General features: G+C 37.4%; 114 protein-coding genes, 2 pseudogenes and 1 riboswitch (2 of these 117 running past the window's edge). Of the genes and pseudogenes, 29 read left to right on the top strand and 87 right to left on the bottom strand.

The genetic code is table 11. The annotated features are described in order from the left end of the window. The 3 genes and pseudogenes from hutU to hutP all read right to left on the bottom strand — a co-directional run. Positions 1-500, bottom strand: partial view of a urocanate hydratase gene (gene hutU, locus BKP35_RS10320; RefSeq protein WP_071313258.1) — the beginning only. Its footprint begins 1,168 nt before the window's first position; the window shows 500 of its 1,668 coding nt (coding positions 1-500); the start codon lies at positions 498-500; its stop codon lies beyond the left edge, outside the window. A gap of 13 nt (positions 501-513) precedes the next feature. Next, positions 514-2,021 (bottom strand): annotated as a pseudogene (hutH, locus tag BKP35_RS10315) (histidine ammonia-lyase). A gap of 113 nt (positions 2,022-2,134) precedes the next feature. Continuing rightward, positions 2,135-2,581, bottom strand: coding sequence for a hut operon transcriptional regulator HutP (hutP, locus tag BKP35_RS10310; protein WP_071313257.1), 447 nt, complete (start codon positions 2,579-2,581; stop codon positions 2,135-2,137). Between the two features lie 290 nt (positions 2,582-2,871). Here hutP and BKP35_RS10305 point away from each other — a divergent pair, with 290 nt between their 5' ends. Continuing rightward, the gene (locus BKP35_RS10305) at positions 2,872-3,390 is read left to right on the top strand and encodes a hypothetical protein (RefSeq protein WP_071313256.1); all 519 of its coding nucleotides are present in this window, start codon (positions 2,872-2,874) and stop codon (positions 3,388-3,390) included. A 280-nt stretch (positions 3,391-3,670) separates the two neighbouring features. Here the strand turns inward: BKP35_RS10305 and BKP35_RS10300 are convergent, their stop codons facing one another. From BKP35_RS10300 to BKP35_RS10290, 3 genes are all read right to left on the bottom strand, one after another. Further along, positions 3,671-5,134 (bottom strand): PAS domain-containing sensor histidine kinase, encoded by a 1,464-nt coding sequence (locus BKP35_RS10300; protein ID WP_071313255.1) that lies wholly within the window; start codon positions 5,132-5,134, stop codon positions 3,671-3,673. A gap of 423 nt (positions 5,135-5,557) precedes the next feature. Then, positions 5,558-5,962, bottom strand: coding sequence for a cupredoxin domain-containing protein (locus BKP35_RS10295; RefSeq protein ID WP_071313254.1), 405 nt, complete (start codon positions 5,960-5,962; stop codon positions 5,558-5,560). A gap of 310 nt (positions 5,963-6,272) precedes the next feature. Continuing rightward, positions 6,273-6,800, bottom strand: a complete 528-nt coding sequence (locus BKP35_RS10290) for a DUF420 domain-containing protein (RefSeq protein WP_071313253.1) — start codon at positions 6,798-6,800, stop codon at positions 6,273-6,275. Positions 6,801-7,457: 657 nt separating this feature from the next. On the opposite strand from BKP35_RS10290, the gene BKP35_RS10285 reads away from it, so the two are divergent. Continuing rightward, positions 7,458-7,727, top strand: a complete 270-nt coding sequence (locus tag BKP35_RS10285; RefSeq protein WP_071313252.1) for a hypothetical protein — start codon at positions 7,458-7,460, stop codon at positions 7,725-7,727. A gap of 169 nt (positions 7,728-7,896) precedes the next feature. Here BKP35_RS10285 and BKP35_RS10280 read toward each other — a convergent pair whose 3' ends face one another. The 8 genes from BKP35_RS10280 to BKP35_RS10240 all read right to left on the bottom strand — a co-directional run bounded on the left by BKP35_RS10280 (position 7,897) and on the right by BKP35_RS10240 (position 14,325). Next, positions 7,897-8,745, bottom strand: coding sequence for a M55 family metallopeptidase (locus BKP35_RS10280; protein ID WP_071313251.1), 849 nt, complete (start codon positions 8,743-8,745; stop codon positions 7,897-7,899). A gap of 387 nt (positions 8,746-9,132) precedes the next feature. Continuing rightward, positions 9,133-9,378, bottom strand: a complete 246-nt coding sequence (locus BKP35_RS10275) for a hypothetical protein (protein ID WP_071313250.1) — start codon at positions 9,376-9,378, stop codon at positions 9,133-9,135. Positions 9,379-9,405: 27 nt separating this feature from the next. Next, on the bottom strand, positions 9,406-9,840 hold the full coding sequence (locus BKP35_RS10270; protein WP_071313249.1) for a glycine/sarcosine/betaine reductase selenoprotein B family protein: 435 nt from the start codon (positions 9,838-9,840) through the stop codon (positions 9,406-9,408). A gap of 23 nt (positions 9,841-9,863) precedes the next feature. Next, positions 9,864-10,364 carry a redoxin domain-containing protein gene (locus BKP35_RS10265; RefSeq protein WP_281244217.1) on the bottom strand — a complete coding sequence of 167 codons (501 nt, stop codon included), beginning with the start codon at positions 10,362-10,364 and terminating at the stop codon, positions 9,864-9,866. Positions 10,365-10,455: 91 nt separating this feature from the next. Then, positions 10,456-11,580, bottom strand: a complete 1,125-nt coding sequence (locus tag BKP35_RS10255; RefSeq protein WP_071313246.1) for a conserved virulence factor C family protein — start codon at positions 11,578-11,580, stop codon at positions 10,456-10,458. A 221-nt stretch (positions 11,581-11,801) separates the two neighbouring features. Continuing rightward, positions 11,802-12,680, bottom strand: coding sequence for a DUF1028 domain-containing protein (locus BKP35_RS10250; RefSeq protein ID WP_071313245.1), 879 nt, complete (start codon positions 12,678-12,680; stop codon positions 11,802-11,804). A 5-nt stretch (positions 12,681-12,685) separates the two neighbouring features. Then, complete coding sequence (locus BKP35_RS10245) at positions 12,686-13,114, bottom strand: DUF1284 domain-containing protein (protein ID WP_071313244.1); 429 nt, start codon at positions 13,112-13,114, stop codon at positions 12,686-12,688. A gap of 152 nt (positions 13,115-13,266) precedes the next feature. After that, a complete protein-coding gene (locus BKP35_RS10240; RefSeq protein ID WP_071313243.1) occupies positions 13,267-14,325 on the bottom strand; it encodes an SDR family oxidoreductase in 1,059 nt (352 codons plus the stop codon). A 391-nt stretch (positions 14,326-14,716) separates the two neighbouring features. Here BKP35_RS10240 and BKP35_RS10235 point away from each other — a divergent pair, with 391 nt between their 5' ends. Further along, entirely contained in the window at positions 14,717-16,405 is a 1,689-nt protein-coding gene (locus BKP35_RS10235; protein WP_071313242.1) for a methyl-accepting chemotaxis protein, read from the top strand. 73 nt (positions 16,406-16,478) lie between these two features. Here the strand turns inward: BKP35_RS10235 and BKP35_RS10230 are convergent, their stop codons facing one another. The 3 genes from BKP35_RS10230 to BKP35_RS20200 all read right to left on the bottom strand — a co-directional run bounded on the left by BKP35_RS10230 (position 16,479) and on the right by BKP35_RS20200 (position 18,139). Next, complete coding sequence (locus BKP35_RS10230; RefSeq protein WP_071313241.1) at positions 16,479-16,736, bottom strand: hypothetical protein; 258 nt, start codon at positions 16,734-16,736, stop codon at positions 16,479-16,481. A gap of 259 nt (positions 16,737-16,995) precedes the next feature. Further along, a complete protein-coding gene (locus tag BKP35_RS10225) occupies positions 16,996-17,769 on the bottom strand; it encodes a CPBP family intramembrane glutamic endopeptidase (protein WP_071313240.1) in 774 nt (257 codons plus the stop codon). 160 nt (positions 17,770-17,929) lie between these two features. Further along, a complete protein-coding gene (locus BKP35_RS20200; protein WP_084031578.1) occupies positions 17,930-18,139 on the bottom strand; it encodes an alpha/beta fold hydrolase in 210 nt (69 codons plus the stop codon). 67 nt (positions 18,140-18,206) lie between these two features. On the opposite strand from BKP35_RS20200, the gene BKP35_RS10220 reads away from it, so the two are divergent. Continuing rightward, complete coding sequence (locus BKP35_RS10220; RefSeq protein WP_071313239.1) at positions 18,207-18,485, top strand: DUF1292 domain-containing protein; 279 nt, start codon at positions 18,207-18,209, stop codon at positions 18,483-18,485. 93 nt (positions 18,486-18,578) lie between these two features. On the opposite strand, the gene dacB is transcribed toward BKP35_RS10220, so the two are convergent. Beyond that, entirely contained in the window at positions 18,579-20,036 is a 1,458-nt protein-coding gene (gene dacB, locus BKP35_RS10215; protein ID WP_084031577.1) for a D-alanyl-D-alanine carboxypeptidase/D-alanyl-D-alanine endopeptidase, read from the bottom strand. 198 nt (positions 20,037-20,234) lie between these two features. Here dacB and BKP35_RS10210 point away from each other — a divergent pair, with 198 nt between their 5' ends. Next, on the top strand, positions 20,235-20,789 hold the full coding sequence (locus BKP35_RS10210) for a manganese efflux pump MntP (RefSeq protein WP_071313237.1): 555 nt from the start codon (positions 20,235-20,237) through the stop codon (positions 20,787-20,789). A 272-nt stretch (positions 20,790-21,061) separates the two neighbouring features. On the opposite strand, the gene BKP35_RS10205 is transcribed toward BKP35_RS10210, so the two are convergent. The 6 genes from BKP35_RS10205 to BKP35_RS10180 form a co-directional block, all read right to left on the bottom strand. Beyond that, complete coding sequence (locus BKP35_RS10205; protein WP_071313236.1) at positions 21,062-22,522, bottom strand: tryptophanase; 1,461 nt, start codon at positions 22,520-22,522, stop codon at positions 21,062-21,064. A gap of 385 nt (positions 22,523-22,907) precedes the next feature. Continuing rightward, entirely contained in the window at positions 22,908-24,236 is a 1,329-nt protein-coding gene (locus tag BKP35_RS10200; RefSeq protein WP_071313235.1) for a purine-cytosine permease family protein, read from the bottom strand. 17 nt (positions 24,237-24,253) lie between these two features. Beyond that, entirely contained in the window at positions 24,254-24,892 is a 639-nt protein-coding gene (locus tag BKP35_RS10195) for an HAD-IA family hydrolase (protein WP_084031576.1), read from the bottom strand. Between the two features lie 134 nt (positions 24,893-25,026). Next, positions 25,027-25,791, bottom strand: coding sequence for a nucleotidyltransferase domain-containing protein (locus BKP35_RS10190; RefSeq protein ID WP_071313233.1), 765 nt, complete (start codon positions 25,789-25,791; stop codon positions 25,027-25,029). A gap of 158 nt (positions 25,792-25,949) precedes the next feature. Further along, positions 25,950-26,201, bottom strand: coding sequence for a sigma-G-dependent sporulation-specific acid-soluble spore protein CsgA (locus BKP35_RS10185; protein WP_071313232.1), 252 nt, complete (start codon positions 26,199-26,201; stop codon positions 25,950-25,952). A gap of 15 nt (positions 26,202-26,216) precedes the next feature. Further along, complete coding sequence (locus BKP35_RS10180; RefSeq protein ID WP_071313231.1) at positions 26,217-26,408, bottom strand: YbxH family protein; 192 nt, start codon at positions 26,406-26,408, stop codon at positions 26,217-26,219. A 214-nt stretch (positions 26,409-26,622) separates the two neighbouring features. Here BKP35_RS10180 and BKP35_RS10175 point away from each other — a divergent pair, with 214 nt between their 5' ends. Both BKP35_RS10175 and BKP35_RS10170 read left to right on the top strand, forming a co-directional pair. Further along, a complete protein-coding gene (locus BKP35_RS10175; protein ID WP_071313230.1) occupies positions 26,623-26,928 on the top strand; it encodes a DUF5634 family protein in 306 nt (101 codons plus the stop codon). 257 nt (positions 26,929-27,185) lie between these two features. After that, on the top strand, positions 27,186-27,389 hold the full coding sequence (locus tag BKP35_RS10170; protein ID WP_071313229.1) for a hypothetical protein: 204 nt from the start codon (positions 27,186-27,188) through the stop codon (positions 27,387-27,389). Between the two features lie 235 nt (positions 27,390-27,624). Here BKP35_RS10170 and BKP35_RS19550 read toward each other — a convergent pair whose 3' ends face one another. The 9 genes from BKP35_RS19550 to BKP35_RS10140 all read right to left on the bottom strand — a co-directional run bounded on the left by BKP35_RS19550 (position 27,625) and on the right by BKP35_RS10140 (position 36,566). Continuing rightward, positions 27,625-27,774 (bottom strand): hypothetical protein, encoded by a 150-nt coding sequence (locus tag BKP35_RS19550; RefSeq protein WP_169819199.1) that lies wholly within the window; start codon positions 27,772-27,774, stop codon positions 27,625-27,627. A gap of 44 nt (positions 27,775-27,818) precedes the next feature. Further along, positions 27,819-27,983, bottom strand: coding sequence for a hypothetical protein (locus BKP35_RS19545; RefSeq protein WP_169819198.1), 165 nt, complete (start codon positions 27,981-27,983; stop codon positions 27,819-27,821). Further along, a complete protein-coding gene (locus BKP35_RS19540) occupies positions 27,983-28,120 on the bottom strand; it encodes a hypothetical protein (protein WP_169819197.1) in 138 nt (45 codons plus the stop codon). Before BKP35_RS19540 ends, BKP35_RS19545 begins: the two co-directional genes overlap by 1 nt. A gap of 116 nt (positions 28,121-28,236) precedes the next feature. Continuing rightward, complete coding sequence (locus tag BKP35_RS10165) at positions 28,237-28,644, bottom strand: bactofilin family protein (protein WP_071313228.1); 408 nt, start codon at positions 28,642-28,644, stop codon at positions 28,237-28,239. Between the two features lie 53 nt (positions 28,645-28,697). Beyond that, the gene (locus tag BKP35_RS10160; RefSeq protein ID WP_071313227.1) at positions 28,698-29,612 is read right to left on the bottom strand and encodes a M23 family metallopeptidase; all 915 of its coding nucleotides are present in this window, start codon (positions 29,610-29,612) and stop codon (positions 28,698-28,700) included. Positions 29,613-30,017: 405 nt separating this feature from the next. Further along, positions 30,018-31,169: a YibE/F family protein gene (locus BKP35_RS10155; RefSeq protein WP_071313226.1), complete on the bottom strand. Its 1,152-nt coding sequence runs from the start codon at positions 31,167-31,169 to the stop codon at positions 30,018-30,020. A gap of 327 nt (positions 31,170-31,496) precedes the next feature. Then, entirely contained in the window at positions 31,497-32,741 is a 1,245-nt protein-coding gene (locus BKP35_RS10150; RefSeq protein ID WP_071313225.1) for a BREX system ATP-binding domain-containing protein, read from the bottom strand. 423 nt (positions 32,742-33,164) lie between these two features. Beyond that, a complete protein-coding gene (locus BKP35_RS10145) occupies positions 33,165-34,124 on the bottom strand; it encodes a DUF4097 family beta strand repeat-containing protein (protein ID WP_071313224.1) in 960 nt (319 codons plus the stop codon). A 1,080-nt stretch (positions 34,125-35,204) separates the two neighbouring features. Next, complete coding sequence (locus BKP35_RS10140) at positions 35,205-36,566, bottom strand: Na+/H+ antiporter NhaC family protein (protein WP_071313223.1); 1,362 nt, start codon at positions 36,564-36,566, stop codon at positions 35,205-35,207. Between the two features lie 154 nt (positions 36,567-36,720). Here BKP35_RS10140 and BKP35_RS19535 point away from each other — a divergent pair, with 154 nt between their 5' ends. The 3 genes from BKP35_RS19535 to BKP35_RS10130 all read left to right on the top strand — a co-directional run bounded on the left by BKP35_RS19535 (position 36,721) and on the right by BKP35_RS10130 (position 37,545). After that, complete coding sequence (locus BKP35_RS19535; protein WP_169819196.1) at positions 36,721-36,882, top strand: hypothetical protein; 162 nt, start codon at positions 36,721-36,723, stop codon at positions 36,880-36,882. 99 nt (positions 36,883-36,981) lie between these two features. Next, the gene (locus BKP35_RS10135) at positions 36,982-37,209 is read left to right on the top strand and encodes a DUF1657 domain-containing protein (protein ID WP_071313222.1); all 228 of its coding nucleotides are present in this window, start codon (positions 36,982-36,984) and stop codon (positions 37,207-37,209) included. Between the two features lie 33 nt (positions 37,210-37,242). Next, a complete protein-coding gene (locus BKP35_RS10130) occupies positions 37,243-37,545 on the top strand; it encodes a hypothetical protein (protein WP_071313221.1) in 303 nt (100 codons plus the stop codon). 263 nt (positions 37,546-37,808) lie between these two features. On the opposite strand, the gene BKP35_RS10125 is transcribed toward BKP35_RS10130, so the two are convergent. The 9 genes from BKP35_RS10125 to BKP35_RS10085 form a co-directional block, all read right to left on the bottom strand. Beyond that, a complete protein-coding gene (locus BKP35_RS10125; RefSeq protein WP_245741936.1) occupies positions 37,809-38,993 on the bottom strand; it encodes a LysM peptidoglycan-binding domain-containing protein in 1,185 nt (394 codons plus the stop codon). A gap of 224 nt (positions 38,994-39,217) precedes the next feature. Then, positions 39,218-40,360: a dicarboxylate/amino acid:cation symporter gene (locus BKP35_RS10120; protein ID WP_071313219.1), complete on the bottom strand. Its 1,143-nt coding sequence runs from the start codon at positions 40,358-40,360 to the stop codon at positions 39,218-39,220. A gap of 242 nt (positions 40,361-40,602) precedes the next feature. Continuing rightward, the gene (locus BKP35_RS10115; RefSeq protein WP_071313218.1) at positions 40,603-41,034 is read right to left on the bottom strand and encodes a PaaI family thioesterase; all 432 of its coding nucleotides are present in this window, start codon (positions 41,032-41,034) and stop codon (positions 40,603-40,605) included. Positions 41,035-41,391: 357 nt separating this feature from the next. Next, positions 41,392-41,736: a hypothetical protein gene (locus tag BKP35_RS10110; protein WP_071313217.1), complete on the bottom strand. Its 345-nt coding sequence runs from the start codon at positions 41,734-41,736 to the stop codon at positions 41,392-41,394. A 201-nt stretch (positions 41,737-41,937) separates the two neighbouring features. After that, positions 41,938-42,384, bottom strand: coding sequence for a small multi-drug export protein (locus BKP35_RS10105; RefSeq protein ID WP_071313216.1), 447 nt, complete (start codon positions 42,382-42,384; stop codon positions 41,938-41,940). A gap of 599 nt (positions 42,385-42,983) precedes the next feature. Next, positions 42,984-44,066 (bottom strand): Gfo/Idh/MocA family protein, encoded by a 1,083-nt coding sequence (locus BKP35_RS10100; protein WP_071313215.1) that lies wholly within the window; start codon positions 44,064-44,066, stop codon positions 42,984-42,986. 118 nt (positions 44,067-44,184) lie between these two features. Then, on the bottom strand, positions 44,185-45,984 hold the full coding sequence (gene pepF, locus BKP35_RS10095) for an oligoendopeptidase F (RefSeq protein WP_071313214.1): 1,800 nt from the start codon (positions 45,982-45,984) through the stop codon (positions 44,185-44,187). 429 nt (positions 45,985-46,413) lie between these two features. Continuing rightward, a complete protein-coding gene (locus BKP35_RS10090; protein WP_071313213.1) occupies positions 46,414-47,811 on the bottom strand; it encodes a tyrosine phenol-lyase in 1,398 nt (465 codons plus the stop codon). Positions 47,812-48,055: 244 nt separating this feature from the next. Continuing rightward, positions 48,056-49,894, bottom strand: a complete 1,839-nt coding sequence (locus tag BKP35_RS10085; RefSeq protein WP_071313212.1) for an LTA synthase family protein — start codon at positions 49,892-49,894, stop codon at positions 48,056-48,058. Positions 49,895-50,259: 365 nt separating this feature from the next. Between BKP35_RS10085 and BKP35_RS10080 the strand changes: the two genes are divergently transcribed. Beyond that, positions 50,260-50,559, top strand: coding sequence for a hypothetical protein (locus BKP35_RS10080; RefSeq protein WP_169819195.1), 300 nt, complete (start codon positions 50,260-50,262; stop codon positions 50,557-50,559). A 152-nt stretch (positions 50,560-50,711) separates the two neighbouring features. Further along, positions 50,712-51,014, top strand: a complete 303-nt coding sequence (locus BKP35_RS10075; protein ID WP_084031573.1) for a DUF2621 family protein — start codon at positions 50,712-50,714, stop codon at positions 51,012-51,014. 802 nt (positions 51,015-51,816) lie between these two features. Here BKP35_RS10075 and BKP35_RS10070 read toward each other — a convergent pair. The 5 genes and pseudogenes from BKP35_RS10070 to BKP35_RS10050 all read right to left on the bottom strand — a co-directional run bounded on the left by BKP35_RS10070 (position 51,817) and on the right by BKP35_RS10050 (position 56,481). After that, a complete protein-coding gene (locus BKP35_RS10070) occupies positions 51,817-52,869 on the bottom strand; it encodes an ABC transporter substrate-binding protein (RefSeq protein WP_071313209.1) in 1,053 nt (350 codons plus the stop codon). Further along, on the bottom strand, positions 52,866-53,618 hold the full coding sequence (locus BKP35_RS10065; RefSeq protein WP_071313208.1) for an ABC transporter permease: 753 nt from the start codon (positions 53,616-53,618) through the stop codon (positions 52,866-52,868). Before BKP35_RS10065 ends, BKP35_RS10070 begins: the two co-directional genes overlap by 4 nt. Beyond that, positions 53,615-54,385 (bottom strand): ABC transporter ATP-binding protein, encoded by a 771-nt coding sequence (locus BKP35_RS10060; RefSeq protein WP_071313207.1) that lies wholly within the window; start codon positions 54,383-54,385, stop codon positions 53,615-53,617. Before BKP35_RS10060 ends, BKP35_RS10065 begins: the two co-directional genes overlap by 4 nt. Further along, positions 54,378-55,052: a thiaminase II gene (tenA, locus tag BKP35_RS10055; protein ID WP_071313206.1), complete on the bottom strand. Its 675-nt coding sequence runs from the start codon at positions 55,050-55,052 to the stop codon at positions 54,378-54,380. Before tenA ends, BKP35_RS10060 begins: the two co-directional genes overlap by 8 nt. Before the next feature lie 159 nt (positions 55,053-55,211). After that, positions 55,212-56,481, bottom strand: a pseudogene (locus BKP35_RS10050) (acetylornithine deacetylase). Positions 56,482-56,704: 223 nt separating this feature from the next. Further along, a riboswitch (TPP riboswitch) is annotated at positions 56,705-56,806 on the bottom strand. A gap of 478 nt (positions 56,807-57,284) precedes the next feature. Here BKP35_RS10050 and BKP35_RS10045 point away from each other — a divergent pair. Beyond that, complete coding sequence (locus tag BKP35_RS10045; RefSeq protein ID WP_071313205.1) at positions 57,285-58,142, top strand: VanW family protein; 858 nt, start codon at positions 57,285-57,287, stop codon at positions 58,140-58,142. Between the two features lie 589 nt (positions 58,143-58,731). On the opposite strand, the gene BKP35_RS19530 is transcribed toward BKP35_RS10045, so the two are convergent. From BKP35_RS19530 to htpG, 4 genes are all read right to left on the bottom strand, one after another. Next, positions 58,732-58,887, bottom strand: a complete 156-nt coding sequence (locus tag BKP35_RS19530) for a hypothetical protein (protein WP_169819194.1) — start codon at positions 58,885-58,887, stop codon at positions 58,732-58,734. A 34-nt stretch (positions 58,888-58,921) separates the two neighbouring features. After that, positions 58,922-59,101 carry a hypothetical protein gene (locus tag BKP35_RS19525; protein ID WP_071313204.1) on the bottom strand — a complete coding sequence of 60 codons (180 nt, stop codon included), beginning with the start codon at positions 59,099-59,101 and terminating at the stop codon, positions 58,922-58,924. A 138-nt stretch (positions 59,102-59,239) separates the two neighbouring features. After that, positions 59,240-59,665 carry an OsmC family protein gene (locus BKP35_RS10035; protein WP_071313203.1) on the bottom strand — a complete coding sequence of 142 codons (426 nt, stop codon included), beginning with the start codon at positions 59,663-59,665 and terminating at the stop codon, positions 59,240-59,242. Positions 59,666-59,907: 242 nt separating this feature from the next. Continuing rightward, positions 59,908-61,785, bottom strand: coding sequence for a molecular chaperone HtpG (htpG, locus tag BKP35_RS10030; protein WP_071313202.1), 1,878 nt, complete (start codon positions 61,783-61,785; stop codon positions 59,908-59,910). Positions 61,786-62,225: 440 nt separating this feature from the next. On the opposite strand from htpG, the gene BKP35_RS10025 reads away from it, so the two are divergent. The 5 genes from BKP35_RS10025 to BKP35_RS10005 all read left to right on the top strand — a co-directional run bounded on the left by BKP35_RS10025 (position 62,226) and on the right by BKP35_RS10005 (position 66,822). Further along, complete coding sequence (locus BKP35_RS10025) at positions 62,226-62,684, top strand: SRPBCC family protein (RefSeq protein ID WP_071313201.1); 459 nt, start codon at positions 62,226-62,228, stop codon at positions 62,682-62,684. 338 nt (positions 62,685-63,022) lie between these two features. After that, positions 63,023-63,871 carry a YitT family protein gene (locus BKP35_RS10020; protein ID WP_071313200.1) on the top strand — a complete coding sequence of 283 codons (849 nt, stop codon included), beginning with the start codon at positions 63,023-63,025 and terminating at the stop codon, positions 63,869-63,871. A gap of 238 nt (positions 63,872-64,109) precedes the next feature. After that, complete coding sequence (locus BKP35_RS10015; RefSeq protein WP_071313199.1) at positions 64,110-64,781, top strand: GntR family transcriptional regulator; 672 nt, start codon at positions 64,110-64,112, stop codon at positions 64,779-64,781. Between the two features lie 129 nt (positions 64,782-64,910). Beyond that, entirely contained in the window at positions 64,911-65,852 is a 942-nt protein-coding gene (locus BKP35_RS10010; RefSeq protein ID WP_071313198.1) for a PD-(D/E)XK nuclease family protein, read from the top strand. Positions 65,853-66,030: 178 nt separating this feature from the next. Further along, on the top strand, positions 66,031-66,822 hold the full coding sequence (locus BKP35_RS10005) for an enoyl-CoA hydratase (protein ID WP_211274618.1): 792 nt from the start codon (positions 66,031-66,033) through the stop codon (positions 66,820-66,822). A 319-nt stretch (positions 66,823-67,141) separates the two neighbouring features. Here BKP35_RS10005 and BKP35_RS10000 read toward each other — a convergent pair whose 3' ends face one another. The 14 genes from BKP35_RS10000 to BKP35_RS09940 all read right to left on the bottom strand — a co-directional run bounded on the left by BKP35_RS10000 (position 67,142) and on the right by BKP35_RS09940 (position 80,439). After that, positions 67,142-68,266: an NAD(P)/FAD-dependent oxidoreductase gene (locus BKP35_RS10000; RefSeq protein WP_071313197.1), complete on the bottom strand. Its 1,125-nt coding sequence runs from the start codon at positions 68,264-68,266 to the stop codon at positions 67,142-67,144. Between the two features lie 127 nt (positions 68,267-68,393). Further along, a complete protein-coding gene (locus BKP35_RS09995) occupies positions 68,394-68,723 on the bottom strand; it encodes a thioredoxin family protein (protein WP_071313196.1) in 330 nt (109 codons plus the stop codon). Between the two features lie 129 nt (positions 68,724-68,852). Next, complete coding sequence (locus BKP35_RS20095; protein WP_281244212.1) at positions 68,853-68,981, bottom strand: hypothetical protein; 129 nt, start codon at positions 68,979-68,981, stop codon at positions 68,853-68,855. Between the two features lie 7 nt (positions 68,982-68,988). Then, the gene (locus BKP35_RS09990; RefSeq protein WP_084031570.1) at positions 68,989-70,341 is read right to left on the bottom strand and encodes a TldD/PmbA family protein; all 1,353 of its coding nucleotides are present in this window, start codon (positions 70,339-70,341) and stop codon (positions 68,989-68,991) included. Positions 70,342-70,344: 3 nt separating this feature from the next. Beyond that, entirely contained in the window at positions 70,345-71,733 is a 1,389-nt protein-coding gene (locus BKP35_RS09985; protein WP_071313195.1) for a TldD/PmbA family protein, read from the bottom strand. Positions 71,734-72,064: 331 nt separating this feature from the next. Beyond that, positions 72,065-73,036, bottom strand: coding sequence for an LLM class flavin-dependent oxidoreductase (locus tag BKP35_RS09980; protein WP_071313194.1), 972 nt, complete (start codon positions 73,034-73,036; stop codon positions 72,065-72,067). A gap of 99 nt (positions 73,037-73,135) precedes the next feature. Further along, entirely contained in the window at positions 73,136-74,419 is a 1,284-nt protein-coding gene (locus BKP35_RS09975) for an MFS transporter (protein ID WP_071313193.1), read from the bottom strand. Between the two features lie 18 nt (positions 74,420-74,437). Then, the gene (locus BKP35_RS09970; RefSeq protein WP_337959641.1) at positions 74,438-75,343 is read right to left on the bottom strand and encodes an MFS transporter; all 906 of its coding nucleotides are present in this window, start codon (positions 75,341-75,343) and stop codon (positions 74,438-74,440) included. Positions 75,344-75,378: 35 nt separating this feature from the next. Beyond that, on the bottom strand, positions 75,379-75,738 hold the full coding sequence (locus tag BKP35_RS09965) for a DnaJ family domain-containing protein (protein WP_071313191.1): 360 nt from the start codon (positions 75,736-75,738) through the stop codon (positions 75,379-75,381). Positions 75,739-75,901: 163 nt separating this feature from the next. After that, the gene (locus tag BKP35_RS09960) at positions 75,902-76,093 is read right to left on the bottom strand and encodes a cyclase family protein (protein WP_071313190.1); all 192 of its coding nucleotides are present in this window, start codon (positions 76,091-76,093) and stop codon (positions 75,902-75,904) included. 272 nt (positions 76,094-76,365) lie between these two features. Continuing rightward, a complete protein-coding gene (gene speD / locus BKP35_RS09955) occupies positions 76,366-77,169 on the bottom strand; it encodes an adenosylmethionine decarboxylase (protein ID WP_071313302.1) in 804 nt (267 codons plus the stop codon). Between the two features lie 518 nt (positions 77,170-77,687). Further along, positions 77,688-78,392, bottom strand: a complete 705-nt coding sequence (locus tag BKP35_RS09950) for a DUF421 domain-containing protein (protein ID WP_071313189.1) — start codon at positions 78,390-78,392, stop codon at positions 77,688-77,690. A gap of 311 nt (positions 78,393-78,703) precedes the next feature. Continuing rightward, positions 78,704-80,158, bottom strand: a complete 1,455-nt coding sequence (panF, locus tag BKP35_RS09945) for a sodium/pantothenate symporter (RefSeq protein ID WP_071313188.1) — start codon at positions 80,156-80,158, stop codon at positions 78,704-78,706. After that, positions 80,155-80,439 carry a YhdT family protein gene (locus BKP35_RS09940; RefSeq protein WP_071313187.1) on the bottom strand — a complete coding sequence of 95 codons (285 nt, stop codon included), beginning with the start codon at positions 80,437-80,439 and terminating at the stop codon, positions 80,155-80,157. The genes panF and BKP35_RS09940 overlap by 4 nt, the downstream gene beginning before the upstream one ends. A 239-nt stretch (positions 80,440-80,678) precedes the next feature. Here BKP35_RS09940 and BKP35_RS09935 point away from each other — a divergent pair, with 239 nt between their 5' ends. The 4 genes from BKP35_RS09935 (at position 80,679) to BKP35_RS09925 (ending at position 83,532) form a co-directional block, all read left to right on the top strand. Further along, positions 80,679-81,689 (top strand): 4Fe-4S binding protein, encoded by a 1,011-nt coding sequence (locus BKP35_RS09935; RefSeq protein ID WP_071313186.1) that lies wholly within the window; start codon positions 80,679-80,681, stop codon positions 81,687-81,689. Positions 81,690-81,919: 230 nt separating this feature from the next. After that, complete coding sequence (locus tag BKP35_RS09930; RefSeq protein ID WP_071313185.1) at positions 81,920-82,753, top strand: sensor histidine kinase; 834 nt, start codon at positions 81,920-81,922, stop codon at positions 82,751-82,753. Further along, positions 82,743-82,880, top strand: a complete 138-nt coding sequence (locus BKP35_RS19520) for a hypothetical protein (protein ID WP_169819193.1) — start codon at positions 82,743-82,745, stop codon at positions 82,878-82,880. Before BKP35_RS09930 ends, BKP35_RS19520 begins: the two co-directional genes overlap by 11 nt. A 193-nt stretch (positions 82,881-83,073) precedes the next feature. After that, the gene (locus BKP35_RS09925; RefSeq protein ID WP_071313184.1) at positions 83,074-83,532 is read left to right on the top strand and encodes a hypothetical protein; all 459 of its coding nucleotides are present in this window, start codon (positions 83,074-83,076) and stop codon (positions 83,530-83,532) included. A gap of 161 nt (positions 83,533-83,693) precedes the next feature. On the opposite strand, the gene BKP35_RS09920 is transcribed toward BKP35_RS09925, so the two are convergent. From BKP35_RS09920 to BKP35_RS09910, 3 genes are all read right to left on the bottom strand, one after another. Next, on the bottom strand, positions 83,694-84,416 hold the full coding sequence (locus tag BKP35_RS09920) for an SIR2 family NAD-dependent protein deacylase (RefSeq protein WP_245741934.1): 723 nt from the start codon (positions 84,414-84,416) through the stop codon (positions 83,694-83,696). Positions 84,417-84,757: 341 nt separating this feature from the next. Continuing rightward, positions 84,758-85,135 carry a hypothetical protein gene (locus tag BKP35_RS09915; RefSeq protein ID WP_084031569.1) on the bottom strand — a complete coding sequence of 126 codons (378 nt, stop codon included), beginning with the start codon at positions 85,133-85,135 and terminating at the stop codon, positions 84,758-84,760. A 413-nt stretch (positions 85,136-85,548) separates the two neighbouring features. Further along, positions 85,549-86,955 carry a Na+/H+ antiporter NhaC family protein gene (locus BKP35_RS09910; RefSeq protein WP_071313182.1) on the bottom strand — a complete coding sequence of 469 codons (1,407 nt, stop codon included), beginning with the start codon at positions 86,953-86,955 and terminating at the stop codon, positions 85,549-85,551. 198 nt (positions 86,956-87,153) lie between these two features. Here BKP35_RS09910 and BKP35_RS09905 point away from each other — a divergent pair, with 198 nt between their 5' ends. Beyond that, positions 87,154-87,930: a carbon-nitrogen family hydrolase gene (locus BKP35_RS09905; RefSeq protein WP_211274617.1), complete on the top strand. Its 777-nt coding sequence runs from the start codon at positions 87,154-87,156 to the stop codon at positions 87,928-87,930. Between the two features lie 420 nt (positions 87,931-88,350). Here the strand turns inward: BKP35_RS09905 and BKP35_RS09900 are convergent, their stop codons facing one another. From BKP35_RS09900 to BKP35_RS19515, 3 genes are all read right to left on the bottom strand, one after another. Continuing rightward, a complete protein-coding gene (locus tag BKP35_RS09900) occupies positions 88,351-89,796 on the bottom strand; it encodes a DEAD/DEAH box helicase (RefSeq protein ID WP_071313181.1) in 1,446 nt (481 codons plus the stop codon). 449 nt (positions 89,797-90,245) lie between these two features. Then, positions 90,246-90,725: a hypothetical protein gene (locus tag BKP35_RS09895; protein ID WP_071313180.1), complete on the bottom strand. Its 480-nt coding sequence runs from the start codon at positions 90,723-90,725 to the stop codon at positions 90,246-90,248. Between the two features lie 201 nt (positions 90,726-90,926). After that, positions 90,927-91,091 (bottom strand): hypothetical protein, encoded by a 165-nt coding sequence (locus tag BKP35_RS19515; protein ID WP_169819192.1) that lies wholly within the window; start codon positions 91,089-91,091, stop codon positions 90,927-90,929. A 360-nt stretch (positions 91,092-91,451) separates the two neighbouring features. Between BKP35_RS19515 and BKP35_RS09890 the strand changes: the two genes are divergently transcribed. Continuing rightward, positions 91,452-91,748 (top strand): hypothetical protein, encoded by a 297-nt coding sequence (locus BKP35_RS09890; RefSeq protein WP_071313179.1) that lies wholly within the window; start codon positions 91,452-91,454, stop codon positions 91,746-91,748. Between the two features lie 277 nt (positions 91,749-92,025). On the opposite strand, the gene BKP35_RS09885 is transcribed toward BKP35_RS09890, so the two are convergent. After that, positions 92,026-92,682 carry a hypothetical protein gene (locus tag BKP35_RS09885; RefSeq protein WP_071313178.1) on the bottom strand — a complete coding sequence of 219 codons (657 nt, stop codon included), beginning with the start codon at positions 92,680-92,682 and terminating at the stop codon, positions 92,026-92,028. A 321-nt stretch (positions 92,683-93,003) separates the two neighbouring features. Here BKP35_RS09885 and yfbR point away from each other — a divergent pair, with 321 nt between their 5' ends. Continuing rightward, positions 93,004-93,588, top strand: a complete 585-nt coding sequence (yfbR, locus tag BKP35_RS09880) for a 5'-deoxynucleotidase (protein ID WP_071313177.1) — start codon at positions 93,004-93,006, stop codon at positions 93,586-93,588. Positions 93,589-93,737: 149 nt separating this feature from the next. Next, positions 93,738-94,787: an AbrB family transcriptional regulator gene (locus tag BKP35_RS09875; RefSeq protein WP_071313176.1), complete on the top strand. Its 1,050-nt coding sequence runs from the start codon at positions 93,738-93,740 to the stop codon at positions 94,785-94,787. A gap of 193 nt (positions 94,788-94,980) precedes the next feature. On the opposite strand, the gene BKP35_RS09870 is transcribed toward BKP35_RS09875, so the two are convergent. The 6 genes from BKP35_RS09870 to BKP35_RS09845 all read right to left on the bottom strand — a co-directional run bounded on the left by BKP35_RS09870 (position 94,981) and on the right by BKP35_RS09845 (position 103,313). Next, positions 94,981-96,402, bottom strand: a complete 1,422-nt coding sequence (locus tag BKP35_RS09870; RefSeq protein ID WP_071313175.1) for a sensor histidine kinase — start codon at positions 96,400-96,402, stop codon at positions 94,981-94,983. Next, positions 96,402-97,088 carry a response regulator transcription factor gene (locus BKP35_RS09865; RefSeq protein WP_071313174.1) on the bottom strand — a complete coding sequence of 229 codons (687 nt, stop codon included), beginning with the start codon at positions 97,086-97,088 and terminating at the stop codon, positions 96,402-96,404. Before BKP35_RS09865 ends, BKP35_RS09870 begins: the two co-directional genes overlap by 1 nt. A gap of 17 nt (positions 97,089-97,105) precedes the next feature. Beyond that, entirely contained in the window at positions 97,106-100,207 is a 3,102-nt protein-coding gene (locus BKP35_RS09860) for an efflux RND transporter permease subunit (RefSeq protein ID WP_071313173.1), read from the bottom strand. Positions 100,208-100,236: 29 nt separating this feature from the next. After that, positions 100,237-101,595, bottom strand: coding sequence for an efflux RND transporter periplasmic adaptor subunit (locus BKP35_RS09855; protein WP_071313172.1), 1,359 nt, complete (start codon positions 101,593-101,595; stop codon positions 100,237-100,239). A gap of 336 nt (positions 101,596-101,931) precedes the next feature. Beyond that, positions 101,932-102,552 (bottom strand): hypothetical protein, encoded by a 621-nt coding sequence (locus BKP35_RS09850; protein WP_071313171.1) that lies wholly within the window; start codon positions 102,550-102,552, stop codon positions 101,932-101,934. A 38-nt stretch (positions 102,553-102,590) separates the two neighbouring features. Continuing rightward, a complete protein-coding gene (locus BKP35_RS09845) occupies positions 102,591-103,313 on the bottom strand; it encodes a gamma-glutamyl-gamma-aminobutyrate hydrolase family protein (protein ID WP_071313170.1) in 723 nt (240 codons plus the stop codon). 290 nt (positions 103,314-103,603) lie between these two features. Here BKP35_RS09845 and BKP35_RS09840 point away from each other — a divergent pair, with 290 nt between their 5' ends. Continuing rightward, positions 103,604-103,993, top strand: coding sequence for an SET domain-containing protein (locus BKP35_RS09840; RefSeq protein WP_071313169.1), 390 nt, complete (start codon positions 103,604-103,606; stop codon positions 103,991-103,993). Positions 103,994-104,123: 130 nt separating this feature from the next. Beyond that, positions 104,124-104,198, top strand: coding sequence for a YjcZ family sporulation protein (locus tag BKP35_RS18930; protein WP_084031583.1), 75 nt, complete (start codon positions 104,124-104,126; stop codon positions 104,196-104,198). A 112-nt stretch (positions 104,199-104,310) separates the two neighbouring features. Here the strand turns inward: BKP35_RS18930 and BKP35_RS09835 are convergent, their stop codons facing one another. The 7 genes from BKP35_RS09835 to BKP35_RS09805 all read right to left on the bottom strand — a co-directional run bounded on the left by BKP35_RS09835 (position 104,311) and on the right by BKP35_RS09805 (position 112,271). After that, the gene (locus BKP35_RS09835; protein WP_071313168.1) at positions 104,311-104,763 is read right to left on the bottom strand and encodes a hypothetical protein; all 453 of its coding nucleotides are present in this window, start codon (positions 104,761-104,763) and stop codon (positions 104,311-104,313) included. 572 nt (positions 104,764-105,335) lie between these two features. After that, entirely contained in the window at positions 105,336-106,553 is a 1,218-nt protein-coding gene (locus BKP35_RS09830; protein ID WP_071313167.1) for an anaerobic glycerol-3-phosphate dehydrogenase subunit C, read from the bottom strand. Further along, on the bottom strand, positions 106,546-107,691 hold the full coding sequence (locus BKP35_RS09825; protein WP_071313166.1) for an FAD-binding protein: 1,146 nt from the start codon (positions 107,689-107,691) through the stop codon (positions 106,546-106,548). The genes BKP35_RS09830 and BKP35_RS09825 overlap by 8 nt, the downstream gene beginning before the upstream one ends. Beyond that, positions 107,684-109,303 (bottom strand): anaerobic glycerol-3-phosphate dehydrogenase subunit GlpA, encoded by a 1,620-nt coding sequence (gene glpA / locus BKP35_RS09820; RefSeq protein WP_071313165.1) that lies wholly within the window; start codon positions 109,301-109,303, stop codon positions 107,684-107,686. Before glpA ends, BKP35_RS09825 begins: the two co-directional genes overlap by 8 nt. Before the next feature lie 500 nt (positions 109,304-109,803). After that, positions 109,804-110,079, bottom strand: a complete 276-nt coding sequence (locus BKP35_RS09815; protein ID WP_071313164.1) for a hypothetical protein — start codon at positions 110,077-110,079, stop codon at positions 109,804-109,806. 84 nt (positions 110,080-110,163) lie between these two features. Then, a complete protein-coding gene (locus tag BKP35_RS09810) occupies positions 110,164-111,153 on the bottom strand; it encodes a CapA family protein (protein WP_084031582.1) in 990 nt (329 codons plus the stop codon). A 473-nt stretch (positions 111,154-111,626) separates the two neighbouring features. After that, positions 111,627-112,271, bottom strand: coding sequence for an MOSC domain-containing protein (locus tag BKP35_RS09805; protein ID WP_071313162.1), 645 nt, complete (start codon positions 112,269-112,271; stop codon positions 111,627-111,629). 137 nt (positions 112,272-112,408) lie between these two features. On the opposite strand from BKP35_RS09805, the gene BKP35_RS09800 reads away from it, so the two are divergent. Continuing rightward, positions 112,409-113,164: a hypothetical protein gene (locus BKP35_RS09800; protein WP_071313161.1), complete on the top strand. Its 756-nt coding sequence runs from the start codon at positions 112,409-112,411 to the stop codon at positions 113,162-113,164. A 274-nt stretch (positions 113,165-113,438) separates the two neighbouring features. Here the strand turns inward: BKP35_RS09800 and BKP35_RS09795 are convergent, their stop codons facing one another. Both BKP35_RS09795 and BKP35_RS09790 read right to left on the bottom strand, forming a co-directional pair. Then, positions 113,439-114,365: a TraB/GumN family protein gene (locus BKP35_RS09795; protein ID WP_071313160.1), complete on the bottom strand. Its 927-nt coding sequence runs from the start codon at positions 114,363-114,365 to the stop codon at positions 113,439-113,441. 289 nt (positions 114,366-114,654) lie between these two features. Then, positions 114,655-115,343: the 3' portion of a methyltransferase domain-containing protein gene (locus tag BKP35_RS09790; RefSeq protein WP_391899309.1), read on the bottom strand. It continues 34 nt past the right edge of the window; 689 of the gene's 723 nt are visible here — the last part of the coding sequence; its start codon lies off the right edge, out of view — the gene reads right to left on this strand; it ends in the stop codon at positions 114,655-114,657.

Genomic DNA, 115,343 nt, shown 5'->3' with positions numbered 1-115,343 from the left:
GTGATTGTCCCTTGTAAACTATTGTTAAAATGCTGTTTCGCAAGTTCGGCAAAAGTCTCATACGTCCCTTGTAAAATTCCTTGGGTACCGATATAAATCCAACTTCCAGCCGTCATTTGTCCATACATCATTAATCCTTGTTTCTCAAGCTCATTAAAATGTTCCCAATTGGCCCATTTCGGCACTAAAACGGAATTCGATAAAAGCACCCTTGGAGCGTGTTGGTGAGTTTTAAAACGACCAACAGGTTTTCCTGATTGAATCAGCAATGTTTCGTCGTTCTCTAAATCTTTTAAACTATGAACAATTGCTTCAAATGAAGGCCAATTACGAGCGGCCTTACCGATTCCTCCATACACAATTAAGTCTTCTGGCTTTTCAGCGACTTCCGGGTCAAGGTTATTACAAAGCATTCGCAGAACCGCCTCTTGCTCCCACCCTTTACAATCAAGTTCAAGACCTTTCTTCGCTTTTATTTCACGTTTTTGAATATTTGTCATTTTACTTCTCTCCTTAATTTGCAATCTTCTTATTATTTTTTATGTGAAAAACTGAATGTTTAAGCCAATCATTTACTGCGTCAATATCTTTTGAAAAAATTCGGTCACGATCGATAAAAGGAACAACCTTTCTACCTGCTTCTAAAAATGAACGCGTCGCAGCTGCCATTTTTTGTTTTCCTCTTATTTCAGCAGCTTGCATACTACAAATCGCCTCAATCGCCAGCACTCTAAGCGTATTCGTAATGACTTGATAAGCGTGACGTGAACCGATCGTTCCCATACTTACGTGGTCTTCTTGGTTCGCAGATGATGGAATTGAATCAACACTTGCCGGATGCGCTAACGTTTTATTTTCAGAAACGAGCGACGCTGCTACGTATTGCATAATCATCGCTCCCGACTCAAGGCCAGGTCGTGGACTTAAAAACGGAGGTAAATCATTTAATTGCGGATTTACTAGTCGTTCAATGCGCCGTTCAGAAATATTCGCAAGTTCGGCGATCGCAATCGCTAAAAAGTCCATTGCTAGTGCAATTGGCTGCCCGTGGAAGTTACCTCCCGAAATTACTTTGCCACCTTCAAAAATTAACGGGTTATCTGTTGCAGCATTCATTTCAATTTCTAATTTTTCTTTGACGTAATTTAACGTTTGCCAAGTAGCACCGTGTACTTGTGGAATACACCGCAGTGAATAAGCATCTTGAACGCGGATTTCTCCTTGTGTTGTTGTTAATTGACTACCTGCTAAATAATCTCTGATTCTCTCAGCGACATCGATTTGTTCTTGATAGCCACGAGCGGTATGAACTCGCTCATCAAAAGCATCAATGATTCCACGTAATCCTTCGATTGTCATTGCTGCTACCATTTCAGATTGGTAGGCGAGCTTTTCTGCTTCTAAGTAATTAACGACGCCCATCGCAGTCATTGCTTGAGTGCCATTAATAAGTGCTAACCCTTCTTTAGCAGTCAGTGTAATTGGAAAAATCCCTTCTTTTGTTAATGCCTTAATCGCTGAAGTTTTTTCACCGTTATAAAAAACGTCACCCTCACCGATTAAAACGAGCGCTAAATGGGATAAAGGAGCTAAATCTCCACTAGCACCGAGTGAGCCTTGTTGCGGAATGTACGGGTGAATCTTACAATTTACTAATTGTAATAAACGTTCAATAACCACTGGTCTAACACCTGAAAAGCCCTTTAATAAAGCATTGGAGCGAAGCAAAACCATTGCTCTTGAGACGATCTCCGGAAATGGCTCCCCAACCCCACAAGCATGGGAGTAAATTAAATTAAGCTGAAGTTCAGAGACGTCGTCTTTATCGATAAAAACATCACTAAATTTACCGAAACCAGTCGTAATCCCGTAAACAACTCATTTTCTACAATTTTTTCGACTCTTTTACGGCTTTCTTTCACTTTTTCTATACTTTGGTCTGAAGCCTTTACTTTTTCATTTAAATAAAGGACTCTTTTTATTTCTGAAAAAGATAATGTATTTCCCGTTAACGTCACCATAACTACGTCACCCCTTTACTAAGATAAAGATCGAAAAATAAAAGGGGACTATACCAAGAAATCCTAAGATTTCTCTGATATAGCCCCCTAAATCAACTAAATAACTATGGGCATTATATATGATTGATTCCTAAACCGATCGTCTCATGCTCTAACCCTTTCACAGGAGCACCAATCGTCCCGTAAAGGCAGACGGCAATCCAATCGCCTTCTTGCTCACTTTCATATGGGTTTCCTCTAATGATAGAAAAACTTAACCCTACCGTTCTAAGCACGGAGCCAATTTGTACTTGACCTCGCGTTACACCACTAACCGCATCAATGATCGCGTGATAAAGTGCATGAGTTTCTCGATACACACCCGGCTGGATAATGCCGTTTTTCTTAGCAGCGGTCTCAATTGCTGCAACGACCTTTTGCGATTCCATAGAGCCTACTTTACCAGTGCAACTTTTCCACTTTAACTGACGAAGCTGCTCTTTACTAATACATTCTTCACCGTTTAAAACGAGAAGAATCGCTGTTCTTCCAATCCGATTGTCTACTCTAAATGCTGCCATAACCACAACTCTTTCATTCTATTGTCTAATAACTAAATAACTTATTTTCGCCAAGTATATAGGCTTACACCTTACAACTGGACACGCTACCTAAAAATTCAAAACTTTATGAAAGTATAATTTAACTGTAAGCGCTTTATTTGGAAATGTCAATATATTTGTTACTTCATTTCACAAGAAAATATTATTTGGGCAAAGTAAAATTTCAAACAATTCTCAAATTCTCTCCACGGATTTTTCAAAAAACTCATATATGATTGTATTATTACTATGTTATAGGGGGAGTTTCGATGAGTAAAAATATTCAAGTAGTTGCGGTTATCGTAGTATTAGTTGGAATATTAATCGTTGGCCTAGCTTTATCTCCAGCAAGTAGTACCAACGATGATTTGATTGAAAGTGGCGGTTACATAATTAAAGAAAATATAGCTGGATTTCAATTAACAGAAAAGATTACTGGAGAAGAAGCATTAGCTCAAATTAATCATCTTCATGGTCAGTCGATTGATATCGACGCAGGTTATATTCTCCATTACGAAACGGATAATGAAATGGCGATTATTTGGATTTCAAAATCAACTGTTCAAGAAGATGCGGAACGCCTTTTTCATGAAATGAATGATATTATGGGTGGAAGTCAAATGTACTCCAACCATACGGAAGTTGATGTAAATGGTGAAAAGATTCAATATGTATTTGGGATGAATATGGATAATTACTATTATTTTGTGGAAGATCGAGTCATTTGGATTGCGCTCACAGCGGGTGGTGGAGAACAGTTTTTAGAAGAAGCCATCGATACGTTTTAAGGTTGATTAAATATAAACTTTCCTATTTTCTTATAACAGATTGAATGCGAACATGAACCAATTTTGTTTTCAAACTAAAAAGAGGTGCATTAAGCACCTCTTGCGCATTCACCTCAACCGAAACGGACATACGTTCCGTTATTTCTTTGATTTGGTGTAAAAATCAAGCATTTTATTGCAAATAGAGGAACGTATGTCCGCTAGCTATTAAAATCCACCCAAAATTTTTAAAATAAAGGATCTCATGTCCCCTACCCGCACCGGACTAAAGCAAACCCCGTTATCCCACAACAGGTAATGAAATCTTAAAGGTAGTCCCTTTACCTTCCGCGCTATCAACCGTCACTTCACCTTTATGGTCATGAATGATTTTATAACTAACCATTAACCCTAGACCGTTGCCCTTTTCTTTCGTTGAATAAAAAGGTTCACCTAGCATTTTTAACTTTTCTTTTGGAATGCCAATACCTTCATCTTTAAACTCAACTTCAACGAACTGGTCTACGGTGCGAACTTTAATGTGAAGTTTCCCTCCGTCTGGCATTGCCTCAATCCCATTTTTGATCATGTTTAAAAATACTTGTTTTAACTGGTTTTCGTCACATTTGACGATCGCCTCTTCTAATTTAAAGTCGCTGATAATTGTCACTTTTTTATACTTGGCTTCTGTCTGTAAAAACGTAATCGTTTGATTAATAATCGAAAGTATATTTTTATTGGAAAACTGTAATACTTTCGGTTTCGCGAGCAACATAAATTCTTCAACGATAAAGTTAATTCGCTCAATTTCTTCTAATAATATATCGAAATATTGCTTTTTCTCTTCTTCTTCAGTATCATCTTGTAAAAATTCTGTATATCCTTTAAGCGATGTTAACGGGTTGCGAATTTCATGGGCGACCCCAGCAGCGAGTTCACCGATTAACGAAAGTTTTTCTGAACGTAACACCATTTCCTCAACCTTTTTACGGTCGGTAATGTCGTTACGGATCGCCACATATTGATACGGCTTCCCTTTTTCATTTAAGAAAGGAACGATCGTTGTATCGACCCAATATTCTTTACCGTCTTTTGCAATATTTTTCACTTCACCTTTCCAAATTTCCCCTCTACCAATCGTACTCCACATATTTTTAAAGAATTCCCTCGGATGATAATTAGAATTTAACTTACCGTGATCTTCACCGATTAATTCTTCTCTACTATATTTTGAGATCTCACAAAACGTGTCATTCACATACGTTATAATGCCTTTTTCATTCGTCATTGCTAAAATGCTCGATGAATCGAGGGCATATTTGATGTCAGCCAATTCTTTGTTAGTTTCAGCAAGCTGTTCCAACGTTTGTCTTAAATTTTCTTCGGTCATTTTTCGGTCTGTGATGTCATTGCGGATGGTCACATATTGATAAGGCTTCCCGTGTTTATTTAAAAAAGGGACTATTTGTGTATGAACCCAGTAAAAAGTTCCGTCCTTTGCTTTATTTCTAATTTCGCCTGTCCATACTTGTCCAGAACTAATCGTTTTATATAAATTTGCAAAAAATTCTTTTGCATGGTACCCGGAGTTAAGAATTCGATGATCTTTTCCTAATAACTCGTCGGCTTTATATTTTGAAATCGCACAAAACTTCTCATTTACGTAAATAATTTTCCCTGTATTATCGGTCACTGCAATGATTGATGTTGCATCAAGCGCTAATTTAATATCAGTGATAAACGAATTAAGTGAGTTGTTAGTCATGTAATGTCCCCACTTTCTAAATATGTCTATATTGTGAATATGTTCGTCTTATATTATGCATCATGTTTACCACTATGTCTATAGTGTTTTAGGTTAAATGAAGAAAAATTTGGTAAGGGAAACGAAAAGCGTTATATATCTAGCGTTTGCTTAATAACAAAAAAGAAAAGCGCAGGAGCTAGACATCTTTCCAACTTCAAAAAAATTATATTTTCTTATATTAAAATGGGCTCACTTATAATTTCTGATTATACAAAACCTTCATGGTGGCATGCCTGCAGCCACCAGCTAATATGTAAAAGTTAGGCGGGAGCGCTACCTAACTAACTGTCCACTAACCAACAAACCAACTTTCATAAAAAAACCATTGTGTCTCGAATATCGAAGATCACAATGGTTTTCGTTGTTTTCAGGCTATGATGATTAATCAACAACTACTAGGTTAATTTTCATGTCATTATGTCCTGCTCCACATGGAATTGAACATAAAATTTCGTGCGTTCCAGCTTCAGTTGCTTCAAATTCCACAGTTTCACCAGCGCCACCTTGAATACCGAAAGATGGAATATCAAGACCGTGAACTCCTTCTTCATTCTCAATATGAAGCGTCACTTTATCACCTTTTTTCACGACTAACTCTTCGTCAGAAACGTAATCAAAGTTTGTGGCAACAATCGTAAATTCTTTATCTCCTGCTTCAACGTTTACATCGACAACTTCAGCACTTGTTTCTTCTGCGTCAGGAGCACTAGTCTCTTCATCTCCACCACAAGCAGTTAAAGCTACAACAGCAACGGCTACAATCATTAATGATAATAATTTTTTCATATGTAAAACCTCCTTAAAAAAGTTAACTACAATAAGTATTATATAAGAAATATTTCAAATTTAAACAGAAAATTATGGCTAAATTGTGAACTTTTACTATTTAGGCAGTGTTAATGTTATTAAGGTGATTTCAATGAATTTCATAATTTATATTATCGCCATTAAGTAACTATATGTAGTTGCGTTAATGCGTTCGCAACTACATATAGTTTGATATGGCTCAATTTAGGTGATTATGAAATTCACTCAATTAAATAACTTCAAAAAAAGAGAATGAATTTATAATTCGTCCCCTTAGGATTATTCTCCGTTAGTAATATGGTGAAATAAAAATATAAACGAGTACTCCCGTTAAGCTGACATATAACCAGAGCGGCATCGTCCATCTAGCAATTTTTTTATGCTTTTCATTTTCCATATTTAATCCCCGTGCTAACGTCACTAATGCTAATGGAACGATTACAGCAGCTAAAACGATATGAGTAATCAAAATAAAATAATAAATGAATCTCATTATCCCTTCTCCACCGAATGTCGTTGCTTCACTTAACGCATGATGTGCCACATAAGTGATTAAAAACAAGGCGGTTGTTGTGAAAGCGGCATAAATAAATCTCGTATGAAGCTTTATATTTTTTTTATAAATCGCAAAAGTGGCACCGATTAAAAATAAAAACGTGAAAGTATTTAATATCGCATTAATGAGCGGCAAAATTTTGACATCAAAACCTGGATCAATATCAAGTCTCGGCATTTCTGACAAAAGGATGACTAAACCGTTAATAATAATCGTTAATATAATAATTGCTGGAGTATAATTCCTCTTCTTTCTCTCCATTAGTCTTCCTCCTAAATTCCTATTCCTTAAAAATCTTGCTAATGTACAGTTTTAAACATTTACCATAGTATTGGCTATCAAATCTATTTGAAAATGTAGTTCAATGAATTTCATAATTCATTAGTCTCGCCACTAAGAGCAATATATAGTTGCGTCAAAACCATTCTCATACTATATATTGCCTGATGTGGCTCATTTTTCGTAATTATGAAATTCATTCAGTTAGTCGTTAAAAGGTTACTTTAATCCAAATTGAAAATCAAATAATTAAACTCGATAATATTTTTTAGTGTTGCATAAATAGACGGATTAAGACAAAGGAAGTCAAAGGGTTCGACAAACAGTTTGCAGAATTTGTTTAAAGAGTAAAGATCAATCAAAAAGGGGTTATGAAAAATGAGAACAAATCGTAGAGACGAATGGAAAACACATTGGAAAAAGTACAAGCACCTTTATAAAGGGAACAGAAATGAAAGAAGGAATAAATGGCGAGTAAAATGGGATAACCGGTATAAAGCCAGCTAATAGTTGTCACTCTTTCCCCTTAAAATGAATAAGCTGTCCTAGGCAGATATTTTACACTAACGACTTGCGACACAGGTGATAAGTTAAGCTACTACTTTCACCGAAAGTTTTGTAAGAAGGAGGGGAATAGAAATGGCTAGATATCGCAGAAAACCGATCGTGGTAGATGCAGTAAAACTTACAAAGTCTATCACCGTCGATTCCGAAGAAGGAAGTGTTGTAGGTAATCCTGGAGATTACTTAGTTACTGAACCTAACGGTAAACAGTATCCTATAAATGCTCAGGAATTTGAAAAAATGTATTCACCAGTCAGTGAAAATTTTGATATGCTCCTCATCGCCAAAAAAGTATATCGTGTCATAAAATATAAAGTAAAAGCTATTTCTGCAAAAAGTCAGTAATGCACAAAAGTGTCAGTTCACCAAAGGGTACGATTAAACAGACTAATTTCCTCTGTATTCAACACCTTCTGATCGCTGACACTTTTGTTTTTGATTCCCTTCTTAAATTGGGCTAGTTACAAACGGACATGTCCGTTTGTATTGAAAGTTTGATTTGGTCAACTAAATTTTAGGCATTTACGTGTCCTAACACACCATTTGTTGCTGTCATCGCAATAATGACGCAGCCCCACATATGTTTATAAGCAGTTACCATATCTTCGCAAGTGAAAGTAATTCTTTTTGGAGCAATTTGAGTTACTGATGGGATCGTTGTTGTCATTAATGCTTGGCTTGTCCCTTTAAATTCAATTTCAATAGTAATCGGTCCAGCGATTTTTAAAGACGAAGCGTTACCAATATTTTTTACAGCAGCTTCTGCTTTTCCACGAATAAGTTGTTGAGCTACTTTAGGGTGAAGAAGCTCGGCCGAAAAACGGTCGACCCCCTTTTTTACGACGGCAGCCTCAACTTCAGGTAACGTTTCCCTTACTTCTTCTACGTAAGCGTCGTCGCCAGAAATAAAGATCGTTGGTACGTTGAAATCACCGGCAACCATTGCATTCATTTCTGTTTCACCAACAATTTTTCCGTTGATCTTCATTTCGTTTACGCAAATACCAGCTAATGTATGGCTAATTAATGTTTTTTCAGATCCACTCTCACGACCGTGATGTCCGACAAACATAATTGCATCAAAACTTTCATCCAAACCTTGCAGCTGACACATTACTCTGTTACTCCCTTGGATAAGGCGAGCTCTTGGATCTAAATCTTCAATAAAAATGTTAGACATATTTCCATGTCCATCCGCTACTACGACTTCTGTTGCTCCACCGTTAAACGCGCCTTCTACAGCAGCATTTACATCTTGCGTCATTAATTTACGAAAACGTTGATATTCACTATTTACTTTTAATTGTTGATTAGTAGCAACCCCAGTTACTCCTTCAATATCTGCAGAAATAAAAATTTTCATTTCAAACGTCTCCCTCTCTATGTATAGTTTAATGTTTAGCTTCCATAAATATTGTTACTTTTTAATTCAATATTAAGTAACAACCTTTTGAAAAGCGTTTTATATTTCGACTCTCTAATTATAATATATCTTTTATTGAACAAAAAGAAAAACGTTATAAAGTTGGTTTGTTGGTTAGGTAATTTAGTCTTGTACGGGGTTAAATTGGTAATTTTATGACGAAGGATTTAGTGGTGATAAAGCTGTCATGGGAAGTACAAAAGAGGGTGGGACAAAAGTGTCTGACACAACAAGGATCCTACTAAATATAGACGTACAGATTTATCCTATGTCTATATTTGGTGCCTAGCGGTGTCTGACACTTTGGTTTGTCCCACCCTCTTTAAATCATTGCTTATAGCTAGGAAAATCAACCTCATGAATATTCCCTGGCTCTTGTCTTTTCGTTAATTCTTCTAATGCGACTTGAAGAACTTTCATTTGTGTCGCTTTGTCTTTTGGTTTACCTAAAGAATGACCAAATTTAAAGCCAATTGGGTGAATTGCACGCGGCGGTCTCATCAAACTTGATTGCTCCACATCAAGAGTAATCAATGCTGTTGGAATGCCTTGTGCTTCAATTCCACGCTGCACTGTAACTACAGTGCGATGACAAAGCGGTCAGCCAGCTGTTAAAAGTACAGCATCTGCTTTAGAGCGAACTACCTCTTTGACAAGGGCGGGGATCGTTTCTTTATTAATCTTGTTTAATCTCATCGAGTAGCCCATCATTGTAATGTGCTTTTCAGCGACACCACCGAGATCACCATCATCGACCATTTCACGTAAACGGTCAATCGGAAAAACGCAGTTAATATCCTCTTTCGGATAATCAGTGTTGTAATGATCTTTCGGTGCTGAATGTGTGACCGTTAAATCTTTCGGGTCGACATCACCCGGGATCACTCGATACGTAGCGTCTCCTTCTGAAGGATCAGTGTTATAAGGCTCTTGGTCGGTAAGATGAACACCAGATGTTGAAACGATCATAATCGTTGTTTCGTGTAATGGTTTATCATTAGGTGTATATGGGATTGCTTTACGAGAAAGTTCCATACACAGCCCCCCTACTATTTGTTTTATAGCTTACGTAATACATCGAATAATTCTTCGTTATCAGGTTGCTCGCCAATCGGGTGTACATCAATCCACTGCACAATTCCTTCTTTATCGATAATAAATAAAGCCCGTTCTGACGCACCATATGCTGGCTCCTCAGGATTTGTACGAAGAACTCCGAATTTTTCAGCAATTTCTCCATGTGGATAAAAATCTGCACACAGTGGATACGATAATCCACCAATCGATTTTGCCCATGCATCATGACTATGAACACTATCGACACTTATACCCAAGACCTGGGTATCAAACTCTTCAAAGCGAGGAAGATCATCCTCGTATGAAGGCATTTGCGCACCTCAGACAGGTGTCCAATCTAGAGGGTAAAAGCATAAAAACACATTTTGTTTTCCGCGATAGTCACTTAACGAAACCATGCGGTCACCATGAGCTTTCGCTGTAAAATCAGGTGCTTGATCACCGACTTTAAGCGTACTAGTTTCTGTCGCTCCTTTTGGCATAATAACTCCCCTTTCAATAACATTTTTAGCTCGAAGCTTAACAATACTATTATCGCCAAAAACGTTATAAATAATCGTGGAGTGAAATTTTTTAATCCTTCTTCCTTGCATTGGTCATTTGCTGCCATACAGATCCCGCAGCTTCTTCACCACTTTCAATGCGCTGAATCGCCATGTTAATTTGTAAACTCACTTCAAATTCAGGATCATCTACTGCCGTCTTTAATGCTTCTAATGCTGAATCGTCGCCTACTTCATATAAAAACATCGCGGCACGCCAACGAACAAGTTTGTTTTTATCTTGCAATGCATCGATCATTGCCGGTATTGCTTTAGGACTTCCGATGTCTGATAAACAATCACCAGCTGTTCTTCTTACTGTCACCGAACGATCCTTAAGTCCCTCATATAAATATGGTAAAACGTCATCATCTTCAATCATCCCTAAAAATACGACAGCTTGGCGACGGATCGACGTATTCTCATCCCTCAAAGCAGTCGCTAACAAAGGAATATCTTCTTTTTTTGGATCCATTTTTTCCAGGGCAGCATAACGCGTTTTCCAATCATCACTCTTAAACGCTTCTACTACCTCTTCAGTAGTAATTTTTTCAACTTTAACACGCTCTTCTTCTTTTTTAAATGCCGACTCTACAAGTTTTTCTAAACGCTCAATATCATAGGCTGCGGATAATTCCTCAATCACCTCTTCGGCAATTTCTTCAACCTCACCATAACGGATCCCGTAATCTTTCCACTGCCGTTCCTTTACGAGATTATCGCTAGCTGACTGGGCCCTTAAAATTGCTGCCTTAAAGCGGTCCGGTAAGCCAAAGCGTTGCTCTCCTTCACCGTCTTCAATTTTAATTTGAATCGGAATACCACGGAACATATGAACAAATACTTTTAATTCACCAAAACTGTCATTAGGAGCGTTTTCATCCTCAACAGTTTCAGCTTCCTCACCAAAAACTTCTCGTACTTGTGGCAAAATGACTTTCCAATCGAATTTTGCATTTCTTTCAACGGCGATAAAGTTAGTCACTTGATACACGCCTTTTACACCGTCAATTTCTAGTATTTTTTTTAAGTAAAGTGGTGCCTCGTCTTTATCTTCTTTTTTCAAATTGTATGAAACATTATTTGGAAGACTTTCATCTACATTTATTTTCATCGAATTAGGACTCGGTGTTGGTTCAATCGATACTAATTTCAAAACATTAACACTCCTTTTATGTTGTTAATTAAATCGTAACATAATCAAAAGCAATGCTCCATTTTCCTGCTTAATATGATCAAGCCCCCCCATGAAACACCTATCAACATCTTCCATGTAATAATTCCGTATTCCTTTTCCAACTTTCCAACTTTCGGCTCACCAACCTCCACAAACCTAACCAAAAAAAAGAACTTGGCCTTTTAACCAAGTTCCATACGCTATAACATTCTACTTTTACTCAATAGGAAATTTAACACTTTTTGATCAATTTTCCCTTGAGGTTGCTGACGTTCTTCAAAATTTTCAGTTAAAATAAAATTGTCTAGCCCTTTCGTTAACTCCTCGATCGTCTCGACTTGTTCTTTTAAGTACCCTAAAGAAGCCAGCGCTTTACTCATATCCATTAAGATCGTTTCATTAATTTCAACTACATCAGCTTCTGTTGGTTTACTAAAGTACAATTGTTGCAAATCATAAATACGCATAAGTTCTTTAATTGGGTCAGGATGATCGTCAACACGTAGGTCAATTGAACGGTCATTAAAACCGCCATAACCACCTTCTTCTTTAACAACTAGAAGTGCTGCTGATTGCTTTCCGCGAGAATCTCCTCCTGCTTCTTGGGCAGCATCTAACGCTGCAAGTAGGCGTTCAGCTAATGTACCAGTTGCTGTTTCAAAAGTTGTTGCCATTGCTTTCACTGTAGCTTCACTAACTAAGATATTTCCTTGCGCTGCAAAGTGTTTTCCAGTCATACCACCAGCCCAGTCAAAACATTTTTCCCCTGTAAAAGTAGCAGCGTTCCCTTTCGCGTCAACGATCCCTACTTGGCGTAACGCCCGGTCATCATCTGCAGCAATTAAATGATCGATCGCTTCTTGGGCGGTTTTACCGGAAGCCATTAATTCAAGCCCCTTTGGTCCGTATGTAGTGTTCGCGTATGATTGGGTTGCAACAGCACCAACACCTGCCGCAGCCCAAGGAACAACCGCTCCTACTCCTAAAAATTTCGATTGTACAGCAATTCCTAATTCTTCGGTCTCCGGATCAAAACCGACAATCGAAAATGTAGCAACTAAATCTTTTGGCGTCTTCAATCAAATCACCTCTTAAGTTTATTTAATTTTGCTATTCCTGCTTTACAAACTCCGTAAGAGAGCCAGCTACAGCCGTGGCATAAGTGGTCTAAATCATCAGGCTCGACTCGTTTAGCTGTTAATTGTATTAAATCACTTTTTTGATAAGTTTTTCCTGCTTGTAGTTGAAGATGCTCGATGACTTTTTGATCCATTGTTTTCACATGTTGATCTGATCCTTCACTTGAGATACAAATGGTACCACCGTTATGTGGGCAAGCACCACAGGCATCATCTAAGCTAGCTACCACCTGAACTGGAAAATCTATCTGTTCATTTCTAATTTCGGCGACGATCGCCTCCATTAACTTGACAAAATCATCACTATAGCCCATTCCTTGAAAACCGTGCACACATAATAAATGATGCCCGCGTAACGTACGGATTGCCCCCATCCCCCTTTGAAAAGCTTGATTTTTCTATTAACCTGAGTGAATTTCATAATTACCTATGTTGAGCCATATTAAACTATATGTAATTGCGAGCAATTACATATAGTTACTTAATGGAGACAATATTAAATCATGAAATTCATTAACCTTAAACCTTATTTCAAAACAAGATTTTTATTTTCAAAACCACTAATAATCCGATAAAGCATTCCTTCATCCATGTCCAAAGTGCTAACACTATGATATCGTAACAACTCTCTCATATTTTCATCATCAAATTGAATCGTTCGGTTTAAATAATCTTTAAACATGTGAAGTGATTTATTAATCGTTGCCTCTAGTGGTGTAAAACTAGGGATTTCACTTTCGCTCGCTAATGAAATCGACTGATATTCGAGGACATCTTTAGCAACATCAACGACCAATTCGTTCGTCGGCGGTTGACTATTCGTAATATGATAAATAGTTTTTGTTTTGCTGTAATACATCCCTAGTACAAGCGAATCTATCACATAATCAACAGGAACTAAATTAGATACAGTTGCTTTATTCATTAACAAACGAACATCCGTTTCATAGCCTTCTTTCTTTGCTCGACGCTTTAACAACTGAATCGTTTTCAAGACGCCATATAAACCAAAGGTTGTGTTTGCTTGTCCAGTTTTAGAATCACCGACAATAATTGCTGGACGCATAATCGTGACGTCAAAATAGTTTCCATACGACATGACAAGGTGTTCAGCGTGACATTTACTTTCTTCATACGCATTAATAAATTCCGAATCCAAAGGATAAAGTTCCTCTTTACCTAACGTACGATTCCCTAAAGTATAAGCCGTACTGACATGAATAAACTTTTTACAGTCGATCGTTTGAGCAAAATTTAATACTTGTCTCGTCCCCTCGACATTAACGTTAAAAATATCATCTCTTAAAGAGTCATCAAACGATAAATAAGCTGCCGTATGGAAAATAATATCGATATTATTTTTTAAATCTATTAAGTCATTAGAGCTTAAGCCTAATTTTTCAGAAGTTAGTTCTCCTTCATAAAAGTTTACATGCTTTTGCTGCTCAAAATTTATCTTTTCTAGTAAACTATTAGCTTTTTTACGATTGCGGATTAATAAATAGACATTATGTCCCTCGTTCACTAAACGTTTTACGAGTTCAGTTCCTAAAAATCCTGTAGCTCCGGTAATGAATACGTTCATACTAGTAATCAGTCCTTCTCTGTATTTCTATGCTATTAATCTTATCACAAATCTACGACCCACCACAGTATTTCCTACTATATGAATAATATTGTTAAAAACGGTTATAAACACCTGTACCCTATTAAGCTATAGTTCCTTTACATCTTTCTACTAGCCAATTAACGAACACTTTATAAACTACCAAGGCATATTACTTGCCCGAATACCCATCTTTTTATTTAAACAAAAATTGTAGTTTTTTTTTGAAAAACCTCAACTGCCTCACTATACACATTTAGGTCTTTTGAATTAAATATGGTATACGTTGATATTAAAACGTTTTATCGTCTCATCCTTTAAGGGAGGTGAAATAGTGACGCAACCCACTTATTAAAAGGAGTGTATTTAGATGAAGTTAACAGTAGCTAAAAAGTTGTCATTTAGCTTTTTCGCTCTCATTTTGTTCATCGCTGGAATTGCCGGGTTTAGTTATTATGAAACTAACAATGTCAATTCTTTGTATGAAGAGTTACTCGATGACCGCGTTTTAAAAGAGGACCTCGTTCAACAAATGATTATTGAAATCAAAGACCAACAAGTAACGGTTCGTAGTTACTTGCTTGATAGTGATGAATATTATATCGATCAATTTCAATTAGCCGTTAACAACTACAATGAATTAAGCAATCATTTAGAAGGAATCGTTGACGAAACTGGAGCTAATTATTTAGCTCAATTAAATCAATTACAAGAGCAATATGAGGTCATCGCAAACGAAGCCATCTTAATGAAACAAGAAGAACGCACAGATGACATGATCTCCCTACTACAAAATGAAGGCAGTCCAATCATCATAAAATTCGCTGAAACCTCAAATCAATTTTTACAATACCAACAAATGATGAAAGATGATTTTCGTGAGTTAGTGAACAGTAGTATGGTCACCTTAATTTCTACGTTACTCATTGTAAGCACGATTGCTTTATTATTCGCAGCTGCTGTCACATATATCATTAGTAAACAAATTTCAAAGCCAGTTTTAGCAATAGCTAACGGCGCTGAAAAAATCGCCAATGGCGATTTAACAGGAGAAACATTGCAAATTAAAAATCGTGATGAGCTAGGAAGGTTAGCGGAATCGTTTAATAAAATGCACGATAACTTAAAAAATATGATATTTAAAGTGAGTGACTCAGCAAATGATCTATCAGCATCTTCTGAACAATTATCGGCAAGTGCTGAGCAAACGTCTTCAGCAACGAACCAAATTGCTTTAAGCATTACGAACGTATCGGAAAATTTACAAAACCAATCTGACCACGTCGATGAAACGAATCAGACGGTCGGGCAAATGGCTGTAGGCATTCAACAAATTACTAACAATGTCGTAGCAGTAACCGAGTCCGCAACTGATGTTCAACAATTATCGGACGAAGGAAGTGCAAAAATTAAAGATGGCATTAAGCAAATGGGGCTTGTTAATAATAAAGTATCACATTCTAAAAAAATGGTAGAAGAACTCGGAGTTCAATCGAAAGAAATTAGTCAAATCGTAGATCTAATTAACAATATCGCTGACCAAACGAACTTACTCGCTTTAAACGCAGCGATCGAATCAGCCAGAGCAGGTGAGGCTGGTAGAGGTTTCGCAGTAGTCGCTGATGAAGTTCGCAAACTCGCTGAAAAATCAACAAAATCAACAAAGCAAATATCAACGATCGTCGAACAAATTCAGCTAAAAATTGCTGCAATTGTTGAGGCCATGGATAGTGGTGCACATGAAGTAAATAAAGGGGTAACAGCTGTAAACCAGACCGGTGAAGCCTTCAAGAAAATTCAAAAGGCCGTCAATAATACAGCAGGACAAATGCAAGACGTTTCTGCTGCGGCACAACAGCTAGCATCTGGCTCTGATGAAGTAACGAAAGCGATGAATGATGTCCGAAAATTAAACCATTCAATTACTGGACAATCGCAAGAAGTATCTGTAGCCGCAGAAGAACAACTTTCTTCGATGGAAGAAGTTTCTCATTCAGCGAACCAATTAGCAGACATGGCCGAAGAATTACAAGAACTAGTAATGAGCTTCAAAGTATAATAATCTCCACTATATATTTTCTTTATAAAAAACGAAGGCTATTCGCCACAACTTGCGAAAAGCCTTCATTTGTCTAATAGGAATCTTCAAAGGTTGTATATAATGCAGGATTTACTAAGGAAATGTTCGAAAAGTCTAAGTCATGAATCGCAGCACCGTTCGTATAAGCACTAATTTCTTGTTCAATTTTATTTAAATCTTCTTGAATATGCTCGTAAGGTTCATTATTGTTTTGGAGTTGTGTCATTTTTTCACGAAGCATTTGTCCAGTTTCTGTTAATACATAAATTTTTTCAAGCTTCTCAAAATAAGTTAGTCCAGGCTGCTCCATTTTCAAACCTCCTAAAAAATGTTGTATCTATATTCTGACTTTTTTCGCTTAAAATTATTCTGATCTAAACGGACACCAGAGCCCTTATTTCACCAAAAAAACGTAATTTTAAGAATAACCGGACATGAGGGGCCTTATTTTGCAAAAAACGAAGCAAAAACTGTTGATTTAGAGGGAATAAGGGCTCTGGTGTCCGCCAAATACCAAAAATTAAATAAATTATTGAAATAAGGTCTCTCATGTCCGTAATAATTACGGGTTAATTATTTATAAACTCCGAAAAACCTAAGATGAACAATACCCATACCCCAATTAATATGTGAGAAACACTAACACCGATGATCGACTTTTGACGTGCATACATCCAACCCCAAAACAGTCCAGGAATAAATGCCGCTAAAGCAAATACCGTTCCAATATGAGTGTGCGCCACGGCAAATAATAAATTAGAAAGCAAAATTGCTTTAAACGTTTTCCCTTTTCCGTTTGGAAGCAAAAGTTGAAACGCCGATTGTAGCCCGCCTCTTGCGATAAATTCTTGTATGAAACAGAAAACAATGTAAATAAGCACAGTTCCGAGAAAGATCGTCAACGTAAACTCAATATCAGTAAACGCTGCGCCTAAATTAAATAAACGAATATGTGAGTACGCTGAGACAAACGTAATAAGTCCCCATTTTAAAATCAAGAAGAAAATAAGAATCGGAAGCGTCAAGAGCGTCGCCTCCCGGACGTGGATTTTCCATTTACTTAGTGTCAATCCGAAAGTCGCTAATGAGTATCTACTCTTTTTTATAAATATAAAGATAACGATTGTAAAAATTGCAATTAAGGCGATATCGACAAACGTTGAAACTCCAAAATGTTCGACAAAACTTCGAAGTGGAATTAAGGTTAAAGTGTATAAGGAAAAAACAATTAAAACTGTCGTCATTAAATTTGCAAAATCGTGATAAGAATTCTTTTCATCGATTTTTTGTTCGTTCAGTGGCTCGTTAATTTTATAGGCTACATTCGCTTCTTTAACTATCACGTCAATTTCCCCTTATTTATTCAACATCTCCTGTAGTTTCGTTAAAATATCTCGCAACGACATATCGTTGAATCAGTTGTTATTATTCTATTATAATTTCTTTGTCGCATCGTATATAGAGAAAAGACCAATAATATTGCTAGTAAGTAAGGCCAATTTTTCATAAAAAAACCATTGCTAAATAATAAGCGGCAGCTAATGTCGTGCCCCACGAGTGCCCTAAAATATGTACTTTTTCTAAATTAAAGTGGGCGATCACTTGATCTAACTCATCTACAAAACGATCTAAACTTAAAAGATTATCACAATTGTTTGCTAAACTCCCTCTTTTTGCATCGCGACTAGACCACAGACAAATTATTACATCCAAATCACAGCATTAAGTGAGGCTTGTAAGGGAAAATTAAAACGAACTTTTAAATGAGAGGTGTGGACCAATGGAAAACGAGCACTTACGTGATAAAATAACGATTGAAGATGATGAAGGTAATGTGGAGGATTATAACGTTGAAGCTCTATTTGATATGGAGGAAAATTCATATGCGCTTCTACGTAGTCATGAAGAAACGCTACTTATGAGAATTGAAGAAAATGAAGATGAGCAATATTTAGTTGGAATTACAGATCCCGTTGAAAGAGATTCGATTTTAGATGCGTACCAAATTGCCGTGGATGCTAATCCTGCAGAAACAAACGGTCAAGATCATCATCATTAAAAATAAATAAAGTGTCACAAAAAGGGAATCAGCCCTAGCTTAGTACTAAAAAAAGTCGCTAATTGCTGGGGCCAACTTTTTGGGGACACCCCCCTACTTCGTTAAAATTGTAACAATTTGATCCTCGATACTTTTTCCAGAATAGTCGTCGATTAAATTATTTAAGATGATCGAAAATGTCAGTATTTCACCAGCCTTTGTTTTCGTGTAACCAGAGATCGAACTTACGGTCGTCAGTGTCCCTGTTTTTGCATGAACATTTCGATAAGTCGAAGTACCTTTCAATCTGTATCTTAACGTCCCTCCTTCTAGCTCATCCTCAGACCCAGCGACCGGTAAGGAATCAAAAAAAAGCGGAAACCACTCTTGCCTTTGGATCTCATATAACAATTTTGAAATTTGATTAGTAGAAATTAAGTTGACGTGTGAAATACCGGAACCATCTCTTAAAAAAAGTTGATTTGGGTCTAAACCTAGTTTTTCGAGTTCAGCACCGATGACTTCTAATCCTTTTTCCCAGTTTCCTTCCCAGTGGATCTTCTTCCCCATTTCTTTTGTGAACATCTCCGCATAAGCATTGTTACTGAGTTTCATTAACGGGACAATGAGTTGTGACAATGGCTTTGATGAGTGTTTAGTTAACATCGTAGCTTCAGTTGGTGTTGCACCTCTTTTCATTTTTTCAGTTAGCTTAATGCCGTGGTCTTTTAGAGACAGTTTGAATAAATATAAGGTGAAATCGGTTGGCTCCCAAACAGATATAGAGTTTTCAATCATCTCATCGTTAAGAAGGATCTCCCCATTTATAACGATTGTATTAGTTCCGTGTTCGCGGTTAATAGTGAGAGTGTTTTGTCCCTTTTCGGTAACCGTTATTGTTTCGTTAATGATTTTTATTTTCTCAGTGTGAGGCTCTACAGTTACTAAAGCTTTTTTACCTACCGATTTTCCAGGCTGAACCTTAACGATCACTGTCCCTGGGTCGTGATGCTTTTTGGCCGCAAACGTTAAAGCTGAAATCTGTGCTCCGTAACCCATGGTTTCGTCACTCCAAGGTAAATCGATCGAATAACGGACATCATCATACCAGGAGTCATCTGCAATAAGGTCACCATGGATTTTTTCAATCCCTTGTTTTTTTAAAATATGCACGATTTGATCAATGTCAGATCGTAAAAGAGCAGGGTCGCCTTTTCCTTTTATATAAAGATTACCTTTCAGGTTTTTCCCTTTTAATTTTCCGTCAGTATAAATTTCAGTACTAAATGTATATTCTTTCCCTAATGCCGATAATGCTGAAGCTGCTGTGAGCAGTTTTAAATTGGATGCAGGACGTAACAAAGTGTCACCATTGTAGTTATAAATCAATTCACCGGTTGTGGCAGATCGAACACTTACACTAGCTAGAACATTAGATAAACGAGCATCATTTTGTAAAAAATCATTTAAACTTTTTTCAAATGTAACCGTTTCTTGACTATAGCTCGTTGCAATTTGTATATTAATAAAAAATAAAATCGTGATCAGTGAAATGATAATTTTTTTACAAATGATATATCTTCCTTTCTTTCTAGGATTTACTTATCCTTGATGATAGTATGGTTATGAGAAGTAAGGATCATTCATCTTGTGCTTTTTGCGGTTGGCGTGATTGGCGCTGTAATTCTTTGTGTATTTTCTATTGTAGGTATATCCAATTCTTTTATAAATAGTTTAAGTGGAAAAGTTGGTACGAAGGGGTGGTAGCTTTTGTTTTGGCAAATCATCGTGTTAGTAGTGGCATCAAATTTAGACGACCTTGGCGTCGGTTTTTCATTAGGGATAAAAGGGAAAATTCCGTGGCGGGTGATTTGGATCATTTCAATTTTATCAGGGGTTACGATGGCTGCAGGTTTATTGATTGGAGACGAACTTGCGGAATACATCCCTGGGAATTGGGCTATATACATTGCCTCACTTGTTTTAGCTGGGATTGGGATTTGGTTGATTTGGCAAGGCTTTAAAGTTCCCGAAGCAGACGACCCGAATCCAACTGCCAGTAAGATTGGTTGGAAGGCAGCGATTATTTTAGGTTTAGCCCTTGGAATTGATTCGTTTGCTGCTGGATTTTCAGGGGGATTAACCGATTTTCCAATCATAGTAACGAGCGTTTTAGCGTGGTTAACTAGTTTGGTTTTCGTGTGGCTCGGTTCGACTTTTGCCGGGAAGGTCAGTGTAAAAGTCGTACGGGATTATGCTGAGTTTTTTTCTGGGGCATGTTTTATACTGTTGGCAGTGGTCGTTTTGTTTTTTAAAGATGTATGAAGGTGTTCGAAATGCACCACCATTATAAGCGTCATTAGCAGATTGTAAAAAATATTTGTCAGTGGTGACCTAACATTTTGTAACACTCTCATTGTACATCGTTTATTTATTTTGATACAAACCGATTATCGGTAACCCCTTTAAAAATTCTATACTCAGTATTATGGATTATTAGCAAAAATATCCGTGCGTATAAAGTTAGAGTACGCACGGATCACTCTTATTACTAATATGATCATTTTTGTTGAATGGGGACAAACATCAAGTGTATTTTAACAAAAAAGATTACAAACTTTCCCCAAATCTTGACGATATTTATCTACTAAAGCATCTGGCCAATTGGAGTCTGTTGTTAATGTGCCAAAGAAAAAGCGTAATACGTTTGGCTCTTCAACAAATTTCAATCCACCGATAAGCCTACGATTTTCGTATAGCCAAGTAATTCGATCGATGGCATATTTGATTTGAGAAAGTGTAAATACTCTTCTAGGCATTGCGAGACGCACGAGTTCCATATGGGCTAATTCTTCGATACCATCTTCATCTCTTTGCTCAGATAATGTTCCTCGCTCCATTCCACGGATCCCGCTAGCAATATAAAGTGCTGCTGCTAGTGCTCCAGCCGGATATTTTGTTTGTGGTAAGTGGTCTAGAAACGCGCTCGCATCGAGATGACAACCTAATCCCCCAGGAGGTGTAATTACCGGTACCCCTCTTTTTTGAAGTTCATTTGTCATGTAAGCAATGAATTGCGGTGCTTGGTTAATCATATTCTCATCCATCGTTTCCTCTAAGCCGACCGTAATCGCTTCCATTTCACGAACCGACATTCCTCCGTATGTAAGAAACCCTTCGTATAATGGAATTAACTCACGTATTTTCATATATGCTTCTTTATTGTTCGTACAAATTCCGCCACCACGACCATTTCCTAATTTTCTTGCAGAAAAATAAGTAATATCACAAAGGTTAGATATCGCTCTTGTAATCTCTTTAATCGTCATCTCTTTACATTGTTCTTCGCGCTCTTTAATGAAGTAAAGGTTATCAGCTAGTAAACTAGCATCTAGCACAATCATTAATCCGTGATCATCACAAACTTGACGGACTTCTTGTAAATTTTCTAGAGAAAAAGGTTGCCCACCTATTAAGTTTGTTCCAGCTTCCATTCGTACATAAGATATTTTTTCTGCACCATTTATAGCAATAAGTGCTTTCAGTTTATCGATATCCATATTTCCTTTGAACGGGTGTTCACTATTAATCTTCAATGCTTCATCAATAAAAATTTCTTCAACCTTTCCTCCATTAATAACGATATGAGCTTTTGATGTTGTAAAATGGTAATTCATCGGGACAATCGTATCCGGTTTAACGAAAAGTTTTGATAGAAGATTTTCACATGCGCGGCCTTGGTGTAATGGTAAAAAATATTCGGTATCAAAAATTTCTCTTACTTTTTCATCAAGTCGTGTAAATGTTTCAGAGCCAGCATAGCTATCATCAGCTTGCATCATCGCAGCTTGTTGCTTATCGCTCATAGCATTAACACCACTATCCGTTAGCATATCCATAAAAACGTCAGGGTTTTGTAGTAAAAACGTATTATAACCCGCTTTTTCCATTGCCTCCTGACGTTGTTCAATCGGTAATAGGTTTAACTTTTGAACGATACGTACTTTATGCATCTCTAGAGGAACTGCATCACCATAAAAAAACTTCACTTCCGACATAACATAACCTCCTGCTAAATACTTTTATAGTTTGGAATTTTCTGATATTGGTTCAATTATACATTTAGCTGATCAGGATAGCAACACAAATTAACGCGTTTATGCATTAAAGTTTTAAAATTAAATAAAGAGAACGATCTCAACTCAATCGTTCCCTGGAAAAAAGTATAAAACCGGACGAAAAACCCACCGCCATCAAACCTTGCTTAAAACAAATAATCCAAACAAATAACACACTCAGCCCTAGAGCATTTCACTCACTTCATCCTTGAGCACCATCCAACAAGGTTCGTATTAAGCTTCATCGAGTAACTTTCACAACTCAACACTCAACACTCTTCATTCACAACTCAAAACTCAACACTCAAAATTCAAAACTCTTCACTCAAAACTCAAACTTTTCACTCAAAAAATACAACAGCCCTGTTAAAACGAACGTTACAAAGCCTGGCGACCAACTTTCTGGTAATAACAAATAAATGATCATTCCGATGGCGACGCAAATAAACCCTTTCACATTATAATGATAGCTTTCACTAGCAATCTTTTCAAAATCATCTGCTGATAAGCTTCGTTTTTTCACTAATATAAAGTCAGTGACGATCACCGCTGATAGTGGGATGACGAATGCACCTAAAAGTGAAATATACACTTGCGCTTCATCAACTAATGTAGGAAAACCGCTCAATGTAATCGCAGCGACACCGAAAATAATTGCGCTTTTAACTCTTCCTACTTTCGGGATACTATTTAAAAGACTGTAGCCACCGATATAGGCATTCGCTAAATTTATCGAAATCATCGACGCCATCGCAGCTACAAAAATAATCACAATAAATAACGTTGAGTCTGTCATTTGCGTCGAGACGACATATGGGTTCCAACTACCCGCGAGTGTTGCCGTATAAGCACCTAGGATTGCTGTGAGCATAAACCCGAACATATTACCAACAAATAAGCCGTAAAAACCATGCTTTGATGATTTAGCATATCTCGTCATGTCAGATGCAGCACTTACACCTGAGACATATTGCACAAAAGCGAGACTAGCAAAAAAGAGCATCGTACTTATTTGATTCGTCCCTTCTTTTGTCCAAACATCTGTAAAGGTCTTGCCAGATTCGGCAGAAGTAATAAAAATATACAACATTACGACCCCACCTAAAAACAACACCGGTAGGAAATATTTTGTCACCTTCTTCACCGCATGAAAACCGATTAGTGCGAGTACCGCCATGATTGTTGCCATCGTTAGTGCCAACGGAATAAATGGAATTTGAATTCCTGCAAACCGTTCAAGGATTTCTTTTAAAAGATATGTACCACCGATTGTTTGAACACTAAACCAATATAACGAAGTAAGCGTCCGAACTGGTGAAGCTAAGTAACGAGCCCCTTTTACCCCCATGATCGAGCGGATCGCATATTGCGCCGGTATTCCATATTTTGCTCCAGGCAGTGCTAAAAAAGATACGAATAAAAATGCGAGTCCCGCACCAAGCATTGTCGATACGACGGCATAAAAGAAAGAAAGCCCCCCTTGTAACACCGCTAAAGCAGGAACTAGAACGTTACCAGCGTTCACAGATATGGCAATTTGAATTGTTGTATATTCCAAGCTTGTTGTCGTCCGTAAATGATTAGGTATTGCTTCTAACCCGTAACGTTCGATCACTTGCTTTTTCTCAACGTTTTGAAGTTGTACCTCCCCCATGTGCTCCCTCTTTTCTATTAAACTTTTAATGCGATTTTGGCAATCTTAAAAATATCACTTGGCCGATGGGCGACGTAATCTGGAGGGTGTTTTTCAGTCGCTTCAATGGCGTCAAAGCCCCAACTCACCCAAATGATTTTTATATTTGCTCCTTTACACGCAACTATATCTCTCAATTCGTCGCCGACATAAAGCACTTGAGACCGTTTCAACCGGTGCTTTTTTAAAAAGGTTTTTAATACTTGATCTTTACCAAAAATATTTTGTGAACAAATCACATCGCCAATCGAGTCAATCTTATTTTTCAATAGAAAATCTTTAATCGTTGCTTCTGAATTAGATGAGATAATCGCAAGTTCGTAACCGTGTGCTTTCAAGCGGTCAAGCAATTCTTTTATCCCGTCAAAAAGCGCTAGTTGACCTGTTGAGTTTCGATACCGGCTTAAAAACTCTAGCGCAGCAAAAGGAATTTTATAAATCGGAAAATTGAGTTGACGACACCTCTCGACGATTGAAAGCTTGCGAAGTGCCTCAATTTTTTTAGAGCTAAGTGGTTCAAATTTATATTTTACAGCTAATTGGTTAATGATTTTTATCGAAAGATCCTTTGAATCTACTAACGTCCCATCAAAATCAAAAATAATATATTTTTTCAAAATAAAATCTCCTTTAATAAATTTCATCATTCATTATTCCCGTCACTAAGATCAATATATAGTTGCAGCAAAACACTTTATATATTGTTTGATGTGACTCTTTTTTGGTAATTATGAAATTCACTCCCTTATGACTAAAATTTCAGTTTCCAGACGCTCTTTAATGTTTCTTTAAAAATACAGTTTAGTATATGCGTCATCTTATCGTTCGTTTGGGCCGGTAGTTGTTTTACAATATCTTCTATAAAAGCAATCTCCTGCTCGATGAATACATTTAATCTTTGATAGTTCGGTCTTCCTTCTTGCCTTACCTTCAACTTCACAAGTTCATTGACTTCCCGCTCAACCTCTTTGTCCCTACAAATATCTACAACATGCTTTTGAAAATCAAGTAGTGGAAAAGCTCTATTTTTTTCTATAGAAAGACAAACTAAAATAGGTCGAAGTACGTTTAAATACGATTTTGCGTTCGTTGCGTCGATTTGCTGATAATTTCGTTTAGCCATATGTAAATAATGATAGCCTACGGCACGTAGTGAAACCGTATCTTTTGTTAATTCACGCAATTGGTCAATCACGTTACTATTTTCAATATAAATGATTGGTGAATGGAGCCATTCTAAAAGGCTCGGGTTAGACTTTTCAAATAAGTGTAAAGCCTTTTTAAAATCCCAACCATGGATATCTAATAGATCACTAATAGGGGCGTTAATAACATCTTCCATTTTATTAATTGATAAATACGAATCGATGCGATGAATGTATATAAAACGAACATCATAATCACTGTTCTCATTTGCAAGACCATATGCTCTACTTCCTGCTTCACAAGCATATAAAATTCGGATATCATGATCAGCTTCAATTTTCGAGAGGTGTTTTAAAATTGTCGTTTTCATGCTACACCACCTTTAAGGCTTTTTTCTAAAAGTTTATTTTCCGTCAATAAAAAAGCTAAAATGCTTGCGAAAAAAGCACATTTTAAAAAATGATAAAGACAGTGTCGCCTTAGACACTGCCTTTATTTTATCATACAGCTTGCTTTAAGAGCTTTGTTTTAAAATAATAGTTCGTAAACTTCACTTAGTTCATGGGCCCGTTTTTTGTCTTGCTCATTTTTTGCGTACTGAATTTCATTTTTTAAGACGAGGTCTAAAACAGCCATTTCCGCTTCGTTTAAATCATCGACAAAATCACCTTCGTTTTTGTACTGGTTTTCTTTTAATTTTTGATATATGCCTTGGCAGCTTTCGTATTTCTCCGTGTAGTTTGATAATGATTCCCGTAAATATCCTAATGTTACATCCATGAAAATTAACCCCCGTTATATATTATTTTTTTCGCAATATGTATCAACGATTTCTTCAATTTGGCTCGGTGCCGGAGATTCTCCTTCGAATTGAAACTTAATTTCTTCTATAAAGTCTCCATCTCTCGTTACATGAACGGCACCATTTTGATTAATGACACTGTATTCTGGTTCAAAGCGATAGCCATTACGTTCAATTGCTCCCACAAAGTCCAACTCCTTTGTTCTCGAGTGAATTTCATAATTACCTATATTGAGCCATATCTACTTAATGACGATAATATCGAATGATGAAATTCATTAAATTTACGATATTTTTATTATGTCTTAATGTGAAATTTTTATTGTATGTTTCTGTTTTAAATATTTCTTACTGATTTTAACCATATTAAAGATAGAATGATTTGAAAGGTGGATGAACATGGACAACATATCAAGAGAAGCGCTAATTAGTGAAATGAATGACACGTTAAAGCATATGTTAGAAAAATATGATCTCGATGATATCGGTATTTTTGAAGAAGAAGGTGAAGGTAATCGCTTTTACCTTGGCTATACAGTGAGAAAAAATGGTGAAGTATTTATGATCCATATGCCGTTTGAAAAGGACGAGAATGGAAATTTAGCTCGCTTGGAAAAAAGCTGGGCGATTGAAAGTGATGAGGTCGATACTAGAGGTTACGACAATTTAGATGATGTGTTTAATTATCTTGAAATGGGTTTTTAAGTGAGTAAATTTCATAAAACCAATAAATCAGGCACATCCATCTGCATTTAGGTGAGAGCAACTTAACTAACAATACGTAGTATTCTAGTGGAATTAAAAATTGATTTTGATTTAGGAAAGGAAAAAAGCCTTTAAGTAATCAAGAGCGGAAACTACCTTTTCACTATACTGGGAATTTTTTTGGAACGTAATTGTTCGCACGAAAACACTATTCTTAGTATAATAAAGTTACATATATTGAAAGGTAGTGTTTACCTATGGATATTTTCACGTTTCCTGATAAAGCTGCAGGTGGATTCGGTTACGCCTATATCATGATGGCCTTGCTGTTTATTGCCGTCAATATAACGTTATATAAATTAAAAAAGGCTGATAAAAAAGCAAAAGAAGAAGTAGCAAAAATTGAAGCTGAAATGGCAAAACATGAGGCCGCTTCAAAACAAAGTGTGAGTCATCGCTAAAGTATTTGTGGCATTGGAACGATGATGAAACTCATTGAAAACACACAAAAAAATAGACCTACCCCTCTAATGCTCTATAGTAAGGGTAGGTCGTCTGTAGTTTTTGAGCGTTGTGATCGATAAAATTCAGTTCGTAAAATATTGTCAGTTGAATATATTGAATATTATAAATTTAGCACGGAGCTTTGATTTTAGCAATCTTTCCCATACAACGTTCATATTGTCGTCACTAAAGTTATATTAGGCGAACTCCTCGAGTGGGATTTTCTTGTTTTTTTATGACTTCATTACGTTCTCCACCATCTGCAAGCTCTTCTGAAAATTCATGTTCTTCATTGTTTTGAGTTTTATTATGCTCACGTTTACGATTATTTTTTTTATTCAAAAAATACACCCTTTCCAAAATGTTTAATCAGGTTTTAGTATTCCTTAGTCGATCGTGTCGTTATCCTCGTATTCATTTAACAAGGAATTTTCTTTTGGAGCAAAATTAACGGACTGTAGGCTCATTTCAGGATCAAGCCTATCTTCTTGTTCATCACTTATACATTTCTCGTCTTGATTTATTGTTTTCGCGGATAGTTTCTTTTTCATTACTTAGACCTCCTAGCTTTTATACCACTGTTTTTACTTGTTTTGTTTCCGCTCGTGTATTCGTAAGTTGCTTCTATTCCACTGTTTTTTGCATAGCCACGCGTTACTTTATATTCTTTTAAATCCCGATGTTTCATCTTTATTCCACCTTTTCATTAATTTTTGAGTTATTGTACCAAAGCTTAGTGAGTTTCATGCATTTTTTAAAATAAAAAAAGGAGTATGAATTATTTTACTAATTCATACTCCAGATTTAATTTGCCTTCGATTTTGATTTAGCTTTATCAATATCTTTAACGTTAGTTACTTCATTTTGGTTTTTCATCAGGCTTTCGCCACGGAAGTAGCCATTTTCGTCGATGACAATTGAACTCATTTCTGCTTTTCCATCAAGAGAGCCTGTTTCATAAATATGGATTTTGTTTTCCACATTCACATTTCCCTTTACACTTCCTGCAATTAATAAATTTCGGGCAGTCACCGTATTTTCAACATAACCTTCTTTGCCAATCGTGACATCTCCGGTACACTTAATTTCTCCGTACACTTTCCCATCAATACGTATGCTTGAGTCGACATTAAGTGTACCTTCCACCGTTGTTTCTACACCGATAATCGTAGAAATTTCTGCTAGTTTTTTTTCATTACCTTTAGAAAACATATGTTCCAGCTACTCGCTGGTTCACCTCCATTAGTTTTGCACAGCATTGCTTTTTATTGACTTCGCTCATGAAATGTCATATATAAGTATGGATCAATATGTTCACCATCACGCTTAATTTCATAATGCAAATGAACGCCAGTGCTACGACCGGTTGTTCCCATGCCACCGATGGTATCACCTTTTTTCACTTTATCGCCAACTTCAACGTCAATTCGGTTTAAGTGAGCATAAAGCGTTTCATATGTACTTCCGTGATCAATAACTACGGTTAGCCCGTACCCACCGTTATTTCGAGCCATAACAACGGTGCCATCTGCAGCCGCATAAATCGGGGTGTTTAACGGAGCCGCAATATCGATACCAGAATGAAACCGAGTATTCCAATTAAACGGATCTCTTCGGTTTCCGAACCTTGAAGTAATACGTCCTTCAGCAGGAATGATCGTTGGAACCGTTCTAAGATCTTGTTCGTATTGCGATAAACGGGTGAACGCATCTTCAAACTTTTCAATGAGGTCAGGTAATTCTCGTTTAATTTCTTCTAACATTGGTGAAGTTTGTTGAACTTGCTCTTCATATTGCTTTGGAAATTGTAGTCCACCACTTCCATCTTGAGCATCTGGATCTAAATCAATCGGCATATCTAAACTTAGGTTAGTAATACGTTCTTCTAATTGTTTAAATTCTTCGATAGACTGTTGCACGGTGAGTGCTTCCTGTTGCAAAACAAGATAATCTTGCTTTACTTTTTCCATTTCAGCAGTTGTGTTTTCCAGTTTAACAGCTAAATTTTGTTTTTCGGTAGTGACTTCATTTAAAGACAACGACAATCCTGCAATAACAACAAATAACATAAGTACAAAGCCAAGAGAAAAATAAAATACTAACTTCCGGAGCTGAAATTGTTTAATAGGTGCTTGAGGACCTGACGATAATATGATCGTCCATGATTTTTTATTGCTCAAATTATTCCCTAAGCAAATTTGCTTTAGGCTTCCCCCTTTCTCAATAAAATTAAGCTAGGCTTATCGCTTGTTATTCAACAACAATCGACAAAACTTTTACTAGGTTAATTCTACCAATCTTTCAAAAAATAAAAAAGATAAAATCTATTTTTTTATAAAAAAGTTCATGACGATTTATCGTCATCCATCTAATATGAAAAGACGGGTGCTTTCCCTCAGTTCACCTTGACCTTTTAACGAATCTCAGATGTTCGTTCGCAAAACACCCACCTTTTTTCATTCAAACAGCCTAGGACGGTAGTCTGCAACCATTTAAAATTCAGAATGCTTTTTCGATTTTTTTTCGTGTAAAAAACAAAGAAGAGGAATCATTTCGCCGTTTTGATTTCTCTTCTCGTATAAAACTTAACGTGTCTGTCGTCTTTCAACACTTTTATTTATTAAGATTGACGTTACAAATGCGGTGATTGGGATCGATAAAATTAAGCCGATACTACCAGCCGCAGTTCGTAGTATTTCTACGGCTAAAAATTCCATATGAATTATTTGCGAAAGTGTACTTTCGTAACCGTACAATGTAATTAATAACGGTAAACCTGCGCCAACGTAGGCAAGAATTAACGTGTTAGCCATCGTCCCCATTATATCTTTACCGACGTTCATACCTGATGTAAATAGTTGCGCTTTTGTGATCTGCGGATTCGTCTTTCTAATTTCTTCCATCGATGATGCAATTGAAATAGCGACGTCCATGATCGCCCCGAGTGCACCGATAATAATCCCCGCAAGTAGAATGCCTTGCATATCAAAGCTAATTTCATTAGAGATTGAAAGAAGAACTCGTTCATCGTCACTATGATACCCAGTTAGTTTCATCGCTTGTGAAAAGATGATAGAAATTACAGCTGCACTAGCTAATCCACCAACTGTCCCAATAGTTGCAGCAACGGTCTTTTTCGAAAATCCACTAACTAACAAAAAGGTAATTAAGGTGACAACTGTTCCGGTAATGATTGCTAAATATACTGGTGAGTGTCCCATAAATAAATATGGGATCATAAACTTAAAAATAAGTAAAAGTGTAAGTGATATTGAAATCAATGCTTTAAAGCCTTGTCTTCTTCCGAAAAATAATAATAGAGCGATAAAAATCGTCACTAAGAAAAATGTCGGAACATCTCTCGTATGACTCATGATTTCTGCTCTAACAATTTCATCGTTGAAAACATTTAACTGGACAACAACTTTTTCGTTTTCTTTAATCCAAAAGTCTTTATCGTTTTTGCTCGAAAAACGATAATTTTCACTCGTTGTAACGATGATATGATCTTTAAATTTTCCTGACAAAATTTGTGCTCTCACCACTTGGTGTTCGTATTGAACGCCGCTTTGATCGTAGTCATCTTTATTTTCCTCGACAATTTCGAGCACTCTAGCTGTCGGAAATATCGTTTCAATAGAATTTTCTGTTTGAGACGTAGCCTCTGCACGATCAATATTTATAAAGCTATTAATGAAAAATATGATTAATAGAAGCCATTGACATTTATTTTTCACGTTTACTCATCCTTTCAATAGAGAAGTTGCGATGGAATCTAGTAATTTTCCTTTTAATTCATCTTATTAATATATCTATTGAATTATGATGAGTTTTAATAGAAATGCATAATGTGGGAGAGTTTTCATAAAAAAAACGTAAAGACTAATAATTCTTTACGTTTTCCTTAAAAATATTTAATTACACCTAAGTGAGTGAATTTCACAATTACCAAAAAAAGTCACATTAGACAAAATATAGTTGCAAAGTATTTTGGTGCAACTATATATTGAACTTAGTGACGGAATAATGAATTATGAAATTCATTAAAGTACTTTAAAATACACTTAAATCTTTTCTGCTTTTGCGCGCATTTTTTGTACGTATCTAACAGTATCTCCGTCAGTAACGGCCTTTAATTCTGTTTTGAACATTATACTATTAGGATTTTGCTCTGATAAATCAAGCACTTCAATTAATTTAATGACGTATGAACGCACTGTTATATCATTGATTTCTATGCCCTCTTTTTTTAAGAGAAGTAGCACCCAATTTTGTAGAGATTGTTGACTAATTTTCAACTTAAAATCGTAAGCTTGGTTAAATAGCTCAACAATATTTTTCGTTAATCGTTGGATTTCGTTTACATTTAATTTTTTTAAGCGAATGATCGGTTGTCTTATATCTTTTTTGTTCCCATTTCCACCTTCACCGATCCTTTGGAATAACGCTTGATAACTTTTCGGGCCTTTCTCTTCATTCTCTAACCAATCTGTGGTAGAGGCGAAAACAAATAAACAATTACTTAATTGGTTATTGTAGGAGTTATCGATTAAGTAACGTAAATTTTGGTAGGCTTGCATACGAATATCGGACCGGTAACTCATAACGACTTCAAGCTCATCGACGAGTATAATTAAGCCATTATAACCGAGTAATTTGACTAATTTTATAAACGCTTTCATAAAGTCCATCGCGTTCGTATGATCAATTTTACCGACAACTTCAAATCTTTTTTTGATCGAAGCAGGGATATTTTGTTCGCCAGTTAGCCAAGAGGTTACGGCATTGGCTAACTCATGATCATTTTGAATACGCGCCCGAATGTAAAAGAGTAAGGCTCTAGAATAGGATGAATGATAGTCATTTAACATTGAAATTAAACTTTGAATCGCTAATGCAGAACTTTCTTGATCTTGATCCTTCAATGAACGGAGCCAATTGGTAAATAAGTCTTGAAAACTCGTTTTGTTTGTTGTTGCTCCTTTTGTTGTTAAGCTATGCATTATATGGTAATAAAGGGTTTGAAAATCGTTAAGACGAACCCCTTTTTCTATTTGAATGTTGGCAACGACGTAATTTTGTTCGAGAGCTAGATTCTCCATTTGCTTTAGCATAAAGCTTTTCCCACTACCGTATTCGCCAACAATAAACTTCATCATGCCGTTGTCATTTTGGACTAGTTGCAAAAGTTGATGAAACTCTTCTAATATTTCATCGCGTTGTATCCCAAATGTCGCAACAGTTTCTGGAACAACCCCGTTTTTTAAAGCTAATAAGCTTGCTTTAGCTTGTTCGCAACTTTGAATCATTGTTTAACCCCCTAAATAAGCAGACACATTTATGTTAACAATTCGACAAAAAGTGCAATTATCCTGCAAATAGTTCGAAAAGACTAATTCTTTTGTAGGTTAGTTGGGTTGTTGGTTTGTGGTTTGTGGTTTGTGGTTTGTGGTTTGTGGTTTGTTGGTTAGGTAGAAAGATGGAAGGTTGCGCCGCATGATTACTCTACGGTGGTTTTGCGTGAGGAGAGAAAAATACCGCCCAGCATGAACCTGAAACGGTATTTGATCACATTTGTAATTTAATGAATTTCATAATTCATTATTTTCGCCACAAAGATCAATATATAGTTGCGTTAAAACCATTCGCAAACTATATAACGTGTGATGTGGCTCGTTATTGGTAATTATGAAATTCACTCAATTGTGACAATTTGGTACTTTTTTTAGCAGTTAATTTAATTCAAATCGTCCTGATGAAGTTCGAACTTTAATTTCATATTTTCCTGCTCCGATGGTACCGTAAACGCGGTTATTGGATTTTTCCTCAAAATCTAGTCCAGGAAGGTTTACCGACCCTCTACCAGAGCTTCCTTGGAAATCAATGAGCGCTGATGTCGGTGCATTTTTTAAATCAATTTCCACACGACCGCTTGATGTTGATACATTAATATCGCCAACTAATTGATCATTTATGATGGAAACACGACCAGAACTAGCTGCTGCACTAACGTCACCTTCAAAGTTTTCCAATACAATTGATCCTGATGAAGTCGAAGGAGATATTTGTTCTGAAATCTGACCATTGATTAAAATTCTACCACTACTTGCACGAGCTTGTAGCGATTTTGCAGTGTTGTTTACCGCTTCAATTCGACCACTTGAAGTTTGCAAGTTAATTTCGCTTTCAGCAGTTACATTTGAAATTTCAATTCTTCCAGAGCTTGCTCTTAACTCAACGTTTTTTGCATGTAAGTCGTTGAGTGTGATTCTTCCTGATGATGAATGGACATTGAGCTTGTTATATTCTTTTCTTGGAATGTGTAATTCAAGTTGCAGATTTGTTGTCATAGTACTGAAGTTAAACCATCCAGAGACGGTAGTACTATTTTTTACATAGACATCTAATTTGTTATTTCTGGAAGTTACATCAAATTCGAAGTCTGTTTTTTCGCTGATCTCTCCTATTAATTCAACCGTTATTTCGTTACTGTCTGTCGGTATAAGATAGACACTTGGTGAAGAAACATTTACATCAATTGTTTCGATATTTTTACCATCAATGACTTCTTTCTCGTTAATCTCGATTGTACTACTTGTAAACGTACTAAAAACTGGTTGATTAAAATTAAAAACTAAAGCAAATATACCAATTGCTATTAGTGCGATCCCCAAAAATGCAGCCCTATTCATTTTTTCTCCCCATTTCTTTTCTATTTTTTAAACGAAAATATATTTGGATAAAAACGGAAAATCATCTCTTTTCATCATCATACACAATGGCAAGATCGTTGCACAATATCTTTTTTAAGTGATGAATGTTCTTTGTTGTTATTATCATATCTAGTTTTGTGCATTTCCAAAATAAACCTAAGATATATTTTTGATAAGACTTAAGGCGTATTATATTGCGATAGCCTCTTACCACATTGAATGCGTAATTGCTTTACTAATGCTTTGGTAAATTAAATATGGATAATGTATGGGGGGAGTGTGCAGTAATTGGGCGGACATGTACTGTGGGCATGATAAGGATTTTGCGTGACCTTTTGATGAATGTGGCACTCGGTTGGGGCACGCGAGAAGGTGCGCTTTACCTTTTGAGTGATGTAACGCTTCGTTTGGGCACGCGAGAAGGTCTCGCGTTACCTTTTGGGTGATGTAACGCTTCGTTCGGGCACGCGAGAAGGTCTCGCGTTACCTTTTGGGTGAAGTGGCGCTTTGTTCGGGCACGCGAGAAGGTCTCGCGTTACCTTTTGGGTGATGTAACGCTTCGTTCGGGCACGCGAGAAGGTCTCGCGTTACCTTTTGGGTGATGTAACGCTTCGTTCGGGCACCCGAGAAGGTCTCGCGTTACCTTTTGGGTGAAGTGGCGCTTTGTTCGGGCACGCGAGAAGGTCTCGCGTTACCTTTGGGTGAAGTGGCGCTTCGTTCGGGCACCCGAGAAGGTCTTGCGTTACCTTTTGAGTGATGTAACGCTTCGTTTGGGCACGCGAGAAGGTCTCGCGTTACCTTTTGGGTGAAGTGACACTTCGTTCGGGCGCGCGAGAGATTCTTACGTGCCCTTTAGGTGATGTAGAGTACGATTAGGGCAGTTACACTAAGGATAAGTGGCCGAACTTGAGTGCCAACACTGAATTCAGGCACTTACACTAATTTGCAATCAACCCCTGTTTTACTGCTCACTCCCCCAATAATACGAAGTACGTGATACTGCATACTCATTTATTATAGTGCCATTCCTTTTCTCCCACTCAACCGAACCCGTTATTATTATGTGGCAACTTTTTGATTGCCCCTATATTCCTTATGTTGTTTCGAGCGCTTCACACTGACGATGATCGTCGCGATGGGGCCGATCCAAAGAAACGCGGCATAAAGAGCATAGTCCAATGTTGCGACTCCAATGGCTGCCGCAGATAAAATCGCCACCATATTCCACGGGACCAATCCAGAAGTAACTAGCGCAGAATCACAAACGACTCTACCTAAGTCACTCCTCTTATAGCCGGCAGCTGTCCAAGTATTTTTTAAGGAACGGCTCGTTAACATTACCGGAAACGCTTGGTTACAGCCCACGATCGCAAAAATAATCCCGATGGCTACTGTTCGGATCGTATAATTGGTCAATGTACATGCTTTTTCAAACATCTTCTTCATAAACTGCTGAAAGATTTGCGTTCGATCTAATAAACCGTTCATTATGCTCGCAAGTGTAATAAAGATAAATAATTCTCCCATATTAAAAAATCCGCCACCTCTTAAAATTTCCTCTAAGCCTTTCGGTGACTGAAGGTAACCGAATCCTAAACTTTGTAAAACGCTGATGAGGGATTCTCCTTGGACGAATAAGGCCACAAAAATACCTGTTAATACCCCTAAAGCTAATGCTGGGATCGTCTTAACATTTAACAAAATACTACCAAACAAAATAACAATCGGTAACAATGTCAGTATTGATATGTAAAAATTTTCTTTTAAAAGTGCTGTAACTACACTGTTTTCCATCACCTCTTTAGGCTCAATCGTAAAACCGAGTACAAAATAGAAAATGAGACAAAACGAAACCATTAATATCGTCGTCGGTAACATGTTTCGAAAAAGTTGTTTAGGATCAACCTCGACGGAGTTGGAAGCTAAATGAAAAATTGAAGACAGCGGTGAACAGCGATCACCTACAAAAGCCCCAGAGACGAGAGCGCCAGCGACAAGCGCGATCGGGACGTCAACTGTAACTGCAACCCCGATAACTATAATTCCTAGTGAACCCAGCGTACCGATGGCGGTGCCTAAAATAAATGAAGTCACAGCTGTAATGACAAAAGCAAATAATAAAATCCAATTCGGTTCGATCCAACGGACGATGTAAGAGATCATCGTAGGAACCGTTCCACTTATAATCCAAGCCGGTATAAGCACTGAAATTAATGCCAATATAATTAAAACAGGTTTGATTCTTTTTATCCCATCAAGGCTGGCAAGTATTATATCTTTAGTAGTAAATCCTTTTAGATAAATTAAAATAATGACCAGCGCCAACCCAACTGCAAAGCCAATAAACAATGGGATTTGCAAAACCGCCGCTAAAGTCAAACTTGTAACAATAAATAAAAACGTTAAAATTGCGTCTCTCATAGAGGTCCCCCATTTCCAAACTTCAACATCTTTCATTGTATATGGGGACAGTAAAGTGATCAATCACTTTCTGAAGGTAAATCTAAATTTTTCCAGTATTAATCAATTCAAAAACAAAAAACTAAAAGAAACTTGGAAAAAGGAGGACAATATAATGAAAGATCTAAAAAAAAGCGTTTATGAAAATGAACCGACGATTGCCACTGGAATTGATGATGATGAAGAGTTAAGTGAAAATGCTACTTCTGAAGAAAAAAAACGTGGAGACTATACTAAGGTTGTCACATTAAGAGCTACGACGAAAATCCAAGATTAAAATAAAAAATATATTTTAATCAGTGCATAAAAAAATATAAATTTTAGCACATTAAAGGTGTTGCCTTTTTGGTTAACTACTTTTTAAGGGGGGAAAGTTTTGACTGTTCAAACTCAAATTCAACAAGCGTTATCTTCTGCACAAAGTGTTGAGGCGAGCCTTACACAGTTTAGTCTTGAAACGGAAAATCAACAAGCAAAACAATTGTTTCAAAACTTAGCACAACAGCAAAAAACAATTGTCCAGCAACTTGAAACTCGCTACAACCAAGTGTTACAAGAAGAACCGCAATTTCAGCAAAACCAAGACCCTAATCAAAAGCAATAATTAATCGCGTTAAATCTAAGGAGGAATTTTAAAATGCCGAATCAACAACAAAACCAACAACAAGTTCAACAAGCTCAGCAAGCTGCTCAACAAGCGATGCAAGCAATTCAACAAGCTCAACAACAAGCAAACCCACAACAGTTGCAGCAAGCTCAACAACAATTACAACAAGCTCAGCAGCAAGTTCAGCAAGCTTCTCAGCAAGCTTCGCCACAACAGCAACAACAATTACAACAGGCGCAGCAACAGCTACAACAAGCTACACAACAAGTTCAACAAGCTAACCAACAACAGCAACAAATGCAACAACAACAACAGCAAAATCAACAACAATAATTTTAATTGTAAAAAACGGTTTGCTTCATGACGAGGCAAACCGTTTTTTATTAAAGGCTCTTTTCGTAAAGATTGTTGCTTTTACTATAAATTAGGTTAATAAATGGCTTGTTTTTATGGGATTATTGTTGTTACAGAAAACGAAAAGATGCCAACCCTTGAAATTACATGGGATATCAGTTAATTTGAAAAGCAACAATTAAAACGAAAACAGCGTTATTAAAAGCACTCTACAGCTTCAATTGTTCTGCTGCACCCCTTTTTTAGTGGGCAAAAACATGGTTACCTATTATTGTTGATACGGTTCGGCTTCTTACCCACTCATCGTTCGTTTTATCGGGGTTATAAAAGAACAGTGAACCATTCGTCGGATCTTCACCACTAAGAGCACGTCGGGCTGCTTCGTAGTTTTCTTCATTTGGAGTAGCTCGGTCAAGAGCCCCATTACCAGCTGGGCTAAATTGATAGTGGCCATGACTTTTTTCGAATAGGACATCTTGAATCGAGTTAGGAAATAGGTCACTATTTACTCGATTTAAAATGACGGCGCCAACAGCGACTTGTCCTTCTTTTGATTCTCCTCTCGCTTCAGCATGGATCATTTTTGCCAGCCATTCTAGTTCCTCTTCGTTAATATTTATATTCGCAGTTGGTGCAGTGCTAATACTTCCGGCAGTTGGAATTACTAATACTTGTCCGATGCGTAAAAAGTCCGATGTTAAATTGTTCGTTGTTTTAATCGCATCTACGGTCGTACCGTTTCTAGCTGCGATTTGTGACAGTGTATCCCCTGATACGACGACATAAGTTTGATCTGTTTGTTGTACTGGTGCCGTAGTTGTCCCAGCAGGGATCGAAAGTGTTTGTCCGATGCGTAAAAAGTCCGATGTTAAATTGTTCGTCGTTTTTATCGCATCTACGGTCGTACCGTTTCTAGCTGCGATTTGTGATAGTGTATCCCCTGATACGACGACATAAGTTTGATCTGTTTGCTGCACTGGTGCCGTAGTTGTCCCAGCAGGGATCGAAAGTGTCTGTCCGATGCGTAAAAAGTCCGATGTTAAATTGTTCGTCGTTTTTATCGCATCTACGGTCGTACCGTTTCTAGCTGCGATTTGTGATAAAGTGTCTCCGGATACTACTGTATATGTAGTTGACGCAGTTTGTTCAGTTGGGCTACTTGCAGAAGCCTCAGCACTTGGAGTTAATGTTAAAAATCCAAATGAAGTAATCAAAAGAGTTCCGGCAACCACTTTTATTGCTTTTACTTTTAAGTTAGGCAAATGTTTTCTCGTGTAATCTAAAGCTTCTTCTTTCAAGTTTCTTTGTTCATCTTTTTGTCTTGTACCTAATTCATCTGAAAATTCCGACATGCGTTCATTTAAATATAAAACGAGTTCATAGCCATCTTCTGTTTTGTGTAATCGGTAATGCGAAAATGAATCCATCATTGTCCCTCCTTCTGCTGTTAATATTCCCAATAAAAACTTTTTTAGGAATGCAGAAGGATTTTTTAGGGTCATTAAGATTTTGCATAGTGACTGCAATTCCTCGTCCCAAATTTTCAGCGAAGTAATCTTGCAAAGTCTCAACCTAACCAACAAACCAACTAACCACTAACCAACTACAACAAAAAAGCTGCCTCCTAGTGAGACAGCTTCGTTTTTAAAAATTAAGCTTTTTCTTCAATTTTATCAATGACAACGTTAATCGCACCGTCTCCAGTAACGTTTGCTGCTGTACCGAAGCTATCTTGCGCCATGTAAAGGGCAATCATTAAGCCCATTGCTGCTTCTCCAAACCCTAACATTGTCGTTAAAATTCCTAGAGCAGCCATAATTGCTCCACCCGGTACTCCTGGTGCTGCAACCATGATTAAACCAAGCATAAAAATAACTGGCAACATCGTCGCAAATGTTGGTTGTGCTAAATCAGGGGTCAGCATCATGACAGCAACCGCACAGAATACGATCGTAATGACACTTCCTGATAAATGGATCGTCGCACAAAGTGGAACACCGAAATCAGCGACTTCATCTTTCACCTTGTTCTTTTTCACTGAACGTAATGTCACCGGAATTGTTGCTGCACTACTCATCGTTCCTATTGCTGTAAAATAAGCTGGAAGCATATTTTTAATTAACGTAAATGGATTTTTACCACTGTAAGCTCCCGCTGACACATATTGAATAATGATCCAAACCCAATGTGTAGCGATAGCAAGGAGCAATACGACACCAAATACTTTTAATGTATCAAAAACTGTGCCTTCTGCTGCAAGCTCTGCAAAAATACTCGCAATATAAATCGGTAAAAATGGAATGATGATTTTCGCAATCACTAAATCAATAATTTTTTTACCTTCATCAAAAATCGTTTTTAACATTTGACTTTCTGTTTTCGCAATACCAATCCCAAAAACAAAGGCTGTAACAAGAGCTGTTATAACGCCCATTAATGGAGCAATTTCTAGCTGTAAAAATGGCTCAAAAGAAGAACCTTCTGCAATCACCGATTGTTCCGGTGAAGTAAATGGAATTACAGTAATCGCAATGATGAATGCTACTAGACCGGCTAGGACCGTAGATAAATAAGCAATTCCAACGGTAGTCCCTACAAGACGACCTGACTTCTTCCCTAAACCTGCTACCCCACTAGCAATGAAGAACAAAATAATAAATGGAATAATAAATCCGATAAAGCTTCCGAAGATTGCCTTAATGCTTAAAAGTACACGGATGACAAATTCGGGTGAAATGAGTCCAAGAATAATCCCAATAATAATCCCGGCAATTAGCTTTAAAACAAGTTTCATGTTTTCCCCTCCTTAATTTTTTTGTATTTCTGAGAAACACATTTGTTTTTTATATATTACCTTATTTTTTCAAAATTGCAATACATGTTTATTTTTTCAGAATAATAAGATAATATATACTTATAGTATATTACTAGTTTAAAAGTTTAATTCCTACAAACTAAATAAGGCTGTAGCAAATTAAAATGTCAGACACTTCAGTTTGCGACAACCTCTTTTATACTTACTTTTTATTTATTTGATCATTCCTCAATAGATAAAAAAGTTGCTGTTGCTTTGGCTAATAACCTCTCCTGGTCATCTTTAAGAAGACATTCGACAAATTGAGCTTTCCTCCCCTTTTTCAAAAAGGAAGCTTCCGCAAATATTTTACCGCTTTTTGCTGTGCGAAAAAACTGGGTTTTTAGTTCTAGTGAAACCCCTGGACGTTCTGCAAACGCAGCACATAAATGCCCCATTGCCGTATCAGCAATATATGTAATCATCCCACCATGTATGAAACCGATCGGATTAAACATCAATTCAGAAATCGGCGCTTCGATCCGGACGACTTCGTTTTCTTCATCGTATTCAAAATCAAAATTTAATAATGAATACATAAACAGCTCACCTGTCCCTTCTTGATGTGTTTCTAGAGCATGTTCAAACTGTTTACGCAATTTTTCTTTATCCACTCTTAATCCCCCACTCTTTGCATTTTCTCTTATTATATAGTAGAAGATTGAAATTAGGAAATTTTGGTTACAACAACTCGTTTTTGAGCAACTATTACGAAAGAAAAAAGGGACTGCCCCATAAGTGTCTGACACCATGCAGAACTTTCTAAATAGAGGGTGGGACAAAAGTGTCTAACACAACAAGGATCCTACTAAATATAGACGTACAGATTTATCATATGTCTATATTCGGTGCCTAGCGGTGTCTGACACTTTTTTTGTCCCACCCTCTATTTGGTGCCTAACGGTGTCACTTTCTTATCGAACAGCCCCTCTAATGTATTGACAAAGTTTTTTATCACTTTAGGCTATTTGTTAGTGTTCGTTAATCGATGGATTTTCTTCTTTATTTTCAATTTCGTTTTCTTCATACCAATCATCAAGTACTTTGGCATCTAGCACTTTATCTTTAACGTAAGCAGTTTGTTTTTTTGAAAAAACAGTTTCCCATGCTACCTCAAGTTCTTCTGAAAGTTTAACAGTCGTCAGTAGTTCTTGCCATGCAACATAACGTTTGTACCAGAAAAATTGTGGTTGTTCACTCATGTAAGGGTATAGCGTGTCAAATTCAGTATGCTTGCAATCAATCGTTCGTTCAAATTGGTTTTTCGCTTCTTTTATTTTTTCAATAAAAAATGGCTTTAAGTCTTGATTACTCATAAAAATTCCCTCCCGCAATTTTCTTTTTGTTGTTACTGTTTCAACTTTTAAGTACTATTTTTCTTTCAGTCTATGACCGACGAAATCATTGGTAAATTTATAGAAACATAATATTAACGAATATTCTAACATAAATAGCGCGGTTATTGTTGGGTATTTTTCTGACAATTTTCATCGAAAGGTGGATACGGCTAAATGTAGTTAACCTTTAAATAAGCCCACCCCGTAATAGGATGTTACTGTAAGGACAATTGTCCATAAGCCTAAGCTAATCGTTGTCCAGCGAAAAGTGAGTTGTTTTTTAGCACCAAGAGATATGGCAATGACCACCGCTAAATGAGCTCCTGTAATAATCGGTCCTGATAAACTTAAGCCCGGTAATCCATATTTATTCCATATTTCCACTGCTCTTTTTGTTCTTTTTTTCTTTTTAGTTTTTCTTTTTGATTGCCACACTTCATATTTTTCGTAAAAATAGATAAGCAAATAAACAGTCGCTAAATTTCCTAAAAATGAGATAACCCCCACTAATAATGGGTTTGCTCCTCGGATAATTGCAAGCGGGATGACAACAGCAATCTCTATCCAAGGAATTGCCGCTAAAATAAAAATTAGGACGTATTCCCAAACTGATACTATAAAGTTCATGGTAGCCTCCTAATGTTTCTGTCACAGGAATCAATTTTAACAAATCAAGAGAGTCTTTATCAACTCATAGCAGTTGCTTTTAACAAACTAACTTTCCATACAAAACGCGCATGACGAAGCTTCGCCACCATTAATATGGAAAAGTCGAATGATTTCCTTCACTTCGCTTTGACCTTCTTCCGAATCTCAGAGGCTCGTTCACGAAATCATTCGACTTTTTTCATACAAAACTCTCATGGCGGTAATCGTCACCATGTAGTATGTAAAATTTCGGTTCGATTCCGCCCTTCGAACAAACCAACTAGCCACTAACCAACAAACCAATACAAAAAAGGCTGCCTTAAAAGCAACCTGTATTTCTTGTGCTAAACTATAAAATTAATATCAACTAATCTATTTCTACGAAATATTTTAACAATTACTCGGTTGGTTTAAAAGCATAAAACGGACCCTTTTGATTATCGAGTGTAATATTTTGTGCAAATGTATCGGCCATTTTTGCAAATGAAACCTGAATTTCGTTATTTCTTTTACTGTATCTTCTGCTTGTGGCTCATCCAGAGCCATCCCTATTTGTGGACCGCCTAATAACGAATAGCTTAATTTGGTAGTAAACGAATAGTTTTAGATTGTTCACTCGATTTTGTAACAGCATCTAAAATCTTTTGTACTTCTAGCCCTGCTTCAAATGAAGGTAGGTAAGGGTGAATTTTGTTGTTAGCGATCGCCTCATAAACGGCATCTAAGGAACGGTAAAAAGCGTTATAATAACGTCCGGCGAGATCACTCATTTGCTGTGGTATTTCAAGATCTGAAAGTAATTCGACTTCTTCAAGTGGACCGTTGCCGATTCCGACAAGTACCTTTTTATCTTCGGTCATCATTAATGTACCTTCAGACCCGTATACCTCTAACTTCCAACTTTGTGAATGTCGTGCTGCACTTATAAGGCCTAGAGAAAATGTAGTCCCTTTAGAGAATAAACCAAATGTTTGGAACGAATCATCTGCTGTTCGGATTTCTTTTTCACCATTTTCCGGGTCAAATTCGGGCACGTGTGTAGTCAGTTGGCCACTCACCGATTGGATTTGATCGCCTACCCACCATAGAAGTGAATCAAACATATGCGAACCGATCGCCCCGAGCATTCCCCCAGCTTGATCTTTTTGTCCGAGCCAACCTCTGCTATTTGATATAAGTCGCTCATATCCAGGGAAACTCATCGAATAATTAACATGAAGAATTTCACCTAATTGACCACTAGAGATGACTTCTTTGATCTTTTGTCTAGCTGGTAAAAAACGAAATTCAAAATTGATAAACCCCTGCTTGTTCGCTTTATTTCTTGCTTCAATCATTTCAGTCGCTTCTTGTGCATTTTTAGCAAATGGCTTTTCACATAAAACGTGATGTCCATGCTCGTACGCTTTTAAAACCATCTCATGGTGTAGTAATGGTGCGGATGCAACTGAGACTAAATCTAGCTCTTCTTTTTCTAACATCTCATTCCAGTTATCATAAATTTTAGCAATCCCTGTTTCTTCTTCAAGTTCTTGAATTCGTCCTCTCCCAACACTAGCTAACGAAACGACTTCAAAGCCTGGATGAGATTGCATCATCGGTGCTTGTACTTTTGCTCCGAAGCCACCGCCAATAATTCCAACTCTAATTTTTTTCTCCATGTCATTCTCCTTCTTTGTTGTTTTCACTATATCCATACTAATATGTTGATTTGTCCACCACTCGTGGACATTTTAGCGATTTGTCCACGGGCGGTGTCAGACACCAAAAAGTTGATACCTAAAATGACTTTTCTAGTTCATCGACGAGTGAGCCGACGAAGGCAACTGCTTTACGGATTGGTTCAGGGTTTGACATATCTATGCCAGACATTTTCATAAGATCTAGCGGTTTTTTCGTGCCGCCTGCTTTCAATACTTCAATCCAACGCTCAGCAGCAGGCTTACCTTCTTCTTGAATCATTTGCGCCACAGCCGTGGAAGCCGTTAAGCCAGCAGCGTAGGTGTAAGGGTATAAGCCCATATAGTAATGAGGTTGTCTCATCCACGTCAGTCGTGCCCCTTCATCGATCTCTACCGTATCGCCCCAGAAGTCACCGAGTACATCGCCTTTTAATTGACAAAGAACGCTGGCAGTTATTGGCTTGCCACTTTCGGCATGGCGATAGACGCGCCTTTGCATTTCAGCTTCTAGTAAGTGAGTAACAAAATTATGATAATAAGTGCCTAACACTTGAACGATGACAGAACGTCTCATTTCTGGATCAGTGGTTTTCGCTAAAATCGAGTGACTTAACAGCATTTCATTTAACGTCGATGGTGCCTCAATGAAATATTTGGAAGGTCTCGTATTATGAATGCGTTGATACCGGTTAGCGAAAACAAAATGACCGGCATGTCCAAGTTCATGAGCTAGTGTAAAAGCTGAACGCATTTTACCTGACCATGTCATTAAAATATAAGGGTGGGCGCCGTACGGACTTGAGCAAAAAGCCCCGCTTCTTTTTCCGACCGTATCAGCGTAATCAACCCAGCGTTCGTTTATCGCAGTTTCCATTGCTTCCATATATTCTGGTCCCATTATTTCGAGTGCTTCGAGAACTATTTTCGATGCTCCTTCAAAACTCACTTCCGGTGTATCACCAAGTTCTATTGGCGTCTTCAAGTCACATAACAACATTTTGTCCAAACCTAATACCCGCTTTTTTAACTTTGCCAGTCGTCTCATATGCGGAGCGAGCTCTTTTTGAATAATGTCTAAAATATTATTGTACATTTCTGATGTAACTTGTTGCGGTTGTAAAAGCATCTCTTCAACCGAATCATAGTTTCTTAGGCGAGACATCACGACTTGTTTTTTCACTTCGGTGGCATATGTAGCGGCAAACGTATTTTTATATTGATTTAATGTATTGGTAAATGAAGCATAAGCTGCTCGACGTTCATTTGTATTCGTCGATTGCTCATAGCGAGTTTCATATAATGCAAACGACACTGGTAATTGTTCGCCGTTTTCATTTGTAATTGGCTCAAAATCCATGTCTGAAGTTTTACTGCGAGAGTAAATCATAAATGGGCTATCTAGCACCTCTCCTAGTGATGCCAACACGGTTTCAGTTTCTTTTGATAATCGGTGTTGTTTTGTTTCAAGTAACTCTATCAAACTTTTACGATATGTATCTAACCCTTCCTCATGCTCTAAGTATTCTTCAACCTGCCCGTCCGGTAATTCTAATATTTCTGAATGAATGAAAGATACCGCGGCATTTATTTTAGCGACAACTGCCGAAACGTTACTTAAGTTTGACTGATAAAGCGAGTTCGTTCCGTCTTCAGAAGAGCGTAAATGAGCATATGTAGTAACACGAATTGTTCGCATTTGTAGTTTTTCATGTGCATTAAGACAGGCAAGTAAAGTTTGAGCGCCTTCATGTAAGCGTCCTTGATATTGAGTTACTTGCTCTACCTCCTCCTCGAGCGTTGCTAATTCTTGTTCCCAAGATTCATTTGTTTGAAAAAGATCTTTCAAATCCCACGTTTGTTCAACTGGTACATTATCACGAGTCAATCTTTTTGACATTGTTTTCGTCCCCCTGTTGTTTGTAAAAATGATATTTCGAAAACCGAAACTATTACCATTATACACTTTCTTAATATTCAAATAAAGTGATGTCTTTTCTGAATTGCTATTACTGAAATAAAACCGAGTAAAAATTTTTTTCTGCATTTGGAAGTACTCCGCTTTTAAAAAATAAGAGCTGCCGCTGTGAATACGTATAAATTTAGAAAAACTTGCAACAATCCGGCAGATGAATGGTTCATCACGTACGCTAATCGTGGAAAATGTAAAAAATGAACATATTGAACCTTTCAATATGTTCAGAAATGGAGGATACTGTAAAACCCTTGCGCATTGAGCCCTTCAATATGCAGAAAAGTAGTAGAAAATGTAAAAAACGTGCATATTGAACACATCAATACGCACGCTGAGCTAATATAACCTATAAGATCAAGACATCAACTCCCCATTCACTGATAACGGTGTAAATCTAGCATTAAAAAAGCGCAACGTTGGAGGTTCGTACACCATTTTCAGCCCGACGATCTGCTCGCGCTTTTCATATAAAGAAATAATCGAGTCACAAACAACATCCATATGGTTGTTCGTATATACTCGTCTTGGGATCGTTAACCGAACTAACTCTAATTTTGGAACGTTATTTTCCCCGGTGACCTTGTTGCGACCCGCTGAAACAATGCCGCGTTCCATTGCTCTGACACCGGAGTCCAAATATAAGGCGGCCGCTAACGCTTGTGCCGGGAGCTCTTCTTGTTTTATGTGAGGTAAAAACTTTTTTGCATCTAAAAATACGGCGTGCCCCCCAATTGGCTTTACAACGGGAATTCCCGCATCAATTAACTGTTGCCCTAAGTAACGAACTTGCCCTATGCGATGACTAATATAGTTATCATCGATAGATTCGTAGATACCCAGAGCCATCGCTTCCATATCACGACCGCTTAAGCCTCCGTAAGACGGCATTCCTTCATATAATACGACCATCTCTCTCGCACGCGTATACAGCTCTTCTTCATTCATCGCTAAAAAGCCACCGATGTTGACGAGGCAATCTTTTTTACCACTCATCGTACAACCGTCAGAATAAGACAACATTTCTTTTAAAATATCTTTTACCGACTTGTCGGCATAGGCGTCTTCTCGCTCTTTAATAAAATAAGCATTTTCCACACAACGAGTTGCATCTAACATGACGGAAATTTTGTTTTGCTGACAAATCTCGTACACTTCTCGCATATTTTTCATGCTGACAGGTTGCCCGCCAGCTAGATTCACAGTGACGGCAAGACATAAGTATGGGATTTTCTCCGCACCAACATCATCAATTAATTTTTGGAACTTAATTAAATCAACATTTCCTTTAAAAGGATGATCTAACAACGAATCATGAGCCTCATCAATAATCACATCGACGAAAGTCGCGCCATTTAATTCTTGATGCGCCCTTGTCGTCGTAAAATACATATTGCCCGGAACGTAATCGCCCTCGTTAATCATCAGTTGCGATAATAAATTTTCCGCCCCTCTACCTTGATGCGTAGGAATGACGTATTTATATCCGTAAATGTCTTTCACTGCTTTTTCTAACTTATACCAACTTTTACTACCTGCATAAGCTTCATCACCGACCATTAATGCGCCCCACTGTTTATCACTCATTGCGGTTGTGCCACTATCTGTTAAAAGGTCGATATAAACATCTTCAGAATCAATTAAAAACGTATTAAACCCTGCTTTTTCAAGTGCTTGTTTTCGTTCTTCGTCATTTAACATTTTTAACGTTTCGACAGCTTTAATTTTGAACGGTTCAGCAGTTCGTTTTTTCATGAGCACCCTCCTGAATTTGGCAATTTTTACTTGTAGTTTGAGTATATAACTACTTTCAAACTATTCTCAAGAGTGCGAATTAATCCATAAAAGCTGTGAAACTTTATGGCAACAAAGTAGGGGCCGCCCCATAAGTGTTTGGCACCATGCGGCCCTACAAAATATATACGTATAAATCCATTATCCGTATATATTAGGTACCTAACGGTGTCTGACACTTTCTTTTGGGACAGCCCCTTATTAGTTAACTCTCATAAACATCCTCTTTAAATCGAAACAGATCTCGATAAATAATTTTATCGGAATAATAAAGTTCTGCAGCCCCTCGTTCAATGAGCGGTTGGCATAAATCACTTGCGACTTCTTCCCCTGTTTCATAACTTAAACAAGTTTCATTCGTATAAATATACTCATCAGTAATCACCGTACCGTTCCTTAAAACAGCGAAGTCATCACGATCCTCAGCAAACAAATCATTACCAAACATCGTTAAACCGTCTTCTTCAATTCCTAATAAGTTGAGTAATGTCGGCATCACATCGACCTGTCCAGATACGGTATCAAACGTTTTACCTTCTAAGCCCGGAATGTGAACGATTAACGGGACTCGCTCTAACTTCACCGCTTCAGCCACATCAATCTCTTTATCTAAAAACTTACTAAGTTCTCCGTAATGTGAGTTAGCAATTCCATAATGATCTCCATACATTACGAGAATCGTGTTTTCATAAAGTCCTTCTGCTTTTAATTCATCAACGAGAATACGCATCGCTTCATCTGTATAACGAACCGTTGGAAAGTATTGATTAACAATTCTACTATTAGAGTCAAACGGTTGAATAAAGTGATCTTCTTCATCTAAATGATACGGGAAATGATTCGTTAACGTAATCATCGTACTATAAAATGGCTCAGGAAGTTCTGTTAAATAATCCATCGATTGTTCCACAAAATCGATATCTTTTAAGCCCCAGCCAACAGAGTTCATTCTCGAAATTTCATAATCTTTAAACGAAAAATTGCTGTCATATCCGAAGTTAGGATACACGATATCGCGATTATAAAATGTTTTATCGTTGGCATGAAAGACGGCTGAATGATAACCATAATTTGATAATGTGTTCGGTAATGCTTTAAACTCATTATCATAATGTGTTAAAAATACAGCCCCTCTCCCTAACGGATATAACGAATTATTAATGAGAAATTCAGCATCTGATGTTTTTCCTTGCCCTGTTTGATAATAAAAATTTTCAAAGTAAAAGCTGTCTTCAATCAACTCATTTAAAAATGGAGTTATTTCTTGACCATTAAGCGTCTCACCAATGACAAAGCTTTCGACAGATTCAAGTGATACGACAATGACATTCATATCTTCTGCGATACCAAACATTTCTTCGTTAGACTCAATTCGACTTGCATCTAAATGTTTCAACACTCCTGATAAATCATCTTCATTTGAAAACACAGGTTGAGCATTCGTTTGCGTGTGAATGAAGGCATCATACAAATAAAAACTATAGACCCCTAAAGTGTTGACGATTTGTTCGCGATTATAAGCATTTGTTCGCTCTAACAAGTTTACATAAGAAAGTGAAAGAACGGTAAGAACTAACGCAGTTAAAACATAGCCCTTGGAATGCTGAAAAGTTAACCTTTTCGCCGATGGTATATATCTCTTTTTCATCATTAAAAAGCCGACCACGAATACATCAATAAAGTAAAAAACATCGTACCAAGCAATAAGCGCAAAAATACTCGTGCTTAAATCACCCATATTAGAGCTCATCGATAACATCGGTAAAGTGATAATATCGGTAAATTCTCGGTAATAAACGACATTTGAATATAAAATCACCGATAATAGTAAGCTAATAAAAAAATAATATTTTACTTGAAATTGAGGTTTTATAAATAGTCCAAAACCAAAAATAATCACTAAAAACAATAAAGTGTTTAGTAAAAACAGGACGATTTGATTGCTTGTAAGTTGAAATGTAAACGTTGTTACAATAATTGTTTTAACCCAAATTAACAAAAGCGTTAGCAATAAAAATCTATGGTTATTATAAAACGTTGTCATAATTCCCTCCGTTTTTCTTATTAATGAGTGAATTTCATAATTACCAAAAACGAGCAACATCACGCAATATATAGTTTGCGAATGATTTTGACGAAACTATATATTGATCTTAGTGGCGAGAAATGAATTATGAAATTCATTAAATAATTGCACAAAAATTATTGTTCTATTTTAATATAATTACGCTTGTATTGGCAAACCATTTCCATTTAACGACATCATTTGTAAAAATAAAAGATGCACACCTTAAGAAAGTAGGAAATTTCGTTTAACATTCTTTTAGTCGACAAAAACGTCAAAAATGTTACAACATCGCAAAACTTTTTTATCGAATTCAAGGGTTAATATTTTTAGCGAAAGAAGGATTGGCCAGCGCTGGTGTATATTTCATAAATGCTAGGGACGCACTTTATCAATTGTCGATCATTAATGAAAGTTTTGCTAATGAACTTATGATTGAAAATGAACAAACGTATAGTAACACAACAATTGTGCTCATTACATTATTAGTAATTACATTGATTGCTGCGATTATAATCATTATTTTCCTTAATAAAATGATTACTAAACCTATTTTATCCGTGAACAAACAACTTGAAGAAATTGCCGATGGCGAAGGTGATTTAACAATTAGCTGCAATGGAGGAGATTTCAGCATCTGCTAATTCTTTATCAGAGTTAGCGTCACAACTACAACTAATTACAGGAAGGTTTCAGGTTTAAAGTAATGTTTTTGCATTTCTTTTGGCATGCATCCCTGCACGTTTTCGTCCCTAAGCATTAAATTTGTATGTCCACGTCATTTTCTGTAAACTAAATGGTGATATTTGTCACACCAAAGAAAGGACTGAATGAAATGGAATGGAATACAGATGCCAAAGAATTGCTAGATGAATTAGTAAGCCCAATTCCTATTTTTGCACGCCCGATGGCCAAAAAAGGAATTGAAAAGAAAATTATAGAAGTTGCCGAAGAAGGTAGTGCGGTTACAAAAGACGACGTAATCAAAGGGTACATCCTTGCTTCTCCAGGAAAAATGCAGCAGCGTGCCGTTGCCCTACTTAAAGCGAAAAAGGTTGATTTAACACCTTACGAGGATCTGCTGGAAGAGACGAAATAAACATACTTCTTCCTTGAAACGGATTTACTTGAGGGGTGCAAAGCAGTAAAGTACTTCATAATCGCGGTGGAAATCCCACCTTTTCCGAATGAATTTTTTATCAAAAATAAATACACACTGAAAAAGGCTTGAAGACAAGTTCTCCAAGCCTTTTACTATCTACTAGCATACTGAAGTGACGTTTTGATACGCGCATTTTACAGATACTGTAATTCCTGTGCGTCAATCGGCGTTTTGATGCGTGTGTTTTACAAATACTGTAATTCCTGTGCATCAATCGATGTTGTTGCGTACTCTTTCCCATTTTCCCGGACATGAGAGACCTTATTTCATAGATTTGTTGAGTTTTTGCAATTTCGCGGACACCACAGACCTTATTCCCTCAACATCAACAGCTTTTGCATGGTTTTTTACAAAATAAGGTACCTCATGTCCGATAATTCCTAAAATCATGTTTTTTTGATGAAATAACGCCTCTGGTGTCCGTTTGAAGCAGCATGTTGAATTTTTAACCTACCTTTTGGTATCCGCATAGGCCAAGTGGGCTAAATTCCCACTCTAGATTTCGTTGTATGGTTTCGACATCTAGCTTTATTGATAATAATGTGCAGTTCCCCCATACTACTGCGCACTCCCCCATAACATACCCCAACGCGATACTGCACATCCCCCACATTCTTTCTGACATCACATTAGCTACATAGGGAAAAATACAAAAAAGCCCTTTCTAATATAAAAAAATAGACGCTGCAGCTCTTCCACTCTCAAGCCACAGCGCCTAACACTTCCACACTACCTCATCTTACTCCACAATATTTACAAAAATATCATCTAATGACGGTTCTTCGTTAATTAACTCAAATTCCATCATCCAATCAACCGTTTCTCGCCACGATTCTCTAGCTTGGCTTCCGAAGCCAACCTCAGACTCCATTTTCGGTAATAGAATTTCTAAACTCTCCTTCTCCACATCTTCAATCAATGGGAAGTTGGCTTGATCTTGGTTATCAAACAAAATTGCTAACGCTTCTTCCGAATTATCTCTCATAAACTCATAACCGCGGGTTGCTGCACGCCAAAACGCTGCAATATCTTCTTGGCGCTCATCCCACGTATTGTCATTCGTCACAATCACTAATTCATAAAAACTAGGAACCCCGTAATCTACTGGATTAAAATAACGAGTTTCATAGCCTTTATGTCTTAGTACCGGTACTTCGTGATTAATATAAGCACCAATGACCGCATCTACACGCTCACTAATAATCGATGAACCTAACTCAAAGCCAACATCAATCATTGAAACTTTGTCTGGGTCACCACCGTCCGAACTAACCATCGTTTTGATTAATGACTCATTTAATGGAATTCCAGGATAACCAACCTGCTTTCCTTCTAAATCTTTCGGTGATTGAATTTCACTATCTTCCATAATAACAATGTGATTAAGCGGTGAGCGAACGATGGCCGCAATTGACTTCACCGGTACATCTTGATTAGCACGAGCCATTACGACATCTGGTTGATACGTAATTCCTAGCGTTACACGACCAGCTGCTGCTAGATTAATTGGATCTGTAGGGTTTGCTGGAAATTGAATGTTTAAATCAATTCCTTCTTCTTCAAAATAGCCATTTTCGATCGCCACGTACAAATAGCTATGTACCGCATTCGGATACCAATCTAACATAATATCCATTTCAACGAGTTCAACTTCTCCTGTTTTTTCTCCTTCTGCGGTTTCATCACTTACTTGCCCGCCTTGCTGAGTTGCCTCTTCTGTTTCTCCTTGACCACACGCTACAACTAAAGAAAATATTAATATACTAACAAAAAATAATAATAATTTTTTCACTCTGATTTCCTCCATTTTAATGTGATTTTTTCAAGAACTACAACGGCTAAAAATAAACTGATACCAACAGCTGATAACAATACTATCGGAGCAAATACCCCAGCGCCATCAAACTGGGTCATCATTCGGCGACTGAAATAACCGAGTCCACTTTGTGCGCCTAACCATTCGCCGATCGCCGCGCCAATAACACTTAACGTCACTGCGACTTTTAACCCTGAGTAAAAATAAGGTAACGCTGTCGGTACATTTAGTTTAAAAAAGATATCGCGTTTACTCGCCCCCATTGTTAAAAGTAACTCTTTTAACTCTTTACTACTTGAGCGAAGGCCATCAAACGTACTGACGGTGATTGGAAAAAACGTGATTAGCAAAGTTACCGCGACTTTACTCCAAATCGAATAACCAAACCATAATACAAAAATCGGTGCCAGCGCGATAATCGGAATCGTCTGTGATGATACGAGTATCGGATAAAACGCTTTTTCTGCGGTTTTACTAAGGTTCATCCAAACCGCAAGACCGACGCCTAAAATAATTGATAACGCTAACCCCGTAACAATAATCATTAACGTCGCCGGTAAATGGACTAAAAATAAAATGTCTTTTAGATCCCATACTTTAGCGATTACTTGCAGCGGTGTTGGTAAAATAAACGGCATCGCAATTATCATAGCGACCACTTGCCAACTCACAAAAAATGAGAAGATTAATATAAATGGTGCGAAATAACTATTCCATCGTTTCATTGTGTACTCCCCATTCGCAGTTGTTCGATCAATTGTTCTTTCACTTCGATCACCGCAGGAGTATGAATATCTCGAATTTCACGAGGGCGCTCGAGTGGAACATTCACTTCAACAAACTTCCGTACAGGGCTTTCTGTAAAAACAAAAATTCGATCGGATAAAAATAACGCTTCATCAACATCGTGGGTGATGAACAAAATTGAGAGCTTTAATTTTTGCCACTGCGTAAGTAACCATTCTTGCATCGAAAGTCTAGTGATCGCATCAAGTGAACTAAACGGTTCATCTAAAAGCAATACGTTCGAACCACTCAATACTGTACGTAAAAAAGAAATTCGCTGCTTCATCCCACCACTTAGCTCACTCGGGTATTTATGTTCGACACCGTTTAAACCGAATTCAACGAGTAGTTCTCGGACTTTGTCATAAGCCTCTCGTTTTTTCATCCCTTGAATTTCTAAAGGGAGTGCCGCATTTTCAATAATCGTCCGCCAAGGCATTAATAAATCTTGTTGTGGCATATAACCAACTTTTCCTAGTCGGTTAGAATAGTTCGTTTCATTGATGAAAATTTCCCCATTGGCGGGCTGATTCAGTCCTGTTATCAACTTAAAAATTGTACTTTTTCCAGAACCGCTCGGGCCGATAATGCTGACAAATTCACCGTTTTGAACATCGAAGCTTAAAGTATTTAAAATCTCTTTTTCTTCATGGCCATTTTCATAGCTAAAAGAAACATTTTCGAACTGTAACGAAGCTTTACTCATCCGTTGGCCACATCGCTTGATTGTAAGACATATCCCAGAACATGTATTCAAATCTCGTCGTATTCAGGAAAATTTCTTCTAGTCGTTTTAAATCCGCCTCCGGTAAGCCAACCGTTAACTCGTCTAACAGTTCAATGCACCACTCAGCTAACTGACCGAACTCATCGGAACTATACATCTGAATCCATTCTCCGTAAAATTCATGCTCACTCGCTCCAGGAATTTCGTTTAACTCTTTGCCGATTTCCCAGTAGCTCCACATACAAGGAAGAATCGCGGCAACAAGGTCAGCGAGTGTTCCATTTTGACCGACGTGAAGCATGTAATGAGTGTACGCTAATGTTGTCGGAGACGGGCTTGCGCTCTCAAACTCTTCTTCAGCGACACCAAACTTCTTCGCATACTCACGGTGCAGCGCCATCTCCTCGTTTAATGTCCCATCCAATAAACGAGCAAAGCGCCCCATCGTTTCTACATCTTTTGCTTTGACGACGCCGATCGCAAATAACTTCGCATAATCCATCAAATATAGGTAATCTTGCACCATAAAAAAGCGGAATTTTTCTTTATCAAGCGTTCCATCGCCTATCCCTTTGACAAACGGATGCGCATGGTTTTTCCGCCAAATCGGTTGTAACTCTTTATGAAGACGTTCACTAAATTTCATGATCTTCTCACTCCTAATTTTTTTAGAACTTTCAAAAATCAACCCTATGTGTATTGTATATTGCTTTTAGCAAATCAAAAAAACGCTACGATCGTTACGTTACAATGAAAAACTCATACGAGCCTTAGATTGTTTTTTTTTCAGAGCTCCTAAATAGTCTTACGCTTTCCTTGTATGGCTCCACTCGTAAATAAACTTCGCAATCACTTTTGTAAATTCAACTACTTGATCAACCGACACTTTTTCATTAACAGCATGAGCATTGTTTAAATCACCTGGTCCGTAAATCACTGTTGGAATTCCAGCATCTGCTAACCAGCCTCCATCAGTAACCGTTGTCGAAACGTCTATGGTTGCATTCTTTTTGACAACAGATTCATGAGTACTTGCTAACATTTGTACTGCTTCATGATTTGGATCTACTTCAAGAGACGGGAAGATTTCGCCACGGTCTTCAATCATCGAGGTACCTCCCCATTCAAACGTAGGAAGATTTTCTCTTAACCACGGATTTGCTTTAGCAACATTTAAAATATGCTTTTCAATTTCCTTTGCGACTTGTTCGTAAGACTCGTTCGGATAATAGTGAACCGTGATCCAAAGCTTACATTCATCGGCGATAAAAGCGGCATGTCTCCCACCTTCGATGACGGCTGGATTTATCGTATTTGTGCCTGGTAAATACCCTGGGTAACTTTTCGTAACGGCCCAATGGCGCTCTAAATCTTGTAGTCCGCTAATTACCTTCATCATCTTTTCAATTGCACTTGCACCGAACAACATGCCGCCCGCATGAATCATATTTCTTCTTGTGGCATCGTGGTGGGTTTGTTTACTTTTTACGGTAATCCACCCTGTAATAACACCGCCCTGCCCTTGAATATGTAAATCACTCGTATCAACGACAACCGCAAAGTCTGCTTTATAACCACGAGTACAACATTGTAACGTTCCAGCTTCACCCACTTCTTCACCGATCACCGATTGAAAAATGACATCTCCGGGTAATTCCATTTTCACGAAGAAGTTGAAGCGCAAATAATGATCCAGCCATACCAGCTTTCATATCTGCGGCACCACGCCCGACAATGTGTCCGTCCTTTATGAACGGAGTAAAAGGATCTGTTTCCCATTCCTCTCCTTCATTCACTTCGGCAACATCGATGTGTCCATTAATGATAAGACTTTGATTTTTTTCCGAAGTAGTTCCTTTTAAAACGCCAACAACGTTCGGGTCATTCGGATACACATCCCACATATCTACTGAAAACCCTAACTGTTTTAAAAACTCGGCTACATACTGTTGCGCATCTTTCGTGTTTCGAGCTGGTGGTGCAGGAGTTTCGAATTCAATCAATGTTTTTACTAAATCGGTCAGTTCCTCTTTGCGAGTTTCAACTTCTTGTAAAACATGTTGCAATTTTCCCATCCAATCCGACCTTTCTTTTCACTTGTCGTGTCACCGCTCGTTGGTTTCACCTTTTTCTTGACCTTTAGTAAACAAGTTTAGTTAAAACGTCCTTGGGCCCTAAGAGACGAAAAATATCTTTCTCATTTACTTTTTAACGTAATAAAACCACTTCCAAATAGGTAGAAGTGGTTTAATAAGCAAAATATAGATATAGGTGGATATAAAGATTCCCCTATCAAGCTATAATTTTACACTTCTTCCCTACGCTAGTATGATCTAGATCAGGTTATAAGGGTTAAGACCAATGTCTCTCTCAGCTTTTCAAGCACCCCTAGCAGTGAATATCTGTTATAAAATTTTGGTAATTAGAACTACTACAGTTATATTTTTACCATAACAAAGAATATTTTTCAATTACTTTTTTCAGGCAATTTTGAAATTCGGGCAAATTACATACAAAACGCACATGACGTCCATACCGTCACCATCTAATACGGAAAAGGCGGATGATTTCCTTCTCTTCGCTGTGAAGCAACTGACCTCAATCACAACATGAGATACATCTTAGAGTTTACTTCGTGCAGCTTTGCGACGAGTAACCGCAGGAGCAGTTCTAACGAATCTCAGAGGCTCGTTCACGAAATCATCCGCCTATTTTCATACAAAACCCTCATGGCGGTAGGCCTGCCGCCACCATCTAATATGAAAAGTCGGGCGAGGGGCCTGACAACTAGCCACTAACCAACAAACAATCCAACTTTCATCACATGAAATCGCCTTTCCCTACTCATACTAAAAACTATGAGGAGGATTATTGTCTAATGAAATTTGCATTTATATTTTTACTTTTCATTCAAATTTTTTCAAACTCCAATCAAATATCGATCGTTTTTGAAGATGAAACGATTGCTGAAGTGGATCGTGCCGAATTAACTTCTGTCGTCGGTGATGAAAAAATCGATGCTGAAAAAGTTCGCAAGTTCGTCGAAGAAATTAATATGACTGTTTATAAAGCACCAAAAAATGCGGAACTTGATGATTATGGAGGGATTGTCCCAGAAGAAATTGGTTATAAACTAAATAAAGAAAAATTCACGATGGATATATATAAAACTTTTTTTGATAAAGGCACGACTACGATTAATGTCCCTATATTACCGCTATACGCTAAGGTAGACAGCGAATTATTAGCAACGATACGTGTAAAACGACTCGGACAATTTACGACTTATTTTAACCGCAGAAAAAAAGCCCGCATCCAAAACATTTCACTAGCCGTGGAAGCGATCAATAATCATGTTGTTTTCCCCGGTGAAGTGTTTTCTTTTAATGAAGTCGTCGGCAAACGTACGTTAGAGAAAGGCTATTTACCTGCGCCTATTTTTATTAAAGGGAAAGTGTACCGGGATTTCGGTGGTGGAATTTGCCAAGTTTCATCCACTTTATTTAACGCTGCCGACAAAGCTGGCCTTGAAATTTTAGAACGCCATTCTCATAGTAGAAGAGTCCCTTATGTACCGCCTGGCCGGGACGCGAACGTTAGTTGGTATGGTTCTGATTTTACGTTTAAAAATCGTTACAATCAGCCAATTCTTATTCGCGCCAAAGTGTATGGCGGAGCATTGATGATAATGATTGATTCGTCGGAGGTGGTGAATTTTAAGAAGGAGATCGTTTAAAAAAGTAAATGGACCATATATCTATGAATTATTTTCAACGATTGAGTAATATTCACTTGTTAAGCTAAATGATGTTAAATTTAGTAATGGTGTAAATGGTTCATATTCGTATGAAGCTGATACTTTTATTTGTTCACCTTTTGAACGCGAAGTTAAAGAAGGGTGTAAATGTAAAAGTGACTGTTTTTCCTTTGGGATCTTTTACTGAGATTGCTGAATGTGTCGAAGAAGTGGTTGTCGACACTGAGTGAGCATCGAAAATTGCTATAGACGATGTAAGGGATTGTTGCTCAAGTTGCTCGACCGATTGTCCGACGGTTGAAATATTCTCAATAACTTCTGCTATTCAACAATTTTCAAAAAAAAATAATTTAAAGATCGATTCTTATTTATTAACATACTACCTTCTAAATTACTGACAAAGACGTTTTTGTCTGACTTACAATTAGCGTATAATTTAGGCCTTTGTTTAGGACAAGGCTATTTCATTGGTAAACCGAAAGATTTACCAATGAAATAGTAGTCACAAGAAATAATATTAATTTTTATCTTGAAAAGAAGTGAATATACTTCTTTTTCCCTTTTACTATTAAACTGCCCTTCGCCTTAACGAACGTATCGCTACTTCATGATCACCTAATATTTCTTTAATCGAACGTTGGTCTTCATAAATGAAATCGACTTTTTCGTTTACAACATCAACTTTTTCATCGACACTAGCAACTTTTCCGTGTAACTTGCTCACATCCATTGTTAAAGCTTCTAATTTCGCATCGGATTCACCTTGACGGTCGAGAAAATGTCCTTTTGACCGCTTCTAAATTAGAAACACGAATGTCTAACGATTTCACGTCAGCTTTTAGAGTGCTAACATCAGACTTAAGAGTGTTCACATCAGCTTTTAAGGTGTTGACATCTGACTGAATTGTTTGAACGGTAAATAAAACTTGTTGTAACATTTTTCCATTTTTATACCTCTTTTCAAATAATAATCAAAAGTCACCTCAGATGTATAACCAGTTGATATCTATTAATATAATAGCAAAAAAAAGAGGGGAAAATGGAGAAAAATTTATATGGAATTTGTAAAAAATTGACTATATTTTCTCCTTACCTTCTATTCCATTTATTTTGTAGCTGGCGGTAATTTCTGCACTTAATGAATGGGAAACGGTACAATATTTATCTTTCGACAATTTAATCGCTTTTGCGACCTTAGCCTCTGGTAAGTCACCCTCAAACGAGTAATGAATATGGATTTTAGTGAACTTTTTCGGGTGATCCTCGGCGCGGTCCCCTTCTACTTCCATTTCAAATGATGTTGGATTGACACGCATTTTTGTTAAAATGGAGATGATGTCAATGCCTGTACACCCAGCAACGGCATTTAGCAGAAACTCTGTCGGTCTTGCGCCTTTATTCTCTCCTCCAACTTCTTCGGGAGCATCCATTACTAGTTCATGGCCGGACGGTGTTGTGCTTGAAAAAGCCATTTTACCTTGCCAGTTAATTGTTGTTTTCATCTCATTCATCCTTTCTAAATTTTATTTTCCTTAGTTTTTTTGTGATTGATACAAGTATGTCCTCTCAACCTTAGAATCACAGCTGTTTTGCAAAATAACGGTACACATGTCCTTTCCCGTCATAGTCCATACCAAAACCTGAGTTATTCCTGACACATAGTGGTTCGTAACTTTTCAAAAAATAAAAATACCAGCAAGGATTTAATTATCCCTCTCTGGTATTTTCCACATTCACTACAAAATCAATCCATAATTTTGCAAATATCGTTCGTAAATTCAACTGGGTCGCTGACTGGTAAGCCTTCGATCAAAAGTGCTTGGTTGAATAATAACTTCGTATATAGCGCGACTTTCTCTTTATCCGTTTCATATGCTGCTTTAATCGATTTAAATACGTCATGGTTGGCGTTAATTTCTAACACTTTATCGGCTTTTACGTTTTGGTTATCTGGCATTTGTTGCAAGATTTTTTCCATTTCGACCGTCACTTCACCTTCTGTTGCAATACATACTGGGTGAGATTTTAGTCGCTTTGAAGCACGAACGTTTTTTACTTTATCCGCTAATACTTCATTCATATAATCAAATAATTCTTTGTTATCATTTTCTGTTTCTTCGTTCGTTTGATCTTCTGTTTCAAAACCTAAGTCACCACTTGAAACTGACTTGAATTCTTTTTCTTTGTAGTTCATCAACATTTTGATCGCGAACTCATCAACATCGTCAGTGAAGTATAAAATTTCGTAGCCTTTGTCAGCAACTAATTCTGTTTGTGGAAGCTTTTCAATTCTTTCGTTGCTTTCACCTGCTGCGTAATAAATGTACTTTTGATCTTCTGGCATTCTAGATACATACTCATCTAATGTTACTAATTTCTTTTCTGTAGAGGAATAGAACATGAGTAAGTCTTGTAAAACATCTTTATGGCTACCGAAATCACTGTAAACACCGTATTTTAATTGAGTGCCGAATGATTTATAAAATTGTTCGTACTTTTCTCTCTCGTCTTTTAACATGCTTAGTAAGTTCGATTTAATCTTACTCTTAATGTTTTTCGCAATTACCTTCAGCTGACGATCGTGCTGCAACAATTCTCTTGAGATGTTTAGTGATAAATCTTCAGAATCAACCATTCCTTTAACAAAGCTAAAGTAATCTGGCAGTAAGTCTGCGCATTTATTCATGATTAATACGCCGTTCGAGTATAGCTCAAGACCTTTTTCATACTCTTTCGTGTAAAAATTAAATGGTGCTTGTTCTGGTATGTATAAAATCGAATTGTATCTGATCATCCCGTCGACACTTAAATGAATATGTTTTAGAGGCTTGTCAAACCCGTAATGCTTTTCCGCATAAAAGTTTTCGTAATCCTCATCTGTTAATTCATTTTTATTTTTACGCCAAATTGGCACCATACTATTAATCGTTTCTTCTTCTTGCACATCTTCTAGCTCTTCTTCGTTGTCATCTTTCGGACGTTGAACGGTCACATCCATTTTTATTGGGTAACGGATGAAGTCTGAGTACTTTTTGATGATCCCTCTTAGACGATGCTCTTCAAGAAACTCATCATAGTTTTCGTCTTCACTATTTTCTTTTACTTTTAAGATGATTTCAGTTCCGATAAAATCTTTTTCGACAGGCTCAATCGTGTAACCTTCAGCACCTTCTGATTCCCATTTGTACGCTTGGTCACTTCCTAACGCTTTACTAATGACTGTTACTACATCAGCAACCATAAACGCCGAATAGAACCCAACACCGAATTGTCCAATAATATCGTGACCATCTTTTAATTCATTTTCTGATTTAAAGGCAAGTGATCCACTTTTAGCGATGACACCGAGGTTAGTTTCAAGCTCCTCTTTCGTCATCCCAATTCCTGTATCAGTAATTTTGAGAGTTCTACTATCTTTGTCTGCTGAAAGTTTAATGTAGTAATTATCTTTTTCAAATGTTAATGAATCATCAGTTAACGCTTTGTAATAAATTTTATCAATCGCATCACTAGAGTTGGAAATTAATTCGCGCAGAAAAATTTCCTTTTGCGTGTAAATTGAATTGATCATCATTTCTAATAGACGTTTTGATTCTGCTTTGAATTCTGTTTTTGTAGCCATTAAGACCTCTCCTTTCAATCGCAACCATATGTATTTTATTCTTTAGCACTCAAACAACCAGAGTGCTAACACTATCAATTTTTTACCATATATTTTTTTGTGTGTCAATAGAGTGAATTTCATTATTACAAAAATGAGGCATAGCAAACTATATGTAGTTTACGAACAGTTTAATGCAACTACATTAAATGAGGAAATATCAAATGATGAAAGTCATTAAATAATGCTGAAATTTTCTCTTCAGGCATGAACGAGCCATCAACATCATATCATTTTTAATGGACAGCAATATTTGAGTGAATTTCATAATTACCTAAATTGAGCCATATCTAACTATATGTAGTTGCGATCGACTCTACGCAACTACATATAGTTACCTACCTAATGGCGATGATATTGAATTATGAAATTCATTAATTTATAGTGAGGTGTGATGATCAATGAAAAAAATAGAGTATAGTATTGTCATTAAAAAGCCAGTAAAAGAAGTGTTCCGTTACCTCGAAACCCTCGAAAATCGCCCAGAATGGGAGCCAGGACTTATTGAAGCAAAAGTCGTATCCGGTAAATATGAAGAGCCAGGTTCTGTCATCCAAATCACGAACCAAGCTTTAGGTAAAAAAATGGAGACAAAAGCTGAAGTGATTGAATATGTGGAAAATAGTCACGTTATTTGCCGCGCTGAAAAACCGTTTTATCACGAAGTTACCCATCTTTATGAAGATGTCAATGGTCACACGAAATTTACGCGCAAAGCGGTAGCAGACGTTGAGAAAAAAGGCGGAGCATCTAAATTAGCTTTAGGAATGGTGGCTAAAAAAATAGAAAAAACGTTTCAAAAAACGGTCGTGAATGCGAAGGAAGTTTTAGAGAATAGTAGTGAGGTCAGTAATAAGTAAAAAAATAAATTTGGCACCGAATTAAGAAAGCAAGCGAAGAATCTAAAGGGTAAATAATCTGTTGGGCACATAGATTCTTCTATGTGTCTTTTTCGATGGACAGCGCATAACTTTAGGCAATTAGAAGCCGACATTGAAACCGACTATTTCACCCTTTTTAGCTAACTTAATGCAAGCCCCTCCCCACTCTCTTAACTTATTGAAATATCCGCTCGCCTCAGGACTCTAGCATGAGCCAAGTTTTTCTAATTTACTTCCTTCTAAGAAACTTGTATAATTCCGATTGTACTACAATTTTGAACGACAACAAAGAACGACAGAACTGTGAGGTAATGACGATGAGAGAAACGATAAAATCATATATGTTTTTAAACTTAGGAGCTTTATTTGTAGCCATTAATGTACATTTTTTCTTATCCCCTAACACACTAGCAACGGGTGGTGTCAGCGGATTAGCAATTATATTAAACTCACTTATTCCAGGATTAACAATCGGACTTTTTATGATCTTTGTTAATATTATTCTATTTATCGTTGGCTTTATTTTTATAGGCTTTAAATTTGGGGTTAAAACGATTTATGCTAGTTTTGCCCTATCGTTTCTCGTTTGGTTTTTAGAATGGCTCGTGCCAATGTCGGGTCCTATTAGTGATGACTTATTAATTCAATTAATTATCGGACAATGTATTTCCGCGGTCGGAATTGGTCTTGTTTTTTCTAAAGGAGCATCAACTGGTGGAACGGATATTATTGCGATGATTTTAAACAAATACTTTGCGATTGAAATGGGAAAAGCCGTTTTATTAGCAGATATTTTTATTGCGCTTTCTTCAATTTTTTTATTCGGACCAGAGATCGGTATGTATGCCTTCTTTGGAGTCATGTTAAATGCCCTTGTCATTGATTACACATTAAAACAAGTGAATGAAAAGAAAGAGGTTGTCATTATTAGTGCGGAAAGTGATAGTATTAAGAAGTATATCGTCAAAGAATTAGAAATTGGCGCAACGATTCATGATGCAAGAGGTGCTTTTACTGATTCGCAAAAAGAAGTGATTACGACGATCATCGGTCGAAAAGATTTAATAAAGCTAAAAAGATATATTAGCGAAGTCGACCAACAAGCGTTTATTACGGTTCACGATATGAATGAAATCTTAGGGCAACGTTATAAAAGATTAGCTTGAGTTGTTGGTTTGTTGGTTAGTGGTTAGTTGGTTTGGACCTCCGCCCGCCTTTTTCTTCTTGGTGGTGACGGTTATCGTCATAAGGGGTTTGTATTGAAGTTCGTTTGTTGGTTTGGTAGTGAGGCGACCCGACGGGCTTTTACATGTTAAATGGTGACAAGTAAATCCGCATGCTGGTTTTGTATGAAAAATTCGTATAGATGGCAAGAAATCTATTTTTATAGAAAGTGAGATTACGATGAGTACGAAAAAGTCGATGAAACAACATGTATATCAGACGTTAAAAGATGCGATTTTATCTCGGGAAATTGCTCCAGGTTCGCAATTAGTGGAACAAATGATCTCTGAAAAATTAAATGTCAGTCGTACGCCGATTCGTAATGCGATTTTACAACTAGAAAAAGAAGGCCTAGTGACGATTTACGCCAATCGGGGTGCATTTGTCACTTTACCGACGACAGCGGAAATTGAACAAGCCTATGTGGCTCGAAAAAAATTAGAACAGTCGACGGCGGAACTCGCGGTAGTAAATGTGACTGAAAAAGACATTGAACGTTTAAGGCGAATCGTTAAAAAGGAGCGCGAGTCTTATCAAAACAAAGACATCCTTGAGTATCTCGCGATCAATAAAGAGTTTCACCTTGAGTTAGCAAAAATTAGTGGCAACAAATTTTTAATTGATTTTATTGATAAGCTTTTAAATCAAATTAATGTATTTTTAATGCTATATGACGTCTTTTACGACGTTAATATTGAAAATAGCCAACGGTATTTAGAGCATGAAGCAATCGTTGACGCCCTCGAAGATAAAGATATCGATCGCTTACAATTGCTTTTTCAACAACATATGAAAACGAGCATGACGTATATGAACTTAGAAGAAAAGCGGCACACGTTTTTTGGTGTCTGACACCGCCCGTGGACATTTCGCGATTTTGTCCACCCCTGGAGGACAAATTCAATAAAATGCAAGGTAACGCACATTAGCTGCCTATGATCATAGCAGCAAAGATTAATAGTCTCAAAGCGAGGTAAAAATATGTTTGAAATTAAACCGTATCCTGAGTTTTCTTGGTCAAACTCGAGACATAAAACATTTACGGAATGTAAGAAAAAATATTATTTCCACTATTACTTGTCACATAATGGCTGGTTACTTCAAGCCGAGGAAGAGAATAAACAAGTATATCGCCTTAAAAATATTAAAAACCTTCCGATAGCTCTCGGGGAAGCGATCCACGACATCGTTCATGATCAGCTAAAAGCTCATTTAGCCGGTGAGCCATTACTTACCGAGCAGCAGTTAAAACAAGAATGTAAAAATAAACTAAATCAAGCGTTTATAGATTCTAAAAAACATTATGAAAATTGGGCACAAAAACCGAAAAAGTTTAATATGCTTCATGAAATTTACTACAATAATGAGTTAAATCCAGACGATGTCGATAAAATTAAAGAGAAAATTGAGATTTGTATTACGAACCTATTAAGCTGTAAAAGTTACAATGAAATTTTATCGAATGAGAATCTTTACGTTTTAGAGGCTGAAGAGCTGAAAGCCTTTTATTTTGATGATATTAAAATTTACGTCGTTCTTGACTTTGTTTTCCGTGATCGCCTATCAGGAAAATGGGTGATCGTTGATTGGAAAACAGGTAAGGAAAATCAAGGTGACCGTGATCAACTGGCGTTATATGCGTTGTACTTAATGGATAAGTTTGACATCACGTTAGAAAGTATTGAAATCCGCAATGAGTATTTGCAATCAGGAAAAACCGTGACATACACGTTAAATGAAGAAGACATTATCGAAGCAAGAAATTTAATCGTTAATAGTAGCGACAAAATGCAAACGTACCTTCAGGATCGTAGTTTAAATAAGCCTTTATCAGCAGATCATTTTGAAGAAACTTTCTCCTTTCGCTGTAAAAGTTGTAATTTTAAAGAACTGTGCGATTTAAGCGGAAAGAATGATGGATAACCGTCCCCTCTTCAATATAATATTTAGCGCTTTTTCTATTTCCGAGTGTATTGAATCGTTCAATATGCTCGGATTTTTTAAACAATTTACCAGAAAATAAAGGAATTTCCATTCTTACATAGAAATAAGATATTAAAAGATTATGAATTTTCCGATAAATGATAAGGAGGTTTTAAGCTTGGAGACTAACACTAAAGAATACGAAAATATTTTACTAGAAACGAATGGGGCTATTGCTTATGTGACGATGAATCGTGGCAACAAACGAAATGCGCTTTCGCAGCATCATATGGAGGAATTGACAGATTGTTTTACCGCCATCGGAAAAAACAAACATATATCGGTTGTCGTTCTTCGTGGGAGTGGGCCTGCGTTTTGTGCTGGACATGATTTAAAGGAAATGCAAAACGAATCGCCGCAATTTTACCAAAACCTTTTTGATACGTGTATTAAAATGATGGAAACAATTCAGTCGATCCCTCAACCTGTGATTGCCGAAGTTCATGGCATCGCCACTGCTGCTGGATGTCAATTAGTCGCGACATGTGACTTAGCGGTTGCTGCTGACGATTCTAAATTCGCAACCCCTGGGGTGAAAATTGGTTTGTTCTGCTCAACACCAATGGTGGCTTTAAGCCGAGCGGTCGGTCGAAAAAAAGCGTTGGAAATGCTTTTAACTGGGGAAGCTTTATCAGCAGAAGAAGCCGTTCAAGCAGGTCTTATCAATAAAGCTGTTCCATTCGAACAATTACAACATGAAACAAATGTGTTAGCGCAAAAAATTTCCGAAGCAAGTGCTTACACTATAGGTGTTGGTAAACAAGCCTTTTATCAGCAAATTGAAATGCCACAAAATCATGCCTACGCTTATACAAAACAAGTGATGTCAATGAATGCATCCTCTAACGATGCTAATGAAGGAATGTGTGCGTTTTTAGAAAAAAGAAAACCTGAGTGGAAAGGCTGTTAAAAATAAAAAGTGCGAGGCTCATTCCTTCTAGAAATAAAAGAAGTCATAATAAAAATAAGTCTACTACTTTATGAAAGATTAACCATCTTCAATTCCCTTTGCATAAACTCAAAATATCCCCCTTATAGATGCCAGAAAAGTTTATCAACCCTACTATAAGGGGACAATCTCAATTTCCAAACAGAAGAAACTTCCACCAAAACCTTTGTACATTTCTCAACTTTTCCTTTACGATTTAACGCTCCACAGTTAGACGTTTCCTCCACTACCATATATCAATGCCACGTGTCCTAATTGTCAAAGTAAAGAAAAAACTTTATTAAACCGACTCAACCGCCCCAGCTACGTCGTAACGTGTAAGGTCAAGTTCTGTTTGCTGACCTTGAGCAAGTTTTGCAAGTTCAGCCCCGAGGTACGGACCGGCAGTTAAGCCTGAAGCTCCTAAACCGTTAGCTACATAAATTCCTTCAAAATTAGGTAGTGCGCCGATTACTGGAAGAAACCCTGGGGTCAATGGGCGGAATCCTACTCTAGTTTCAACTACTGTGCTATTTGCTATACCGGGAGCGACCCGCAATGCTTTATCGAGAATTTCGTGAAGGCCTCCTGCGGTTACCCGCAAGTCAAAGCCGACATCATCTTCATGAGTCGCCCCTACAACCACTCGCCCACCTTCGAACGCTAATAAATATTGATTGTTAGGTGGCATGACGACAGGCCAGTCGCTCGTATCTGTTTCTGGAAGTTCTAGATGGACGATTTGTGCTTTTTGTCCAGTGACTAAAAAGTTAACCCCTAACGGTTGAATAAGTTGTTTTGCCCAAGCACCAGCGGATACGATGATTTTATCTCCATCTATCGTTTCGCCATCTACTTCAATTCCTGTGACACAATTTTTTTGAAAAAGAAGCGTTGCATCACCTTTACGGAAACTAGCGCCGTGATTAATCGCTGCATTGATGAGTGCATCGCGAAGTGCTTTTCCATTGACACGTGCCCCACCACTAATGTGAACGGAGCTGTATTCATCACTTAAAGATGAAAATAAATCGCGTGAGCCCTCCGGTGAAAGTCTGTTAACTTCACCGATTTCGGGAGCATCGGGTCGGCGTTTCAAGGCGCGTTCCTCTATACCTTCTAGTTTTTTATCTTCTGTATGAAGGCTGATCGCCCCTACTCGCTTGTATCCAGTATTCGTCTCACCTAAAGCTTCAAGTTCTTTAATTAATGTAGGATAATATCGAGCTCCTGACCTCACGAGTTCGTACCACGCTTTATTACGCCGTTGCGAAACCCAAGGACAAACAATCCCGGCAGCAGCATCCGTTGCTTGTCCAGCGTCAGCGCGATCAACGACCAACACGTTACAACCGGCGCGAGCGAGATGATAAGCTGTTGAAGCCCCGAGAATTCCAGCGCCAATGATGATATATAGTTGTTGCATTGTAATCTCCTTTTAAATTCAAGAATAATATGGGATATTTTTAGACTTCCCACTAATGTGAGATTGTTCCGTCTATTCTGCTCTTTCTTTTCCACTAAACATCACGTTAGTAGAAATACCTTTAATTTTATTTTTTGTTTTGGCAAACGAAAGCTGATAGCTGTCGCTCGATGTTTTCAATGGATTGAAATTTGTAAAACTCATGTGCTTTCATGCCATTAACAAATACGACTACATAAGGGACGCTTTTGATCTTCCATTTCATCGCAAGGTTTCGATTGACGTTAATGTTCACTGCGTGTATCGATGTATCGCTATGGTTTGTACTCCAATGTTCTAACATTTTTTTTGCTAATTTACACGTGCCGCATAACGGTGTATAGCAAAAATAAATGCGTATGCTTTGTTTTTTATTTAAAAAATGCCAATCAATCATCTTCTCAGTTACTTCGATCATGACCGTATCCACTCCTCTATCCCACATTATAACGAATCTATATTTGTCAGGAAAATAAAAGGGTTTGGCCGTGTGGATTAAACTGTTGCGGACATGATGTCCGCATACTTCAGTAAAAAGCCTTTTTGTTCACAGATAAAAGAACGTATGTCCGCATCCTACGTAACCACCAACGTAGCCACCACCTACTAAATTCCAATAAGAAAAAACTTGGCGTTCCCACCAAGTTTTCCCTAACACGTTATCAAATTGTACCACTTAAAGCCTATTCACCAGCAACAGCTAATGATTTCACTTTAAGCGATGGCGAACCGACGTATCCTCCCGCTGGTAAGGCAAACTTCAAATCGCCTCCAACGACTTCCACTTCCTCCAGCATCGTAAAGAAATTACCAGCTACAGTAATTTGATTGATTGGGCGTTCAATTTTTCCACCTTTTACTAGATAGCCATTCGCCGCAAGTGAAAAGTCACCTGAAATAGCATTCGCTCCCGAATGAAGCCCTTGTAAATCCGTAATAATAACGGCTTCTTCTTCCCCAGCAATCATCTCGTCGTACGATTTTTCACCTGGCTCTATGAATAAGTTAGACGGAGCGACCGTAATTGTACCTTTATATGACCCTTTCGTTCCGTGCCCCGTTGAAGCAACGTTGTCTTTCGCGGCTGTTTTTAAGTTGTGTAGATATGTTTTCAATACACCATGCTCAACAACATTTAAACGTTTCGTTGCCACACCTTCACTATCAAACGAGCGACTCATAAATCCGTCTTCTTTGAATGGATCGTCGACGATCGTAATTAAGGAGTTACCGATCGCTTCCTCTAATTTGTTAGCAAGTCTAGACTTCCCTTTTTGAACGTTATCTGCTGAAAAAGCAGTAGAAAACACTTGTAATAACGAAGCTGCTGCTTTATTTTTTAAAATGACCGGGTAGTCGCCACTCTTAATCGATGTCGCACCAAGTGTGCTAAGCGCTTCTTCAACGACTTCTTTAGCAATCGCCTTCGGATCAAAGGCAGAAAAATCTCGTGTTAACACTAATTTCGAAGCACTTTTAATGTCTTCGCCTTCTTTAGCCACAACTGAAACGAAAATATAAACGACATTGCCTTTTTCCCTTTTCTCAAGACCTTTTGTGTTGGCGATCATTTTTTCAGAATCATGTGATTCTAGTAAACAATAGTTAACACTTGATATTTTTTCACTTAAAGCAAAACATTCTGCTTCTACTTTTTTCAAAAGTTCAATTTTGTCTTCATTAGACACGCTCGCAAGCTCTTCACTATATAAATCTAACTCGTCGTAATGTTCAGATCCTGCAAAAATCACTTCTGGATCTTCACTATCGATCATCGCTAAATTTTCTTTCGCTTCTTTCACTAAAAATGAAATTGATTCTTCGTCAATTTTTTCCGTGTACGCATAACCCATTTTTCCTTCAAAAATACCACGAAACGAAACACCACCGTCAATGGCGATATTGTAGCTATCAACGTCACCTTTAAAAATTTTCGTACTAAACTTGCCGTTTTTTTGAAAATACAATTCCATATCTGAAAAACCTAGTTCCGCTCCTTTGACAAAAAGGTTCTCTTTAAATGTTAAAATATCCATTTTTTATTTCCCCTTTCTTCCGCCAACTGTAATTTCACTGACACGAATCATCGGTTGACCTACATTCGCTGGGATCGAACCACTCGCCGACCCACACATACCTTGGCCGTGAGCAAGGTTGTTTCCGACCATATCAACTTTTTGCAGTGTTTTTGGACCATTACCGATTAAGGTTGCGCCACGAACTGGCTCGGCAATTTTTCCATCTCGAACGATATAGCCTTCGTTGATCGCAAAGTTATAGTCACCAGTGGCAGGATTTACAGAGCCACCGCCCATATATTTTGCATAAATACCAAACTCTGTGTTCGCGATGATTTCTTCAGGTGTAGACTTGCCAGGAGCGATAAACGTATTTGACATTCTTGATGTTGGAGCGTACTTATACGATTCACGACGACTTGAACCCGTAGATTCAGTGCCCATACGTCTTGCTCCTAATTTATCAACCAAGTATCCTTTTAAAATACCATTTTCAATCAGGACATTTTTACGAGTCGCTTCACCCTCGTCATCAACATTTGCTGAACCCCATTCATTAGGAAGTGTCCCGTCATCAATGTACGTCACTATTGATGGAGCGACTTGCTCACCAACACGATCTGCAAATACTGAATTTTTCTTCGCAACAGATGTAGCTTCCAAACCGTGACCACACGCTTCGTGGAAAATAACACCACCAAACTCATTATCAATAATGACTGGGAACTTACCACTCGGGCATTCCTCAGCATTAAGCATCGTTACGGCAATTCTCGCTGCTTCTTCGCTGTAATGTTTTAAGTCGAGTTGCTCTATAAATTCAAACCCTTTATGAGCACCAGGTAAATAAGAACCCGTTTGCATTTCATTTCCTCTTGATGCTACTGTTTGGATCGCTAGTCTCGTACGAATTCTTTCGTCTTCAACGAAACGCCCTTCTGAATTGGCAATTTGTACTCTTTGCTGCTCATCTTTATAGCCGACAGTTACTTGGCTAATAAGCTCGTTATAGTTTTTAGCAATGTCGTATACTTCACGCATTGTGTTTACTTTTTTTATTTTTTCAACTTCACGCGGTTTATGTATGATTGGATGTTGGTTCGTCAACGTTTGACGAGTTAAGTTTAAGGTAAAGTCACCCGGTGTTCCTTTAATCGCTTTTGCAGCTTGTAGGGCAACATCGATTAGTTTTTCTCTTTCATGTTCATTCGTATAAGCATATACACTATTTAATCCGTGAAAAATACGAATCCCAATTCCGTAATCCCTACCAGATATACTGTTTTCAATTTTTCCACCAACTAAGGCAATATTCGTATTAAATTTATCTTCAACGAATATTTCGGCAAAATCCCCACCCGTACTTAGGGCGGCTGTTATTAAATCTTCAATCATTGCTTGATTCAGCATTCAATTCCCTCCTTATTTTAGAAAACATCACATTCTCATAATATATGAAAACAGAAAATAATTAAACTATTTCGAGTATAAAAATAAAAAAGATATTTTAGAAAGTAGTAGAGTTTAATGTAGATGTTATCCCAAAAATGTCTGCCACAAGACAAAACTAAATAATATGAGGGTGGCTCAAAACAAGTGTGAGACACCGAATCACACCTACATATAGACATACTTCAAAGCCTTTTTTTCTATATAAAGTTGTTTGCTTGTTGTGTCAGCCACATTTGGGCCACCCACATATTTGGTGCCTAACAGCTTTATTTATACTACAAATCAGTTGTCATTCTCCGATCACTATCTCATATGAACGAAGCCTATCTTTATGGTCGTATATGTGCGAGTTGATCATTAATTCATCAGCTTGAGTTTCGCCAATAAAGGCGTCGATTTTTTCTTTAACAGTTTTCGGGCTACCAATCATCGTCGTTTGTAGCTGTTGGTCGACCAACATTTTTTCATAAGCGCTCCAAATGTTATCCATCGACTCTACCGGTGGTTTTAACTGACCCGGGGTTCGCCTAATAAGATCAAGAAATGCTTGTTGTTGCGAAGTTGCTAGCCACTGGGCCTTTTCATCAGTGTCTGCAGCAATGGCATTGATTGCGACCATGACGTATGGTTCAGCGAGGCTCGCTGACGGACGGAAACTTTCACGATACAAACGAATCGCCGGAAGCGTATTTTCCGGTGAGAAATGACTTGCAAATGAAAAGGGTAAACCAAGTTCACCAGCCAAACGTGCGCTAAAACCACTTGATCCTAATAACCATATCGGAATATCGAGCCCTTCACCCGGAATCGCTCTAACGCTAGCTTGCTCCCCTTCCGATAATGGTTTAAAAAATGAACGTAACTGTTCAAGTTGGCTTGGAAATTGGTCGCCATCACTTAAGTTACGTCGTAATGCTTTTGCAGTAGCTTGATCACTTCCCGGTGCACGACCTAGGCCTAAATCAATCCTCCCCGGATACATCGATTCCAGAGTGCCAAACTGCTCGGTGATCACTAAAGGTGGATGATTTGGCAACATGATCCCACCTGAACCTACTCGTATACGCGAAGTCCCACCTGCAATAAAACCAATCAATACAGAAGTCGCAGAGCTAGCAATCCCTGGCATACTATGATGTTCTGCCACCCAAAAACGGTTATAGCCCCACTCTTCAACGTGTCGAGCTAAATCTAAACTATTTTGAAAGGCGAGATTTGCTGTACTTCCTTCTGTAATCGGGGCAAGGTCTAGTACAGACATCGGTATTTTTTTTATTTAAACTCATAACGAACACTCCTTGTTAAAAGCTACCACTACTGTTTAGTATCGTCTAAAGTTGAGAAAATATCTAAAAATTCCTTAAGATAACTTAGGTCCTTTATTCATCCACGCCACAACGGTCGCCAGCAATGGAAAAACTAACATTACGAGTAAAATTTCTGTATAACCGCCAAACCAATCATAAGCGACTCCAAATGGTAACGGACCGAGAGCAGATGCAACAACGGTGGACGTCACCCCTACACCTTTCAAACTCCCTAAATGAGCGGTACCGAAAAAATTAGGAATAATAAGTGCTAAACAAATCGTTCCAAACCCAGCAGCAACCCCTCTCAGAAGTCCGAAAATAAGAGCTGCAGTGTAGGAGTCTCCTACTAAAAGAACGACAATGGCCGCGGCTTCGACGACAAACGTAATTGCAAAAACTTTATGTAATGACATACGGTCAAGAATAACACCGGCAAGAAACGATAATGGAAAAGCGACTAACGCCATCATACTTAAAACGAAGGAAGCCTCTGCTCTCGTTACGCCCTGTTCTCCTAAAATCGAAACGATATGAAACGTCATTCCAGTATTAACCATCGCTGGGACGGCAATACAAAATAAAACACCCCAAAAGCTCAGCGTTTTAATCGCTTCATTTAAAGTCCAGCTCTTCTCACTAATACCCACTTTAGGCTCAGTTACCTTCTTCTTTTGAACTTTTGGTTGCTCTAATACATATCCGTCCGGTTGTAACCCGTAGTTCTCTGGACTATTTTTTATAAAAAAGAAAACTAACGGGACATAAAACAAGATTAATACACCCGCCCAAACTTGCCATGCTCCTGACCAGCCAAGTGAAGCAATTAACCACACATTTAATGGTGGTAGTGCTGCCGAACTTAAAAAGCCGCCGACTTCCATGAATGCGATCGCTTTTCCTCGCTTTTTGACAAACCACCTCGGAATAAGCGTATTCGGGACCATTTCCATTAATCCTTGCCCAAAAACTCGAATAAGAAAAAAGCCGATAAACAACATTAACGGTCCAAGAATAAAACTATTAAACAAGCAAGCGATCCCTAACATCGCCCCTGCAAAAATAGACATGCTCCGTTGCCCACGAACATCAATCAACTTCCCCATTAAAATCATCAAAAATCCGGATAGTAACGTCGCTCCAGAATATAAACTCGAAATTAACGAACGACTCCATCCAAATTCTTCAATATAAGCATCAATAAAAATCGATACTGAATACGTCTGCCCAGGTCCTGATAAAAATACACCTAGTGCTCCCATAAACACAATCACCCAACCGTAATAAAACGGAGTTCGTTCTATAACTCTATCTGACTTTTTATCTACTAAACCCATAAAATATCTCCTTAGTTGTCATTCTTGATAAATGCCTTTTTTTCGCGGCATAAATACTGCTATTGAAAATATAAGTGACGTCACAAACATAGCCAAAGATGATACTATGATGGTTGTCCGTAAAGGAATAATATCTGCGGTGATACCGATAGCGAGGATAAACAAAACTTGAAACCCGTTTTGGAAGAGCTGAAAAATACTCGTCACACGCCCCATTAAATCAGTAGGGATATTATTTTGATAAAACGTTGTCACCCCTGCATTTAGATAGACGTTAAAAAATCCTAGTATGATAAACCCTATTGCAATCGAATAAAACGACCAAGAAAAGGCATAGATAATGTAACCAACGGTGGTCATAATAATTCCGATAACGATCATATGCCTAAGCGAGAACTTGTTTGAAAAAACAGACAAAATAGCTGCTCCAGTAACAGAGCCAATTCCAGTTATGCTGATCAGTAAACTATACTCTACCTCTGATAAGCCGATAACTTGTTGAGTAAAAACGACCTCTTGTGCATCCATGGCGTATGAAAAAAGCATGATTAAGATAAAACCGATGTATATGTATGAGACATATCTATTTTTCGAAATAAATTCTATTACTATTGTAAAATCACTGACTACTTGCTTAAAGGTTAATTTAGGAATCGAATTCTTATCGATTGTTTCTTTATCTGGTAAAAGTGTGAGTAGTATTGCAGCAAAAATAAATAGAATAGCATTGATCCAGAGTGTTATATGTACTGATGATAAAAGTATAAGAGTTCCCCCTACTGCGGGTCCAACAATAAATGCACCCGAAGAAGTAAAGGAGCGAATCGCATTAAATCGCTTTCTTTTCGGTTTTGGGACAAGCATCGTAACGTACGTCATAGATGAAGGTCCGAAAAACGCTTTTGCAACGCTTGATCCTTCCAGTCTTTTAATCTATTTTTCATAAAACGGTGCTCCTATTATCTCCAACTATCTACTTGTTTTTCTACATGTTCACGGTCAACTAACATTTTTTGCATTTTTGCAGGGCAAATTTGATTATATTTTTTAATGAACTTATTGATTGATTGAAATTCTTGATCAATATCATCATCACATGGATTAGTATTTATTAATGTAATAACTTTCAATAATCTATCACGTACTTCATTTTGGAGTTTAATCCATTCAGGTAAATAACCAGCATGTTTTACTGTCCTATCTAAAACATCCCCTTCTAAAACTTCTCTAGAGAGTGGCTTCCCCATCCCTCTTGGCTTTTCATAGAGAACATCTTTTTCCTTTGCCTTTAGCATATCTCCAATTAAATCTCTAGACATGTAGCATCCCCTCGTTTCATAAAAATTGTTTAATAAGATAAGATGATTACGGTATTCTCTTGTTACTTGTTTTATTCTTTCCATTGTATAAAAGTAAAAAAATTAAACGATTCTTTTACAAAATAAATACATTTTGGTGATAGGAATTTTTGAACAGGCTCTTCTACTCCGTTCGATCGAGCAAATGTCTAGGCGCATCGATATGCGTTCCGATATGCATTCCAGCCTCTAGCTTTGTATTATTATATTGGTCACGTTCTAAAAATTTATCTTGGTATAACTTTACTTCATCATCATACGGATGAACGGGCATTGCGTTTTTAATCGTTTGACTTAAATCTATATATTGTGACATTTCTACACACCCTTATAGTAATTTTCTATATTATACCAAAAGAATACGTAATTCTAAATAAAACGGGCATGACGGAAAACCAATACCGTTAAGATTGGGTTACCAATAGTAAGAAAACTCATTATACATGTATTTCCCTAGATACTGTAAAATTCATGCATATTGAACCCTTCAATATACACGCATTTACCTATTTCTGTAAAAACCAAACATGTTGAACAGCTTATAATGCATAAAAAAACGACAAGCGCACCAACACTTGTCGAATCAAATTATTTTATATTTTTCCCGTAATATAGTTCATCCATCTCGCGCTTAATAAGCTGTGTGATTTCTTCTTGTTTTTCATCGGTTAATGACTCTTTTTTATACCCGAAAAGATAGTTGTTTAAGTCGAATTCTTTTAATTTCGCTTTCGTGTGGAAAATATTTTCCGGATAAATGTTAACGTCAATCATGTCGTACTCATCTTTTACTTCTTCAGGAATATAGTTTTGGATTGAATTAATATCGTGGTCAATAAAAAGCTTATGACCGTTAATATCTCTTGTGAAGCCGCGAACACGATAATCCATCGTCATAATATCCGTATCAAACGAATGCATAAGATAATTTAATGCTTTTAGTGGTGAAATTTCTCCACAGGTTGCAACGTCAATATCAGCACGGAACGTACTAATCCCTTCATGAGGGTGGTATTCAGGATACGTATGAACTGTGATATGACTTTTGTCTAAGTGCGCTAAAACTGTTTCTGGAAGTGGCCCTGGTGATTCTTTAAAAAAGCCTTTAGGGGCATCATCCACTGGTCCTTCAGAAACTAAAATCGTCACACTCGCTCCTTGTGGCTCGTAATCTTGCTTTGCGACATTTAAAATGTGCGCTCCGATAATACTCGTAACATCTTCTAAAATTTTCGTTAATCGGTCCGCATTGTATTGTTCATCTATATAAGCGATATAAGCTTCGCGCTCTTCTTTTGTTCTTGTGTAACAAATGTCATACATGTTGAAGCTTAACGACTTTGTTAAATTGTTAAAACCGTGTAATTGAATTCTTTGCTCTCGTGTTAACATCCCTATTTCCCCTTTTTCACCTTCTAAGTAATACCCATTATTTACCCGTGTAACGATTAAATCAAAACAAAGAAGATACATAATTTTTTCATTCAGGTTATTATAACAAAACTATTATACTGTGTTAATGGAAGTAGAGAAATAGTTTATAAAAAAAATATAGAAAAAGTTTCTTGGGGCTATTCTTAATATTCAATAACTTTTTGTTGTATAATAAACCGTCATCACATATTTTATAAAAGACGGCCGTTTTCCTTCCCTTCGCTGTTTATTTTTTAGCAAAATAAGAAGGCTCGTTCAGGGACATCGCCCGCTTTTTTAAAAAAGCTTCCGGTATTATCCAGAAGCTAATTGCACAAAAAATTTTTAATGGAAAAATGAATTTCATAATTCAATATCATCGCCATTAAGTATCTATATGTAGTTGCGTTGAAACGCTCGCAACTACTTATAGTTTAATATGGATCAATTTAGGTAATTATGAAATTCACTCAAATACTAACTAATTTATTTCAATTTCACTGTTCCTGTAACTTCGGCTCGATAAACTTATTAATGAACAACGGCTCCCCTTCTAACCACTCCGCAAACAGGACTTGTTCTGCTTTCACGATGCCATGTGATGCTAGTTGGAGTTGAAGCCACTCTTCATCAAATCCTGCTTCCTTCAAGTTGTCCCACAGTACTTCCCCATCTGTAATTAACGTAATCGGTAAATGGACTTTTTTAGGAGGAAGATTTAAATCCCCTTTCGTTGGCTTTTCATAATTCGGCTTCCTTAACACATTGACAGTTCCGTTCGCTTCTAAAATTGCATATTCTACCTCGCGCATTGAAAATACCTCTTTATCCCGAAGTAAATGCTGTAATTGATTTAAATCTAACTTGTTTTTCTTCAATTGTTCTCGATCAATTTTTCCATTACGAATCACGACAGCAGGATTTCCTTCTAAAATTCCCCTCGTTTTCTTATATTTTTGCGTCACAATTTCTAACAAAAGGATAAATGATCCCCATAACCCAATCGCATACAGAACATAGCGAAGGCCAATATCTTTATTGTAAATCGCGTTACCGATTAACTCCCCTAAAACGAGGGCGGAAACAAAATCAAACGGGGTCAATTGCGTGATTTTCGTTTTCCCTAACAACTTTGTTATTAATAGTAAGGCAAAAAATCCTGCAATCAACTCTATGGATAAATGAAAAAAGTTTGTATTCATTGTCGGTCTCACTTTCGTTTCATACTACCTTCAGTTTCGACAAAGCCGACTTAAGATAAACTTTAAGCGAAACATAGAATTTAAATCGCAAATAAAGGACAAATAATGAAAAACTAAAACGCCACCATAACCACATTACAAAAGTAATGAATGTTAGATGACGTTATTAAAGTTTTCACCGTTAACACTTTAATGAATTTCATAATTCATTATTCTCGCCACTAAGATCAATATATAGTTGCGCCAAAACCATCCGCAAACTATATATTGCATGATGTGGTTCGTTTTTGGAAATTATGAAATTCACTCACTTAATAAACACTTGAATTTAAAGTTGAACTCGAAGTATCCTTCTTCATTAAACTAACCGTAACAAACGCTAGGAGCGAAAATAAAATTGGGAAAATAACGGTATGAACTCCTAATAAATCTGGAAAATACGTATGAATTATGATATAGGAACTGATCCCGACGATCATCGATGCAACCGCTCCATATTGATTGCCTCGGTGCCAATAAAGCCCCATTATGACCGGCCAAATAAAAGTTGCTTGTAAGCCACCAAAAGCAAATAAATTTAACCAAACTAGTAAATTAGGCGGACTTAATGCCATTGAAAAAACAAGGATCCCTAATATACCAGTAACTGTATAACTCACTCGTTTCACTTGTTTTTGCGTCGCGGTTGGCTTTATGTAATTAACATAAACATCTTTAACGACCGCAGAACTTACAATTAATAATAGTGAGTCAACGGTTGACATAATCGCCGCAAGTGGTGCTGCTAACACAATCCCGGCAAGCCATGGTGGTAACACTTCCATCGCGATAAGTGGCATTACCGAATCACCGACTTCAATCCCCGGTAAAATTGGACGGGCAAAAACACCAATTAAATGCATCCCAAGCATAATGAAGCCAACAACAATTGTCCCTGTAATAAGCGCCCGGTGCATCGCCTTCGAATTTTTATAAGCCATCGCTCGAACCGTCACTTGTGGAAGAGCAACAACCCCTACACCAACTAAAATCCAAAACGAAGAAACATACGCAGGTGTTAAACTCCCATCGTAACCGTACGGTGTCACTAAGTTCGGATTTTCAGCGACGAGATCCGCCATAATATTGGAGATACCTCCACCGGCAATGATTGTTCCAATTAAAATGATCAATGTTCCGACAAACATGACAACCCCTTGGATCATATCTGTAAACGCCACCGCTCTAAAACCACCGATAATGACATAAATAAGTACTGCAACCGCAAAGATAAAGAGCGCAGAAGTGTAATTTAAACCTGTTAACGATTCAATTAATCGAGCTCCACCAATCCATTGGGCAGCCATTGCTGAAAATAAAAATACAATAATACTAAACGCCGAGATTAACACGACCCATTTGCTGTTGTTGTATCTACATTTTAAAAAGTCAATGAGCGTAATCGCTTTATATTTACGCGCGTAAATAGCAAACTTCTTCCCTAGTACCATTAATACAAAATAGCCCGTTGCCACTTGAGCCATCGCGAGTAGTACCCAGCCTAATCCTTGCGTGTAGGCAACACCTGGTCCCCCAATAAAGCTGCTCGCACTTCCGTATGTCGCAACCATTGTCATCGCTAATATGAACCCACCGAGCTCGCGACTTCCTAAAAAATATTCTTGCAAAAAGTTACTAGAGTTTTTTATGTATTTTGATGACCAAAATCCGATGAAAAAAATTGAAATTATAAAAATTATTAACGGAATAACAACTGGCCAGTTCATGTATGATCCTCCTCTTCAACGTCAAAATCGACCTCTTTGAAAAAGCATTTCACCATAATGATGACGAGGATGACCATCACAACAAAGCCGAGAACACAGCTATAAAAAAACCAAGCTGGCATCCCAAAAACATACGAGTACTCTTCGACCGGCGCAGAGCCTAACCCATAAGCAAAACCAAACCACCAAATAAAATTAAAAATAACGAGTCCTATTCCAATAAGCGCTTCTCGATTGGCAATTTTAAAGCGCGGATCTTTTGGGTCAATTTGATTGTTCATCACACCACTTCCTTTCTAACTAACCAACAAACCAACCATTCATGTCTATATTAACTAGTTTAGTGAATATTGGCAAATTTCTATAAGTTTTTCCGTATAAATAATTGTGCACATAAAACTTCAATATATCTTCATATTTACGTCACTATTTCAGGAAAATTTTGTGACGTTCGTCACCTAAAAAAACTCCAACGTTTTCTATACTTAGATCAAAATAGAGAAAACTCTAGGGGGTAAACATGAATTTACAAGTTAATCTTAAAAAACAAATAATGAAAAATCCGTTGCAAACTGCAAGGTTGGCTACTCAGCTTGCGTTTACGATTTTTCTTCTTTATGTCGGTTATCAGTTTTACCGATTTTACCTACATTTTGCAACATCAGGAATGACGCCATATGTTGAAAAACCACCGGCGGTTGAAGGTTTTTTACCAATTAGTTCGCTGCTTTCGCTTCGAATTTGGTTTTCAACCGGTCACTTTGACATGATCCACCCAGCTGGATTAGTGTTGTTTACGTTTTTTGTTGCCTCAGGGATCATTTTCCGAAGAACGTTTTGTAGCTGGCTTTGTCCAGTTGGCACTTTAAGTGAATGGATCGGCAATCTGGGCAAGAAAATCTTTAAACGTGATTTTAACCCGCCAAGGTGGGTTCGTTGGATTTTGTATTCAGTGAAATATTTAATCTTGTTCTATTTTTTATATTTCATCTTAATTCAAATGCCCGTGATGGCTGTTTATCAGTTTATGACGACACCGTATAATATGACATCTGATGTTAGTATGATGTTATTTTTCTTAAACATTAGTACATTAGCTTTTTTCGTTATTTTAACGTTAGTCGTCCTTTCTCTTTTTATCCGAAATTTTTGGTGTCGCTTCTTATGTCCATACGGCGCGCTCATTGGTCTCGGTTCGCTGTTTCAATTAACGAAAGTAAAACGAAATGAAGAAAGCTGCATCGATTGTAATGCTTGTACGCGTGCTTGCCCGAATAAAATTGATGTCGCAAAGAAAAAAGCCGTTAGAAACGTGGAATGTACCGCATGTCTACAATGCGTTGAAGCATGTCCTGTGAACGACACTCTCAACATGACAGTCGCTACGAAGAAAATTGATCGTTGGGCATTACCACTCGGCTTTTTCGCTCTCTTCTTTATCGTTGTTGTCATTGCTAAACTTACTGGCCATTGGGAATCAGAAATTACGTACGATCAATATCGATACTTAATTCAACTTCTTGAGAATTAACAGTCTAAAGCTTCCTTGTATAAGGGAGCTTTTTTGAGTTAGTTGATTTGTTGGTTTGTTGGTTAGTGGTTAGTTGGATACGAAGGTGTTCGACTTTTTACTAAAAATAGTTTTGTATAATTTATTGCATAACGATTAGTATATTTATGGTATAATTCTTGCTAGATATAAATATAAAAGGAGAAAAATAGCTGTGTTTCAAATGAACGCAGTTATTATGTATATATTTTATGTATATTGTCACTTTAGTTCTTATTGTTTTAATACAAATTTTATTAGTTTTTTTTACTATTACTTCAATTGCTGGGTTTCAAGATAACGCTTTAGATTTTATTGGGATACCAGCACCCCTGATTTTCGTCGTTCTATTAAACTTCGTATCTCTTTACGTTTTAAGTAAAGTTTATAAAAAAGAGGAAGAACGAAAAATTGCCGCTTCAGAATCGACTCACGTAGATGAGTTTCGTTCGTTAGTGGCCTCCGTTCGCTCGGATCGTCATGATTTAAATAATCATTTAACTGTTATTTCTGGGTTAATGAAAATAAATAATTTTGACTCGGCGAATTCTTACATTAATGAAATGATTGGTGAAATACGTATTAATAATAAAGCATTAACCATTGAAAATCCGGTGCTTGCCTCGATGTTATATTCAAAGATGGACAAGTACCACCGTGAAAAAATACCGTTTAATATGAGTATTGAAAGTGAAGAAATCGTAAAAATTTTACCATCAACTGATTTAATTCGCTTAATAAGTAATTTATTAGACAACGCCTATGAAGCTACTATGGAATTACCTATTGAAGCTCGCACCATCCAATTAAACATTCAAAGTGGTAAAGAAATAAAATTGATCGTCCAAAATAGCGCTAATCAAAACGAGATTAGTGATGAGCATTTTGAGTCAGGATTTTCGACAAAAGAAGAAAACAGAGGCTATGGCCTTTCTATCATCCGAGAGATTACCGAAAAATATAAAGGCACAATGACGATCGACACGAGAGACAATTTAGTCATCTTCGAAATTAGTTTACCAAAAGGTGAAAAAAATGATTATTAATGTTAATCAGCGATTAGCAGAAATTTTATGTGATATTATAGAAAAAACGACAGAAGTAGATTATGTTCGCTATGGGGCATCTGGTGGTATGTTATATCAACCGAAATTACCAAAAGACAGTGAATAAATACATACTTAAGTGCTACTGATCTACAGTAGCTTTTTTATCTTATAAAAAAATCCATCGGTCTCTCTCACTATCCGCTACGTTTATCAGAATGAATATTTTTGGGGACTTATGTAGAAAAATGTCGAATCCTTATAAAGTTTGTATTATAATAGTTTAATATCATCTATGTTTTACAAGAAAGGGAGATTATATGGCTTGGTTTAGTTATTTCTTATTATCCGTTCCAGAGGCATTTTTATTACTAGCAGTCACTTTTACACTATTAAGTATTTCTATTAAAGAAAACTTAAAGAAAATGATACTCTTTGCTTTTCTATGGGGTGGAGTGGCCTTTATTTTTAGTATACTCATGAACAGTTCAATAAAGCCGGTAATAAATTTTACATTTTTTGCAATAATATTAATCGTTCTTTTTCGCTTTAAAATACTTACTGGAATTATTATTAGCCTTATCAGTTATATTTTATTAGTAGCTTTAGAAATCATTATCCTTATACCACTTACACAAGTAATACCGTTTGAACAGATCGCAGCTAGTCCATGGCTACGAATATTAGCTGGTGTTTTTGTAATACACATACCGTTGTTATTGATTTGGTTTATTTTACAAAAGTTTAATCTGAAAATAAAAATACCATTGTTAAGATAAAGGTCGCCTTGAGCGACCTTTTTTACGTTTGTAGCTTTTCTGGTATTTACTCAAAACGAGCTTTACTATATTTAAGGACGCGGTCTTCTTTTGCAAATGGTTCGGTTGTTGAAAGAAACGCTTCGAAGCCCTACTTTTGTGAACTCAAAACTCAAGTTTAATTATAGTAATTGGTTAACATTTACCAACGTTTCTTTGGCGCTGCCTTCAATCACTAGATCGAAAAAAGATTGCTCTACCCCTACTTCCTTATTAATGCAAACCGTCGTTCCATTCGTCATTGTCGGTAGTTGACTAACTGGGTACACTTGAAGGCTCGTACCGATTACGATCACAAGATCAGCTTTTTGAATATGGTATAGTGCGTTGTTCCACGCTTCTTCTGGAAGTGTTTCACCAAAAAGAACGACGTTAGGACGTAATTTGCCGTCGCACGAGCTGCAATGTTTTTTATCGATAAAAGCCTGCTTGCTCGCTTCTTTTTCACATTGTTGGCAGCGATACGTTAAAATTGAACCGTGTAATTCGTCGACATGACGATTCCCTGCTTGATGGTGAAAGCCATCGACATTTTGCGTGGCGACTCGGTGTAGGAGTCCGTTTTGTTCCCAATTGGCTAACATTTGATACCCTTCGTGAGGTTTGCACTTTGCTAGTGCCTCTATTCGTGCGCTGTAAAACTGATGGAATAGCTCATAATTACTTTGTAACGCCTCGACAGTTGCGACCGTTAGTGGATCGATATTTTTCCACCAACCAGAACGGGAGCGAAAATCAGGGATGCCACTCTCTGTCGACATTCCAGCTCCTGTAAGAACTACTGTATGTGTGGAGGTTTTTATTAATTTCGCTAATTGAACGATTTTTTTATCGATCTTCATCATCCCCTTAAATTGAAGTTTTTCTATTTAAGTATTACATACGACATTTTGGAAGGATTTCCTTTTTATTGAGGTTGTATTCAAGTTGGCAAGTAAAAGATGGATTAGCGTTGTTATTGAAATTAAGTTCATGCGATCCCTTAAGCTACTTAGTTGCTGTAAGATACAAAGCTCTAATGCCGGCATGCCTGCCAACACCACCCAACATGAAAAGTCGGGCGAGGGTCTCCTAACCACTAGCCACTAACCAACTTTTTTTTACAAAAAAAGAGTTCCATGGTAAAGTGCCATGACATTAGTCACTAAACACTTTCATGAAAACTCTCATTAATGTTATATATAATTTATTGTCTACTCATTCGCTCAACTTCAATTTCTAAACGATACACACGTTTATTTAAGGCATCAGTACGGTAATCAACATGTTCAGCTATCTTTTCAGTATACGTACCAAGGCTGTCAATAATATTCTTTTGTAGACGTTCTTGCCCGAGCTTTATTTCAGTAACATCAGATTGCAATTGCCGCTGACCTTCTTCAAGCTTTTTCTGACCTACTTCAAGTTTTTTCTGACCTTCTTTTAACCCGTGCACTTCTTTGGTCAATTCAGCTTGTCCATTTTTTAAGAAAACGATTTCTGAGCGGACGTCTTGAATATTCGTGTCAAAGTTGTCAAAGCGTTGATTGATTTGTTCCATAAATTGTTTTAATAATTTTTCCATATAAATCCCCCATTTACGTATCTTTATTATAGCATGAATTAAACATACAAAATACAAAATTAGTAACTATGGACGACAATACAGTGATATACAGCCTCAAATTTTCACAACGTATTAACTATTTTCTGTCGGTATAATACCTACCAAATTTGAATAACAACATGGTCTTGCGTTATTGCAATACCGACTTAGAGCACCACCAACCTTTTCTACTTCTTGTTTATATTATATCAATCCCCACTGATAAGAACAAGTGTTCCGTTTGTACTTTTTAAATTTTTATCAATTAAGTGAATTTCACGATGTAGTTACAATCAACTTTACGCAACTACTCATAGATACGTAATAGGGATAAATAGAAAAAGCAGCCTCATATCGATTGAAAGGCTGCTTGCATCATTTTATAACCCGAATTATAAAAAGAACGAAAATCCTGTATATAAAACGGTAGCAATTCCAGCTGCTATGAGCGCTGGTTTTAATTTAAATTTAGCATAATCCATTACTTGTAAACCTAAAATTTTAGCGATTGTATTTGTATCATCACTAAGGGGCGATGCCACTGCACCAAATGAGCCACTGGCAAATACAGCCCCGATTATTAACGGTAATGAGACATCTGTTGTTAAAGATAGCGAAATCCCTAGAGGCATTAAAATCCCCCACGTTCCCCAAGCAGAACCGATAAAGTAGGAAATCACAGCGCCAAATACAAATAACAGAGGCACGATAAATGTATCTGGAATCCACTCTGTATGAGCGGTCACAAATTCGGAAAATCCTAAATCATCGGTAACCGATGCTAGTCCCCAAACGACCGATAATAAAACAATGACAGACATCAATTCATTCCCACCATAAATAAAGCTCGTAATGATATTGCTTAATTGAAAACGTTGGAACAGTAAAAAGGCAATTGTAATAAACACGGTGAATAATAAGGCAATCACCATCGCTTGTAGGACATCGGCTTGCATAAATGCTTCAAATACTGAAACTCCTTCACTATATCCATCCCACCACGTTAAAAATAAAGTTAAAGTAATAACTAGCACAATTGGCAAGATTAAATTCCACGGTTTTGAAGGTAGTTCTCTCGATACGGCCGGATGACAGTCTCGCCAATCCTCTTCCTCTTTTTCCTCTCCTTCCATTTCTGTCGGAGCATCGGTATGTGATGGATGAAAAAAGCTAAGGTAAATTCCAACGAGAATGATAACGATCGCAAAAAAATTAAACGGTATACTTTGTAAAAATAAATTGTACGGGTCCGCAGTCCCTGCTTCATTTTGTACAGAAACTTGAATGATCGATACCATGTAGCCGACGAACGCTGTTGCAACAGGGATTAATACGATAACTGGAGTTGCTGTAGTTTCAATGACGAAGCCAAGTTCTTTCGTCGACATTTTTACTTTTTTCAAAAGTGCCTTCATGATCGGCGCAATTGTTACAAATCGAAACGTCGGTGCACTAAACGTTCCAATCGTTGAAACATAGGTAAGAAGTAGTGCTTGTTTTTTTGTCGTAATTTTTTCGGCAGCATTTTCTACAAAACCTTTAATCCCACCACTCACTTTAATAATACCGACGAGACCTGAAAAGGCGTATAAAAAGACGACGATTTTAATATTATTTTCATCGATTAATGCTTGGACGACGTAAAAAAGCATCGTCTCCATTCCACCAACAATTGAAGGTGAAATAATGTATGAACCTACAACAAGCCCGACTATTAGTCCTGGTAATACTTCTTTTGTATAAATGGCAATCGGAATAACGACTAAAAAAGGTAAAATTGCGAGCCAATTCGCTTCCATATTAACTATCTCCTTACTATAATACAGTACATTATAGTGTGGTTTAGATTTCCAAAATTATGAGTGTTGTCAAATGAATTTTCGAAATGGGAGTACATTGTAAGTTTGCACGGTCAATTTCGAATTATCTGTTTTTATTGAAAAGAAACGGATCTATCTGTAAAGTTAAAAGCAACGAGGCGATGGGAGTTGATACGAATGAAAATAACTTGTATTCAAATGGATATTGAGTTTGGCGACCCTAGTAAAAATAAGCAAGTCGTCGAGGCTGAAGTAACGAAAGCGATAAAAGAACATCCTGATGTGATCGTCCTGCCGGAATTATGGACGACAGGCTATGATTTATCTCGGTTGGATGAAATTGCCGATGAGAACGGTCTCGATTCACAACAGTTTTTATCAGAGCTTGCCCGAAAATATAAAGTAAACATTGTTGGTGGATCGATTGCGAAAAAATCGTCGGACGGAATTACGAATACGATGTACTTTTTTGACCGGAATGGGCGCTGTGTCGGCGAATATAGTAAAGTTCATTTATTTAAATTGATGGATGAACACCATTATTTACAAGCGGGAAATACAAAAGGTCTTTTTACTGTTGATGGAGCGTCATGTGCGGGAATTATTTGTTATGACATTCGTTTTCCGGAGTGGGTTCGCGCCCATGCAGTCGATGGTGCCGAAGTTATTTTTGTCGTTGCAGAATGGCCGTTAGCAAGAGTTGAGCATTGGCGCACTATACTCATAAGTCGAGCGATTGAAAATCAATGTTATATCGTTGCTAGTAATCGAGCAGGAAGTGATCCGAAAAATGAATTTGCCGGCCATTCAATGGTGATTAACCCATGGGGCGATGTGTTAGTCGAAGCTAGTAAAGAGCCGACGCAGATCACAGCGACAATCGATTTAGATAAAGTCGCTCAAGTTCGTAAGCAAATTCCGATTTTTGCTGATCGGCGTACAGATTTATATTAAGAAATATCAATATCATAGTGTTTACGAGCTCTTATTATTAATGATTTTTACAGTAATTCCTATTTTCACGTGTAATGAACCGGTCATTCCACACGTTTTTTACAAATTAATACCATATTCACGTGCATTGAGCCCTTCAATGCACGTGTTTTTTACAGTTGTTACCAGATTCACGTGCATTGACCCCTTCAACACACTTGTTTTTTACAGTTAACACCATTATCAAGCATATTGAAGCTTTCATTACGCACAGATTTTACAGAGTCTTCCTTTTTCGTGCACATTGAAGCTCTCATTACGCACGGATATTACGGTATTTTCCACTTTAACGCACATTGAAGATCATAATGTAGGTTTTTATAAATATTTACAACCTCATCCGTATTGACCCCCTTCGACACACATCCCCACTTTGTGTTATTACTTCTTCGCCTTATGAACTTTTAACTGCTTTCCTTTCACTTTTGTTGTTTTCATCTCATTAATGACAAGAGGACCTTTGCCATTTAAAATGTCTACATAGGTGACACTGTTTTGGATGTCGATAATGCCGATGTCATCGGCAGTTACTCCGTCTAATTTGGCGATCGTCCCCACGAAGTCAACCGCACGCAGCTTCTTTTTCTTTCCGCCATTAAAATAGAGCTTCATGATATCTTTGTTTAACTCTTCACTCTTATCCTTTTTGATCTTTGGACGGGCGTTTAATTTCGCTTCGAAAGCTGTTTTCCCATTATCGACCTCTTGTTGGGTCGGTGCCTCTATTATTTGTAGGTGAAAACCAACAAACTCTTCGATTTCTGATAATCGTCTTCCTTCGTGTGGTGTTACAAATGTAATTGCTTTTCCTGTTTTTCCTGCTCTTCCAGTTCTACCGGTCCGGTGAACATAGCTTTCTTTTTCTAGTGGAAGGTCGTAGTTGATGACATGGCTAATATTTTCAATATCAATCCCTCTTGCCGCTACGTCTGTCGCGACTAAATATATAAATTTGCCACGTCTAAAATCGTCCATCACTGCAAAACGGTCGTCTTGATACATACCTCCATGAAGTTTGTCACAAGGATAATCATATTCGTTTAGTTGCTCAATCAAATTTTCGACTTGTTCTTGGGTTCGGCAAAATATAATGCAACTATCTGGATTTTCTACGATTGTCATATCTCTAAGGAGCGAAAACTTATCGTCATTAGCGACTTTAATGACAAAGTGTTCGATTTTATCAGTCGTGATCCCCGCTGTAGATGTAACTTCGATTTGAGTAGGGGTTTTCATGTATTTATGACTAAGGTTTTTAATATCGTCTGGTAATGTTGCCGAAAACAGCATGGTGACTCGGTCTTTAGGAACTTCTTTAATAATTGATTCTACTTGGTCAATAAAACCCATATTCAACATTTCATCTGCTTCATCAATGACCAGATACTTTACTTTGTCCAAGATAAGTGTTCCTTTTTCAATATGGTCGAGCACACGTCCTGGAGTTCCAACAACCACATGAGATTTTTGCTTAAGCTCTAACTTTTGTTTATCAAAAGGAGATTTCCCATATACCGCCGTGGCTTTAATACGTTTAAATCGACCAATGTTCGTGATGTCTTGTTTTACTTGTACAGCAAGCTCTCTCGTTGGTGTTAAAATTAAGACCTGTGGCTTATTTTCCTCCCATTCCACTAATTCACAAAGCGGAATGCCAAAGGCTGCTGTCTTACCGCTTCCCGTTTGTGATTTAACGACAAGGTCTTCTTTTTGTAAAGCTAATGGTATAACTTTGGCTTGTACTTCGGTAGGTTTTTCGTAATTCAAGCTAGAAAGAGCCCGTTTTAAGTCTTCATTTAATGGTAAATCGTTAAATTGTTTCATCATGTAGTAACCTCTTCTTTTGGTTTTATTGGCATTTTTATTGACGACTGATTTAAATTTATTAATTCTTGAGAACTATTAATCAATATTTAATGTCGTCATCCGTAAGTTTTTTAACAATAATTGCTATAGTAAAATTGTCTCCTTAGGACATCATATTATTCGAGGGCAGTAATGCTCTCCTAACCTAATCCCATCACTTAGTTGATGTTGATATACAGTTATGAGGTGATTCTTTTGCACAGTGACCAGAAATTTCAAGATTGTTTTTAACATGAATGAAATGAGGTGTTTCTGTGATTAAAAGTAATCGATACGACCCCAGATTGTAAGTAAAGCTAATGAATGGGTAAGGAAACGAAGAGATGGTCACATTACGTTGGCCATCTCTTCTCATTTTTTATCGAAGCTTTTAGTTAAGTTTTCCGATAGTAGCATTCCTCATATGTCGTTTAGCGCTTCGGTTTAAAGCCTTCTTCAAGCAAATATTGTTTTGCTTCATTGTAAGATGGAAAAGTTCCATCTAGCTGTTCTCCTGCGTACACGTTCCACATCTCATCTTCTTTAATGATTTCAAGAGTATGGTTCTCCTTGTCGACCCAAATTTTAAGCCATGCGTCTTCTTCGCTTTGCTCATCTTCTTCTGACACTGCATCAGGATGTAGGGACTCAATTGAACGTTCGATGAGTGAACGTAAATCTTCTTCAGAAAAGTTTCTAATATTGACCATACCTTTAGGATCCTTCTTGGGTACTTTTAATTTGCCGGCGTATACAAAGCCGTTCCCGTTCGGGTGTAGGTGATAAACAACATTCTTCTTGTCACTGCCACTTTCTTCAAAATGAAAGTTGACACGATTTAACGAAACATCGTGACGAGTTAATTCAGGATAAGATTCAATAATTGCAAGTTTTTGTTCAAAAGTTAACATATTGCCTCCAAATAGCGTAATTTTTCAACCCATTATACCATTAGTAGAAATTAACAACAAAAAAATCCGAAAAACAGCCCACCTCGATGTACAATTGTAGCTTTTAGTATTCTCCATCTCTCACTGTTGTTAACCTTTTAGAAAATAGTAAAATATAAAAAAGCTACCGCAAGTAGATAGTATGCGGCAGCTTTACCAAAATTATTTGTCATTGTTATCATTACGATTGTTGCGGTTGTTGCGATTATCGCGATTTAAATCTTGTGCATCATTGTCGGATGCAAACTCAGTGTTTGCATTATCGATGTTTAAATCATTATTGTTGTTATTGTTGTTACGATTATCGCGTTTTCTATTTTTACCCATGCGATCACCTCCTTAAATGTATTATTTAACAATATATGTTAAACAATTCACAAACTAAATTGTTTTTACTATTTGCAAAAATCACATATATGAGTGAATTTCATAATTACCAAAAACGAGCCACATCACGCAATATATGGTTTGCGAATGGTTTTGACGCAACTATATATTGCTCTTCGTGGCGAAAATATTGAATTATGAAATTCATTATTATGTAACGAATTTCATAATCAATATTAACGTTTTACCAAATTTAACCTACATACATTTGGAAGCGCTTATATTATACTTTCATTAAGAGTTGTGACAGAATTGTGAACAATCTGTTGAAATACATATGAATGAAAGGGGTTTTGGTTTATGGCTTGGCTACATATCGTCATTTTAATTGGCTTAATAAGTATTATCGTTCCGGCTATGTTTTCTATTCTTCTCTGCTTTCAGTTAAGTAACTTTTTAAGGAGTTTACTAATATCGTTAGTTTCGATCGCTTTTACAGTGACCGTCACCTTTTATATTTATTCTGATTGGCTACTATACATAATGATTGCGGCTGTTGTACTTCTTTCAGCAATCGCAGGATTTTTAACATACTATATCTTTAAAAAATACGGAAATGGTCGGAAATTTAGCTTTGAGGACATAAAGGCAGGATAATACATACAAAACCGTCATGACGGCACAACCCGTCACCAAAGCTAATGACCTCAATTACGTCATGAGATACATCTTAACTAACCAAATATTTCCACATAACAAAAATAGGCTGTCTTGAAACAAATGGCAGTAACGCTAAATACCTAATTTATAGACGAATATTATATGTATACATCTATAAAATAGTATATTCGTATAGTATCTGACACTCATGGGACAGCCTCTAATGAGGTACGTGATTTAATTTTGGTTATCGTTTTTGAGTTTGCATAAGGACCTACTTTATTAGCTTTTCTAGGATTGGCAACATATTTTCTAGTTGCCTTTCTTCTTCACCTAATTCACTTTCGAAAAATAACAAAGAAAACATTAATTTAGCATCAGAAGAGGCCCAATAAAATTTTTCTGGAGGATCTCCTTCCATACCTGAATAGTAGACGTTTTTACCGTTTACTTCGATTACTTCACCGTACTCAAATACGGAACGGTTTTTATCTCTACGATGCATGTTTTCTAACTTAGTTTCTAGAAGGTCGGGGTCTTCTTTGTTGATCCACAACTCTGCAAACTGTTGATCAGCACTCACCTTGTAAACGAGTTTCGTTGCCCGAGCACTCGGTGAACCTCGTTCAGCCATCCCCTCTTCAAGCAACCTCATCTCTTCCATATCGATTTCGTTTTCCTCACTTGCTCTACCGAAATGAAATTGCACCATATGCGGTTCCTCGGTATAAATTCGTTTCGATAAGTCTGGTTCATCTGGATTTTCCGAGGAAAAATGATAACCGATTTGTAATACATTCCAGCTTTCAGGGATTTCAAAAGCTGATAATCCAAAGTCATCATCGATTTTATTAAAAGGAAAACTTGTTTCTTTCGTTTGACAGCCACTGATGACCACAAAAGTTAGCATAAATAAAAATAAATACCGCATGAAAATTCCCCCTCGTTTTTATGACAATCTCGACTGATCTTTGTTATGTAGTGAGCTTTGACATTGTTTTAAATTAACTCTTATTTTTAAAAATTCAGATCACTTTTTTCATCATTAGTGTAACACATTATTTGAGAATAAAGTTTAATTTTGACATCTACATCTCTATACATAGTAACTATCCTTGCTTGTTTTCACTATGTGGTATATTATTTATCAGGTATGATTTTAAAATAATAATTACAAGTGAAGCTTTATAAAAAGATCGCTTTTGCTAATAAGCTTCAAGATTAGTGAAAACAGCTAGAAAGGGAGAAATATATGGAAAGTCATTTACTAGCCAACTTATACCGCCTTCGCTACATAGAACGTTGGAGTTTAATGAGAAATGTCATGAAGGAGAATGTCGCGGAGCACTCTTTTCATGTGTCACTCATTACTCATTGTCTTTGCTCGATTGCCAATGAAGTTTTTAATAAAAATATTAATACGGATAAAGCCGTCACGTTATCGCTTTTTCATGATGTGACTGAAGTTTTTACCGGCGATATTCCAACACCTGTAAAACATCATAATCGTGATATTTTAAAAAACTTTCGCGACCTTGAGGGATTAGCTGCTGAAAGATTAGTTAAACAAGCACCAGATCCTTTAAAAGTCATATATAAAAATATCATTAGTGAAAATGATGCTGACCCTGAACTTATACGATTTATTAAAGCGGCGGATTTATTAGACGCATACTTAAAATGTGTGACTGAATTATTAGCTGGGAACCGGGAGTTTGCTATTGCGAAAAATCAAATCGAACAAAAAGTACACGAGTTAGACATGCCTGAAGTTGATTATTTTCTAAAGCATTTGGCACCAAGTTTTGAAAAAACATTGGATGAAATATCTGAATAAAAAAGTTGCTGTTCTATTCGTGTTTCGACACATAGGACAGCTTTTTTGATCTTGGCTTAAAAAATACCGTGTTCTCTATGAAAATATTGTAAATTGAAGTATAATGTTTCGTGATACGAAAAACTGCTTTGCATTGGAGCTGTTATTTTATGAACATTGCACGGTTGATCGAAACTTGTATTATTGGAGTCATTGGCGGGTATATATTTACTTTGATTAACTTCCCTCTTCCTTGGGTTTTAGGGGCACTAACGTCTGTTATGCTATGGCAAGGAATTACAAACCGCTCTGTGAATTGGCCGAATCCTTTAAAAAGTGGCGGTTTTATGATTCTCGGAATCTATTTCGGCCTTTATTTTACGATGGATACGTTTATGACGATTGGGCCTTATTTACTGCCGTATCTTTTGATGACTTGTCTTCTTATATTAGCAAGTGTTTTTATTAGTATTTTAGTGACGCGCTGGATTAATGTCGATAAAGTGACGAGTGTTTTTGGTTCAATACCAGGTGGATTATCAGAAATGGTCATTGCTAGTGAAGCTTTAAAAGCGAACACTTCTTTTGTGGTGATATTTCAAACGGTGCGTTTAATGACGGTGTTATTTATCGTACCAGCGGTTATATTATATTTTTTTAGTGGTCAAGAAGTGGCGACGATTGGCGGAGTTGGCGCTGCATTTGAACTGGGAGGTTGGAATTACTTTTGGTTTTTAGTTCCAGTGGTATTAGGGATTTTGTTTCGAAATTTGATTCCGGCAGGGATTGTTGTTGTTCCGATGGCACTAACTGCACTCATGAATATTAGTGGTATTGATTTAGCAAGTATCCCCGTAATCGTTTTACATGCTGCCCAAGTTGCTGTCGGAATTGGTCTAGGGAAGAATATTTCATTTCATGACTTAAAGCTCGGTGGGAAGTATTGTCTCGTTTATTTTGCAGTCTCACTTTCTCTAATTGTCATTTCGTTTGGCTTAGGCGGTTTGTTAGCCCATTTTACAACATTGGATTTAACAACAGCGATTTTAAGCATTGCCCCAGGCGGGTTAATTGAAATGGTATTAACAGGTGCGATGATCGGTGCTGATCCTGCGGTGATTAGCGCGCTACAGCTCATACGAATTCTCATTATCATTATTTTTGTTCCTTCGTTATTGAAATGGTATTTTCGAAAGGAAGTAGAAAGGCAAGCCGCTTAATCTAAAAAAGGACTATACTCCAAAAAGAAGTATAGTCCTTCAGATTAAATTAGAGAGAAACAATTAGCCTCTCGAAACGTGTCCACTCCAGAAAGACAAATTGCTTATTTGTCCACGGGTGGGTCTCCCCTGTACATAAGTTACTACGGGAATGTTCACTTTCTTTAATTGAGCACTTCTTAATAACTTATTTTCATTGATGTTGGTGAAAGTGATCTTTCGTTGGTGTCTGACACCCAATAAAAATTGTGAATTTGGTGCCGTGCCCAGGTGTGCTATCGACTTCGATTTTGGCGTCGTGTAAATCGATGATGTGTTTTACGATCGATAAGCCGATGCCGGTACCGGATTTTTGACTTCGGGCTTTGTCGACTTTGAAGAAGCGATCCCAAATAAACTTCATCTCTTCTTCGCGTAGCCCTGGCCCTTGATCCTTAATCGAAACTATCACTTCTTGTTCGTTCTGCGCAACTTCAACTTCTATCATTCCTTTTTCAGGTGAAAAATTAATCGCGTTTTGCATTAAGTTACCTAGAACTTGGTCAATTCTATTTGGATCGGCATAAATATAGATGTCCTCTTCTTGATTTGAGGTTAACGAAACTTCTAGTTGTCCTTTCGTTAACTCTGGCTCCACTTTTGCAATCAGTTTTCGCACTTGTTCGGACAAATTATAACTGATCGGTGAAATGGACATTTGCCCAGCTTCGATACTCGCAATATCAAGTAAATCATTGACAAGTTTAATCAACCTTGTCGTCTCATCTTTCATTAAACGCAAATAACGTTTATGCTGATGTTCTGGGATCGTCCCATCCAACATTGCTACGATAAATCCGTTCACTGATGTTAATGGTGAGCGCATATCATGGGAAACGTTGGCGACAAATTCTTTTCTCATCGAGTCAAGACTTTCAAGCTCTTTGGCCATATAGTTCAAGCTGTTGCCTAATTGACCGACTTCATCTTTACTTTTTACGGTTACTTTTTTATCAAAATTTCCTTTGGCATACTCTAAGGCAACACTATTCATGTCTCGTAGTGGCGCAGCAATTCTTTTAGAGATGACGAATAAAAACAACGTCGTACCTAAAACTGTGATAATGCCGGCTAATAAGAAGATTCCCTTCATTCTGCTAGCTGTTTGCTCATAACCGTGCAATGCAATCAACATCACTTGTTCATCATAGTTTTCATTAAGAGGTGTTGCCATAAAAAAGATCGCCTTGCCATCTTTTTTTATAAACTCAGTTACACTCTCGCCCTTTAACGCTTTTTCAACATAAATAGAATTTTCGAATGGTAATTCCTCAAATGAAGAGAAATTGTACAGCAGTTCACCACCAGCACCGAACAAAAAGATACTTCGATAATCGAAATCACCAATAAAGTTCAACGTTGAAATAATCGCTTCTTTATCTTGCCCTTCTTCGTAAGCTAATTGTAACGTTTGCTCAACTTGATGTCTTTTTTCATGTAAGGCGTCAGTGAAATCTTGTTTAAGATCATTACTAAACAACAAATAAAAAATAGCAACAAAAACGAGAAAAGCAGCAAAAGAGCCAAATAAATACGTAAAAAATAACTTCGTGAATATACTCGATCTTCGTTTCATCATCCATTCACCTGAAATTTATAACCGATGCCACGCAATGTCTTTAATTCCCATTGCGTAGCCTCTTTGCCAAGTTTTTCACGAATTCTTTTAATATGAACATCAACCGTTCTCGCATCTCCTTCGAAATCATAGCCCCAGATTTGATCGAGCAACTCTTGTCTAGTAAATACCCGATTTGGTTGAGACGCTAAAAAGTAAAGGAGTTCAATCTCTTTAGGAGGCAACGTCATTTCTTCACCAAAACAAGCTATTTTATATTGTTTCATGTCGATCGTTAACCCAGGTAGTGTTAACATTCCTTCATCATTGTTTAAAATGTTATATCGTCTTAAAACCGCTTTTACCCTTGCAAACAGTTCATTCGGATCAAACGGCTTCACGACATAATCATCGGCACCGATTTCCAAACCTTTAATTTTATCGTAAACCTCACCTTTGCCTGTGAGCATAATAATGGGAACAGGGTAACTTTTGCGGATTTCTTTACAGATTTCCCAACCGTCCATTCCTGGAAGCATAATATCTAGCACGACAATATCAGGTATTTTTTCGTAAAATGAGTCGAGGCCCTCCGACCCATTTAATTCAGACGTAACCTCATACCCCGCTTTTTCACCGTACAATCGAATGAGCTCACAAATATTCGGATCATCATCAACGACTAATAAGTGTAATTTTTTCATGAAAACAGCTCCCTTACTTAGGACACTTCTTGCTCTTTATTACGTTTAAACAGTCCTTTGAACCAATTCGTAAAGTTATCCGTATAAATGTACATGACCGGTACTAAAAGTAACGTAATAATCGTTGCAAACGATAAACCAAAAACGATCACGGTTGCCATTGGTGCTTGTAATTCTGCGCCTTCGCCCATACCAATTGCCAGTGGAACCATCGCGAGTACCGTCGTTAACATCGTCATTAATATCGGTCGTAACCTGGCGGGACCTGCTTCAAGGATTGCTTCTTCTCTTGATAATCCTCTTTCTCGTAATTGGTTAATATAATCAACTAAAATGATCGCATTATTAACAACAATTCCACTTAACATGATCACCCCGATAAAGGCTGGAACACTTAAAGGCCTTCCAGTTACCACAAAGCCGATCATGATCCCGATAAACGTTGCTGGTAAACTAAACATGACGATAAACGGATACATGACTTTTTCAAATTGGAACGCCATGACCGCGTACACGAGGAAAATAGCTAAAGACAATGCAAGTGCAAGATCAACAAAGGCATCCATCATCATCTCAAATTCTCCACCTGTACGATAGCTGTATCCTTCAGGGAAAATGTATTGATCGAGTTCTTTTTCAATATCGGCAATCACACTTCCTAAATCTCGATCAACGACATCACCACTAATTGTCACACCTCGACTTTGATTTTGACGATTGATCACATTCGGCCCATCTGCTTCAACAAAACTAGCTATCGCTGCAAGTGGAACCGTATCTCCAACAGGAGTTAACAACGGTAAATTTTGTAGTTTTTGAAAATTATCACGATACTCCTCTGGTAAAATAACTGTTACACTTATTTCTTGACCTTCCGATCGCATTAGCGTTGCGACTTGACCACTCACACTACTCATCACCGTTTGCATCACTTCAGGATAAGATAAGCCGTAACGGCTAGCTAAGTCTCGATCGATATGCAGTTGCATTTCTGGTCTTGTGTCGCCCATCGAATGAGTAACGTTCGTTGCTCCTGGTACTTCACTAATAATTTCTTGGATGTCATCTGCAATCCATTTTAACGTATCAAAGTCTTCGCCTCGAACTTCAATTTCAACAGGGTCGCCACCCATCCCTTGACTTTCAAATGCTCTTACATTTAACTCTAAATCAGGAATTGTCTGAGCGAAGCTGTCAAATTGCTCGATTAAATCATTGGTTGAGATGTCTCTTTCATTTTGCGGCATGAGGCGAACATACAATTCTCCTTCGTTATTACCCGCACCACCCATGCCCATCATTCCGCCACCACCGACGGTAGAATAGATGACTTCAGTAGCTTCTGTTTCTATTAAAAATTTTTCTAATTGCGCTAGTGTTTCTCTCGTTTCTTCTATTGGTGTACCAGATGGAACTTCATAACGAGCAGAAAGTTCACCTTGGTCAAACGATGGCATTAACTCTGTTCCGACAAGTCGTACACTCCCAAAACTAGCTACTAATAACAAAACAGTGCTAAAGATAATCGTTTTTCGGTGGTTAATGGCCCATTTTAACACTCTACGATACCGTTCATTTAAACGATCTAAATAATTTCCGATGGCCACTCCGATCTTTCTTAAGCCCCTTGGGTCTTCCTCGACTTTAATTTCTGGAAGTAATAAACCTGATAACATCGGAACTAACGTAAGAGCAACAGCTAATGATGCTAATAGCGTAAATCCAACCGTTAAAGCTAATGGCATGAAAATTTCAGCCGCAATTCCTCCTGTAAACACGATTGGTACGAATACAACAAGGCTTGTCAGTGTAGATGCAATAACCGCACTTGAAACTTCTGAAGCCCCTTTGATCGCCGATTGGGTTCGTGAATATCCACGTTCACGGTATTTATAAATATTTTCTAAAATTACGATTGAACTATCGACAAGTAAACCGACTCCTAGTGCCAGTCCTCCTAAAGTTATGATGTTTAATGTTTCTCCTGCAAAATATAGCAATGTAAACGCAGAAATTAAAGCAATCGGAATCGATAAACCGATAATTAACGTACTTCTAAAGCTTCGTAAAAATGCTAGAAGAACGAATAACGCCATAATTCCACCGAGAATTAAGTTTCTCGAAACACTATTGACGGATTCTTGAATGAACATCGCTGAATCCATAATCGGTACGAGTGACACGCCACCATTAAGGTCACTTTCAAGTCGTTCGAGCTCACTTGTAACGGCTCGCGACACTTCCACCGTATTTGCGTCTGTTTGCTTTAAAATATCAAGGCTTAACGTCGGCTTTCCGTTGACATAAGCTAAAGAATCTTGTTCTTTGAACTGATCTTTCACTTCAGCGATTTCTGAAAGTTTAATCGTTTCACCTGTTCGTAGTGGGATATTTATTTTTCGAATATCTTCTGCAGAACGAAAGTCACCGACGATACGTAACGGCATTTCATCCCCACCACGAACAACGTCACCAGCTGGTGCAGAACGATTTTCGCCACCAATCAGTTGTGCTAACTGTGTGATCGTTAAACCGTAGTTTTGCATTTTTGTCAGGTCTGGTTCAACAGAAATTTCTCGTTCCTGCCCTCCAGTTATATTCACTTGACCTACTCCTGGAAGTCGTTCGATTCTTGGAAGAATCGTATCTTCGGCAATGTTTGTTAGACGGGTTAAATCCATGTCCGCTGAAATACCGATTTGCATAATTGGCATTTGGTTAGGATCAAACCTCATGATCGTCGGAGAGCCGGCCCCTTCCGGTAACATTTGCTCGACCATATCAACACGATCTCGTAAGTCTAACATCGCAACATCCAAATTCGTACCGAAGTTATACATTAAAAGAATGACCGATTGATTAGGTGCCGATATCGACTGCATCGTGTCTAAGCCTTCCGTAGCACTTAACGAACCTTCTAGCGGTCTAGTGACTAAATTTTCTACTTCTTGTGGTGCGGCCCCATTATAAGGTGTCATAACAACCGCAATCGGTAAATCTAAATCTGGCATTAAATCTACTCTTAATCCAGTAAGAGAAACAACCCCTAACATCATTACGACGAGTGTCATGATAATGACACCAACCGGTCTCTTAACGGATTCTTTAATTAGTCTCATCTATATTCCTCCGTGACATATCGCAAGTATCATTCATCTTCTGAGGTATCGTCGTCCTCTTCCTCATCAATTTCTTCTATTTCTTCGGTTTGGCCTTCAGTTTCATTTACTCTATCTTCTAAAAGATCCGGATTCCGCACATTAATCAATGCTCCATCATAAAGTTGATGAGCTCCACGAACGATAACGAATTCCCCAGGTTCTAAACCTGCTTCAATACTATAAAAATCTACGGTTTCTGAGGCGATTGTTACTTTACGACGCTCTACAGTTTCGCCATCATTTGTCACATAAGCAATCGTTTTATTATTTTCTGTGATGATTGCATCTACAGGGACGACCGTTTGTTTCTGTTCATCCGATACAGTGACGATCACTTCAGCCATCATACCAACACGTAAATTTTCATCGCCATCATTTATTTTAATTTCTACTGGATAAGAAAGTGATTGCTCAGCAGGCATGATACTGATGTACGAAATTGTCCCTTTATACGCTCTATTTAATGATTTTATCACTACCTCAACATCCTGATCTCTTTTTAAAGAAGGAAGCACCGATTCATTCACATTCATTTGAACAAGTGGCTCTTCCATTTGAACAATTTGTGATAATGGTGCTTGCGGCGACACCATTTGACCGACAACTGCTGTGAAGTTCGTAACTTGTCCAGAAATCGGCGCCCTTATAACGGCATTCGTTAGTTGTTTTTCTGCCATTTCAACAGCAATTTCGGCTTGTTTTACAGAAGCTTCAGCCGCTTCGATTTGTGTCGTACTTCTCGCTTGCTCCAAAGCTGTTTCAGCTTGCTCTACGGCCATTTCAGCTTGCTTTCGATCAAAATCACCTGGCATATTGGCCCCAACTAGGTTTTGAATGATTTCTTGAAGGTTAGACGGAATTTCATCTGTATCGATGCTTCCATCTCCTTCTAGTTCATCTAGCTGTTTTAATAGATCAGTTGCTTGGTCTAATTGAAGTTGCGCTTGTTTCATACTTTGCTCCCGCATCTGTCTTGATCCTGCTAGATTCGCTCTTGCCGCATCGAGACCCGCTTGAGCTTGAGCCACATTTAATTCAATATCTGAAGCATCTATTTCAATTAAAATATCTCCTTTTTCTACTTGATCACCATTTGCCACATTTACTTTTGTTACTTCCCCTGTAAGCATTGGGAGAACGACCATTTGTTTACTCGGCATTACATTTCCTGATAATTTTATTTCATCTGTAAGCAGCCCCTTCGTTACTTCATCCAGTTCAACGGGGTATAACGACGGTGCCTCTTCTTGAGTTGCTTCATCTACACTGTCTCCACCAGTATTACAACCAACCAATATAGCTGCTGCTAAGAAGGGTGTTGCCCACTTCATTTTTTTCCAATTCATTTCTTATTTTCCTCCTCAGATCTAAAAAAACCTATTCGTATTATACTTTGTTATTTTATCACGGTTAAATGAACACAATGTGAACAATAAAACTAATTTTAATATTATTATCATTTCGATAAAGTCGACCGTCATTTTATTTTCATACAAAATGCTCATGACAGGGATCGTCACCATTTAGCATGTAAATGCTGACCGAGTTCTCTCACTTCGCTGTAAACTTCTATCGAATTTTAGAGGCTCGTTCAATAATCTCGGTCAGCAAATGTATTTACATAGAAATACATAATTTGTTATAAGCAAAAAGGTGATCGTAATTGATCACCTATCACACGATTAGATTAATTTTTCAATTTCTTCTTTACAATAATTATCTATTACTCCGGGTTTTGTCGATAAATAATTGATAATATCATGACTGTTAAGGTTTACGTATCGTTTGAGACCTTCGATGATCATACTTAAATATTGCTCGGACGGCTTATTAAACGGCACGTCTAAATCCCAATCAGCCGTAAACGTAAATATCGACGCCCCTTCCGCTTCTCCTAAAAATAAAATCGTCCCGTACCACGAGTCTCGAAGAGTTAAGTACACTTCTTTTTTTACTTTTTCTAAATCAATATCAAGCTCAACACCATTATTTTCTTGTTTGACAACATCTAAAAATTGTTCTTTTGTAATTAAATATTTTCTGCTATACGTTACTTCGTTTTGGTCTTTGGTAAGACCAATAAAAGCGACTCCTTGTTGTTGCCACCGATCGGAATTTTTTGCAAAGTATAATGGAAAATTCATGACGAATGTTTCTTCTTTTAGAGGTAATGATTGATCTCTACAACCGACTTCTTCTTTTTCAGATCCTTCGGGTTTGCCGCCTCTTATATAGCATAAAAATCGGTCTTTACTTAAATTTGACCCGTAACTTGCATACCAAACATAATTGTTTTCATTCATTTTTTTGTTGTCACATCCTTATCAAACACTTTCTTAAATTATTTATTACACTCAGCAATAAATTGTTTAAACAATTCGTTCATACTCGGATCTTCTACCGCCATTTCTTCAGGATGCCATTGGATCCCCCATAATATAGGCGTGTCATTAATTCCTTCGACTGCTTCAACTACACCGTCCGGAGCGGTCGCTACTACTTTTATATTAGGCGCTAGCATTTCGATAGCTTGATGATGCATACTATTGACGCGAATTTTTTGCTTTTGAAATATTTGATATAGGCGACTTGTAGTATCAATGATAATATCATGTGTCGCTTCTGGTCTTTCGGCTTGCTGGTAGTGATTGATCGGATTCGAAACAGTAGTACAAATATCTTGAACGACTGTTCCACCTAACGCAGCATTTAGCATCGTAATCCCTCTACAAATTGCTAAAATTGGCTTTTGTAGTTTAATTGCATTGTGAATAAGTTCAATTTCAATCTTGTCACGTTTTTGGTTTGTTTTTTGTATTAGTGGTATTGGATTCGCTTGAAATGAAGCAGGGTCAATATCCTCGCCACTACTTAAAATAAGTCCGTCACACATCGAAACCCATGCTTTGGCCATCTCTGTTGGACCAATGGGAATTACGACTGGGATCCCTCCACCATTAAGAACCGCCTGAACATACTTTTCGTGAACATGTACACTAGGAATATTATTATGGTTTTCAACGGAACTTGAAATTCCGATAATTGCTTTTTTTTCGAACGGCATCATATCTCTCCTTAAACTCGATCGTTAAAAAACATTATTTGTCAAAAGTGTACTGATGATGTAAGGAAAATTGGCGAACATTCCCAATCATAAGTTCGACCTTATTTTTATCGAACGCTTGCGGAAAAATACATGCATTTATTACTTCTAAAAAGAGGTTACCGTTTCCTGCAAAATATTTTATGTAAAAGATTTTCAGCCCTTCCTAGATAATGATCATAGCTTACGTTATAATTAAATCTTAAAAAGAGGTTTCAACGAAATATAAAAGAATGTGAAGGTGTTAACCTATGATAGAAGTTAAAAAGTCTCCTTTAGGTGATGGGGAGTTTAATAGAGGAGTATTTGCAACACGAGATATAAAAAAGGGCGAGCTAATCCACGAAGCACCGGTAATTCCTTACCCAAATATTGAGCAAATATTGATAGATGAAACGACCCTTGCTGATTATGTGTACGAATATGGTAAAAATCATTCTGCAGTCGTTTTAGGCTATGGAATGCTTTTTAACCATTCTTACGAGCCTAACGCAACATACGATATTCACTTTGAAAATCATACATTTAAATACTACGCATATACCGATATTAAAGCAGGACAGGAAATATTGATCAACTACAATGGTGAGGTCGATAATAAAGAGCCGTTATGGTTTTTGAAAGAGGAAGATAAAAACTGATACACCCTACTTTTGTATAATTCCTCACTAGGCGAATTCACTAATTAGCAAAATAATAGGTAAGTGCCCACTCAAATGTGCTCTCTTTACATAGGGTATTACTGTGACACACTTAAGGGGGTGTTATTGAATGCATAACAGCTTTACGATAATCGTTGTGTTGTTCATTCTGTTAGTGATTGTTGGTTCTGCGTATGTTGCCTAAAATTTAATAAAGAGACGGCCACTCACTTCACAATGAGTGGCCTTTTTTTTGTGAAGGCATGACACTAGAGTCTATTCGAAGTAGCAAGCAATTCTTCTCTATCTACACACATCTAGCAAATTGAGGTTTTCCCTTTTCTCCGCTTTAAGAAATAAGCTAGTAAAATTCCGAACTCACTAATGATAATGTAAAGAAAAAAGCTTTCTAGCCCTATAAATGAAGCTGCTTCCTTTGCTGGTGTGGTCGTTCTATCCATTTGTTGAATTTCTATAAATAAATAATCAAGGATCGAAAATTGATTCTCCATATAAAATCCACGATATAAGAAAAATAAGCCAATGAGATAAAAAGGAACTGCGATAAAAAAAGCTGATTTTCCTCTAGTGATAAACAACCACGCAATTAATAATGGAAATAGTAAGAGTGCTACAAAAATAACGATATGAACAACAAATGGTTGTTGGATGGTATCTGCAAAATTTATCGGCCTGACAAATAATAAATAGATCGCAAGGCTGAAGAGAACGGCTGTCCCGTATATACTACTCTTTACGATTGTAGACATTTTGTTCCTCCTTTCTGACGTTTTTATTTAGATTGGATAACAATGAGTTTAAAACTATTCTCTTATTTCTATATACGAATTAATGCTCATTTAGTTTCAAAATATTTACTCAAAAAGAAGCTCCGTTTTAGTTTTTTAAGAAATATAAAAAGCTCGCCAATTGGCGAACGCTTAAGGATGATAAAATTTATTAATACATTCCGAAATCAACGTACGTCTATTTACTTCCAAAAACTAACTATTTATAATTAGATTAAGGGGTTGCCCCCCTGATCTCCTTTTGATGTTTTTGGTGTAGGTTTGAGCATTAAACACAGACCGAACGGAAAAGCCCGAATGAAAGGACTCTCCTTCCTTTCATTCGGGCTGGTCTGTTTTATTATAGTATTAAAGTGTCCACCCCAGAAAGACAAATTGGCAAATTGTCCACGAGGGCTGTTCACCCCGCAAATAGGTTGCTACAGGAAAGTTCACTTTTTTTAGTGGAGTATTTGTTCGCAACTCCTTTTACATTTATGTTGTTAAAAGTGAACTTTCTCTGGTGTCTGACACCATGTGAAATATTCACATGCCTAAGAAGTGACGGGTACTTTTTCGTAGGCGGTTTTTAAAATTTGCATTGGGTGCTTTACTTGTTTGTTCGTTAGCTGATCCAGTTGGTTTTTACACATTCCGCACTCAGTCACTGTGTAATCTGCGTCGAGTTCTTCTACTACAGTCGCCAACCCTTTGCCTAGTTCTAAGGAATAAGGGTACTTTTCTTCTTTAAATCCAAAAGTACCGCATTGTCCGCAACAACTAGCTGCCATATCTTGAATTTCAAATCCTGGAATAAGTTCTAAAATATCCATGGCTGGATTTCCGATCCCTTGACCTTTCATATGGCATGGCGCATAATAACCTACCTTAGCGTTGATTGTTGCAAAGTTTGTATTTAGCACACCTTCTTCATGAAGGATGCGTAAATACTCATCGGCATCATAAATATGTTGGGCAAGTTCTTCTGCCTCTTCTGTTTTTAAATAAGAGGCATACTCTTTTTTAAATGCGGATGTACAACTAGTACAAGTCATAACGATATCGTAACCTTGACGTGTATACTCTAATAAACTGTTCGTATTAAATTGTGCGTTCTTCAATCCTTGTTTCATTTGACCGTTCGCAAACATCGGAACGCCACAACATTTTTGCTCTGGAATGGCAACGTCTATTCCGTTATATTCCATTACTTTAATAAAAGAGTCCGCCACATCAGGTGCGTTATATGTTGCATAACACCCGGTAAAATACGCAACTTTTTTCTCGGTTGTCGCATGCTTTTTATTATAACGGCGTTTAAAATTGCTAAATTCGTATGTTGGAAATTGACGATCTGCATGAATGCCAAGCACTTTTTGCATCGCTTTTCGAACGGGCTTTACCTTCATCGTCATATTCGTAATCGGTGCGAAAGTGGAGGCCAACTTACCAACCAATTCGGCATTGCTTAATATAAGATCGCGAAATTTGGTACCATTTTCTTCAGCATGGATCGCTTTTGCGTAAGAAGTTAGCGTAGAGACGTGAACATTTTCCGGACAACTGGCATCGCACGTACCGCACAATGTACATAGTTCAATCCGCGCGTCATCAATCACCTCTTGATGATCCATCATTCGCTTTAGTTCGGGTCCTAAATGTTTCGGTCCACCAAAATCGAAACTGACGTTAGAAATCGGACAGTTTACGGTACAAGCATTACATTTTAAGCACTTTTCGAAAGTCGTTTCATGAAAGCTTAACTCATGCACGTTGTAACCCCCTCATGTCTGACCGCTCTATTTGCAAATTCGTTAAATAACTCGAAACCACAGAATAAATGCCCCCGGTAATGCCGTAATGGATGACGTTTGTACCAAGGCTAGCGCCGACTGGATACACATGATCAGGGAGATCAACATAAGCCCCTTCTTTATTAACAGAAAGCTGTAGTGTCGTCTCTTTAAGTCCTTTAGCGGTTTGTTCGAGACCTCCACCGAGAATGCCCCCAGTGCAAATCAATAGGTGCTGCGACTCTAGTTTTGCGTTGCGGTTATTCATTTTAATCGTGATTTCATTGATGGTTCCCTTTTTTGAAAAGCCGTTCACTTCTGTATCTGTATAAAAACGAACGCCAAGTTTTATTGCCTCTTTTCGTAATCGTTCGTGAAGTCGTATCGCCGTTGCATTCGGTGGCAGCCCCGGTGCTTCAGTAACCATTGCCTTTAATTCAGAACAGAATTGCGAATGCACTTTTTCCCACTGTTGAACCCCTAATGCAGCAGGGAAAATGAATAAGTCAACGCCATCAGTAAATTCAGTCTTCATTTTCTCTTTTATTTGTCTTAAAATTTGCTCACGATTGTCTTTTTCATCTAACACTCGAGCAGCGTCTAATTGCGTCAATGTCCGTTGTGAATCTTTACCGAGACTAACGCTCATCGTTTTGATCTGTAAATTTGGTCGTTCTTTTTGTAAATTACCTTTTAAAAATTCAGGTTGGAAATCGACAATTTCATTAAATCCAACGATAACGATGCGTCCTTTTTCTGGAATAGGAGTGATCGTTTTCGGATAAAGCGCGGTACTTTTCAAATGGCCACTACTAGTGACGACATTAGCTAGTTTGTCAACATCGCCAACGTATTCGTAACCGATCTTCTCTGTTAACCTTTTAAACTCGTTAATAGCGTCTTTCACAGTAATTTTTTCGCGGTTTGATAAACCATACAACTCCATCCATTGTGAAAAATCTTTGTTCGATCCAGGAACTAAATCCATTAACCCTGTTGATTGAAGCATTTTTCCCGTTCCTTTAGCAACAAGTGCGACTTTTTTGTTTTGCTTTCTTGCAACAATGGCTGAAAGTAATCCGGTTAACCCTTGACCAACAACGATTACATCATACATTTGACTTTCCCTCCTCATTTAATCCTAGAGACACTTTGTAAATCGTCTCCATCATTTGTAATTGTTTACTCGTTTCACCTGTCGCGACGACTCCCATTCCTTTAACTCGATTAGTGACAGCATCTTTTAACGCCCAGTCGGCTTCTTCTTGAGTTGCTATCCCTTTTTCAACAGCTAGAGCGGCAACACGCTGATTACAAAATGTCCCTTGACAAGGTCCCATTCCAAGCCTCGTGCGACGACGAATGTCTGTAAGGTTAAATCGACCTTCTGGCATTGCTGCTTTAATTTCTGCCCATGTAATTTGTTCACACTCACAAACGACAATTTTGTCTTCTGTTTCATTATTTAAAGAAGTTTCAATCTCCTTAGCGTTTTTACCCGCCCAATGAAATAACTTCGTTTTTGCTGCAGGTGCAATATCCGTTTCTTTAAAAAATTGTTTTGCGTCTCGATGAGCCACTTGTTCTTCATGTGTTGTACATGCAACATTGACACCGAACTTTTCGCAAACGAGATCCACTGTTTTTTCAGCCATATAGCGAAACGTCGTTAATTTCCCGCCGGTAATCGTAATAAAGCCTTCAAGTCCATCTCTTGTACTATGATCTAGCAACGCCAAGCCTCGTGTTACATTTCTACCGCTACTATCAGAATCATCTGTATCTTGATAAAGCGGTCTGCTTCCGGTAAAGGCACGGATCATTCTCATTTCCGTCACCCCTGGAACGAGTGCTTCGCCTTCTTTTAACATTTGCTCTAATTCTTCACGATCCAACGAAAAATCTTCAGGACTTTCAACATTTCTTCCTGTCGTACCAAAAATCGTTACATTATGAGCAGGCACGAATATATCCGCATCTCCCGGCATCCGCAAGCGGTTGATTACTTGTTTATTAATGCGGTGGTTCATAACTGTAAGCAATCCTTTGTTGTTGATTAACTTTAAAGGGACTTCAGCGAGTGTCGCTACATGTGATCCCCATGGGCCTGCCGCATTAATGACGAGTTTTGTATGAATATCAGTTTTTTCACCAGTATAACGATTACTTACGGTCACACTTGAGACCGTACTTCCTTGTTTGTTGATGGCGACAACTTCACTATACGTAAGTACTTTCGCACCTCTCGTAATAGCATCAGCAGCAACATCTATTGCTAAAGTAAAAGGATCAACCGCTCCATCCGGCACGTGGTAAACGGCCTGAACTCGTTTATTTAAATAAGGTTCTTGTTTGATTGCTTCTGCAACGGGGATTTCTTTCGTCGGTATTCCTACCTTTGCGCAAGCTTTTACCCATTTTGCGACATAATCATCCTCATCTTCAGGTACTTTTGCAAAAACCCCTCCAGTAGCTTCCACTGATCCTGGAACCGTTTTTTTCAAAATTAAATTTTCACGATAACTTTCGATCGCTGCTTCTTCGTCTCGAACGGCATATCGGGCACCCGAATGAAGTAGCCCGTGGTTTCTTGACGAAGTTCCGTGAACGAAATCTCTCTGTTCCACTAATACCGCTTTAATTCCGCGTAATGTTAAATCGCGAAGCACACCTACTCCTGTAACTCCCCCACCAATTACGACCACTTCTGTTTCTATTATCGGTCTCATTAGTTCTCCTCCTCTTAGCTAATAAACTCATTGGTAATATATGGGAATGAGAGAAAACAGAAAAAGCCATAAAAACCCATAAGGATACAAAAATATCCCATGAGTTTTTATGGCTTTCTCCTATTCTCCGGCCAAATGTATTATATTAAAATTATCATAACATATTGTAGGATTGTTGGGGTTTAAAATTTTGACGGAAATGTGGCGTTTTGTTTAATTCGATTATAGCCCTGCAGACCTCATAAGTACACCACCACGAACTAGAAGATATCCAATCACCCTTTGTGCTGTCGGGTGATCTGTCATTTGATATACTTTTGAAGCGTTTGAAATACATAAGGATCAACATACGTATACATCTGTACTGAATTATCAGCATGGTGGTGTGGATTTTGATAATTACTCAAAAAAACATCTCCCTTCCATCATTCCGTGATAATTCCATCTTATGAAAAAGGCTGATTGTACTATGCGGAACTAAATAGAAACCCTGCCTATTATTAAAACCGGAGAACATTTAAAACAAATATACCGTGAAATAGATAAGCTGTGAGTGCTGAAGCGAACATGATTAGTAGCGCTGCTCCCCAAACAATGAGTTTATGTTGTTTGATAGCGAAGTAATTAAAGGTAACAAATATAAGTATGACTAATCCGAGATACCACGGCATTAATTGCGGATGAGACCAAAACAAGCCAAACAAAATATATAAAAAAGAAATGATTGACCCAACACCTATAAAAACATTCCCGATGATCCAAGTTTTCCTACTCATAATCGCACCCTCCATTGTTGATTAACAAATATTTTACATTGGATGGGTATCGCAAGTATTAGCACCTAACGAAATTTCCACTCATCATTTCTCATACTGTACCCAATTCGTCTCGTTAAGATCAAGTGATAGATCTATGATTTTTTGCCGTACTCTTTTAGCTTCATCGCCAATTAACGGCGTTGGTTGGAAGTTATTTCGATGACTTACTGACGAAACGCTAAACGGTATCACTTTGACCTCTTTTTCATCCGTCAACTCACCATCGATAAGATGAAACGTTTGTTGAAAAACAAATGTATCCTTATCTGATGGATTGCGATTTCCACCGAACATAAAGTTCGCCAGGCTGTATACAATAAATTTCCCGTTATATTCTTCAATTCCTTGAATAACGTGAGGGCGATGGCCGACAACTAAATCTGCCCCACTATCAATCGTATATCTACCTAGAGACTTTTGAGTTTGATTGGGAACGTAGCTTCTTTCTTGGCCCCAATGAAAATTAACGATAACGATTTTTGCGCCTTCTTCTCTCAGATTATCAATATCTTTTTTTATTTGATTCCTTAATGTCGTAGAATCGTACCATCCTGTATACCCCAGCAACCCAATTTTCACTTCTTTAATTTCGGTCATTAAATGGTTTTCAAATCCAAAATAGCCCACACCTGCATCTTTTAAATGGTTGATCGTATCTTCATACCCTTTCTGAAAAAAATCTAACGTATGGTTATTTGCTAAATTCACGACATCGATATTTCCATTAGTTAAAATTTCAGTATAAGAAGGATCTCCTCTAAACGTAAACTGCTTATCTTTTCTCGCAGTTGCGTTCGTTAACGCACCTTCTAAATTCACCATCGTTAAATCATCTTTTGAAAAAAGATCTTTAATGTTTTCCACAAAATGACCAAGCCCTTCTCTTTTCGCTTCCTGATTGAAGCTACCTTCGTAGCCATAGCGGTCATCTCCACCTAACGTCACATCTCCTGCAGCACTGATGGTAATCGAAACTACTTCAGGTTCAACAAATTTCCCCGCAAACACTTCCTCTACGTGTAACGCAACCATTTGCCGTCCTTTTCTTATTTTGGTTAAAAAATTAACTTGTTCCTGATTATTAGGTTCACTTGCTCCGTACGTTTTTCCTCCAACAAAAGGACTATTATCTATGTAAATTGCTTCTTCAGCAAAACTGAAACTCGTCCCCAATAACAAAAAAAGAATGACGGTGAGAATACTTTTCTTAAAAAAATTCATAACAAAAACCTCCCTAGTAAAATAGTTCTAGAGAAGTTTATTTTTAAAATTATATATATATTCCATTCTTATGAGTGAATTTCATAATCACCAAAAAAGAGTCACATCAAACAATATATATTTGCAAAATGTTTTGGTGCAACTATATATTGATCTTAGTGACGAAAATAATGAATTATGAAATTCATTATTACAGAAGAAATAAAATAATATTCGTTTCACAAAACAGCATGAGAGCCCACTCTCGAGCGATACCTTTTATAAATTTCTACCAACTTTTCTCCCTACTCTTCTAATCTTTTAAGGAACATTTTCCGCCAACTGCTAGAAAGGGCTTCCACTTCAAGGATTTTCTCGATCGCTTTTAAGTTGTCTTTGTCGTGGTACATGAAGTGATTTACGTCATTGATTGAAATTTTTTGTGAATGTTTTTCAAGTAATTCAATCGTTGAATTCCTTTCAATGGTCCCTTCTTTTAAAACGCGAAAATAAAACCCTGTGTACCCAGTATTTTGCACTAAATGCGGTAATTGGGGAGCGTTGTAACGTACAGCTAGTTTATAGCAAGGCATTCTTGGTTGACTTATTTGGACGATCGCTTCACCAATTTGAAACGTATCGCCTAAACAAACGTCAAGTTCAACCATACCGCTGATGGTCAGATTTTCACCAAATGCACCGTATTCTAGCTTTGTATTTAAAACCTTTTCCCAATGAGCATAGTGCTCAAACGGATAAACACATACGGCTTTATCTTCTCCACCATGATTGATTAAATCAGCTTGTTCATCTCCTTGAAAATGATCTTTATGTAAGAAAAGTGCTTCATGAACTGGTTTTTTAAAAAGGCTCGTTTTAATTTCTTTTCCTTCATGAATCATCGTCATTGGTGTTCCGATATTGATGGAGTTCAATTGATATGTTGTCATCGTATCGCCCCTTGTCTTTTTCTATATTTTATCAGACGGATTACATATCCTCACTATTTATGGTTAAAAAACATTTTTCTGATAAGAGAATCATATAGTGGAATCGTAAACTAAAATTTTACTAAGGTCGTGTGTTTATGGGGCAAAAAAGATATTTATTAATTTTTATAATGTTACTCTTCGGAACAATGACTACGATTGTATATTTAAATGTATCTAATTCTACCCCTTCTTTTACAATAAAAATGGACAACCAAATTAAACAGTTTAACGCCCGTGAGATCACGGAAGAGCTTTTAAAACAACTTAATATAGAAAACGACCACCATTTATATTATGTAACTCATTGGGCTGGCCCATTAAGAATTGACTTTTTACGAGACGGAACCATTCAACATTTTTATTGGGAAATGGCGATATTAAATGAAAATAGTTTTTATGAAATCTATCGAGCTACGAAAGATAAAGGAAAATTAAGTGTAGAAAAAATTGATGAAGTATCTGAAAAAGAAACTCAGTGGGGCTCTGTTTTCGATGCGCTTAAGAAGATCGAAAATACACCTTGGCAAACGATGATCAGCAATCTACCTAAAGGAGATAAATATACCGCACAAATAACGAATGTTTATCAAAAGGGGGCAAGAGTTGCTTTAAGTTCGCAGCCTATCAATGATAGAAATAATAATATTAAATTCTTGAATGAATTGTATGGTCATCACGCCCATTTATATCTTTTTGAAAACGGAAATTTGTTCAATGTTACAAATGAAGTTTTACGCATAAATGAAACGTCTTATGAAATTATATTTTCTGTCGCCGAAAAGAAAAGCCAAAGATTTTACCGCGGCCGTGTCGAAGGTGTTTTATTGATCCCGAAAAATGATTTTAAATAATAAATAGGTTGGCTGGTTAGTTGGTTAGTTGGTTAGTTGGTTTGTTGGTTTGTTGGTTTGTTGGTTTGTAGAAAGTTGGACAGCGGAAAGTTAGAAAGATTGAATGTTGGAAAGATACTCTGTTTTTTATAAATTAGATGGTGATGGCGATTCGTCATGATGACTTTTTTTATAGATGAAACAACGTTACGATCAGCGCCCTCAATTGATCGTAACGTTGTTTAGTATGGGTGGTTGTGCTCGTTTGCCACTTCTATTTTATTGAGAGCGGAAATTAATCTGCGAAAACTTCGTTTACTTCATAACCTTTCGATCTCAAAAGGTCAACTATGCTATTTTCACCTACTAAATGTAGTGCACCAACGACGACGAAATATGTTTCCCCGTTTTGGCTACGTAAAAATTGATCAATTTTCTCTGCCATTTCTTTGTCGCGTTCGTCTGTTAATGCATAGTGAAAGTCTAGGAGATCGGCAGGCTCATCATCATCAATTTCACGTAACTCCGATAAACTTTCAATGTCGCCTTCGATCCATTGTACAACAAGGTTTTCAAGCATTTCTTTATTTTCCTCTTGTTCAAACAAAGTAGATCGTAACGACTCCTCTTGGGATTCTGCACTTAATATCGTAAATAAACTTAATTGATCTTCAAGGGTTTCTAAACTAATAATCTCTTTATTGTCCTCTGCTGCTTTCGTTAAAAAATATTGGTCAATTCCCAAATCAAATGAATAACCATATTGCTCAATTAAAATGCTTTCTACCATATCAGCAATTAACCACGGTTTAAACATAACAATTTCTTCTTCTGGCATTCCGTTTTTAATTAGTAACGTAATGAGTTCCTCATATAAATCACTTTCTATATGATCTTTTAACGTAGAACCATCTTGGTACACCCCTTCTTCAGATATAAACTGCATCATCTCTATAGGGTTAAGATTATTAATGTCCACTTCAACAGCTAGATAATCTGAGTTTGAATAAGCCTCTTCAATCACCCCATGTAGGGGGTACATATCGGAATTGCCAACATGGACTGAACCTAATAAATAAACTTTACTATCATCACTTTCTACTTCATAAAAAACGCCTTTAGCCCCATTAGCAGGCTGTTGGTCTGTTTTTTCTGTACACCCTAATAAACTAATAAATAGTACGAAAACTAAGCCTAACATAGTTAAATAGTTTTTGAGCATGTCGCCCTCCTGATTTATGTATTTTTACCACATATATGAGTGAATTTCATAATTACCTAAAATGAGCTATATAAAACTAAATGTAGTTGCGAGCGATTTAACGCAACTACATTTAGTTACTTGATGGCGAAAATATCGAATTATGAACTTCATTAATATACATACGTCAGAAATAATAAAATGTTTCAGGGAAAATAAACTAAAGTCACAACAGGTGAAGCTTTTACCCAGGCTGTTCAAAAAATCCCCTAAAATGATGAACGTATTCTATTTAACCCTCAACACTTAACTACTTTTTCACCGCCCTAAATAGTGCTCCTTTCGTATACTTAGATGTTGTAACTCCTGTGTCACTGACGTGTTCTACGTCAGAAAAACCTGTGTTTTGTAACAATTGTACAAGATCCCTAACTGGGATCGCTCCACCAATTCAGTTCGACCATGCTTCTACATTTTTGGTCATCTCTAAAGGAATACTTTCTTGAAGGACAATGTCGGCAAATTGAAGTGTTCCCCCTGGTTTTAAAACACGATAAATTTCTTCAAAAGATTGCTGTTTTAATGGAGAAAGGTTTAATACACCGTTGGAGGTGATGACACCAAAGGTTTCGTCATTATATGGAATTTTTTCTGAACTGGCAACAATGACTTCTCCATTTGAACTAGCACTGTTTTTAAAATTTGTGTTCGCTTTATCGACCATTTCAGGCGTGATATCAATACCGCAAACTAGCCCATCATCCCCCACCATAGTACTTGCGACGAGAAGGTCAACTCCTGCGCCACAACCAATGTCCAAAACCGTTTCTCCGGCATTGATCTCACCTAGTGAGAATGGGTTTCCGACTCCACAAAAACTATTTAATGCTTCGTCTGGTAGACAGTCTAAAATAGATTTGTCATAACCTAATGAAAGAGCTCCTTCTTTTCCAGTTTTGTAATTAAACTTTCCGATGGCAGTTTGCGAGATTTTTGCAT

The sequence above is a fragment of the Anaerobacillus arseniciselenatis genome (genome assembly GCF_001865995.1).
GTDB lineage: Bacteria > Bacillota > Bacilli > Bacillales > Anaerobacillaceae > Anaerobacillus > Anaerobacillus arseniciselenatis.
This window is presented reverse-complemented; position numbering and strand designations above follow the sequence as displayed.

Bases quoted from the DNA above. Each gene is read 5' to 3' on its own strand.
- hutP (WP_071313257.1), bottom strand. From the start codon at position 2,581: ATGGCAGCATTTAGAGTAGACAATCGGATTGGAAGAACAGCGATTCTT.
- BKP35_RS10305 (WP_071313256.1), top strand. From the start codon at position 2,872: ATGAGTAAAAATATTCAAGTAGTTGCGGTTATCGTAGTATTAGTTGGA.
- BKP35_RS10300 (WP_071313255.1), bottom strand. From the start codon at position 5,134: ATGACTAACAACTCACTTAATTCGTTTATCACTGATATTAAATTAGCG.
- BKP35_RS10295 (WP_071313254.1), bottom strand. From the start codon at position 5,962: ATGAAAAAATTATTATCATTAATGATTGTAGCCGTTGCTGTTGTAGCT.
- BKP35_RS10290 (WP_071313253.1), bottom strand. From the start codon at position 6,800: ATGGAGAGAAAGAAGAGGAATTATACTCCAGCAATTATTATATTAACG.
- BKP35_RS10285 (WP_071313252.1), top strand. From the start codon at position 7,458: ATGGCTAGATATCGCAGAAAACCGATCGTGGTAGATGCAGTAAAACTT.
- BKP35_RS10280 (WP_071313251.1), bottom strand. From the start codon at position 8,745: ATGAAAATTTTTATTTCTGCAGATATTGAAGGAGTAACTGGGGTTGCT.
- BKP35_RS10270 (WP_071313249.1), bottom strand. From the start codon at position 9,840: ATGGAACTTTCTCGTAAAGCAATCCCATATACACCTAATGATAAACCA.
- BKP35_RS10245 (WP_071313244.1), bottom strand. From the start codon at position 13,114: ATGGGGGCAATCCGTACGTTACGCGGGCATCATTTATTATGTGTGCAC.
- BKP35_RS10240 (WP_071313243.1), bottom strand. From the start codon at position 14,325: ATGAACGTATTCATTACCGGAGCTACAGGATTTTTAGGAACTGAACTC.
- BKP35_RS10235 (WP_071313242.1), top strand. From the start codon at position 14,717: ATGAAGTTAACAGTAGCTAAAAAGTTGTCATTTAGCTTTTTCGCTCTC.
- BKP35_RS10230 (WP_071313241.1), bottom strand. From the start codon at position 16,736: ATGGAGCAGCCTGGACTAACTTATTTTGAGAAGCTTGAAAAAATTTAT.
- BKP35_RS10220 (WP_071313239.1), top strand. From the start codon at position 18,207: ATGGAAAACGAGCACTTACGTGATAAAATAACGATTGAAGATGATGAA.
- BKP35_RS10205 (WP_071313236.1), bottom strand. From the start codon at position 22,522: ATGTCGGAAGTGAAGTTTTTTTATGGTGATGCAGTTCCTCTAGAGATG.
- BKP35_RS10200 (WP_071313235.1), bottom strand. From the start codon at position 24,236: ATGGGGGAGGTACAACTTCAAAACGTTGAGAAAAAGCAAGTGATCGAA.
- BKP35_RS10190 (WP_071313233.1), bottom strand. From the start codon at position 25,791: ATGAAAACGACAATTTTAAAACACCTCTCGAAAATTGAAGCTGATCAT.
- BKP35_RS10185 (WP_071313232.1), bottom strand. From the start codon at position 26,201: ATGGATGTAACATTAGGATATTTACGGGAATCATTATCAAACTACACG.
- BKP35_RS10175 (WP_071313230.1), top strand. From the start codon at position 26,623: ATGGACAACATATCAAGAGAAGCGCTAATTAGTGAAATGAATGACACG.
- BKP35_RS10170 (WP_071313229.1), top strand. From the start codon at position 27,186: ATGGATATTTTCACGTTTCCTGATAAAGCTGCAGGTGGATTCGGTTAC.
- BKP35_RS19545 (WP_169819198.1), bottom strand. From the start codon at position 27,983: ATGAAAAAGAAACTATCCGCGAAAACAATAAATCAAGACGAGAAATGT.
- BKP35_RS19540 (WP_169819197.1), bottom strand. From the start codon at position 28,120: ATGAAACATCGGGATTTAAAAGAATATAAAGTAACGCGTGGCTATGCA.
- BKP35_RS10165 (WP_071313228.1), bottom strand. From the start codon at position 28,644: ATGTTTTCTAAAGGTAATGAAAAAAAACTAGCAGAAATTTCTACGATT.
- BKP35_RS10150 (WP_071313225.1), bottom strand. From the start codon at position 32,741: ATGATTCAAAGTTGCGAACAAGCTAAAGCAAGCTTATTAGCTTTAAAA.
- BKP35_RS10145 (WP_071313224.1), bottom strand. From the start codon at position 34,124: ATGAATAGGGCTGCATTTTTGGGGATCGCACTAATAGCAATTGGTATA.
- BKP35_RS10140 (WP_071313223.1), bottom strand. From the start codon at position 36,566: ATGAGAGACGCAATTTTAACGTTTTTATTTATTGTTACAAGTTTGACT.
- BKP35_RS19535 (WP_169819196.1), top strand. From the start codon at position 36,721: ATGAAAGATCTAAAAAAAAGCGTTTATGAAAATGAACCGACGATTGCC.
- BKP35_RS10130 (WP_071313221.1), top strand. From the start codon at position 37,243: ATGCCGAATCAACAACAAAACCAACAACAAGTTCAACAAGCTCAGCAA.
- BKP35_RS10125 (WP_245741936.1), bottom strand. From the start codon at position 38,993: ATGGATTCATTTTCGCATTACCGATTACACAAAACAGAAGATGGCTAT.
- BKP35_RS10120 (WP_071313219.1), bottom strand. From the start codon at position 40,360: ATGAAACTTGTTTTAAAGCTAATTGCCGGGATTATTATTGGGATTATT.
- BKP35_RS10110 (WP_071313217.1), bottom strand. From the start codon at position 41,736: ATGAGTAATCAAGACTTAAAGCCATTTTTTATTGAAAAAATAAAAGAA.
- BKP35_RS10105 (WP_071313216.1), bottom strand. From the start codon at position 42,384: ATGAACTTTATAGTATCAGTTTGGGAATACGTCCTAATTTTTATTTTA.
- BKP35_RS10100 (WP_071313215.1), bottom strand. From the start codon at position 44,066: ATGGAGAAAAAAATTAGAGTTGGAATTATTGGCGGTGGCTTCGGAGCA.
- pepF (WP_071313214.1), bottom strand. From the start codon at position 45,984: ATGTCAAAAAGATTGACTCGTGATAATGTACCAGTTGAACAAACGTGG.
- BKP35_RS10090 (WP_071313213.1), bottom strand. From the start codon at position 47,811: ATGAAAAAACGAACTGCTGAACCGTTCAAAATTAAAGCTGTCGAAACG.
- BKP35_RS10085 (WP_071313212.1), bottom strand. From the start codon at position 49,894: ATGACAACGTTTTATAATAACCATAGATTTTTATTGCTAACGCTTTTG.
- BKP35_RS10075 (WP_084031573.1), top strand. From the start codon at position 50,712: ATGGTGATATTTGTCACACCAAAGAAAGGACTGAATGAAATGGAATGG.
- BKP35_RS10065 (WP_071313208.1), bottom strand. From the start codon at position 53,618: ATGAAACGATGGAATAGTTATTTCGCACCATTTATATTAATCTTCTCA.
- BKP35_RS10060 (WP_071313207.1), bottom strand. From the start codon at position 54,385: ATGAGTAAAGCTTCGTTACAGTTCGAAAATGTTTCTTTTAGCTATGAA.
- tenA (WP_071313206.1), bottom strand. From the start codon at position 55,052: ATGAAATTTAGTGAACGTCTTCATAAAGAGTTACAACCGATTTGGCGG.
- BKP35_RS10045 (WP_071313205.1), top strand. From the start codon at position 57,285: ATGAAATTTGCATTTATATTTTTACTTTTCATTCAAATTTTTTCAAAC.
- BKP35_RS19525 (WP_071313204.1), bottom strand. From the start codon at position 59,101: ATGTTACAACAAGTTTTATTTACCGTTCAAACAATTCAGTCAGATGTC.
- BKP35_RS10035 (WP_071313203.1), bottom strand. From the start codon at position 59,665: ATGAAAACAACAATTAACTGGCAAGGTAAAATGGCTTTTTCAAGCACA.
- htpG (WP_071313202.1), bottom strand. From the start codon at position 61,785: ATGGCTACAAAAACAGAATTCAAAGCAGAATCAAAACGTCTATTAGAA.
- BKP35_RS10025 (WP_071313201.1), top strand. From the start codon at position 62,226: ATGAAAAAAATAGAGTATAGTATTGTCATTAAAAAGCCAGTAAAAGAA.
- BKP35_RS10020 (WP_071313200.1), top strand. From the start codon at position 63,023: ATGAGAGAAACGATAAAATCATATATGTTTTTAAACTTAGGAGCTTTA.
- BKP35_RS10015 (WP_071313199.1), top strand. From the start codon at position 64,110: ATGAGTACGAAAAAGTCGATGAAACAACATGTATATCAGACGTTAAAA.
- BKP35_RS10010 (WP_071313198.1), top strand. From the start codon at position 64,911: ATGTTTGAAATTAAACCGTATCCTGAGTTTTCTTGGTCAAACTCGAGA.
- BKP35_RS10000 (WP_071313197.1), bottom strand. From the start codon at position 68,266: ATGCAACAACTATATATCATCATTGGCGCTGGAATTCTCGGGGCTTCA.
- BKP35_RS09995 (WP_071313196.1), bottom strand. From the start codon at position 68,723: ATGATCGAAGTAACTGAGAAGATGATTGATTGGCATTTTTTAAATAAA.
- BKP35_RS09990 (WP_084031570.1), bottom strand. From the start codon at position 70,341: ATGGATATTTTAACATTTAAAGAGAACCTTTTTGTCAAAGGAGCGGAA.
- BKP35_RS09985 (WP_071313195.1), bottom strand. From the start codon at position 71,733: ATGCTGAATCAAGCAATGATTGAAGATTTAATAACAGCCGCCCTAAGT.
- BKP35_RS09980 (WP_071313194.1), bottom strand. From the start codon at position 73,036: ATGTCTGTACTAGACCTTGCCCCGATTACAGAAGGAAGTACAGCAAAT.
- BKP35_RS09975 (WP_071313193.1), bottom strand. From the start codon at position 74,419: ATGGGTTTAGTAGATAAAAAGTCAGATAGAGTTATAGAACGAACTCCG.
- BKP35_RS09965 (WP_071313191.1), bottom strand. From the start codon at position 75,738: ATGTCTAGAGATTTAATTGGAGATATGCTAAAGGCAAAGGAAAAAGAT.
- BKP35_RS09960 (WP_071313190.1), bottom strand. From the start codon at position 76,093: ATGTCACAATATATAGATTTAAGTCAAACGATTAAAAACGCAATGCCC.
- speD (WP_071313302.1), bottom strand. From the start codon at position 77,169: ATGTTAACACGAGAGCAAAGAATTCAATTACACGGTTTTAACAATTTA.
- BKP35_RS09950 (WP_071313189.1), bottom strand. From the start codon at position 78,392: ATGAATACAAACTTTTTTCATTTATCCATAGAGTTGATTGCAGGATTT.
- panF (WP_071313188.1), bottom strand. From the start codon at position 80,158: ATGAACTGGCCAGTTGTTATTCCGTTAATAATTTTTATAATTTCAATT.
- BKP35_RS09940 (WP_071313187.1), bottom strand. From the start codon at position 80,439: ATGAACAATCAAATTGACCCAAAAGATCCGCGCTTTAAAATTGCCAAT.
- BKP35_RS09935 (WP_071313186.1), top strand. From the start codon at position 80,679: ATGAATTTACAAGTTAATCTTAAAAAACAAATAATGAAAAATCCGTTG.
- BKP35_RS09930 (WP_071313185.1), top strand. From the start codon at position 81,920: ATGTATATTGTCACTTTAGTTCTTATTGTTTTAATACAAATTTTATTA.
- BKP35_RS19520 (WP_169819193.1), top strand. From the start codon at position 82,743: ATGATTATTAATGTTAATCAGCGATTAGCAGAAATTTTATGTGATATT.
- BKP35_RS09925 (WP_071313184.1), top strand. From the start codon at position 83,074: ATGGCTTGGTTTAGTTATTTCTTATTATCCGTTCCAGAGGCATTTTTA.
- BKP35_RS09920 (WP_245741934.1), bottom strand. From the start codon at position 84,416: ATGATGAAGATCGATAAAAAAATCGTTCAATTAGCGAAATTAATAAAA.
- BKP35_RS09915 (WP_084031569.1), bottom strand. From the start codon at position 85,135: ATGGAAAAATTATTAAAACAATTTATGGAACAAATCAATCAACGCTTT.
- BKP35_RS09910 (WP_071313182.1), bottom strand. From the start codon at position 86,955: ATGGAAGCGAATTGGCTCGCAATTTTACCTTTTTTAGTCGTTATTCCG.
- BKP35_RS09905 (WP_211274617.1), top strand. From the start codon at position 87,154: ATGAAAATAACTTGTATTCAAATGGATATTGAGTTTGGCGACCCTAGT.
- BKP35_RS09900 (WP_071313181.1), bottom strand. From the start codon at position 89,796: ATGATGAAACAATTTAACGATTTACCATTAAATGAAGACTTAAAACGG.
- BKP35_RS09895 (WP_071313180.1), bottom strand. From the start codon at position 90,725: ATGTTAACTTTTGAACAAAAACTTGCAATTATTGAATCTTATCCTGAA.
- BKP35_RS19515 (WP_169819192.1), bottom strand. From the start codon at position 91,091: ATGGGTAAAAATAGAAAACGCGATAATCGTAACAACAATAACAACAAT.
- BKP35_RS09890 (WP_071313179.1), top strand. From the start codon at position 91,452: ATGGCTTGGCTACATATCGTCATTTTAATTGGCTTAATAAGTATTATC.
- BKP35_RS09885 (WP_071313178.1), bottom strand. From the start codon at position 92,682: ATGCGGTATTTATTTTTATTTATGCTAACTTTTGTGGTCATCAGTGGC.
- yfbR (WP_071313177.1), top strand. From the start codon at position 93,004: ATGGAAAGTCATTTACTAGCCAACTTATACCGCCTTCGCTACATAGAA.
- BKP35_RS09875 (WP_071313176.1), top strand. From the start codon at position 93,738: ATGAACATTGCACGGTTGATCGAAACTTGTATTATTGGAGTCATTGGC.
- BKP35_RS09870 (WP_071313175.1), bottom strand. From the start codon at position 96,402: ATGAAACGAAGATCGAGTATATTCACGAAGTTATTTTTTACGTATTTA.
- BKP35_RS09865 (WP_071313174.1), bottom strand. From the start codon at position 97,088: ATGAAAAAATTACACTTATTAGTCGTTGATGATGATCCGAATATTTGT.
- BKP35_RS09860 (WP_071313173.1), bottom strand. From the start codon at position 100,207: ATGAGACTAATTAAAGAATCCGTTAAGAGACCGGTTGGTGTCATTATC.
- BKP35_RS09855 (WP_071313172.1), bottom strand. From the start codon at position 101,595: ATGAATTGGAAAAAAATGAAGTGGGCAACACCCTTCTTAGCAGCAGCT.
- BKP35_RS09850 (WP_071313171.1), bottom strand. From the start codon at position 102,552: ATGAATGAAAACAATTATGTTTGGTATGCAAGTTACGGGTCAAATTTA.
- BKP35_RS09845 (WP_071313170.1), bottom strand. From the start codon at position 103,313: ATGCCGTTCGAAAAAAAAGCAATTATCGGAATTTCAAGTTCCGTTGAA.
- BKP35_RS09840 (WP_071313169.1), top strand. From the start codon at position 103,604: ATGATAGAAGTTAAAAAGTCTCCTTTAGGTGATGGGGAGTTTAATAGA.
- BKP35_RS09835 (WP_071313168.1), bottom strand. From the start codon at position 104,763: ATGTCTACAATCGTAAAGAGTAGTATATACGGGACAGCCGTTCTCTTC.
- BKP35_RS09825 (WP_071313166.1), bottom strand. From the start codon at position 107,691: ATGTATGATGTAATCGTTGTTGGTCAAGGGTTAACCGGATTACTTTCA.
- glpA (WP_071313165.1), bottom strand. From the start codon at position 109,303: ATGAGACCGATAATAGAAACAGAAGTGGTCGTAATTGGTGGGGGAGTT.
- BKP35_RS09815 (WP_071313164.1), bottom strand. From the start codon at position 110,079: ATGAGTAGGAAAACTTGGATCATCGGGAATGTTTTTATAGGTGTTGGG.
- BKP35_RS09810 (WP_084031582.1), bottom strand. From the start codon at position 111,153: ATGGTTGCGTTACACGTAGAGGAAGTGTTTGCGGGGAAATTTGTTGAA.
- BKP35_RS09805 (WP_071313162.1), bottom strand. From the start codon at position 112,271: ATGACAACATATCAATTGAACTCCATCAATATCGGAACACCAATGACG.
- BKP35_RS09800 (WP_071313161.1), top strand. From the start codon at position 112,409: ATGGGGCAAAAAAGATATTTATTAATTTTTATAATGTTACTCTTCGGA.
- BKP35_RS09795 (WP_071313160.1), bottom strand. From the start codon at position 114,365: ATGCTCAAAAACTATTTAACTATGTTAGGCTTAGTTTTCGTACTATTT.